General features: G+C 73.0%; 97 protein-coding genes (1 of these 97 running past the window's edge). 46 read left to right on the forward strand and 51 right to left on the reverse strand.

Annotated features, from left to right (window positions below):
* Nucleotides 1-353 carry the 5' portion of a TerC family protein gene (locus ACWD6N_RS08670; protein WP_450004646.1) on the reverse strand. 607 nt of this gene lie to the left of the window's left edge, so 353 of the gene's 960 nt are visible here — the first part of the coding sequence; its start codon is at nucleotides 351-353; its stop codon lies off the left edge, out of view.
* 120 nt (nucleotides 354-473) lie between these two features.
* The gene (locus tag ACWD6N_RS08675) at nucleotides 474-1,007 is read right to left on the reverse strand and encodes a CBS domain-containing protein (protein WP_354962226.1); all 534 of its coding nucleotides are present in this window, start codon (nucleotides 1,005-1,007) and stop codon (nucleotides 474-476) included.
* Nucleotides 1,008-1,197: 190 nt separating this feature from the next.
* Here ACWD6N_RS08675 and ACWD6N_RS08680 point away from each other — a divergent pair, with 190 nt between their 5' ends.
* Both ACWD6N_RS08680 and ACWD6N_RS08685 read left to right on the forward strand, forming a co-directional pair.
* Nucleotides 1,198-1,755: a hypothetical protein gene (locus ACWD6N_RS08680; protein WP_354962227.1), complete on the forward strand. Its 558-nt coding sequence runs from the start codon at nucleotides 1,198-1,200 to the stop codon at nucleotides 1,753-1,755.
* A gap of 198 nt (nucleotides 1,756-1,953) precedes the next feature.
* Nucleotides 1,954-2,346 (forward strand): FKBP-type peptidyl-prolyl cis-trans isomerase, encoded by a 393-nt coding sequence (locus ACWD6N_RS08685; protein WP_354962228.1) that lies wholly within the window; start codon nucleotides 1,954-1,956, stop codon nucleotides 2,344-2,346.
* Nucleotides 2,347-2,409: 63 nt separating this feature from the next.
* Here the strand turns inward: ACWD6N_RS08685 and ACWD6N_RS08690 are convergent, their stop codons facing one another.
* Complete coding sequence (locus ACWD6N_RS08690) at nucleotides 2,410-2,796, reverse strand: STAS domain-containing protein (RefSeq protein WP_354962229.1); 387 nt, start codon at nucleotides 2,794-2,796, stop codon at nucleotides 2,410-2,412.
* Nucleotides 2,797-3,070: 274 nt separating this feature from the next.
* Here ACWD6N_RS08690 and ACWD6N_RS08695 point away from each other — a divergent pair, with 274 nt between their 5' ends.
* The 3 genes from ACWD6N_RS08695 (at nucleotide 3,071) to ACWD6N_RS08705 (ending at nucleotide 6,715) form a co-directional block, all read left to right on the forward strand.
* Nucleotides 3,071-4,087, forward strand: coding sequence for an SMP-30/gluconolactonase/LRE family protein (locus ACWD6N_RS08695; protein ID WP_354962230.1), 1,017 nt, complete (start codon nucleotides 3,071-3,073; stop codon nucleotides 4,085-4,087).
* A 574-nt stretch (nucleotides 4,088-4,661) separates the two neighbouring features.
* The gene (locus ACWD6N_RS08700; protein WP_354963049.1) at nucleotides 4,662-6,227 is read left to right on the forward strand and encodes an aldehyde dehydrogenase family protein; all 1,566 of its coding nucleotides are present in this window, start codon (nucleotides 4,662-4,664) and stop codon (nucleotides 6,225-6,227) included.
* A gap of 89 nt (nucleotides 6,228-6,316) precedes the next feature.
* Complete coding sequence (locus ACWD6N_RS08705) at nucleotides 6,317-6,715, forward strand: VOC family protein (RefSeq protein ID WP_354963050.1); 399 nt, start codon at nucleotides 6,317-6,319, stop codon at nucleotides 6,713-6,715.
* Nucleotides 6,716-6,780: 65 nt separating this feature from the next.
* Here ACWD6N_RS08705 and ACWD6N_RS08710 read toward each other — a convergent pair whose 3' ends face one another.
* A complete protein-coding gene (locus ACWD6N_RS08710; protein ID WP_354963051.1) occupies nucleotides 6,781-7,842 on the reverse strand; it encodes a GNAT family N-acetyltransferase in 1,062 nt (353 codons plus the stop codon).
* Nucleotides 7,843-7,934: 92 nt separating this feature from the next.
* Nucleotides 7,935-8,639: an ACT domain-containing protein gene (locus ACWD6N_RS08715; protein WP_354963052.1), complete on the reverse strand. Its 705-nt coding sequence runs from the start codon at nucleotides 8,637-8,639 to the stop codon at nucleotides 7,935-7,937.
* Between the two features lie 141 nt (nucleotides 8,640-8,780).
* On the opposite strand from ACWD6N_RS08715, the gene ACWD6N_RS08720 reads away from it, so the two are divergent.
* The gene (locus tag ACWD6N_RS08720) at nucleotides 8,781-9,860 is read left to right on the forward strand and encodes a phosphotransferase family protein (protein WP_354963053.1); all 1,080 of its coding nucleotides are present in this window, start codon (nucleotides 8,781-8,783) and stop codon (nucleotides 9,858-9,860) included.
* Nucleotides 9,860-11,080: an acyl-CoA dehydrogenase family protein gene (locus tag ACWD6N_RS08725; protein WP_354963054.1), complete on the forward strand. Its 1,221-nt coding sequence runs from the start codon at nucleotides 9,860-9,862 to the stop codon at nucleotides 11,078-11,080. Before ACWD6N_RS08720 ends, ACWD6N_RS08725 begins: the two co-directional genes overlap by 1 nt.
* Nucleotides 11,081-11,178: 98 nt before the next feature.
* Here the strand turns inward: ACWD6N_RS08725 and ACWD6N_RS08730 are convergent, their stop codons facing one another.
* The 6 genes from ACWD6N_RS08730 to ACWD6N_RS08755 all read right to left on the reverse strand — a co-directional run bounded on the left by ACWD6N_RS08730 (nucleotide 11,179) and on the right by ACWD6N_RS08755 (nucleotide 17,819).
* Nucleotides 11,179-12,225 (reverse strand): LacI family DNA-binding transcriptional regulator, encoded by a 1,047-nt coding sequence (locus ACWD6N_RS08730; protein ID WP_354963055.1) that lies wholly within the window; start codon nucleotides 12,223-12,225, stop codon nucleotides 11,179-11,181.
* Nucleotides 12,226-12,307: 82 nt separating this feature from the next.
* Nucleotides 12,308-13,741, reverse strand: coding sequence for a GH1 family beta-glucosidase (locus ACWD6N_RS08735; protein ID WP_354963056.1), 1,434 nt, complete (start codon nucleotides 13,739-13,741; stop codon nucleotides 12,308-12,310).
* On the reverse strand, nucleotides 13,738-14,580 hold the full coding sequence (locus ACWD6N_RS08740; RefSeq protein WP_354963057.1) for a carbohydrate ABC transporter permease: 843 nt from the start codon (nucleotides 14,578-14,580) through the stop codon (nucleotides 13,738-13,740). The genes ACWD6N_RS08735 and ACWD6N_RS08740 overlap by 4 nt, the downstream gene beginning before the upstream one ends.
* 10 nt (nucleotides 14,581-14,590) lie before the next feature.
* Nucleotides 14,591-15,562, reverse strand: coding sequence for a carbohydrate ABC transporter permease (locus ACWD6N_RS08745; RefSeq protein ID WP_354963058.1), 972 nt, complete (start codon nucleotides 15,560-15,562; stop codon nucleotides 14,591-14,593).
* Between the two features lie 108 nt (nucleotides 15,563-15,670).
* A complete protein-coding gene (locus ACWD6N_RS08750) occupies nucleotides 15,671-16,957 on the reverse strand; it encodes an ABC transporter substrate-binding protein (protein ID WP_354963059.1) in 1,287 nt (428 codons plus the stop codon).
* 298 nt (nucleotides 16,958-17,255) lie between these two features.
* Nucleotides 17,256-17,819, reverse strand: coding sequence for a plasmid pRiA4b ORF-3 family protein (locus tag ACWD6N_RS08755; protein ID WP_354963060.1), 564 nt, complete (start codon nucleotides 17,817-17,819; stop codon nucleotides 17,256-17,258).
* A gap of 150 nt (nucleotides 17,820-17,969) precedes the next feature.
* On the opposite strand from ACWD6N_RS08755, the gene ACWD6N_RS08760 reads away from it, so the two are divergent.
* The 13 genes from ACWD6N_RS08760 to ACWD6N_RS08820 all read left to right on the forward strand — a co-directional run bounded on the left by ACWD6N_RS08760 (nucleotide 17,970) and on the right by ACWD6N_RS08820 (nucleotide 36,872).
* Nucleotides 17,970-18,716: a pyrimidine reductase family protein gene (locus tag ACWD6N_RS08760; RefSeq protein WP_354963061.1), complete on the forward strand. Its 747-nt coding sequence runs from the start codon at nucleotides 17,970-17,972 to the stop codon at nucleotides 18,714-18,716.
* Nucleotides 18,717-18,878: 162 nt separating this feature from the next.
* Nucleotides 18,879-20,630 (forward strand): ATP-binding protein, encoded by a 1,752-nt coding sequence (locus tag ACWD6N_RS08765; RefSeq protein WP_089017047.1) that lies wholly within the window; start codon nucleotides 18,879-18,881, stop codon nucleotides 20,628-20,630.
* 16 nt (nucleotides 20,631-20,646) lie between these two features.
* Nucleotides 20,647-21,795, forward strand: coding sequence for an exonuclease SbcCD subunit D (locus ACWD6N_RS08770; protein WP_354963062.1), 1,149 nt, complete (start codon nucleotides 20,647-20,649; stop codon nucleotides 21,793-21,795).
* Nucleotides 21,795-24,269, forward strand: coding sequence for an SMC family ATPase (locus ACWD6N_RS08775; RefSeq protein WP_354963063.1), 2,475 nt, complete (start codon nucleotides 21,795-21,797; stop codon nucleotides 24,267-24,269). Before ACWD6N_RS08770 ends, ACWD6N_RS08775 begins: the two co-directional genes overlap by 1 nt.
* Before the next feature lie 55 nt (nucleotides 24,270-24,324).
* Complete coding sequence (locus ACWD6N_RS08780) at nucleotides 24,325-25,284, forward strand: hypothetical protein (RefSeq protein ID WP_354963064.1); 960 nt, start codon at nucleotides 24,325-24,327, stop codon at nucleotides 25,282-25,284.
* Nucleotides 25,285-25,302: 18 nt separating this feature from the next.
* The gene (locus ACWD6N_RS08785) at nucleotides 25,303-26,160 is read left to right on the forward strand and encodes a spermidine synthase (RefSeq protein ID WP_354963065.1); all 858 of its coding nucleotides are present in this window, start codon (nucleotides 25,303-25,305) and stop codon (nucleotides 26,158-26,160) included.
* Nucleotides 26,161-26,286: 126 nt separating this feature from the next.
* Nucleotides 26,287-26,979 carry a sigma-70 family RNA polymerase sigma factor gene (locus ACWD6N_RS08790; protein WP_354963066.1) on the forward strand — a complete coding sequence of 231 codons (693 nt, stop codon included), beginning with the start codon at nucleotides 26,287-26,289 and terminating at the stop codon, nucleotides 26,977-26,979.
* The gene (locus ACWD6N_RS08795; protein ID WP_354963067.1) at nucleotides 26,976-27,758 is read left to right on the forward strand and encodes an anti-sigma factor family protein; all 783 of its coding nucleotides are present in this window, start codon (nucleotides 26,976-26,978) and stop codon (nucleotides 27,756-27,758) included. The genes ACWD6N_RS08790 and ACWD6N_RS08795 overlap by 4 nt, the downstream gene beginning before the upstream one ends.
* A 204-nt stretch (nucleotides 27,759-27,962) precedes the next feature.
* Nucleotides 27,963-28,610, forward strand: a complete 648-nt coding sequence (locus ACWD6N_RS08800) for a hypothetical protein (RefSeq protein WP_354963068.1) — start codon at nucleotides 27,963-27,965, stop codon at nucleotides 28,608-28,610.
* Between the two features lie 227 nt (nucleotides 28,611-28,837).
* Entirely contained in the window at nucleotides 28,838-30,901 is a 2,064-nt protein-coding gene (locus ACWD6N_RS08805; protein WP_354963069.1) for a DUF6541 family protein, read from the forward strand.
* A gap of 366 nt (nucleotides 30,902-31,267) precedes the next feature.
* A complete protein-coding gene (locus tag ACWD6N_RS08810; protein WP_450004650.1) occupies nucleotides 31,268-33,055 on the forward strand; it encodes a stealth family protein in 1,788 nt (595 codons plus the stop codon).
* On the forward strand, nucleotides 33,052-34,038 hold the full coding sequence (locus ACWD6N_RS08815) for a hypothetical protein (RefSeq protein ID WP_354963071.1): 987 nt from the start codon (nucleotides 33,052-33,054) through the stop codon (nucleotides 34,036-34,038). The genes ACWD6N_RS08810 and ACWD6N_RS08815 overlap by 4 nt, the downstream gene beginning before the upstream one ends.
* The gene (locus ACWD6N_RS08820) at nucleotides 34,035-36,872 is read left to right on the forward strand and encodes a stealth conserved region 3 domain-containing protein (RefSeq protein WP_354963072.1); all 2,838 of its coding nucleotides are present in this window, start codon (nucleotides 34,035-34,037) and stop codon (nucleotides 36,870-36,872) included. The genes ACWD6N_RS08815 and ACWD6N_RS08820 overlap by 4 nt, the downstream gene beginning before the upstream one ends.
* A gap of 21 nt (nucleotides 36,873-36,893) precedes the next feature.
* Here the strand turns inward: ACWD6N_RS08820 and ACWD6N_RS08825 are convergent, their stop codons facing one another.
* Nucleotides 36,894-38,807: a stealth family protein gene (locus ACWD6N_RS08825; RefSeq protein WP_354963073.1), complete on the reverse strand. Its 1,914-nt coding sequence runs from the start codon at nucleotides 38,805-38,807 to the stop codon at nucleotides 36,894-36,896.
* 508 nt (nucleotides 38,808-39,315) lie between these two features.
* Between ACWD6N_RS08825 and ACWD6N_RS08830 the strand changes: the two genes are divergently transcribed.
* Nucleotides 39,316-40,236 carry a DNA-3-methyladenine glycosylase family protein gene (locus tag ACWD6N_RS08830; protein WP_354963074.1) on the forward strand — a complete coding sequence of 307 codons (921 nt, stop codon included), beginning with the start codon at nucleotides 39,316-39,318 and terminating at the stop codon, nucleotides 40,234-40,236.
* A 10-nt stretch (nucleotides 40,237-40,246) separates the two neighbouring features.
* On the opposite strand, the gene ACWD6N_RS08835 is transcribed toward ACWD6N_RS08830, so the two are convergent.
* On the reverse strand, nucleotides 40,247-40,750 hold the full coding sequence (locus ACWD6N_RS08835) for a DUF1990 family protein (protein ID WP_354963075.1): 504 nt from the start codon (nucleotides 40,748-40,750) through the stop codon (nucleotides 40,247-40,249).
* 97 nt (nucleotides 40,751-40,847) lie between these two features.
* Here ACWD6N_RS08835 and ACWD6N_RS08840 point away from each other — a divergent pair, with 97 nt between their 5' ends.
* Nucleotides 40,848-41,342, forward strand: a complete 495-nt coding sequence (locus tag ACWD6N_RS08840; RefSeq protein WP_354963076.1) for a GNAT family N-acetyltransferase — start codon at nucleotides 40,848-40,850, stop codon at nucleotides 41,340-41,342.
* Here the strand turns inward: ACWD6N_RS08840 and ACWD6N_RS08845 are convergent.
* A complete protein-coding gene (locus tag ACWD6N_RS08845; protein ID WP_354963077.1) occupies nucleotides 41,317-41,739 on the reverse strand; it encodes an SRPBCC family protein in 423 nt (140 codons plus the stop codon). The genes ACWD6N_RS08840 and ACWD6N_RS08845 overlap by 26 nt on opposite strands.
* Nucleotides 41,740-41,854: 115 nt before the next feature.
* Nucleotides 41,855-42,067 carry a hypothetical protein gene (locus ACWD6N_RS08850; RefSeq protein ID WP_151490326.1) on the reverse strand — a complete coding sequence of 71 codons (213 nt, stop codon included), beginning with the start codon at nucleotides 42,065-42,067 and terminating at the stop codon, nucleotides 41,855-41,857.
* Nucleotides 42,068-42,202: 135 nt separating this feature from the next.
* On the opposite strand from ACWD6N_RS08850, the gene ACWD6N_RS08855 reads away from it, so the two are divergent.
* Together ACWD6N_RS08855 and ACWD6N_RS08860 are read left to right on the forward strand one after the other, a co-directional pair.
* Entirely contained in the window at nucleotides 42,203-43,318 is a 1,116-nt protein-coding gene (locus ACWD6N_RS08855) for an ATP-dependent DNA ligase (protein WP_387325269.1), read from the forward strand.
* Between the two features lie 58 nt (nucleotides 43,319-43,376).
* Complete coding sequence (locus tag ACWD6N_RS08860; RefSeq protein ID WP_449935287.1) at nucleotides 43,377-44,948, forward strand: alpha/beta hydrolase; 1,572 nt, start codon at nucleotides 43,377-43,379, stop codon at nucleotides 44,946-44,948.
* Here ACWD6N_RS08860 and ACWD6N_RS08865 read toward each other — a convergent pair.
* A complete protein-coding gene (locus ACWD6N_RS08865; RefSeq protein ID WP_354963079.1) occupies nucleotides 44,875-45,387 on the reverse strand; it encodes a potassium channel family protein in 513 nt (170 codons plus the stop codon). The two genes, ACWD6N_RS08860 and ACWD6N_RS08865, sit on opposite strands and share 74 nt — an antisense overlap.
* A 73-nt stretch (nucleotides 45,388-45,460) precedes the next feature.
* Here ACWD6N_RS08865 and ACWD6N_RS08870 point away from each other — a divergent pair, with 73 nt between their 5' ends.
* Nucleotides 45,461-45,913, forward strand: coding sequence for a GNAT family N-acetyltransferase (locus ACWD6N_RS08870; protein WP_354963080.1), 453 nt, complete (start codon nucleotides 45,461-45,463; stop codon nucleotides 45,911-45,913).
* Nucleotides 45,914-45,976: 63 nt separating this feature from the next.
* On the opposite strand, the gene ACWD6N_RS08875 is transcribed toward ACWD6N_RS08870, so the two are convergent.
* The 9 genes from ACWD6N_RS08875 to ACWD6N_RS08915 all read right to left on the reverse strand — a co-directional run bounded on the left by ACWD6N_RS08875 (nucleotide 45,977) and on the right by ACWD6N_RS08915 (nucleotide 56,278).
* Nucleotides 45,977-46,735 carry an ABC transporter ATP-binding protein gene (locus ACWD6N_RS08875; protein WP_354963081.1) on the reverse strand — a complete coding sequence of 253 codons (759 nt, stop codon included), beginning with the start codon at nucleotides 46,733-46,735 and terminating at the stop codon, nucleotides 45,977-45,979.
* Nucleotides 46,732-47,727, reverse strand: a complete 996-nt coding sequence (locus ACWD6N_RS08880; protein ID WP_354963082.1) for an ABC transporter ATP-binding protein — start codon at nucleotides 47,725-47,727, stop codon at nucleotides 46,732-46,734. The genes ACWD6N_RS08875 and ACWD6N_RS08880 overlap by 4 nt, the downstream gene beginning before the upstream one ends.
* Nucleotide 47,728: 1 nt before the next feature.
* Nucleotides 47,729-50,434, reverse strand: a complete 2,706-nt coding sequence (locus tag ACWD6N_RS08885) for an FtsX-like permease family protein (protein WP_354963083.1) — start codon at nucleotides 50,432-50,434, stop codon at nucleotides 47,729-47,731.
* Nucleotides 50,431-53,613, reverse strand: coding sequence for an ABC transporter permease (locus ACWD6N_RS08890; RefSeq protein ID WP_354963084.1), 3,183 nt, complete (start codon nucleotides 53,611-53,613; stop codon nucleotides 50,431-50,433). Before ACWD6N_RS08890 ends, ACWD6N_RS08885 begins: the two co-directional genes overlap by 4 nt.
* Before the next feature lie 128 nt (nucleotides 53,614-53,741).
* Complete coding sequence (locus ACWD6N_RS08895) at nucleotides 53,742-53,906, reverse strand: hypothetical protein (protein ID WP_354963085.1); 165 nt, start codon at nucleotides 53,904-53,906, stop codon at nucleotides 53,742-53,744.
* Nucleotides 53,903-54,118, reverse strand: a complete 216-nt coding sequence (locus ACWD6N_RS08900) for a helix-turn-helix domain-containing protein (RefSeq protein WP_238648963.1) — start codon at nucleotides 54,116-54,118, stop codon at nucleotides 53,903-53,905. Before ACWD6N_RS08900 ends, ACWD6N_RS08895 begins: the two co-directional genes overlap by 4 nt.
* Entirely contained in the window at nucleotides 54,118-54,597 is a 480-nt protein-coding gene (locus ACWD6N_RS08905; RefSeq protein ID WP_354963086.1) for a DUF2975 domain-containing protein, read from the reverse strand. Before ACWD6N_RS08905 ends, ACWD6N_RS08900 begins: the two co-directional genes overlap by 1 nt.
* 241 nt (nucleotides 54,598-54,838) lie before the next feature.
* Nucleotides 54,839-55,978: an HNH endonuclease signature motif containing protein gene (locus ACWD6N_RS08910; RefSeq protein ID WP_387325276.1), complete on the reverse strand. Its 1,140-nt coding sequence runs from the start codon at nucleotides 55,976-55,978 to the stop codon at nucleotides 54,839-54,841.
* Between the two features lie 54 nt (nucleotides 55,979-56,032).
* Nucleotides 56,033-56,278, reverse strand: coding sequence for a hypothetical protein (locus ACWD6N_RS08915; RefSeq protein WP_387325279.1), 246 nt, complete (start codon nucleotides 56,276-56,278; stop codon nucleotides 56,033-56,035).
* Between the two features lie 10 nt (nucleotides 56,279-56,288).
* Here ACWD6N_RS08915 and ACWD6N_RS08920 point away from each other — a divergent pair, with 10 nt between their 5' ends.
* Nucleotides 56,289-56,597 (forward strand): hypothetical protein, encoded by a 309-nt coding sequence (locus ACWD6N_RS08920; protein WP_387325282.1) that lies wholly within the window; start codon nucleotides 56,289-56,291, stop codon nucleotides 56,595-56,597.
* 12 nt (nucleotides 56,598-56,609) lie between these two features.
* Here the strand turns inward: ACWD6N_RS08920 and ligD are convergent, their stop codons facing one another.
* Nucleotides 56,610-57,647: a non-homologous end-joining DNA ligase gene (gene ligD / locus ACWD6N_RS08925; RefSeq protein WP_354963088.1), complete on the reverse strand. Its 1,038-nt coding sequence runs from the start codon at nucleotides 57,645-57,647 to the stop codon at nucleotides 56,610-56,612.
* A gap of 47 nt (nucleotides 57,648-57,694) precedes the next feature.
* Between ligD and msrB the strand changes: the two genes are divergently transcribed.
* On the forward strand, nucleotides 57,695-58,099 hold the full coding sequence (msrB, locus tag ACWD6N_RS08930) for a peptide-methionine (R)-S-oxide reductase MsrB (protein ID WP_354963089.1): 405 nt from the start codon (nucleotides 57,695-57,697) through the stop codon (nucleotides 58,097-58,099).
* A gap of 27 nt (nucleotides 58,100-58,126) precedes the next feature.
* Here the strand turns inward: msrB and ACWD6N_RS08935 are convergent, their stop codons facing one another.
* From ACWD6N_RS08935 to ACWD6N_RS08945, 3 genes are all read right to left on the reverse strand, one after another.
* Nucleotides 58,127-58,735 (reverse strand): DUF305 domain-containing protein, encoded by a 609-nt coding sequence (locus ACWD6N_RS08935; RefSeq protein ID WP_354963090.1) that lies wholly within the window; start codon nucleotides 58,733-58,735, stop codon nucleotides 58,127-58,129.
* Nucleotides 58,736-58,798: 63 nt separating this feature from the next.
* Complete coding sequence (locus ACWD6N_RS08940; RefSeq protein WP_354963091.1) at nucleotides 58,799-59,545, reverse strand: lytic polysaccharide monooxygenase; 747 nt, start codon at nucleotides 59,543-59,545, stop codon at nucleotides 58,799-58,801.
* Nucleotides 59,546-59,653: 108 nt separating this feature from the next.
* Complete coding sequence (locus ACWD6N_RS08945) at nucleotides 59,654-59,929, reverse strand: isoamylase early set domain-containing protein (RefSeq protein ID WP_354963092.1); 276 nt, start codon at nucleotides 59,927-59,929, stop codon at nucleotides 59,654-59,656.
* Nucleotides 59,930-60,084: 155 nt separating this feature from the next.
* On the opposite strand from ACWD6N_RS08945, the gene ACWD6N_RS08950 reads away from it, so the two are divergent.
* The 5 genes from ACWD6N_RS08950 (at nucleotide 60,085) to ACWD6N_RS08970 (ending at nucleotide 63,794) form a co-directional block, all read left to right on the forward strand.
* Entirely contained in the window at nucleotides 60,085-60,345 is a 261-nt protein-coding gene (locus ACWD6N_RS08950; RefSeq protein WP_089017074.1) for a Prokaryotic metallothionein, read from the forward strand.
* A gap of 178 nt (nucleotides 60,346-60,523) precedes the next feature.
* Nucleotides 60,524-61,468 carry a DMT family transporter gene (locus tag ACWD6N_RS08955; protein ID WP_354963093.1) on the forward strand — a complete coding sequence of 315 codons (945 nt, stop codon included), beginning with the start codon at nucleotides 60,524-60,526 and terminating at the stop codon, nucleotides 61,466-61,468.
* 53 nt (nucleotides 61,469-61,521) lie between these two features.
* Nucleotides 61,522-61,977 carry a GNAT family N-acetyltransferase gene (locus ACWD6N_RS08960; RefSeq protein WP_354963094.1) on the forward strand — a complete coding sequence of 152 codons (456 nt, stop codon included), beginning with the start codon at nucleotides 61,522-61,524 and terminating at the stop codon, nucleotides 61,975-61,977.
* Between the two features lie 118 nt (nucleotides 61,978-62,095).
* Nucleotides 62,096-63,211, forward strand: coding sequence for a lytic polysaccharide monooxygenase auxiliary activity family 9 protein (locus ACWD6N_RS08965; protein WP_354963095.1), 1,116 nt, complete (start codon nucleotides 62,096-62,098; stop codon nucleotides 63,209-63,211).
* A 94-nt stretch (nucleotides 63,212-63,305) separates the two neighbouring features.
* Entirely contained in the window at nucleotides 63,306-63,794 is a 489-nt protein-coding gene (locus tag ACWD6N_RS08970; protein ID WP_354963096.1) for a GNAT family N-acetyltransferase, read from the forward strand.
* A 15-nt stretch (nucleotides 63,795-63,809) separates the two neighbouring features.
* Here ACWD6N_RS08970 and hemQ read toward each other — a convergent pair whose 3' ends face one another.
* Genes hemQ through hemE form a run of 3 tightly spaced genes read right to left on the reverse strand, consistent with a single transcriptional unit; the run spans nucleotide 63,810 to nucleotide 67,021 of the window.
* Nucleotides 63,810-64,511, reverse strand: coding sequence for a hydrogen peroxide-dependent heme synthase (gene hemQ, locus ACWD6N_RS08975; RefSeq protein WP_354963097.1), 702 nt, complete (start codon nucleotides 64,509-64,511; stop codon nucleotides 63,810-63,812).
* A complete protein-coding gene (gene hemG / locus ACWD6N_RS08980; RefSeq protein WP_354963098.1) occupies nucleotides 64,508-65,917 on the reverse strand; it encodes a protoporphyrinogen oxidase in 1,410 nt (469 codons plus the stop codon). Before hemG ends, hemQ begins: the two co-directional genes overlap by 4 nt.
* 6 nt (nucleotides 65,918-65,923) lie before the next feature.
* Nucleotides 65,924-67,021: a uroporphyrinogen decarboxylase gene (hemE, locus tag ACWD6N_RS08985; RefSeq protein ID WP_354963099.1), complete on the reverse strand. Its 1,098-nt coding sequence runs from the start codon at nucleotides 67,019-67,021 to the stop codon at nucleotides 65,924-65,926.
* Between the two features lie 129 nt (nucleotides 67,022-67,150).
* Between hemE and ACWD6N_RS08990 the strand changes: the two genes are divergently transcribed.
* The 5 genes from ACWD6N_RS08990 (at nucleotide 67,151) to ACWD6N_RS09010 (ending at nucleotide 73,647) form a co-directional block, all read left to right on the forward strand.
* Nucleotides 67,151-67,723, forward strand: coding sequence for a DUF3000 domain-containing protein (locus ACWD6N_RS08990; RefSeq protein ID WP_354963100.1), 573 nt, complete (start codon nucleotides 67,151-67,153; stop codon nucleotides 67,721-67,723).
* Nucleotides 67,724-67,832: 109 nt separating this feature from the next.
* Nucleotides 67,833-69,170: a ribonuclease D gene (locus ACWD6N_RS08995; protein ID WP_354963101.1), complete on the forward strand. Its 1,338-nt coding sequence runs from the start codon at nucleotides 67,833-67,835 to the stop codon at nucleotides 69,168-69,170.
* A gap of 205 nt (nucleotides 69,171-69,375) precedes the next feature.
* On the forward strand, nucleotides 69,376-70,572 hold the full coding sequence (locus ACWD6N_RS09000; RefSeq protein WP_354963102.1) for a thiolase family protein: 1,197 nt from the start codon (nucleotides 69,376-69,378) through the stop codon (nucleotides 70,570-70,572).
* Nucleotides 70,569-72,638: a 3-hydroxyacyl-CoA dehydrogenase NAD-binding domain-containing protein gene (locus tag ACWD6N_RS09005; protein ID WP_354963103.1), complete on the forward strand. Its 2,070-nt coding sequence runs from the start codon at nucleotides 70,569-70,571 to the stop codon at nucleotides 72,636-72,638. Before ACWD6N_RS09000 ends, ACWD6N_RS09005 begins: the two co-directional genes overlap by 4 nt.
* Before the next feature lie 172 nt (nucleotides 72,639-72,810).
* Entirely contained in the window at nucleotides 72,811-73,647 is an 837-nt protein-coding gene (locus ACWD6N_RS09010; RefSeq protein ID WP_450004647.1) for a hypothetical protein, read from the forward strand.
* Between the two features lie 66 nt (nucleotides 73,648-73,713).
* On the opposite strand, the gene ACWD6N_RS09015 is transcribed toward ACWD6N_RS09010, so the two are convergent.
* From ACWD6N_RS09015 to ACWD6N_RS09030, 4 genes are all read right to left on the reverse strand, one after another.
* Complete coding sequence (locus ACWD6N_RS09015; RefSeq protein WP_354963105.1) at nucleotides 73,714-74,136, reverse strand: VOC family protein; 423 nt, start codon at nucleotides 74,134-74,136, stop codon at nucleotides 73,714-73,716.
* A complete protein-coding gene (locus ACWD6N_RS09020; RefSeq protein WP_387325297.1) occupies nucleotides 74,133-74,540 on the reverse strand; it encodes a VOC family protein in 408 nt (135 codons plus the stop codon). The genes ACWD6N_RS09015 and ACWD6N_RS09020 overlap by 4 nt, the downstream gene beginning before the upstream one ends.
* Nucleotides 74,541-74,709: 169 nt before the next feature.
* The gene (locus ACWD6N_RS09025; RefSeq protein WP_354963107.1) at nucleotides 74,710-75,885 is read right to left on the reverse strand and encodes a sensor histidine kinase; all 1,176 of its coding nucleotides are present in this window, start codon (nucleotides 75,883-75,885) and stop codon (nucleotides 74,710-74,712) included.
* Entirely contained in the window at nucleotides 75,882-76,550 is a 669-nt protein-coding gene (locus ACWD6N_RS09030) for a response regulator transcription factor (RefSeq protein ID WP_354963108.1), read from the reverse strand. Before ACWD6N_RS09030 ends, ACWD6N_RS09025 begins: the two co-directional genes overlap by 4 nt.
* 138 nt (nucleotides 76,551-76,688) lie before the next feature.
* On the opposite strand from ACWD6N_RS09030, the gene ACWD6N_RS09035 reads away from it, so the two are divergent.
* Entirely contained in the window at nucleotides 76,689-77,891 is a 1,203-nt protein-coding gene (locus tag ACWD6N_RS09035) for a peptidase C39 family protein (protein WP_354963109.1), read from the forward strand.
* Here ACWD6N_RS09035 and ACWD6N_RS09040 read toward each other — a convergent pair whose 3' ends face one another.
* Complete coding sequence (locus tag ACWD6N_RS09040; protein WP_354963110.1) at nucleotides 77,892-79,175, reverse strand: outer membrane protein assembly factor BamB family protein; 1,284 nt, start codon at nucleotides 79,173-79,175, stop codon at nucleotides 77,892-77,894. It lies immediately after the preceding gene.
* Nucleotides 79,172-79,309, reverse strand: a complete 138-nt coding sequence (locus ACWD6N_RS09045) for a hypothetical protein (protein WP_354963111.1) — start codon at nucleotides 79,307-79,309, stop codon at nucleotides 79,172-79,174. Before ACWD6N_RS09045 ends, ACWD6N_RS09040 begins: the two co-directional genes overlap by 4 nt.
* A gap of 120 nt (nucleotides 79,310-79,429) precedes the next feature.
* On the opposite strand from ACWD6N_RS09045, the gene ACWD6N_RS09050 reads away from it, so the two are divergent.
* Nucleotides 79,430-81,319 carry a hypothetical protein gene (locus ACWD6N_RS09050; protein WP_354963310.1) on the forward strand — a complete coding sequence of 630 codons (1,890 nt, stop codon included), beginning with the start codon at nucleotides 79,430-79,432 and terminating at the stop codon, nucleotides 81,317-81,319.
* Here ACWD6N_RS09050 and ACWD6N_RS09055 read toward each other — a convergent pair whose 3' ends face one another.
* The gene (locus tag ACWD6N_RS09055; protein WP_354963112.1) at nucleotides 81,320-83,119 is read right to left on the reverse strand and encodes a hypothetical protein; all 1,800 of its coding nucleotides are present in this window, start codon (nucleotides 83,117-83,119) and stop codon (nucleotides 81,320-81,322) included.
* Nucleotides 83,119-84,897: a hypothetical protein gene (locus ACWD6N_RS09060; RefSeq protein WP_387325524.1), complete on the reverse strand. Its 1,779-nt coding sequence runs from the start codon at nucleotides 84,895-84,897 to the stop codon at nucleotides 83,119-83,121. Before ACWD6N_RS09060 ends, ACWD6N_RS09055 begins: the two co-directional genes overlap by 1 nt.
* A 367-nt stretch (nucleotides 84,898-85,264) precedes the next feature.
* Here ACWD6N_RS09060 and ACWD6N_RS09065 point away from each other — a divergent pair, with 367 nt between their 5' ends.
* Complete coding sequence (locus tag ACWD6N_RS09065) at nucleotides 85,265-86,458, forward strand: hypothetical protein (protein ID WP_387325303.1); 1,194 nt, start codon at nucleotides 85,265-85,267, stop codon at nucleotides 86,456-86,458.
* 75 nt (nucleotides 86,459-86,533) lie between these two features.
* Here the strand turns inward: ACWD6N_RS09065 and dxs are convergent, their stop codons facing one another.
* The 4 genes from dxs to ACWD6N_RS09085 form a co-directional block, all read right to left on the reverse strand.
* A complete protein-coding gene (gene dxs / locus ACWD6N_RS09070; RefSeq protein WP_354963113.1) occupies nucleotides 86,534-88,480 on the reverse strand; it encodes a 1-deoxy-D-xylulose-5-phosphate synthase in 1,947 nt (648 codons plus the stop codon).
* Nucleotides 88,481-88,620: 140 nt separating this feature from the next.
* Nucleotides 88,621-89,790, reverse strand: a complete 1,170-nt coding sequence (locus tag ACWD6N_RS09075) for an anhydro-N-acetylmuramic acid kinase (RefSeq protein WP_354963114.1) — start codon at nucleotides 89,788-89,790, stop codon at nucleotides 88,621-88,623.
* 48 nt (nucleotides 89,791-89,838) lie between these two features.
* Complete coding sequence (locus ACWD6N_RS09080; protein WP_354963115.1) at nucleotides 89,839-91,113, reverse strand: class I SAM-dependent RNA methyltransferase; 1,275 nt, start codon at nucleotides 91,111-91,113, stop codon at nucleotides 89,839-89,841.
* Complete coding sequence (locus ACWD6N_RS09085; protein WP_354963116.1) at nucleotides 91,106-93,184, reverse strand: APC family permease; 2,079 nt, start codon at nucleotides 93,182-93,184, stop codon at nucleotides 91,106-91,108. Before ACWD6N_RS09085 ends, ACWD6N_RS09080 begins: the two co-directional genes overlap by 8 nt.
* 163 nt (nucleotides 93,185-93,347) lie before the next feature.
* On the opposite strand from ACWD6N_RS09085, the gene ACWD6N_RS09090 reads away from it, so the two are divergent.
* Nucleotides 93,348-94,013 carry a potassium channel family protein gene (locus ACWD6N_RS09090; RefSeq protein ID WP_354963117.1) on the forward strand — a complete coding sequence of 222 codons (666 nt, stop codon included), beginning with the start codon at nucleotides 93,348-93,350 and terminating at the stop codon, nucleotides 94,011-94,013.
* A gap of 3 nt (nucleotides 94,014-94,016) precedes the next feature.
* On the forward strand, nucleotides 94,017-94,706 hold the full coding sequence (locus ACWD6N_RS09095; RefSeq protein ID WP_354963118.1) for a potassium channel family protein: 690 nt from the start codon (nucleotides 94,017-94,019) through the stop codon (nucleotides 94,704-94,706).
* Between the two features lie 28 nt (nucleotides 94,707-94,734).
* On the opposite strand, the gene ACWD6N_RS09100 is transcribed toward ACWD6N_RS09095, so the two are convergent.
* From ACWD6N_RS09100 to dut, 4 genes are all read right to left on the reverse strand, one after another.
* A complete protein-coding gene (locus ACWD6N_RS09100) occupies nucleotides 94,735-95,418 on the reverse strand; it encodes a DUF3159 domain-containing protein (protein WP_354963119.1) in 684 nt (227 codons plus the stop codon).
* A 25-nt stretch (nucleotides 95,419-95,443) separates the two neighbouring features.
* Entirely contained in the window at nucleotides 95,444-95,824 is a 381-nt protein-coding gene (locus ACWD6N_RS09105; RefSeq protein ID WP_089017103.1) for an OB-fold nucleic acid binding domain-containing protein, read from the reverse strand.
* Between the two features lie 126 nt (nucleotides 95,825-95,950).
* A complete protein-coding gene (locus ACWD6N_RS09110; RefSeq protein WP_354963120.1) occupies nucleotides 95,951-96,628 on the reverse strand; it encodes a DUF3710 domain-containing protein in 678 nt (225 codons plus the stop codon).
* A gap of 25 nt (nucleotides 96,629-96,653) precedes the next feature.
* Nucleotides 96,654-97,196: a dUTP diphosphatase gene (dut, locus tag ACWD6N_RS09115; protein WP_354963121.1), complete on the reverse strand. Its 543-nt coding sequence runs from the start codon at nucleotides 97,194-97,196 to the stop codon at nucleotides 96,654-96,656.
* 69 nt (nucleotides 97,197-97,265) lie between these two features.
* Here dut and ACWD6N_RS09120 point away from each other — a divergent pair, with 69 nt between their 5' ends.
* A complete protein-coding gene (locus tag ACWD6N_RS09120; RefSeq protein ID WP_387325311.1) occupies nucleotides 97,266-97,799 on the forward strand; it encodes a DUF3093 domain-containing protein in 534 nt (177 codons plus the stop codon).
* Nucleotides 97,800-97,826: 27 nt separating this feature from the next.
* Here the strand turns inward: ACWD6N_RS09120 and ACWD6N_RS09125 are convergent, their stop codons facing one another.
* Nucleotides 97,827-98,624 carry a hypothetical protein gene (locus tag ACWD6N_RS09125; protein WP_354963123.1) on the reverse strand — a complete coding sequence of 266 codons (798 nt, stop codon included), beginning with the start codon at nucleotides 98,622-98,624 and terminating at the stop codon, nucleotides 97,827-97,829.
* Between the two features lie 120 nt (nucleotides 98,625-98,744).
* Complete coding sequence (locus ACWD6N_RS09130) at nucleotides 98,745-99,041, reverse strand: DUF4193 domain-containing protein (RefSeq protein ID WP_007075406.1); 297 nt, start codon at nucleotides 99,039-99,041, stop codon at nucleotides 98,745-98,747.
* Between the two features lie 433 nt (nucleotides 99,042-99,474).
* Between ACWD6N_RS09130 and ACWD6N_RS09135 the strand changes: the two genes are divergently transcribed.
* Nucleotides 99,475-99,993 carry a LytR C-terminal domain-containing protein gene (locus tag ACWD6N_RS09135; protein ID WP_354963313.1) on the forward strand — a complete coding sequence of 173 codons (519 nt, stop codon included), beginning with the start codon at nucleotides 99,475-99,477 and terminating at the stop codon, nucleotides 99,991-99,993.
* 89 nt (nucleotides 99,994-100,082) lie between these two features.
* On the opposite strand, the gene ACWD6N_RS09140 is transcribed toward ACWD6N_RS09135, so the two are convergent.
* The gene (locus ACWD6N_RS09140; protein WP_354963124.1) at nucleotides 100,083-100,904 is read right to left on the reverse strand and encodes an inositol monophosphatase family protein; all 822 of its coding nucleotides are present in this window, start codon (nucleotides 100,902-100,904) and stop codon (nucleotides 100,083-100,085) included.
* Between the two features lie 289 nt (nucleotides 100,905-101,193).
* On the opposite strand from ACWD6N_RS09140, the gene ACWD6N_RS09145 reads away from it, so the two are divergent.
* Together ACWD6N_RS09145 and ACWD6N_RS09150 are read left to right on the forward strand one after the other, a co-directional pair.
* A complete protein-coding gene (locus ACWD6N_RS09145) occupies nucleotides 101,194-102,807 on the forward strand; it encodes an RNA polymerase sigma factor (RefSeq protein ID WP_354963125.1) in 1,614 nt (537 codons plus the stop codon).
* A gap of 245 nt (nucleotides 102,808-103,052) precedes the next feature.
* Nucleotides 103,053-103,286 carry a DUF7455 domain-containing protein gene (locus tag ACWD6N_RS09150; protein WP_354963126.1) on the forward strand — a complete coding sequence of 78 codons (234 nt, stop codon included), beginning with the start codon at nucleotides 103,053-103,055 and terminating at the stop codon, nucleotides 103,284-103,286.
* Nucleotides 103,287-103,406 lie beyond the last annotated feature (120 nt).

Consider the following 103,406-nt stretch of genomic DNA (forward strand, 5'->3'; position numbering starts at 1 on the left):
ACGACGCCCCAGAACAGCACCTTGTGCTGGTAGCCCGGCGGCACCCGGAAATAGCCGAAGAGCAGGGCGAAGACGAAGACGTTGTCCACCGAGAGCGCCTTCTCCAGCAGGTAGCCGGAGTAGTACGCGACCGCCGGGTCGCCGCCGAGGCCGAACCAGACGACCAGGCCGAACAGCAGGCCCGCGGCGATCCAGACGCCGCTCCAGACCAGCGCCTCCCGCAGCTCGATGACGTGGCTGTCCCGGTGCATGAGCACGTCCACCCCGAGCATCACGGCGATCACCGCGCCGACTGCCGCCCAGGCCCACAGCGGCACCGCGACCGTCGCCTCAGCCACCGGCGCCCCCCGCATCGACCCTGCGCACCGCCCGCCCGCACCGCCGGACGGCCGCTCCCGAGCCTAGGCGAGCGGCCGATCCCCCGGCGGCGCTCCGGCGAAGTCGGCACGCGCCAGCCGGGTTGGCGACGGTGCTCAGGCGACCGGCGTCACCTGCGCCGGATCGAAGGCGGTGTCGTCCGCCTCGTAGCCGATCGTGTTGGTCACCTGAACCACGCCGCTCACCTGGGCGGCGAGCCGCCCGGCGAGGTCGACTGCGGAGCGGCGGTCCAGCCGTCCGGCCAGGGTGACCTCGCCGTGGCGGACCTCGACGGTGACCAGGCCGTCCCGCACGGCGAGCACCCGGCGGAGCACCTCCTGCACCACGTCCTCGCGGATCTCGGCGTCCGAGCGCAGATGCACCCGCAGCAGGTCGGCGCGACTGACGATCCCGTCACGTCGGCGACGGCTCTCGAAGACCCGCCGCTGCGCCGGCTCGCCAGCGCGCTCGATCCGGTGCAGCAGGTCGGCCTCGGACACCACGCCCAGCACCCGGCGGAACCCGTCGACCACCGGCACCGCGCTGACCCCGTGACGCACCAGCACGTCCACGATCTCCCGGTACGGGGTCTCGGCCACCACGGTCGCGACCTCCCGGGTCATCACGTCACCCACCTGCCAGGTCCTCATCACGGCCTCCCTCTCGTCGTCCACCTCGGACGTTACGGCCGGACACCCGCCGCGGTCAGGGCCTCCGGGCCACGCCGCAGGGGTCGAAGGTCCCGAGCGGTTGCGGGTCCGTCGGCCCTGCCGGCGACGGCACGACCGGCGTCCAATGGAGATGCCACCGGGGAAGCGCGGTGCGAAGCAGAGAAGGGACGTGGAGACCATGGCCGCGACGATCGAGCGGATCAGCGCCGAGACCACCGCTCCGACGGCGGGCACCCCCCGCGAGAGCGCCGTCCGGTACATCCTGGCCGGCATCCGGCTGGCGCTCGGCTGGATCTTCCTCTGGGCGTTCGTCGACAAGCTGTTCGGCCTCGGGTTGGCCACCGAGTCGAAGAACGCCTGGATCAACGGAGGCAGCCCGACCAAGGGTTTCCTCACCTTCGGGGTCGCCGGTCCCTTCAAGGACGTCTACGCCGGGATCGCCGGGGCCGCCTGGGCGGACTGGCTGTTCATGGCCGGCCTCGCGGGGATCGGCGTCGCCCTGCTGCTCGGCATCGGCATGCGGGTCGCCGCCGTGGCCGGCGGGCTCCTCCTGGTGCTGATGTGGACCGCCGTCCTGCCTCCGGAGAACAACCCCTTCATTGACGACCACCTGATCTACGCCGCGGTGCTGGCGGTGCTGGCGCTGGTCAACGCCGGTGACACCTGGGGCCTCGGCCGGGTCTGGGCGCGGCAGCCGATCGTCCGGCGGATGCGCTGGCTCCGCTGATCCACACCGCACCATCCCCACGGCGGGCGTCACCACCGGTGACGCCCGCCGAGTCGTGCGGTCCGCCCGGCACCCGATGGATCATGGATCCGCCGGGTGTCGCCACGCCGTTGGCGGGTCCGCCGCACATCGGTGGGGTGCGATCCGGCAGGATCGACGGTGACCGGACACATCACCCAAATGGCAGGAGTTCCACGCATGAACCAGGCAGCAGGCGCCCGATCGGGCAAGCCCGAGGTGGGTCCGATCGAGGGTGCGCCGCCGGCCGACCTCGTGATCGAGGACGTCACCGTGGGCGAGGGCCCGCAGGCCCAGCCGGGCCAGCTGGCCAGCGTGCACTACGTCGGCGTGTCGCACTCCACCGGTGGCGAGTTCGACTCGTCCTGGAACCGGGGCGAGGCGTTCGAGTTCCCGCTCGGCGGCGGCCAGGTCATCGCCGGCTGGGACCAGGGCGTTGTCGGCATGCGCGTCGGCGGCCGGCGCCGCCTCACCATCCCGCCACACCTGGGGTACGGCGACCGCGGCGCGGCCGGCGCCATCAAGCCGGGCGAGACGCTGGTCTTCGTCGTCGACCTGCTCGGCGTGCGCTGATCGGTCCTTCAGGGGGGTCGCCGGTTCGGCCGGCGGCCCCCGCCGCCGGGCGGAGGGCGATGGTCAGGCGGCCAGCACCAGGTGCGCGGCCTCGACCTCCGGGCGACGCGCGGCCTCGACCACTCGGGCCGGCTCCAGGATCGGCATCACCCGGTGCAGGGCGGTGGCGCGCAGCACCCGGGCCACCACCGGGGTCGGATCGACCAGGACCAGCTGGCCGCCACGGGCCCGGACCCGCAGATGCGCGGCGAGCAGCGCGCGCACCCCCGCGGCGGAGAGCAGTCGCAGCTCGGACAGGTCCAGCTGGAGCACCGGGCGGGCCGGTGCGGCCCACAGGGCGGAGCGGAACGCGGCCACCGTGGCGATGTCGACCTCGCCGGTCACCCGCACCAGGACCACCTGATCACCCACGCTGACCTGCACGTCGAACCGGTCGCTGCCCTCACCCATGCCCAGAAATCTAGCCCCCACCCCCGACAGTTTCGCCCCTCCACGGAGTGATTCCGGGTACGTCCAGGGTCAGACCCCGAGGCCACCCCGATCCCCCTTACGGCGGAGGCCAGGGGTCCCCCCGGCCCCGCGCCCGACACGACGGGCAACATCGGCCCCGCCGCTCGACGCACGCGCCGACCACCGGGAGCCGGACGCCGTCTGCTCGACCTCCCCCGCGCCGCGCCGCGGTGGTGAGCCGGCCCGGCCGGCATCGGCGGTGGAGAATGGACCGATGCTGATCCCCCGGCCCCGGCCACCCCGGCTCATCCGGCCCGTCCGCGAGCAGGCCACCGTCCCTCCCCCGCTCACCGGGGCCTGGGCGGCCACCGACCGCCGGCTCGACCAGGTCGACCTCCTGCCCCTGCCCGACGGTGCCGTCGGTCCGGAGGACGTGCTGGTCGACCCGACCGGCCGGGTGATCAGTGGGGACGAGGACGGCCGACTCTGGTGGTGGCCGGCCGACGCGCCGCCCGGCACCCGACCCCGCCTGCTGGCCGAGACCGGCGGCCGGCCGCTCGGCATCGAGCTGGACCGGTCCGGTGCGGCGCTGATCGTCTGCGACGCGTACCGGGGGTTGCTGCGGGTCACGCCCGACGGAGCGGTACGCGAGCTGACCGGCACCGCGCCCCCGGTGCACCTGGCCAACAACGCGACGGTGGCCCGCGACGGCACCATCTTCTTCACCGACTCCTCCGACCGGTTCCCGGTCTCACACTGGAAGCGGGACCTGCTGGAGCACCGCCCCAACGGCCGGGTGCTCGCGCACGACCCGGCCAGCGGGCGCACCGAGGTCGTGGCCGAGGGGCTGTACTTCCCCAACGGCATCGCACTGACCCCCGACGAGTCGGCGCTGATGCTGGTGGAGACCACCACCCACCGGCTGCTCCGCGTCGAGCTGGGCGGCGGGGTGCGGGTGCTCGCCGACCTGCCCGCCTATCCGGACAATCTCTCCGCGGTGGGCGACGGAACGTACTGGATCGCGCTGCCCAGCCCGCGGGTGCCGATCGCCGAGCGGCTGCTGCCGCACCCGCGACTGCGCCAGCTCGCCGCCCTGCTGCCCGATGCGATGCAGCCGCAGCCGCGCCGCTACGGGCTGGTCGCGCTGGTCGACGGCGCGGGCACGGTCCGCCGGACGCTGCACGGCCCGACCGGGCACTACTGGATGATCACCGGGGTACGCCAGCACGGCGACCAGCTCTGGCTGGGCAGCCTGATCGGGCCCGGGGTGGCACGGGTACCGCTGGCCTGAACGCCCGGGCCGGCATCGTCCCCGGTGCCGGCACCCGCCGGCGACGTGTCCCCGGGGTTCCTGCACCGGGTCCGGGGGGGGCGGCCGCCCCGGGGGGGCGGCCCCCGGGGCCGCGGGGGGGGGTGGGCGGGGCGGGGCCCGGGGGGCGGGGGGGGGGGGGGCGCCCCCCCCCTCTCGTGGGTGCCCCCCTTCCTATTCCTGCGCCCCCTCCCCCCCCTTACCACAACCCCATCCCTACCCCCCGCCCCCCCGCCCCCGCCCGCCGCCCCCGGCCCGCCCCCCGGCCGCCGTCGTCGGTGGCGGTTGATCCGTTGCGGATGCCGATCCGTACCGACGGGTAACCCGGTCGACGGCGCCTGGAGATAGCTCACATCATCGACGGCAATAAATAGCTGGCAGACTTACCCGCAGTTCAGGCCGGTCAACGCCGCGCGCAACGTCCGACGAGCGCGCCTCGGGGCATCCAGCCAGACAAACGTACTGTTGCTGACCCGCTACCCGGCGCGGGACAGTACCGATCACCAGCGGTGCCATCGACGCCGCCGCTCCCCCGGTCAACCCTGAGGAGAACGCGATGGCACTACGACTCGCCGAGGGCACCGCATGGTCCGACGTACTCGCCCGCGCGGTGGCCGCCACCCCCGAGGCGTTCGGCGCCGAGGTGGACGGTGTCACCACCCTGCACAACCTGGTCGAGGGCGAGTGGCGGGCCGTCGGCCGCCCCGCCCCGGTCCGCACCCCGGTGGACAACACCGTGGTGATCAACCTCCCCCGGCTCGACGCCGACACCGCCCGCGCCGCCGTCGCGCACGCCGCCGCCGCGCACCGGGCCTGGGCCCAGACCCCGCTCGCCGACCGCAAGGCGCGGGTCATCGACGCGCTGGACGCGCTCACCGCCCACCGCGACCTGCTCGCGCTGCTGCTGGTCTGGGAAATCGGCAAGCCGTGGCGGCTGGCCTGCGCCGATGTGGACCGGGCATTGGACGGCGTCCGCTGGTACGCGGGCGAAATCGACCGGATGCTGGCCGACGGCCGCGAGCCGCTACCCGGCCCGGTCAGCAACATCGCCTCGTGGAACTACCCGATGAGCGTCCTCGTGCACGCCGAACTGGTCCAACTACTCGCCGGCAACGCGGTCATCGCCAAGACCCCGTCCCAGGGCGGCGCGGTCTGCCTGACCGTCGCGCACGCGCTGATGCGCCGGGCCGGACTGCCCGCCACGCTGGTCTCCGGCGGCGGCGAGGAACTGTCCGAAGTGCTGGTCCGGGCACCCGAGATCGGCGCGGTGGCGTTCGTCGGCGGGCGCTCCAACGGGGGCAAGGTGGCCGCCGCGCTGCTCGACAGCGACAAACGGCACTTCATCGAGCAGGAGGGCCTGAACGCCTGGGGCATCTGGAACTTCTCCCAGTGGGACATGCTCGCCGCGCACCTCAGGAAGGGCTTCGAGTACGGCAAGCAGCGCTGCACCGCGTACCCCCGGTTCGTCGTACAGCGTGACCTGGTCGACGAGTTCCTCGACATGTACCTGCCGGTGGTCTCCTCGATCCGATTCGGGCATCCCCTCGCGGTCGAGGAGACCTGGCGGCCCGGCGACCCGCTACCCGAGCTGGACTTCGGGCCGCTGATCAGCGCCGCCAAGGCCGAGGAACTGCGCCGGAAGGTCGACGAGGCGGTCCGCGGCGGCGCGGTGCCGCTGCACCGGGGCAAGCTGACCGGCGCGCCGTTCCTGCCCGGGCAGGACACCTCGGCGTACGTGGCGCCGTCGGTGCTGCTCGCCCCGCCCGGACGGTCCCGGCTGATGCACGCCGAACCGTTCGGGCCGGTCGACACGATCGTCGTGGTGGACACCACCGACGAGTTGCTGGCCGCCATGAACGCCTCCAACGGCGCACTCGTCGCGTCGCTGGCCTGCGACGACACCGACGAGGCCGGCAAGCTCGCGGTGGACCTCCAGGCGTTCAAGGTGGGCATCAACAAGCCGCGCTCGCGGGGCGATCGCGACGAGCCGTTCGGCGGGCGGGGCGCCTCCTGGAAGGGCGCGTTCGTCGGCGGTGACCTCCTCGTGCAGGCCGTCACCGTCGGCGGCGACAGCCGGCTCTACGGCAACTTCCCCGACTACAGCAGCTACCCCACCACCTGACCGAGATGTAAGGAAGGGCCCCTTGTTAACGCCTGGTGCATAGCAAGGGGCCCCTCTTAACACCGGGCCTGGCGGCGTACCGTAAAGAGATGGCGATCATCGCGCAGCTTTCCCTGGGCGTGTCCGACGCCGACCGGGCGGGAACGTTCTGGGCCGCGGCCCTCGGCTACCGTCGTCGGGCGCCCCGATTCGAGGGCGATGACTGGATCGTGCTGGAGCCACCGCCCGGGGCGCCGGGCTTGGCCATCGCGATGGACCTCAGCGAGAGCCCGGTGCAGGAGTTCCCTCGGTTCCACATGGACCTCGACGCCGGCGAGCGCAGCCTCGACGAGGAACTCGACCGGCTGCTCGCCCTCGGCGCCCGGCGGGTGGAGTGGGGGCACTACCCCACCGACCCGCATCCGACGGAGCCGCCGTACGTGGTGCTCGCCGACCCCGAGGGCAACCGGTTCTGCGTGTGCGGCCAGCGCGAACCGCCCGCGCGTTGACACGTCCGCGCTCCGTCCCCGGGTGAACCTCCGCGAGCTGCCTCGTTGTTAACAAGGGGCCCTTCCTATGCACCAGGCGTTAAGAAGGTGCCCTTCCTTTCCGCGGTGAGCGGGACGGTGAGACTGAGCAGGGTCCCGTCACGCTCGGCCGAGCTGGGCCGGTTCAGCCGGCGCAGGGTGCGCAGCATCGGGGTGTTCTCGGCCTGTACGTGCAGCACCAGCGCCGCGTACCCGGCCCGGTCGGCGTGCCGGGCCAGCCGGCGTAGCAACACCGAGCCGAGCCCACGCCGCTGCCAGTCGTCACGCACCAGCAGCGCCACCTCGGCCTCGTCGCCCTCACCGAGCAGGTTCGCCATCGCGACCACCGACTCCACGCCGCCGTCGTCGGTGGCCGTGGCGAGCAGGGTCAGCCCTCGGCTCGGCTCCAGCAGCCTGCGCAACCGGGCCTGCTGCGGCAGCGCCGCCCCGCTCAGGTAGCGCCGTTGCCGGGTGCGTGGCGAGCACCCCTCGTGCAGCTCCAGCACGCCGGGCAGGTCGTGCGCGCAGGCCGGTCGGACGGCCAGCTCGGCGCCGTCGGGCAGCACCACGGTGACCTGTTCGGCGGCCCGGCGCGTCACGGTGGCGGCCAGCTCGACCAGGGCCTGCGCCCGGGCGTACTCCGCCGGAGTGAAGGCCGGCGCGGCCCGGCGTAGCGCGAACGAGCCGCCCGCCGGGTCCGCCAGCAGCATCCTGGTGCCGATGATCCCCCGGTCGACGCTGGTCGACGCGGGCCGCCAGCTGACCGAGTCGGCGCCGAGCAGGGTGGACAGCGCCTCGCCGGTCGCGTCCGGGTCGCGCACCAGCCGGCTGGCCAGCCCGAGCACCCGGGTGGGCTGGTCGGCCAGGCCACGCGCCTCGCTGCGCGCCACCCAGCAGTCCCGGCCCCGCCCCCGCTCGACGGCGGCGAGCAACTCGGCCTCGTCGAGCGCGTCCGGCGCGTCGACGAGGAAATCGTCCACCGCGCCGTGCTCGGTGGGCTGCACCTGCACGGTGAGGATGTTGACTCCGCGCAGCGCGAGGCTCGCCGTGAGGACCGACAGGTAACCCGGCCGGTCGTCCACGGTCGCTCGGATCCGCCACAACGTCATGGTTGGCTCCCTTCCCCGGTACGAGCCTCGTCCCGGGCTGTTGCCACCCGGTTGCTCGCCGGTGACGGCTCGGGAACTCCTCGGGCCACCGCTCAGGGGCCGGCGATCACCGGGGGCGCGCCGACCAGGTCCAGCCGGTCGCCGAGGATCACCGCGCTGGCCCGGACGAGCTGGGTGAGCCGGTCCACCTCGGTGCTGTGGAACGCGGCGGCGGAGAGGGTCCCGCTCTGCTCGCGGGCCACCACCAGGACCAGGCCGGCCCGCCCGAACGGCGCGATCGCGTGGTGGGTGCCGTCGGGGGTGGTCATCGACCGGCCGCGCAGCGGGGTCACCTCCGGAAGTCGCGGCGGTACGGGGGCCCGCCAGCTGGCGTGCCCGATGGTCGCCCCACCGGTGCCTCCGGCCCGCGAGGCCCAGTCCACCGGCACCACGGCGGCGACGGCCCAGTCGGCCGCCAGCAGCCCGGGTACCGCGTCGACCAGCGTGGCCAGCCCGTCGGCCGGGTTCGCGGCGACCTGGGCCAGCAGCTCGGCGTCCTGACCGGTGGTGGTGGGCGCGCCGATCGCCCGCCACACGCCGTCGACCCGTACGCCCGGGATCGCCGCGAGCCCGGCCAGCAGCCGCTCCACCCGGGCCGCGCCCGGCCAGACCACCGTGAAGTCGTCCACCGCGCGCCCGCCGAGCCGCTCCAGGACGACCACCTGGACGATGTCCGCACCGGACACGCCCAACGTGCGGGCGACCTGGCCGAGGGTGCCCGGACGGTCCGGCAGGGTGACCCGAACTCGCAGCAACATGTCTGTCCCTCCGCTCGGCGGGCCGGCGCCGGCCGGCTGGTCACAGCCTGGGCGTTGACCATTTCGTCCCTGTTGCAGAGGCATGTCCCTAGGGGAAAATCTGACCTTGACAACGTGAGCGGGCTGCCATCAACTAGTCGGATGACCGATCCGGCCGTCGATGCGCTCCGGCCGGGGGCCCTTCCGGCGTCCCCCGCCGGTCTGGACCTGGACCGGCTCGCCGGCTATCTGGCGGAACACCACCCCGAGCTGGCCGTCGGGCCACTGCGGGCACAGCTGATCGCGGGCGGCAAGTCCAACCTCACCTACCTGCTGAGCCTCGGCGACCGCGAGGTCGTGCTGCGCCGGCCACCGCTGGGGCACGTGCTGGCGACCGCGCACGACATGGGCCGCGAGTTCCGGGTCATCTCGGCGCTGGCGCCGACCGAGGTGCCGGTGCCGGGTGCACTGCTGCTCTGCACCGAGCCGGAGGTGATCGGCGCGCCGTTCTACCTGATGGAGCGGATGCCCGGCGAGGTGTTCCGCACCCGCCGGCAGACCGATCCGCTGGGCGACGAGCGACGCCGCGCGCTGGCCATGGCGATGATGGACACTCTCGCGGCGCTGCACACCGTCGAACCGGCGGCGGTCGGGTTGGGCGACTTCGGCCGCCCGAAGGGCTACCTGGCCCGGCAGGTCCGCCGGTGGGCCGGGCAGCTCGACCGCTCACGCAGCCGCCCGCTGCCGGGCATCGACGAGTTGCGGGACCTGCTCGCCACCACCGCGCCGGAGGGCGCGAACGCCGGCCGCATCGTGCACGGCGACTACCGCCTGGACAATCTCCTCGCCTCGGCCGACCCGGTCGCCGTGCACGCGGTGCTGGACTGGGAGATGGCCACCCTCGGTGACCCGCTGGCCGACCTGGGGCTGCTGTTGACGTACTGGGACGTGCTGGGCGACAGCGAGACGGCCGCCGGCAACCCGGTGGCCGACGGGCTCGGCCCGCGTGCCGGCTTCCCCACCGGCGCCGAGCTGATCGACCGGTACGCGGGGCGCAGCGACGTCGACGTCGGGCCGCTGCACTGGCACGTGGCGCTCGGCTGTTTCAAGCTCGCGGTCATCTGCGAGGGCATCCACTACCGCCACTCGCTCGGGCAGACGCTCGGCGAGGGCTTCGACCGGATCGGCGAGATGGTGGCACCGCTGGTCGCGCACGGGCTGACCGCCGCCAGGGAGCGGTGATGGACTTCTCGTACGACACCCGGACCGAGGAGCTGCGCGACGAGCTGACCCGGTTCCTGACCGAGCACGTCTATCCGGCCGAGGCGGTGCACGCCGAGCAAGTGGCCGCCGGCGACCCGTGGTCGCGTACCCCGGTGCTGGCCGAGCTGAAGGCGGAGGCCCGCAAGCGCGGCCTGTGGAACCTCTTCCTGCCCGACCCGCGCTACGGCGCCGGCCTGACCAATCTCCAGTACGCTCCGCTCGCCGAGCTGACCGGGCGCAGCCCACACCTGGCGCCGGAGGCGGTCAACTGCGCGGCGCCGGACACCGGCAACATGGAGCTGCTGGCCGAGTTCGGTTCGCAGGCGCAGCGGGAGCGCTGGCTGATGCCGCTGCTGGAAGGCGAGATCCGGTCCGCGTTCTGCATGACCGAGCCGGACGTCGCGTCCTCCGACGCCACCAACATCGCCACCCGGATCGTCCGCGACGGCGACGAGCACGTCATCAACGGCCGCAAGTGGTGGTCGTCCGGTGCGATGGACCCGCGCTGCGAGATCTTCATCGTGATGGGCAAGACCGACCCCGGCGCCGACCGGCACCGCCAGCAGAGCATGGTGCTGGTCCCCCGGGACACCCCGGGCGTGACGGTGCGCCGGGGCATGACCGTCTTCGGCTACACCGACGGTTCACACGGCGGGCACGCCGAGATCGACTTCACCGACGTCCGGGTGCCGGCGGAGAACCTGATCGGCGCCGAGGGCACCGGCTTCGCCATCGCCCAGGCCCGGCTGGGTCCGGGCCGGATCCACCACTGCATGCGGCTCATCGGGATGGCCGAGCGGGCGTTGGAGCTGCTCTGCCGGCGGGCGAACGAGCGCGTCGCGTTCGGCCGGCCGCTGGCCGAGCAGGGCGTCGTCCGGGAGTGGATCGCCGAGTCGCGGGTGCGCATCGAGCAGTCCCGACTGCTGGTGCTCAAGACGGCCTGGCTGATGGACACCGTCGGCAACAAGGGCGCGCACACCGAGATCCAGGCGATCAAGATCGGCACCCCGGCGATGGCGGAGTGGGTGATCGACAAGGCCATCCAGGGGTACGGCGGCGCCGGCGTCAGCCAGGACACCCCGCTGGCCGCCCTGTGGGCGCAGACCCGCACCCTGCGCCTCGCCGACGGCCCCGACGAGGTCCACCGCTCCTCCCTCGCCAAGCGCGAACTCCGCCGCTGGACCCCCACCCCCGCCTGACGGCGCACCGCGCACCGCGCACCGCGAGATCGTGGCGGTGGCCGTGGGCCGGGGCCGGGGCCGGACTGGGCTGGGGACGGCGGGGACGGGGCCCAGGGCTAGGCGGAGGTGCGGTGGATCAGTTGGGTGTCCAGGAGGATGTGGGGGGCGGGGAGGTCGTCGCCGCGGATCCGGGCGACCAGCAGCCGGGCCATCTGCCGGCCCATCTCCTCCACCGGCTGGAAGACGGTGGTCAGTGGCGGGTCCGCCTGCCGGGCGATCGGCGCGTCGTCGAACCCGACCACCGCGACGTCCTCGGGCACCCGCCGGCCGGCCTCGCGCAGCGTCCGTAGCGCGCCGAACGCCATCAGGTCGGACGCGACGAAGACCGCGTCCAGGTCCGGGCAGGCGTCCAACAGCCGGCGCATGCCGGCCGCGCCGCTGCCCTCGCTGAAGTCGCCGTACGCGATCAGGTCGGGGTTGACGCCGGTCCCGCTGGCCTTGACCGCCTCGGTGTAGCCGGCCAGCCGGGCCAGGCCGGCGCCCATGTCTTGCGGGCCGGCGATGGTGGCGATGCGTCGCCGCCCCCGGCCGGCCAGGTACTCCACCGCCTGCCGGGCGCCGCCCACGTTGTCCACGTCGACGAACCAGGCCGGCTGGGCGCCGGGTTGCAGCATCCGGGCCGGCCGACCGCCGAGCACGGCGGGCAGCCCGCGCTCCTCCAGCAGGGTCGGCAGCGGGTCGGAGTCGTGCAACGACAGCAGCAGGACGCCGTCGACGTGCTGGTTGGTCAGGTGGTGCTCGACCCGCTCCCGCTCCACCGCCGACTGGGCCATGGCCAGCCAGAGCTGCATCGGGGTCTCCAGCAGGGCGGAGCTGATCCCCCGCACGATGCCGGCGAAGAACGGCTCGGTGAAGACCCGTTCGCCGGATTCGGACACCACCAGCGCGACGGAGTCGGTCCGCTGGGTGACGAGCGCGCGGGCGGCTCGGTTCGGCACGTACCCCAGCTCGGCGATGGCCTGCTGGACCGCGGCCCGGGCCTCCGGGCTGACCTGGGGCGAGCCGTTGACCACGCGGGAGACCGTGCCCCGACCGACGCCGGCGCGCGCCGCGACCGCGTCGAGGGTCGGGCGCCCGAGCGACCGGGTGCGCTGCGTTGTCATCGTCTGCTCCTCCGACGGCGGGCGGGCCCGGTGCCACCTGTGGGACGTGGACACCGGGACCGCCCTGATGGCTGGCCCGAGCCTATTGTGCGGCCAGACCGTTGCGTCGGATCACCGAGGCGTACCACCTGGCACTGGACTTGGGGATGCGGACCTGGGTTTCGTAGTCGACGTGGATCATGCCGAACCGCTTGGTGTAACCCCAGGCCCATTCGAAATTATCCATCAGCGACCAGGCGAAGTATCCCCGCAGGGGCACCCCGGCGCTGATCGCCTCGTGCGCGGCGCGCAGGTGGGCGTCGAAGTAGGCGAGCCGGTCGACGTCGTCGACCTCCCCGTCGACCACCGTGTCGACGAACGCCGAGCCGTTCTCGGTGACGTAGAGCGGCAGGTCGGTGTACTCGTCGTGCACCCGGCGCAGCGTCTCGACCAGGCCGGGGGCGTCGATTTCCCAGTTCATGTCCGTGACCGGGACGCCTCGGGTGACGAACCGGACGTCCTCGCTGCCCGGCCAGCAGGAGGGCGCCCGCCAGTACGGCTCCGGCTCGGCCCCCTCGACCGGGGCGGCGATCACGTGCCGGCTGTAGTAGTTGATCCCGACCAGGTCCAGCGGCGTGGAGATGGTGGCAAGGTCACCATCGCGTACGTGATCGAAGTCGGTCACCGCGCTCAGGTCGGCCACCAGGTCCTCCGGGTACGACCCGCGCAGCAGCGGGTCGAGGAAGAACCGGTTGGCCAGCCCGTCGATCCGCCGGGCGGCGTCGACGTCGCCGGGCGCGTCGCTGGCCGGGTCGACGGGGTAGAGGTTGACGGTCACCCCCACCTCGGAGCCGGGCCGGGCGGCCCGCAGCGCCTGCACGGCCAGGCCGTGCCCGAGCATCAGGTGGTGCCCGGCGCGGACCGCGTCCGCTCCGTTGGACCGGCCGGGGGCGTGCACCCCGGAGCCGTAGCCGAGGAACGCCGAGCACCACGGCTCGTTCAGCGTGGTCCAGTAGCGCACCCGGTCGCCGAGCGCGTCGGCGACCAGCGTGGTGTAGTCGGCGAAGCGGGCGGCGGTGTCCCGGGCCGGCCAGCCCCCGGCGTCCTCCAGCGGCTGCGGCAGGTCCCAGTGGTAGAGGGTGAGCCACGGCTCGATCCCGTGCGCCAGCAGCTCGTCGACGAGCCGGCGGTAGAAGTCCAGGCCCTGCGGGTTGGCCGCGCCGGCGCCGCCGGGCTGCACCCGGGGCCAGGAGACCGAGAAACGGTACGACTTGAGCCCCAGCTCCGCCATCAGCGCGACGTCGCCGCCGAGCCGGTGGTAGTGGTCGCAGGCCACGTCGCCGGTGTGCCCGGCGACCACCCGGCCGTCGGTGTGGCTGAAGGTGTCCCAGATCGACGGGGTACGGCCGTCCTCGGCCGCCGCCCCCTCGATCTGGTACGCCGCGGTCGCGGCCCCCCACAGGAAGCCGGGCGGAAAGGTCAGCCCGGGGCGCTCGTCGAGGACGCCGACGGCGGGCGGGCTGGCGGGGTTGCTCACGACTTGACGGCACCTTCCATGATCCCGCCGATGATCTGGCGGCCGAACACGATGAACACGATGACCAGCGGAACGGTACCGATGGCCGTGGCGGCGAACACCTGGGAGTAGTCGGTGTAGTAGGCGTACGAGAGGAAGGAGAGCGAGACCTGCAGGGTCGGGTTCTCCGGGGTGAGGATGGCGTACGGCCAGAGGAACGAGTTCCAGGTCTCCATGAAGGTCAGCAGACCGAGGACGCCGGCGGCGGGACGCAGCGCGGGCAGCACGATGCTCCAGTAGATCCGGAACGTGCTCGCCCCGTCGACGCGACCGGCCTCGATCAGCTCGTCGGAGATCGCCTGGCTGGCGTACTGCCGCATCATGAACACGCCGAAGGCGGTGACCAGGAATGGCACGGTGACCGCGTAGAGGGTGTCGTACCACCCCAGGTCCTGCATCATGCCCCAGAGCGGGATGAGCCCCATCTGGGTCGGGATCATCATGGTGACGATGATCGCCAGCAGGAGGGCGTTGCTGCCCTTGAACCGCAGCTTGGCGAAGGCGAACCCGGCCAGCGAACCGGTGAGCACCACCGACAGGGTGACCACCGAGGAGACGATGATCGAGTTCATCATGCCGGTGAGGAAGTTGGCGGCGTCGTTGTCGAGCACCCGCCCGAAGTTGTCACCGAACGCTCCGCCGGGGGTCAGCGGCGGCGGCACGTCGTTGATGGATTCCAGGCTGCGAGTGCCGATCACCATCATGTAGTAGAACGGGTAGATCGACAGCAGCGCCGCGAGGACGAGCGCCATGTAGGTCAGCGGGCTGGTGCGCCACAGGCGCTGGGAAGCCGAGATCATCGATCTCTCCTCACTTTGCCGAGCGGCGGACGAGTAGGAAGTTGAACACCGACACCACAACGATGATCATGAAGATGGCCCAGGCGACCGCGGCTCCGTAGCCGGCGGTGTTCAGGTTCACGATGCCCATCTCGTACATGTACATGGCCAGCGTCTGGAACTCCCGCTGGTTGCCGCCGATGATGTTGCCGTTGCCGAAGAGCAGGGGCTCGGTGAAGAGCTGCATGCCGCCGATCGTGGACAGGATGACCACGAAGATGAAGGTGGGCTTGAGCATGGGCAGGGTGATCTGCCAGAACTGCCGCCACTGGCTGGCGCCGTCGATCGCCGCGGCCTCGTAGAGGTCCTTCGGGATCGCCTGCATGCCGGCGAGCAGGATCAGGGTGTTGTACCCGGTCCACCGCCAGTTGACCATGGAGGAGATGGCCATCCAGGAACTCCAGCGGTGCCCGTCCCAGTCGACCGGGTCGACACCGACGAAGCCGAGCAGCCAGTTGAACAGGCCGAACTCCCGCTGGAACAGCATCCCGAAGACGATCGCGACCGCGGCCACCGACACCACGTTCGGCATGAAGATGGCCATCCGGAAGAAGGTCTTGGCGCGCAGGAAGGTCCGGTTGAGCAGGTTCGCCAGGAAGAGGGCGAGCAACAGCTGCGGGATGGTCGACAGGGCAAAGATGCCGAACGTGTTGACCAGCGCGTTCCAGAAGTACTCGTCGGACGCTAGCCGAGTGTAGTTGTCGAAGCCGATGAACGAGCGGTCGCCGATCATGTCCCAGTCGTGCAGCGACATCCAGGCGGTACGCAACATCGGGTACAACCCGAACGCGCCGAAGATCAGGAAGAAGGGGGCGATGTAGAGGTACGGCGAGTACTTGACATCGAGGCGGTTGAGAAACCTTCCCCGGCTACGTCGGGAAGAGACGTCGGGAGAAGGCGGTGCTGCTGGCGACGGCGGTGCGGTCGTGGCCGACAGGCTCATGCGAATTTCCTTTTCCGGCGAGGCCCGGGGCCCTCGCGCAGGGAGCTACGCGGAGGGGACCGGCCGGTGGCGTCCGGGTACTCCCGAACGCCACCGGCAGGGAATCACTCAGAAGGCACCCTGAGTCTTTGCGTCCTTCGTGAACTGCTCCCAGGCCTTCGCCTTGTCGGCCTGCCCGTTCTCGAACGCCCGCAGGGCCGGCTCGAGCGCGTTCTCCTTCACCGCCTGGTGCTTCGGACCCAGGTGGATCGGCTGGATCTTGGCGACGCTCTCCCCGAAGATCTTGCCGGTCGGCGCGTTGCTGAAGTACTCGTTGGTGTAGCTGAGGAACGCGTCGTTCTTCAGCGCCTCCAGGTTGGTGGGCAGCGGGCCCTTGAGCTTGAAGGCGTCCACCTGGCTCTTCGCGTTGGTCAGGTACTCGGCGAGCTTCGCCGCCTCCTTCGGGTACTTGCTCTGCTCCGGAACCGCGAGCCACGAGCCGCCCCAGTTACCGCCGCCACCCGGCACGGCCGCGACATCCCACTTGCCCTTGTTGGCCGCACCGGAGTTGTCCGAGACGATGCCGAGCATCCAGGACGGGCAGAAGGTGGCCGCGAAGGTGCCCTGCTTGAAGCCACCCGACCACTCCGGCGACCAGGTCTGCGCCTTGGCGGAGATGTCCGCCATCGAGGTGGCGGTGTCCCAGGCGTTCTTCACCGCGGGGCTGGTGTCCGCGATGATGTTGTCGTCCTTGTCGTAGAACAGATCACCGTTGCCCTGGAAGAGCACGCCGTTGGAGACGGCGGTGATCGAGTCGATGAACGCCTTGCCGCCGCTGCCCTGCTTGTACTTCAGGCCGGCCTCGTGGAAGCCCTTCCAGTCCGTCCAGAGCGCCGACACCTGGTCGCGCTCGGTGGGCAGGCCGGCCGCCTGGAACAGGTCCTTGCGGTAGCAGACCGCGAGGCTGCCGACGTCGGTCGGCAGGCCGATCAGCCGGCCGTCCGATGCCTTGCCCAGCTCCCACTTCCAGGGCAGGTACTCCTTGGAGTGGTCGGCGACCAGCGGCGTGAGGTCGGCCCAGTTGCGCGGGTTGGGCTTGAACTCGTTGAGGATGCCCTCTTCCAGGGCGGTGACGTCCGCCGCGCCCTTGCCGGTGGCCAGGTAGCGGACCAGCTTCGGCCGGTACTCACCGAGCTGGGCGGTCTTGCGCAGCTCGACCTTGATTCCGGTGTCCTTCTCGTACTGCTTGACGATCTCGTCGTAGCCGAACTCGCCGAAGGTGTCGACGACCAGCTTGGCCGGCTTCTCGCCGGCCGCCGGCTCGTCGTCGTTGCCGCAGGCTGCGAGACCGCCGATTGCGGTGATCGCGGCCAGGGCAGCGGCCGCCAGGCGGGTACGCCGCGTGGTGACACTCATTCGCTGACCCCTCTTTCCGGTGGTGAGGCTGGGTGGTTTGTGGTGGGGGGTGCTTGCCGCGCCGGGTCGGCGCCGGCGGTGCCGGCGGCCGGATGGAGGAGCGTGGGTGACCCGCGCCACCTCCGGGAGCGCTCCCATGAGATTGCCGGCGGGTAACGGGGGTGTCAATAGGGCGATGGGAGCGTTCCCAGATCGTTACCGCCATCGACCCCGGTGGCAGGTCACCCGAAAACGCGAAAATCCCGGCACCTCGGCCGGCGACTCACCACGGTTGCCCACTGCGGCGGGCGACGCGGGGTCAGCAGAAGCGGCGCAGCAGAGTGCCGGCGCGGTCGACGTCGAAGCGGGCGGGGTCGAATGTGGAGCCCGCCCAGTCGAGCAGCAGGGCGTGCGCCGGGTCGGCGACGTCGGCCGGATCGCCCTGATCGCCCAGCGCCACCAGCAGCGCCCGGTAGCCCGACGGGCCGCCGATGCCCTCCGGCGGGCAGGCCCGCTCGCCGTCCAGGCAGACCGGGTACCGCTCCTCCGGGTCGGCGGTCAGCGCGTCCTCGACCACCAGGTCGTGCTCCCACCAGTCGCCGAAGTCGTAGGTGTAGGAGAACCGGCTGCCCTTGCCGAGCACCGCGTCGAGCCGCACGTCCAGCTCGTCGTGCAGCGCCAGCTCGCCGTCCGGGTCGGGCTCGCCGTACTGCACCGCGTCGATCTCGAACGAGTGCAGGTGGCAGTCCCGCCAACCCATCGCGTGCTGCACCACCCGGTGCAGCCGATCCAGCGTGTAGCCGGCCGGAACGAGCACCCGGCGCCAGACCGGCGGACGGACGCCGGCGAGGGACATCTTCAGCTGGAAGATCTGACGCGGCATGCTGTCCTGTCCTCCCGCGGCTTAGGCTGCCAGCATGATCTGCCGAGCGTGCCGGGCCCGGCGACACGACGACTGCCCGGGCCGGAACTGGTGCGACTGCCAGCACCGTACCGCCCGACCGACCCCTCCGGTCACCGGTCCGGCCAGCGAATGACCGTCGGAATCCCGATCCGGCGGCTCTGGCCCGAGCCGGCGGCGCAGCCGCTGGACGACGCCGCGCTCACCGCGCTCTACGGCCGCGCCGACCAGCCCCGCCTGCGAGTCAACTTCGTGGCCAGCCTGGACGGCGCGGTCACCGTGGACGGCTACTCCGCCGGGCTCTCCGGCGAGCCGGACAAGCGGGTGTTCGGCCTGCTGCGGATGCTCTGCGACGCGCTGGTGGTGGCCGCCGGCACACTGCGCCACGAGGGCTACCGGGCGGTCCGGCTCGACGAGCGCCGCCGCGCCTGGCGCCGCGAGCACGGGCTGGCCGAGTACCCGACGCTGGTCGTCGTCTCCGGTTCGCTCGACCTCGACCCGGCGCAGGCCGCGTTCGCCGACGCCCCGGTCCGCCCGGTGGTGCTCACCCACGCCGGCGCCGAACCGCAGCCCGGGCTGACCGACGTCGCCGACGTGCTGCGCTGCGGCACCGACCGGGTCGACCTGGCCGCCGGCCTCGACGAGCTGCACAAGCGTGGGCTGACCGAGCTGCTCTGTGAGGGCGGCCCGCAGCTGTTCGGCGCGCTCACCGCCGCCGACCTGGTGGACGAGCTGTGTCTCACCGTCGCGCCGTTGCTCGCCGGGCCGGGCCCGGGCCGGATCATCGCCGGCGACGCCGCGCCACCCCGGCAGCTGCCGCTGCGGCACGTGCTCGCCGCCGACGACGGCGTCCTCATGCTCCGCCACGCCCGCGAGTGAACCCCGGGTCGGCAACGGCCCGTCGCTGACCCGGCACCCAGCGTCGCGTGCCTGACTGGCGATGGTGTCGTCCGCCGCGTCGCGTGGCAACCTGTCGTACTCCTCGGGCAGGATGCACCTCATGCGCGCCGACCGTGATGCCCGACCGACCCGAGTCGCCCGATGACCGACGCCGGCCTCGACACCCCGGGCGAGCCGGTCGGCCGGGTGCTGGGCACCGCCGACGCCACCCCGTTGCAGTTCTGGACGGCCGTGGCCCCCGGCAGCTACCTCCAGCTCGACGACGTGGTGGTGACGCGGCGTGAGCTGCCCGACCGCGAGCCGGTGACGATCGCCGGGGTGGTCACCCAGGTCCGGGCCCGGCACGAGGGCGCCCAGTTCGACTCCGACGTCTTCGCCATCGCCGACGGCACGCTGCCCGCGCAGGTGCAGGAGGCGGCCGAGGTGACCACCACCCGGGTCGACCCGGAGTTCTACGTGCCGCCGACCCCGGGGGCGGTGGTGCACCGGGCCGAGGGCGACGCCCGCGCCCGGGCGCTGCACTTCGACCGGATGGAGCGGCGCATCCCGATGGGGATGGGTCGCGACGGGGTGCCGGTCTACCTCAACGCCGACTTCCTCGACGGCAGCCGGGGCGCGCACGTCTCCATCTCCGGCATCTCCGGCGTGGCCACCAAGACCAGCTTCGCCACCTTCCTGCTCTACTCGGTCTTCCGTTCCGGGGTGCTGGGCGGCGACGCGGTCAACGCCAAGGCGCTGATCTTCAACGTCAAGGGCGAGGACCTGCTCTTCCTCGACCATCCCAACACCCGGCTCGACGAGCCCACCCGCGCGGCGTACGCGAAGCTCGGGCTGACCGCCGGCGCGTTCCCCGACGTCCGGGTGTACGCCCCGCCCCGGGTCGGCGACTCGGCCGGCACTCCGGACGTGAGCAGCCGGCTCACCGGCGTCGACGCCTTCTACTGGACGCTGAGCGAGTTCTGCGCCGACCGGCTGCTGCCGTACGTCTTCGCCGACGCCGACGACGAGCGCCAGCAGTACACGATGGTGGTCCACTCGGTCACCGCGCACCTGGCCCGCTACGCCCAGCCCGCCGACGGCGGGGTGAGCATCGACGGGGTCCGGCTCGGCTCCTACGGCGACTTGGTCGACCACATCGTCGACCAGCTCAACGACGACGAGACCCGCTCCGACTGGGCTGGCAGCGCGGTCGGTCTGGGCACCGTCAACGCGTTCGCGAGGCGGTTGATCGGCAGCAAGAAGGACCTCGCCCGGCTGATCCGCGGCGACCTCGCCACCCGCCGCCCGCACTCGATCAACACGAGCGAGTCGGCGCAGGTCACCGTGGTCGACCTGCACAACCTTCCGGACCGCGCCCAGCGGTTCGTGGTCGGTGTGACGCTCAAGAGCGAGTTCGAGCGCAAGGAGAAGTCCGGAACCGCCAAGCCGCTGCTCTTCGTCGTCCTCGACGAGCTCAACAAGTACGCCCCCCGCGAGGGCTCCTCGCCGATCAAGGAGGTGCTGCTGGACATCGCCGAGCGGGGCCGCTCGCTCGGCGTGATCCTGATCGGCGCCCAGCAGACGGCGAGCGAGGTGGAGCGGCGGATCGTCACCAACTCGGCGATCCGGGTGGTCGGCCGGCTCGACCCGGCCGAGGCCTCCCGCCCGGAGTACGGTTTCCTGCCGCCGGCGCAGCGGCAACGGGCGCTGCTGGCCAAGCCGGGCACCATGTTCGTCAACCAGCCCGACATCCCCGTGCCGCTCTGTCTGGAGTTCCCGTTCCCGGCCTGGGCCACCCGGGTCTCCGAGGCGGGCCGCGCGCCATCGGAGACGCTGCGCTCGATCACCCAGTCCGCCGACCCGTTCGCCGTCGTGGGCTCCGGCGGCGGCACCGACGACGACATCCCGTTCTAGGGGGGCCAGCGCAGCCATGAAGATCCTGCACACCTCGGACTGGCACGTCGGCAAGGTGCTCAAGGGGCAGTCCCGGGCCGAGGAACACAAGGCCGTGCTGGCCGGGGTGATCGACATCGCGATAGCCGAGCAGCCGGATCTGGTCATCGTCGCCGGTGACCTCTACGACACGGCCGCGCCCACCTCCGAGGCCACCCGGCTGGTCACCCGGGCGCTGACCGCGCTGCGCCGCACCGGCGCGGACGTGGTCGCGATCGGCGGCAACCACGACAACGGCCCGGCGCTGGACGCGCTGCGGCCGTGGGCGGAGGCTGCCGGGATCACGCTGCGCGGCGGGGTACGGGAAAACCCGGACGAGCACGTGATCGACGGCACCACCGCCGGCGGCGAGCGGTGGCAGTTGGCCGCGCTGCCGTTCCTGTCCCAGCGGTACGCGGTGCGCGCGCTGGAGATGTACGAGCTGACCGCCGCCGAGGCCAACCAGACGTACGCCGACCACCTGGGACGGGTGCTGGGTCGACTCACGGAGGGCTTCACCGAGCCGGACCGGGTGCACCTGGTCACCGCGCACCTGACGGTGACCGGCGCGACCACCGGCGGCGGCGAGCGGGACGCGCACACCGTGCTCGGCTACGCCGTGCCGGCCACCGTCTTCCCGGCCACCGCGCACTACGTGGCGCTGGGCCACCTGCACCGGGCGCAGCGGGTCATCGGCCCCTGCCCGGTGCGCTACAGCGGCAGTCCGCTCGCGGTCGACTTCGGCGAGCAGGAGAACGTCCCCTCCGTGACCGTGGTCGAGGTGACGGCGAGCACCGCGGCCCGGGTCCGCGAGGTGCCGGTGACCGCGGCGAGCGCGCTGCGCACCGTGCGGGGCACCCTGGCCCAGCTCGCCGAGATCGAGGCGCCGGACGCCTGGCTACGGGTGTACGTGCGGGAGCAGCCCCGCGCCGGCCTCCGCGAAGAGGTCCAGGAGCTGCTTCCCCGTGCCCTGGAGATCCGGATCGACCCGGAGCTGCTCGCCGCGCCGGGCAGCGGCGCCCGCATCGCGCAACGCTCCGGGCGCTCGCCCCGGGAGCTGTTCGCCGACTATCTGGACAGCCGGGGGCACGCCGACGAGGGCGTCCGGGAGCTCTTCGACGAACTCTTCGAGGAGGTCGAGCACTGATGCGTCCGATGCGGCTGGACATGGCCGGTTTCACGGTCTTCCGGGACGAGACGACCGTCGACTTCACCGACGCCGACTTCTTCGCCCTGATCGGCCCGACCGGCTCGGGCAAGTCCACCGTGCTGGACGCCATCTGTTTCGCCCTCTACGGCACGGTGCCCCGCTGGGGCGGCACCCGGGGGCTGGCGAACGCGCTCGCGCCGTCGGCGACGGAGGCCCGGGTTCGGCTGGTCTTCGAGTCCGGCGGCGCCCGGTACGTGGCCACCCGGGTGGTGCGCCGGGACGGCCGGGGCAACGTCAAGACCGCGAACGCCGGGTTGCAGCTGATGCCGGCCGGCTTCGACGTGACCAAGCTGGACACCGGCCTGAGCCCGGAGGACCTCGGCGAGGTGGTGGCCGGCACCCCCGCCGAGATGGAGCAGGCGGTGCTGGAGGCGGTCGGGCTGCCGTACGAGCAGTTCACCAGCTGTGTGGTGCTGCCGCAGGGCCAGTTCGCCGACTTCCTGCACGCCAAGCCGGCGACCCGGCAGCAGATCCTGGTCAACCTGCTCGGCCTCGGCGTCTACGAGGACGTGCAGAAGCGGGCGACCGCGCGCGCGGCGCAGGCGGAGGCCCGACTGGACGCGGTCGACCAGGTGCTCGCCGGGCTCACCGGCGTGGACGACGAGGCGCTGGCCGAGGCCGACGCCCGGGTCGACCGGATGACCGAGCTGGCCGCCGCGGTGACCGCTGCTGTGCCGGAGCTGGCGGCGGCCCGGGCCGCGGCGCGCGAGGCGGCGGCGGCGCTGAGCGCCCTCGACGACGAGCTCACCGTGCTGACCGGGGTGCGCGCGCCGGGCGGCGTGGCCGAGGTGGCCCTCGCCGTGACCATGGCACGGGCCGACGCCGAGGCGGCGGCCACCGGCGTCTCGCTGGCCGAGGAGCGGGAGGAGAAGCTTCGCGGCGAGCTCGCCGGCGCCGGGGACGAAAGCGCGCTGCGGATGCTGCTGCGGGCGTACGACGACCGCGACCGGCTGACCGGCGAGGCCGAGACGGTCCGCGCGACGGTGACCGCGGCGAACGGCGAACACGCCGCGGCGGTAGCGTCGCTGGCAGCCGCCCGCGCCGACGCCGAGCGGGCCGAGGCCGAGCTGGAGGCGGCCTTCCGGGCGCACGAGGAGGCGAAGGCCACCGACCTGGCGGTCGGCCTGCGGGTGCACCTGCATCCCGGCGCCGCCTGCCCGGTCTGCGAGCAGCCGGTGGCCGAGGTGCCGGCGGTGCCGGCCGACTCGGCGGTGGCCGCCGCCACGGCGGCCGGCAAGGCGGCGCGGGCCGCAACGAAGGCCGCCCAGGCGGTCGTGCAGCAGCGGGACGCGGCGGCGCGTGACCTGGAACGGCTGCTGGTGCAGGCCCGGGCCCGGCAGGAGCAGCTGGACGCCCGGTTGGCCGAGCTGGCCGGGCAGCTCTCCGGGGCGGCCGAGCCGGCCGTGTTGCGCCGGGAGTTGGCCGAGCACGCCCGGCTGCGGCGCGCGCTGGAGGAGGCGGCGACCGCCGTTCGGGCCGGCCGGGACGCGGCCCGAACGGCCCGCGCCGGGGTGGACGCCGCCGAGGAGCGGCTGCGGGCGGCCTGGCGGGGCTTCGACACCATCCGGGACGGGCTGGCCCGGTTCGGCCCTCCCGCGACCGACCGGGACGACGTCTCCGCCGCGTGGGCGGCGCTGACCGGTTGGGCGGCCACCGAGGCGGACCGGCGCCGCGCCGACCGGGCCGGTCGGGCCGCCGTGGTCGCCGAGGCCGAGGGGGCGGCCGACGCGGTGCAGCGGAGCATCGCCGGCATCTTCGCCGCCGCGGACGTGCCGGTCGCGGACGATCCGGTGCACGCCGCGACCGTGGCGGTGGAGCGGGCCGAGGCCGACCGGCGTCGGCTTCGGGAACGCCGCGAGCAGGCCGGGACTCTGCGCGAGCAGCGCGCCGGTCACGAGCGGGAGGCTCAGGTGGCCCGCGCGCTGGCCGGGCATCTGCGGGCCAACAACTTCGAACGGTGGCTGCTGGCCGAGGCGTTGGACCTGCTGGTCGACGGTGCGTCGGGCATCCTGCGGGAGCTCTCCGGCGGGCAGTACGAGCTGGTGCACGACAAGGGTGAGTTCTTCGTGGTCGACCACCACGATGCCGGGCTGCGCCGGGGCGTGCGCACGCTCTCCGGCGGCGAGACGTTCCAGGCGTCGCTGGCGTTGGCGCTCGCGCTCTCCGAGCAGCTGGCCGGGATGTCGACCACGGCGGCGACCCTGGAGTCGATCGTCCTGGACGAGGGCTTCGGCACGCTGGACGCGGCCACCCTGGACACGGTGGCGGCCACCCTGGAAAACCTGGCCGCCCGGGGCGACCGGATGGTCGGCGTGGTCACCCACGTGCCGGCGCTGGCCGAACGGATCCCGGTCCGGTTCGAGGTGCGCAAGGATGCCCGCTCGGCGCGCGTGGAACGGACCGGCCGGTGAGCGCGAGGAGTGCAGCGCAGCGGAGCCCCGCAGTCGCGAACGAAGGCGCGACTCCGTGACCGACGCCGCGTTCTTCGTCGACTCGTGGGACCCGGCGTACGGTGCGTCGTTCGAGGCGTCCGCCGCCGGGCCGGCCACGCCGAGCAGCGCGCAGGTCGACGCGGACGTGGAGCTGCCGGCCGTGGACTGGCGGGCGATCGGGGTACGGCCGGGAGTGCGGGCGCCGGACGTGGTGCTGCTGGTTGACGGGGTACGCCGGATCGACGCGAGCATCTGGACGGCCGAGGCCGACGGGGGGTCGTTCCCCGGGTTGGCCGCCTCGTACGCGGCGGGGGTGGTCCGCTGCGACCTGGGCCGGGGTGCGGCGCAGCTGGCCGGCGCCCGGGTGGGCCGGGGCCTGTTCACCGCGAGCCCGTCGGCGCAGGACGTGGTGGCGGGGGCGATCCGCTACCCGGTGCACCGGGTGGGCGGCACCGGTGAGCTGGCCAAGTTGCCGGCTGCCGTGCAGGGCCCGCTGACCGCGCTGGAGGTGGCGGTCTCCGACGCCGCCCGGGTCGACGGCGATCTGCTGGTGGTGGACGGCCCGTTGCGCAGCCGGCGGCAGTTGCCGCGCACACTCGGTTACATCAAGACCCAGCACAGCCAGTACCTGGAAGCCCGGCTGACCGCGGTGGTGACCACCCTGGCGCCGGGTGAACGTTCGCCCGTGTTCCGGCTCGGCACGGCGTGGGGCGGCTGGTCGTGGTATCTGCGGCTGCCGGTGGCTGTCGGCGCGCCGTGGGCCGGCATCGTCCGGGTGGAGTGCTCCGCCGACCTGCCCGTCGAGGCGGCGATCGAGCTGGCCGACCTGTCGCTGGTCACCCTGCCCCGGTTCGCCTCCACCCCGTACAAGGACCCACGGGCCCCGCAGAACCTGATCCCGATCGCCGGCCTGGAGCGCCGGCTGCGGGCCCTGCTCGGCGACTCCCGGTTGTTGCACCGTGCGCTGACGGCCGCGGCCCGAGCGGGCCGCTGACCGCGGATACTGGTCGGGATGGGACGCAAGCGGGCGGGTGACCGGGTGGTCGAGCAGGTGGACACCGGGCAGGCCGAGCTGATCCCGGATCCGGACCGGCCCGGTTCGTGGACGCTGCTGCTGGACGGCGCCCCGCAGTCGCACGTCGACCTGAACGACCCCACCCACCTGGAGTTCGAGTACGTCCGGCGGCTGGCCGCGGCGATCGACCTGATCGCGCCCACCGGCGAGCCGCTGCGGGTGCTGCACCTCGGTGGTGGCGCGTTGACCCTGCCCCGGTACGTCTCCGCCACCCGGCCCGGCTCCACGCAGCGGGTGTCCGAGGTGGACGGCGCGTTGGTGGAGCTGGTCCGCCGGGCGCTGCCCTGGCCGGCCGATGCCCGGCTGCGGGTCCGGGTCGAGGACGCCCGCGCCGTGCTGGCCGCCACCCGGGACGCCAGCTACGACGTGGTGGTCGCCGACGTCTTCGCCGGCGCTCGCACCCCGGCTCACCTCACCTCGGTGGAGTACGCGGCCGAGGTGGCCCGGGTGCTCCGGCCGGCTGGCTGGTACCTGGCGAACCTCGCGGACGGCCCGCCGCTGCGGCACGCCCGCGGGCAGGTCGCCACGGTCCGCTCGGTGCTGCCCCGGGCCTGCCTGGTCGGGGACGCGGCCGTGCTGCGCGGCCGTCGGTACGGCAACCTCGTCCTGGTCGCCGGGCGGACCACGCCTCCGGTGGCCGAGCTGACGCGGCGGGCGGCCGGCGACTGGTTTCCCGGCCGGGTGGTGGCCGGCGACGAGCTGGACCGCTTCGCCGGTGGTGCTCCGGTGGTGCGGGACGCCGACGCCACCGGCTCCGACCCGCCACCGCCGGGCCTGTTCTCCGTCCGCCGCTGATCTGTCCGCCGAGCGGCAGCGCAGAACTTTTTTCGCGGTTTGTTGATCCGCTCGGGGCGGCGCTGCGTACCACCGGGCGGCCCGCCTGGTGGGCGGCGTTGGTCAACAGACACCCCGGAGGTCTGCATGCATGCGGTGGCGGCCGGTTGGCATGGCGACGCGATTCGCGTGGACTGGATGTCCGCACGTCCCTCGTCGCGGCCGACCTCGTCTGCCCGGGGGGTCGACGGACGACCGCCCGCTCGCCAGAATGGTCCGGTGACGCCGCGACCGGCGCCCGGGCGCCATCAGGCGACGTCAACCGAGGCGAGCCACTCCGACCAGTTGATCCGGCTGCTCTACGCGGAGCACGCCGGTCCGTTGCTGATGTTCGTCATGCGGCTCACCGGGGGGGACCGGCAGCGCGCGGAGGACATCGTCCAGGAGACGCTGCTGCGGGCCTGGCGCAACGCGCACCGCCTCGGCGCGCAGGGGCAGGGGTCGTTGCGGCCCTGGCTGGTCACCGTGGCCCGCCGTATCGCGATCGACGAGCATCGCAGCGAGCAGGCCCGGCCGCCGGAAACGTACGACCGGGACCTGACCGCGTTCGCCGAGGCGGACAGCACCGACCGGGTGCTGCGCACGATGACCGTGGCGGACGCCCTGCGTACGCTGAGTCAGTCGCACCGCGAGATCCTGATCTCGACGTACTTCCGGGGGCGGACGGTGCCGGAGGCCGCCGAGGAGTTGGGGCTTCCACTCGGCACCGCCAAGTCGCGGGTCTACTACGCGCTGCGCGCGCTTCGCACGGCTCTGCAGGAGCGGGGGGTGACAGAATGAGCCGGCCAGACCACATGGACGTCGCCGCGTACGCGTTGGGCGTCCTCGACGAGCAGGACACCGAGCGGTTCGAGGAGCATCTCGCCACCTGCTGGGCCTGCGCGGCCGAGCTGGAGACGATGGTGCCGGTCGTCGGGCTCCTCTCCGGCATCGACGGCGAGACGATGATGGCGCTGGAGCAGGCCGCGACCGACCCGGCGCTGCTGGACCGGACGCTGGTCGCGGTCCGCGCCGATCGACGACGCACCCGGTTCCGCCAGTTGCTCGCCACCGCCGCGGCGGTGGTGGTCTTCGGTGGCCTGACCGCGGTCGGTTTCGTGAGCGTCACCGACGACGAACCGCCGGGGGTGCTCGCCGAGCCGACGCTGAGCGCGCCGGGGAACGAGCCGCCGACGAGTGCGCCGACCGGGGCGCCTTCCGGCCCGGGGGTCGGCGGTAACGAGGAGGAGGGTGACCAGGTCGACGCCACCGACCCGACCACGGGTGTGCAGACGACGATGTTCCTGGTCACCAAGGACTACGGCACCCGGATCAACTTCAGCCTTCAGCGGTTGCCCGGCCCGCTCATCTGCCGACTGGTGGTGCAGCGGAAGAACTCGACCACGGAGGTCATCTCGACCTGGTCGGTGCCGCCTGGCGGCTACGGCACCAACACTCGCCCGCAGGGCCTCGAGTTGAGCGCTTCGACGTCGGCCCCGGTCGCCGACATCAAGCAGATCCAGGTGCAGTCGGTGAACGGTAACGGGGTGGCCAGTCCGCTGGTCACGGTGCCCATGTAGGTTCGCGTACCGCATCGGCGTCGGCCATTATGACAATGGCCGGCGCCGATGCGTCGTTGCATCGGAGCGGTCCGCGCTCGGGCACACGCACGGGCACCCGGATCGGTTCAATCAATTCACGTGAAATTGACCACTGTTACTCCTTCAACCTTGACAGCTCTCCTGCCGTACCTATGGGTGAACTGCCAAGAATGAGGAGGGCACGTGGCACAGATGAAGCGGACCGTCATCGTCGCGAGCGCGATGGTCGCACTAACGGCCTGCGCTCCTGCGGGTTACGACGGGGCGAACTCGAGCGCGGCCGAGCCGGTCGCCGTCGCCGCGGCCGAGCCCACCGCGGCGGCTGAACCCGAGGCCTCGGCGTCCGCGGAGGCTCCCGCCGACGCGCCGCCGCCCGCGGACGTCGACCTGACCGAGCAGTTGATCGGCAAGAAGGTCGCCCGGATGGGCAAGGTGGTCACCGATCAGGACGGCTGGATCCTGTACCGCTTCGACAAGGACACCGCCGACCCGCCCGCATCGAACTGCGTGGACAAGTGCGCGCAGGTGTGGCCGCCGGCGCTGACCGACGGCAACGCGCAGCTCACCGGCGTCTCCGACGACAAGGTCGGCAGCGTGACCCGGCAGGACGGCACCCGCCAGCTCACTGTCGGCGGCTGGCCGGTGTACCGCTACATCGGTGACAAGAAGCCCGGCCAGTGGAAGGGCCAGGCCGTCGGCGGCACCTGGTTCGTGGTCCAGCCGGACGGCAAGAAGAACCTCAGCTGCCTGCCCACCTCGACGCCGAAGGCGGTCGCCCCGCCAGCGGACAGCGGGTCGAACGACGCCGGCAGCTCGGGCTACTCGTACTGAGCCCGGGCGCCACGAGAGCGCGGTGGTCGGTCGCAGCCGGGGAGGGCGCGGCCGGCCACCGTCGTATCGAGGGGCTTCCGGGCTCAGCGGCATGACCCGTCCCGACGGCGGCGCCGACGCCCGGCAGGCAGGCAGGCAGGCAGGCAGTGGGTACCGCCCACCGGCCCTTGTTCCGGTAACCTTCCGGCCGCTGCCGCTCTGCGGTAACCACCGGGAGGTAAGAAATCTTGACCACACTCATCGCCCTCCTCGTGGCCGTCGTGCCTGGGGCGCTGCTCGGCTTCGCCCTTCCGCCGGGGCGCTACCGCTGGGTTGCCTGGGCGGCCGCCCCCGCCCTGACTCTGGGCCTGATCGCGCTGACGATGGCCTGGCTGCCCACGCTCGGGCTTCCCGACAGCGCCCTGGCGACGCTCGTCGTGGAGCTGCTCGTGGCCGGCGCCGCGGTCGCGCTCTCCCGGCTGCTGTGCCGGCGCACCGCCGACAACCAGCGGCCGACCGCCGAGCGCGGCGCCGAGCACACGAACGACGACCAGCGCCGCTCACTGGCGTCGCGCCTCCGGATTCGGCCCGTCCTGCCGCGTCGCGCCGACCTGATCGGGGTCGCCGTGCCGTCGGTGGTGAGCGTGGCGTACGGCTGGGCGATCGTGGGGCGACTCGTCGCCACTCCCGGCTGGGACGCGATGAACCACGGCTACATGGCGAGACGCATTCTCGACACCAACAGTGTCGACATCACCTCGGCGTGCAGTTCGGGTTCGACCGATACGGTCACCTCGTGCGAGTTCTATCCGCTGGCGGAGAACGTCGCCTGGGCGCAGGCGACCCACCTGTCCGGCGGGCTGATGAGCACGACGATGACCGCGTGGGCGATCGTCATCGGGCCGCTCGCCCTGGTCGCCGGCATCTACGCCGCCGTCCGGATCCTCCGCGGGGGACCGGTGATCGCGGCCGCCGCCGCCACCGCCCCGGTCTTCCTGGGCCCGATGTGGACCTCGCTGATCTCCGGCCGGGTCAACGAGCAGACCGCTCCCTGCCTGGCCGGTGGGGTCGCCCTGCTGCTCGCACTCGCTCTGCGCGGCCCACACCCGGTACGGCTCGGCCTGCTGGCCGGTCTCGGGGGCGCCGGCATCGTGATGACGCACTCGTACGACGTCCTCTTCGTTGGCGTTCTCGCGCTCGGTGTACTCCTGGTGGCGAGGGGGGCGCTGACCTGGCGCCGCAGCGCGGCGGGCGTCGGGGCGGCCGCCGTCGCGGGCCTCGTCTCGCTCGTGCCCCTGCTCGGCGTCATCCTGGGCGCCGGCGGTGAGCGGATCACCGAACCGCCCGACCTGCTCGGCCAGTGGGGCAAGGCGATCGAGTACTGGGTCACCGATGCGCAACGCTACGTGCTGTGGGCCTACCCGTTGCCGGACAGCTCCAAAGTCCAGATCCACGGGCTGGCCGTTCAGGTTGGCCTCTGGATCGCCATCGCCTGTCTGCTCGCGTCTCCCCTGTCGCTGGTGCTGCCGCAGGTGCGCTGGGCCCGCCCGTGGCTGCTGGCCGGCGTGCTGTTCACGCTCGTCGGGATCTGGACCGTCGCGTCGGGTTCGTCGGCCGCGCGGGCCCTGGCCAGCCTCTGGTACGGCGACAGCGAACGACCCCGTGCGATGATCTTCCCGGTCTACGGGGTGCTCACCGTGGCGGGCGCGATCGTCATCGGGTTGGGAGTCCAGTGGCTGCTCGTGCGGCTCGTCGCCCGCGCCGGGACGCTGCGCGGATCCGCCGCCCCCGCCGCCGTCGCGGCCTCGGTCGTGGTGCTGAGTTTGGCGTCGCTCGCCCTGGTGCCCGACACATGGCGTCCGCTGCGGAAGGCGATGGTGCAGCGGGCGCCGGTCGGGCAGGAGTACCCCCGGGCCTTCGAGTGGCTGGCCGAGCACACCCCGCCGGGCAAGGTGGTCGCGTACGACCGGCACCGGCAGTTCATGAGCTGGTCCTACGCCGACTACGGCACGCCCACCCTGTTCGGCATCCCGCCGCTCGAGAAGGTGGGCCGGGAGAACTACACCGACCGGTGGCGGGCCTTCAGTTGGCTGGTCAACAACAAGAAGGCGCCGAAGAACCAGGGCTGCACGGTACGCCGGTTCGCCATCGAGTACCTGGTGGTGGGCGGCCGCGACTACAAGGGTTGGCCGGCGAACTACGAGCAGGAGCGGCTCGACGACAGCGACCGGCTGACCCTGGTCCACCGGGAGGGCCACGTGCGGATCTACCAGGTCACCGAAGCTGGTCGGGCCTGCTCGTCCGGCCAGTGACGGTTCGCGACCGGCACCGACGGAACGTCATGGATCGCAAAGGCACCATTTGCCCGATGTAATCCGAACGGACAGTTACCCCGAGGTGAGGAGAGGGTGTTCGGGCGGAGATCGCACTGGTACCTTTCCGCTGCGCGACCGGCGTGGTGAGCCGGCCGCCCGTGCGGCATGCCCGCACAGGCGATGGGACGACGTCGACCGCTCACCGGTCGGCGACAGGAAACGGGGGCAAGGCGTGGGACGCAGGGTGATCGTTGCCCTTCCGTGGTCGGGACGGAGTGGCCCGGCCCGCCCGCGCCGCCGGATCGCGAATGACGCGCGTACGCGTCGGAACGGCGGTCGAGGATGATGCTGCGCCCACACCGTATGGTGCCGAAGGCGTACCGGGAGCGACTCATCCAGCTCGTGCCGCCCCAACGGCAGCTCTGGCTCGTCCGTCGGCTGACCCGGGTCACCGTCCGCCGATCCCGGACCGCGCCCGGTGAGGTGCGTCAGGTCCGGGATGTCGACGGCCTCCGGGTGGATGCTCGGGTCGTCGAGGAGGCGACGCCGCTGGCCCTCCGGCAGCGCAACCTCGACCTGGTGACCCGGGCGCTCGACGAGGCCGGGATCGACGGTTTCCACGTGCGTCACGCCGACGACCTGCGCAGCGCGATCGCCGTGTCGCGCAAACACAGGGCGACGGTGCTCAAGGTGCTCGGCCGGGCCACGTCGACCGACGGGGTCACCCTGCGCTTCATCGACGCGGGTCGCCGCGAGGTCGGCGCCAACCACCCCGATGCGATCGCACAGGTCTTCCACGCGGTCACCGACCCCTTCGGCCACACCGTTCTCGGCAGTGCCTTCGCCTGTGAGGTCGAGTTCTGGCGCACGGTGTCGCCGCAGGAGAAGCCCGAGGCGGACCTCGTCGCGCCGCGCGGCAACCAGGTCGCGGCGGCCGTGCCGGAGACGGGCGAGACGATCCGCGTCCCGGCGTCCCAGCTCAGCCGCTTCGTGCCGGCTGGCGGGCCGGCCACCTACCGCACCCGGGCCGAGTTCGCCGGCCTCGGCCACGAGCACATCACCTTCCCGATCGACGTCGTCTACACCTGGGTGGACGGTGACGACAGCGACTGGCAGGCACGGAAGAACGCGGCCCTGCGCGAGCACGGGCAGGCCGAGATCAATCTGGTCGGCGCGCACGCCTCCCGCTACGCCAGCCGCGACGAGCTGCGGTACTCGCTGCGCTCCGTGGTGTCGTTCGCGCCGTGGGTCCGGCAGATCTACCTGGTGACCGACGACCAGGTCCCGCCGTGGTTGGACGTCGAGCACCCGATGGTGCGGGTCGTGCGCCACCGCGAGATCTTCGGTGGCACCGGTCAGCTGCCGACCTTCAACTCGCACGCCATCGAGTCCCGGCTGCACCTCATCCCGGGCCTCAGCGAGCACTTCATCTACGTCAACGACGACATGTTCTTCGGGCGCCCGCTGCTCCCGACCACGTTCTTCCACGCCAACGGCATCGCGAAGTTCTTTCCGTCGCCGGCCCAGTTGGACGTCGGCCCGGCGACCGTCTACGACGCGCCGGTGACCGCAGCCGGCAAGAACAACCGCCAGCACCTCGAGGAACGGTTCGGGCGCACCATCACGCAGAAGATGCGGCACGTCCCGTACCCGCTGCGCAAGAGCGTGCTGGAGGACATCGAGCGACACCTGCCGGCCGAGGTGGTGGGCACCGCCGGGCATCAGTTCCGGCACCCGCAGGATCTCTCGATCCCGTCCTCGTTGCAGCACTACTGGTCGTTCTTCTCCGGCCAGGCGGTGCCCGGGTCGATCCGGTACACGTACGCCGACCTGGCCCACCCGTCTACCCCGGTGAAGCTGGCCAACCTGCTGGCACGGCGGCACTGCGACGTGTTCTGCCTCAACGACACCGACTCGGGCGAGGTCCTCCTCTCCGAGCAGGTCGCCATGCTGACCGACTTCCTTTCGGCGTACCTTCCGTTCCGGGCGCCGTTCGAGCTTCCGCCCGAGGTCGAGGCGGAGCGGGCGAGGATGACGGCGACGGCCCGGGCGGCGACGTACCTTCCGGAGGCCGCCGCGATTCCCAGCTGGCAGGCCCCCACGCCCGGCGGTGTCGACCCGGCGAGCGACGAACCCGGGTGGGTCCGATGAATCCGCCCAACCGGTTGGCACAGCCCCGACTGCTGCAGGCGGTACACGGTGCCCGTCGCCGCGCCGGTCTGGTCACCGACCGGCTCGTCGAGCGGGTCACCCGCCTGCGGCACGACCCGGTCGCCGGGCTGCCACCGGCCGACTGCGACTTCTTCGCCGTGCTCGACGGGCGCACGCTGCACGTGCACGCGGTGCTGCCGGCCGACACCGACCCGGCCGACCGGGCCGAGATCTTCTTCGTTCGCGAGGGCGACACGCTCCGCTGCCCGGCGACGGTCCGGCGGGAGGACGGTCGGCTCGCCGTGGAGGTGGTGGCCCGTCTCGGTGACTCCGCCGACGAGATCGCGCTGGGCAAGGGCACCTGGTCGGTGGGGCTCGCGGTGGACGCCGGCGCGGCAGGTGAGCGTCGCTTCTCCCTGACGGTCGACGAGACCCCGGAGCGGGACGGACCGACCGTGGGCAACCCGCCGCACCCGGTGTCCGGGTGGCTGTACCGGCCGGGGCGCAGCGGCGACGGGCTCGCCCAGCTCACGGTCACCGGCGCGCGCGCCCGGGCCGAGGTGGTCCAGCTCGCGACCGGCCACGCCGAGGCCCGGATCCGGGCCCGGTTCGTCGGCGTACGGCCGCAGGACGCTCCGGCGGTGGTCTTCACGCCGCGGGGCGGTGGCGCCGACGTGGTCGTGCCCATCGCACCGGTCGACGACGGCTTCGAGTTCGTCGTACCCCTCGCCGACCTGGCGCCGGACCGGCCGGGCGAGGAGGTCATCTGGGAGGCGTGGGTGCGCACCTCCGCGACCCGGGTGGTCCGGCTCGGCCGGTTCCTGCACGACCTCACCGACCCACGTACGGTCCTCCGCGTCAGCCGGGCCGTCCTGCCGCTGGACGGCGACCAGTTCGTTGGTTACCGCCCGTACTACACCGCAGCCGGCAATCTGGCGGTGGCCTGCCTCCGCTTCACACGTTTCACGGGGACACCGAGTTGAAGATCACCTTCCTCCTGCTGACCGCCGATGCCATGGGCGGCACGGAACGCGCCATCCTCACCCAGGCCGATCACCTCTCGCGGCGGCACACGGTCGAGGTGATCAGCGTCTACCGCACCAGCGACGAGGGCTTCTTCCAGGCCGACGAGCGGGTGCGGATGCGCTACCTCGTCGACCTGACCGGCCCGACGCCGCGACCGACCCGACCGTCGAGCGTCGACGACGAGACGTACGAGGCGCTGTACCGCAGCCGGAGCCGGTTGATGCCGGCTCGTTGGGAGAAGCAGGGCAGCCGCCTCGCCGACCTGGAGATCGACCGTGCGCTGCGGTCGCTCGACACCGACGTACTCGTCTCCTCCTCGCCGGCGCTGATGGCCATGGCCGTCACGCTCGCGCCGCCCTCCGTGGTCACGGTGCACCAGGAGCACCGGCCGTCGCAGTTGCGGGGCGGGACCGGCGAGCCGCTGTTCCAGTTCGCGCCGCGACTGGACGCGCTGGTGGTGCTGACCGATCGCACCCGGGACTGGTTCGTCGACACCTTCGCGACGTCCTGCCCGCGGATCGAGGTCATCCCGAACAGCATTCCCGACGGGTTCCGGCCCCGGTCCAGCCTCCGCAACCCGGTGGTGAGCGTGGCGGGTCGGATGGTGTCGGAGAAGCGCATCGACCACGCCATCCGCGCCTTCCGCACGGTCGCCGACAGGTATCCGGACTGGACGCTACGGGTCTTCGGCGGCGGTCCACTGCTCGCGGAGATGCGCAGCCTGGCCGCCGACCTCGGTCTGAGTGACAAAGTGCAGGTGCTCGGGCCGACCGGCCGGATGGTCGAGGAGTGGTCGAAGACCAGCATCGCGCTGCTGTCCTCGCGCGACGGTGAGGCGCTCCCGCTGGTGCTGCTGGAGGCGTTCGCGGCCGGCGTCCCCGCGGTGGCGTACGACATCGTGACCGGACCAGCGGAGATCATCACCCACGGCGAGAACGGCTTCCTGGTCAGCTCCGGCGACATCGACGGTCTGGCCGACGCGATGATGAGACTCATCGCGGACGAGCGGCTGCGGCAGGACTTCGGGGCCGGCGCGCTGCGCGCCGCCGAGGACTACCGCATCGAGCCGATCATGCGGCGCTGGGAGGAGCTCTTCGCGGAGCTGATCGCGGCGCGCGCTGACAACGAATCGGCCGGCGCCGACCGGCTCGCCGCGTGGGTCGGACGCACCGGCGGATCCGGCTTCGCTCCCGCAGCCTCCCTCCCCGGCCAGATCACCAGCGGGCCCGACGTGGCGACCATCGAGGGGCGTATCCAGGAGACGGTCGCGGGATTGGTCCGCTCCGGCGGCCGCCTCAGCGTCGTCCGGGACGACCTGACGCCCGCTGACGCCGCCCACGCCAACTTCACCGCGGTGACCGATCTCCTCTGGAGACAGGCCATTCCCTACTGGGTGCCGCGCGACCACGGCATCCGACACCGGGTGGTGGTCGCCCTGGAGCATCGCGACGCGGTGCTCGCCGCCCTCGCGGAGGAGTTCTCCGCCGCGCCCTTCTACGCCGAGACCCTCACCACCGACGCCAAGGTCACGGCCGTGACCCTCGCCGCGTGCCTGACCGCCGAGAGCCGGGCCGCCGAGGCCGTCGGCCTGCGGCTGTTCCGGCCGGTGGTGTCGTCGTCGCGGACCCTCCGGTACGGGCCCGCGCTCGGCTGTGACCTCGAGTTCTGGACCCCGTCGCAGGACGGCTCGGCGCTGGTCGCCACCCGCACCACACTGCTCGGCCCGAGCGTCCCGGTGGCGGCCATGACACCGGCCACCCTGACGGTGCGGGGGCGGCAGCATCCCACCATCGAGCCTTTCAACCACCGGCTGATCTCCGACCTGGACTTCCCGGTCGATGTCGTCTACACCTGGGTGGACGGGGACGACCCGCAGTGGCGCGCGGCCAAGGACCGCGTCCTCGCGGAGCTGGGGCGCGACCCGCTCGCGGCGGCGGACGGGTCGGCCCGTTTCCGGGATCGGGATGAGCTGCGATACTCGTTGCGCTCCATCGACATGTACGCCCCGTGGGTGCGCAACATCTACGTGGTGACGGCGGGGCAGACCCCGACCTGGCTCGACACCGACCACCCCCGGGTCAGCGTCGTGGATCACCGCGAGCTGTTCGGTGGACGCGGCATCCTGCCGACGTTCAACTCACACGCCATCGAGTCGCAACTGCACCACATCGACGGCCTCGCCGAGCACTTCATCTACTTCAACGACGACTTCTTCCTGGGCCGCCCGATCCGGCCGACGGTGTTCTTCGATCCGACCGGCCGGGCGAGGTTCTTCCTCTCGCCGACGCCGATTCCGATGCTCGACGTCGACGCGGAGGACGACTTCAACTTCAGCGCGGCCAAGAACAACCGCCAGCTGATCCGGAACGCGTTCGGTCGTACGCTGACCCATGGCCTGCTGCACGCGCCGTACGCGATGACCCGCAGCGTCGGCAACGAGCTGGATCGGCAGTTCGCCGACGAGGTGAAGCTCACCGCCGCGTCCCAGCTGCGGTCCCACTCCGACGTCTCGGTCGCGTCCTCGCTGCATCACTACGTCGGCTACCTGACCGGGCGGTCCGTGCCGGGCAGCATCCGGATGAGCTACGTCAACACCGGCGAGCCGTTGGAGCACCCGCAGCTGACCCAGATCATGACGACCCGGGGCTACGACTCGTTCTGCCTCAACGACACCCACCACGGTCAGCTCGACGCCGAGGAGCAGGGCCGGATCGTCATGACCTTCCTCGAGAGCTACTTCCCCGTGCCCAGTCAGTTCGAGCGGGGCAGCATCCGCAACCGGGCCCGCTGAGCGGGGACCGCGACACCGCCCCTAACGCGGCGGAAGGTCCGGTCCCCGACGGCGCTCCTCCGCCTGGTGGTCGGCAGGTCGGCCGGCAGCGATGCGGCCGGAGGGCAGGGTGGGCGCGTCCAGCCGGGGACCGACCCGGGGTTTGTGCACCACGGCCGCGTCCGCATGCCTGCCGACCCGGAGTGCGGGTGTCGTCGGCGCGTCCAGCTGCCTGCCGCGCCGGTCGGCACCGCGAGCCTGTCGCCACAGGTCGGTGGCCCCGATCTTCCGGCGTTCGGCGATCACGTCGTCGGGCAGCTCGAACGGGGCCGGGAAGGGCAGGTAGCGCGGCAGGAAATCGGCCAGCATGCTCTCCTGCTCCTGGAACGCGTTCGGGTCCGAGTCGGTGTCGTTGAGGCAGAAGACGTCGCGGTGCCGACGAGCGAGCAACTCGGTGAGGCGGGCGGGCGTCGAGGGGTGACCGAGGTCGGCGTACTCGTACTCGATGTCGCCGGGGACCGCCTGCGCGGTGAGGTACGCCCAGTACTGGTGCAACGACGACGGGATCGAGAGGTCGCCGTGGTGGCGGAAGCGGTGCTGCGCGGTGGCCGTCACGTCCGCCTGCAGGGTGACCTCGATCTGCCGCATGATGCTGCGCCGGAGCACGAATGGCGTGTGCTTCATCTTCTGCGTGATCGTGACGCCGAACTGCCGCTGGATGTGTCGGCGGTTGTTCTTGCCGGCAGCCTTCACCGGCGGGTCGCTCGGCTTCGCCTCGCCCAGCCCGAACTGCGCCGGTGACAGGAAGAACTTCGCGATCCCGTTGGCGTGGACGAAGTGCGTCGGCGGCAGCGGCCGACCGAGGAAGACGTCGTCGTTGAGGTAGAGGAAATGTTCGGCCAGACCGTCGATGCGGTGCAGCCGGGACTCGATGGCGTGCGAGTTGAACGACGACCGACCGCCGAGGTCGGCGAAGAGGTCGGTGTGCGACACGACGGTGACCATCGGGTGGCTCGGGTCGAGCCAGCTGGGCAACTGACTGTCGGTGATCAGGAAAATCCGGCGTAGCCACGGTGCGAAGCTGTGCAGCGAGCGCATCGAGTACCGCAGCTCGTCCCGGTTGTGGTAGCGCGACGTGTTTGCCGCGATCGCGTGCAGCGGGCCATCGGGGGTGCCGAGTGCGGCCATCTTCCGCTGCAACCACTCCGGGTCGGACCCGTCCACCCACGTGTAGACGGCGTCGATCGGGAAGCCCACCCGGTCCGGCGCCCGGACAGCCAGGTCGCGGCGGGTGCCGTAGCTGTGGTCGTCGGCCTCGGGGACGAAATGGCTCAGCAGTGCCGCGGCGACCCGGACCCGTTGCGCCTCGGCGGGCGCCTCGTCGACCACGCCGTTGCGCCGGGGCGCGCGGACCACGTCCCCGTGCCGGCTCCAAAACTCGATCTCGCACGCGAACTGGACGCCGAGGACCACGCCGGCGCGGAAGTCGGTCACCGGGAACCAGACCTGGAACACCTCGGTCGGCACGGCGTCCGGCTGGTCCCGGCCGGGCTTGACCTGCACCACCCGCACCTGGGCGCCCGACAGCGCCGGCGCGGAGCGGATCAGGCGTCGCACCGCCCCCCGCTGGTCGTCGAGGACGGCGACCGTGCTGCGCAGGTGGTCGTCGTTGCGGATGCAGTGGTATTCGATGCCAGCCGACTCCAGGGCGGTGGTGACGGCGGTGAGGTTGCGGTGCCACTGCCGCAAGGGGGTGGCCTTCGCGACCACCTCGGCGCGGGTACGGATGCCGCCGTCGGAGACCCGCACGTGGGCGCCCAGCGGATGCACGGTGTCGGCACCGCGCCGACGGGAGAACGTGCGCACGAGGCCCATCCGCCGGTGCGCGGGCAGCATGCCTAGCAGGGCGCGGCGTACGGGCTGGGGCATCAGGCGGTAGATGCGCAGGGCGATCATGCTTCGGGCCGTCCCGCCGGGGTGGCCACGTCGTTCGCGGCCACCGTCAGCGCTGCTGCGGGACCGTGGCGTCGACCGCCACCCATTCGGACCGGACCAGTACGTACGCAGCCATCACCGCATGCCTTTCCACAGCTCCCCCGTTACGCCGCGCGACGAGTCGACGCGGTAAGGGGACGCTGTGATCAGCAGCGTACGACCCGCAACCGCACCCGCCTCGCTGGCCAGCCAACCCCGCTCCGGTATCGGGACGGAGGGGCCGCGCAGGTGGCCCCGAGCAGCATATTCACCTGCGTGCCATCAAAGAAGCACAGGACGGATACATGGCATACAAGCGATAGTCGCATAAGAATGATTTGCGCCGATCCGCCCGACTAATCCTGGCCGTTCAGCGGGTACGCCGACACCGGGACGGCCGACTGAACGTGCCGTCATGCTTCTCCCCGCGCGGACACGTAGCCGGTATGGCGGTCCGCGGCGGCGATCCGTCACCTGGCAGAGTGGCGGAGTGACCGAGACCGAGCCCGCCGCGACCCGGGTGCTGCACCCGCCGGCCGGCTACCGGCTCGCCGCGTCGGTCCGGTCGCTCACCTTCAGCCCGTACGACCCGTGCGCGCGCATCGCCGCCGGCACCTTCTGGTGGGCAACCCGCACTCCGGACGGGCCGGCAACGCTGGCCCTGCGGCCGGCCGGCGGCGAACTGGTCGCCGAGGGCTACGGGCCGGGCACCGGGCACGTGCTGGCCCGGGCCGACTCGATCGCCGGGCTCCGCGACAACCTCACCGGCTTCGCCGAGCTGGCCGCGGCGCACCCGCTGGTCGCCCGGTTGGCCCGGGAGCACCGCGGCCTGCGGATGCCGGCCACCGGGCAGCTCTTTCCCCGCCTGCTGCGCGCGGTCTTCGAGCAGAAGGTCACCGGCAAGGAGGCGTACCGGGCGTACGCGGCGACCGTGCGGCACTTCCGCGAGCCGGCGCCCGGTCCACTGCAACCGCTGCTGCTGCCACCCGAGGCCGCCGCGGTGGCCGCCACCCCGTACTGGGTGTTCCACCCGTTCGGGGTGGAGCAGCGCCGGGCCGACACGCTGCGCCGGGTCGCCGCGGTCGCCGACCGGTTGGAGCGCTGCGCCGACGCGACCGAGGCCACCCGCCGGCTGACCGCCGTCGCGGGTATCGGCCCGTGGACCGCCGCCGAGGTGATCCGCACCGCCTACGGCGACCCGGACGCGGTCAGCGTCGGCGACTACCACATACCGAACACGGTGGCCTGGGCGCTCGCCGGCGAGGCACGGGGCGACGACGCCCGGATGCTGGCGCTGCTGGAGCCTTTCCGGGGCCACCGGGGCCGGGTCTGTCTGCTGCTGGAGGCCGCCGGCATCCGGGCACCGAAGTACGGCCCCCGCGCGCCGATCCGCTCGTTCGCCCGGTTCTGACCGGCGGCGCTCAGCGGCCGGCGCAGAGCCGGCGCAGGGTGCGGCCGAGCCACCAGGCGTACCCGTGCTGCACCGCCCGGACGGCTGGGCCGGCGGCGAGCGTGAACCAGCGGTCCGGGCGGCTGAACGCGCGTACCTCGAACCAGACCGCGCCGGTGTCGTCGCGGCCGACCACGAACGCCTCCTCACCGCGCTCCGGGTGCCCCGCCAGGGTGCCGTAGCCGAAGCCGGCGAGCCGGGGCGAGTCCTCGCTCCAGATCACCCGGCAGGGTCCCCAGATGCGGGCCGGACCGATGCCCAGACCGGCGCTCACCACGACTCCCTCGGTGGCCCGCGGGGCGTCGGTGCGCATCCGCACCCCGGCTTCGCGGTGCAGCCGCCAGCTCAGCACGGCCTCGGCCGCCGCCTCGAAACAGCCGGCCGGTAGCGCGAACCGGTGGCGCAGGTGGTGGTATCCGCCGGGCAGCGGCCCGTGCCGCGTGCGTCCCACCTCCGGGTACGTCAGCTCGGCCACCACTCCCCCTCGTCCTCGTCTCGGACAGGGGCCAGGGTACGGCCGGCGCGGGCGGGCCGCCGGTCGAGGACGGCGGCGGCTGTGGTGTGCTGCCCGGATGAGCGTCGAGGCGAGCATCGTCCCGGCCGGTGTCGCGGACGCCGGCGAGATCCTCACCGTGCAGCGCGCCGCGTACCTGACCGAGGCGCAGCACTACACCGACCCGTTCCTGCCGCCGTTGACCGAGACACTGGACGAGATCGCCGCGGTGCTGGCCGGTCCCATCACCGTCCTCGCCGCCCGGGTGGGGCAGCGGCTGGTCGGCTCGGTGCGGGCCCACCTGGACGGCGACACCGCGCACGTCGGGCGGCTCTCGGTCGCCCCGGACCAGCAGGGCCAGGGTGTCGGCGGACGGCTGCTCACCGCGATCGAGGCGGCCTGCGCCGGCCGGGTGGCCCGGCTCACCCTGTTCACCGGCGCGGACAGCGCCCGCAACCTGCGGCTGTACCAGCGGCACGGCTATCGGATCGTGGCGCACCGGCCGGACCCGAACGGCATCCGGCTGGCGGTGCTGGAGAAGCCGGCGGTCAGCCCTGTTCGCACCGACGCCTGAGCCCGTCGGCCTCCAGCCGCAGATAGCGGCGCAGCAGACCGCCGTAGAGCCAGCCGACCGGCATGGCGAGCGGCCCGGACTGGGTGATGGCCAGCTCGACCCGGGTGGGCCTGCCGGGCAGCGGCAGCAGTCGGTGCTCCGCGCGGGTGCGCACCCCGGGCGTGTCGGAGATCCAGGTGAAGGCATGGTCCTCGGTCAGCTCGGTTACCCGCCAGACCGCCGGCCGCAGCTTCGGCTGGTCCAACCGGACGGTCGCGCCGACGGTGAGCGGCCCCGGCTCCCCCCGCTGGGCCTGGCGTACCGAAGCCGTCCACTCGGGCCACCGCTGCACGTCGACCAGGACCGCCCAGACCCGCTGGGGGTCGGCGGCGATCTCCGTGCCGGCTTCAAACCGCATCGCGTCTCCTCCCCGGCGACGCCGCCCGGCGCCGCCGCGCTATGGAGACGAGGCTGCCCGTGGATCGTGACGGTGGCAACCGCCGGCCGGCCCGTGGGGGCGGCGCCGCCGGGAGTCAGGCGGCTTCGTGCAGGTCGGCCAGGCTCAGCGGGGTACGCCGGCGCAACAGTTCCTCCAGCTCGGGCACCGAGCCGACCTCGCCGAGCACGTTCCGGCCGCCGCCGAACCGCTCGGGGTAGCGCCGGGTCAGCCGGTACCGGTAGCGGCCCCGGATCAGCTCCACGCTCACCCGCCACCGCCCGCAGCAGTCACAGACCCACTCGGACATCCCGTGAAACTAGCTCTGACCTGCGGTTATCTGATTCGCCCGGACAGGACGAGCGGCGCGGGGGCGGACACGCCACCCCGCCGCCCACGGTGATCTGCCTCACGACTGTCGGCACCGTCTGATTGACTGGTCGCCGTGGACCTGCCGATCAACCCCCCGGTCGAGCCGATGCTGGCCAAGAGCGTCCCCAAGCTGCCCACCGCGCCCGGGGTGACGTACGAGCCCAAGTGGGACGGGTTCCGGTGCATCGTGTTCCGTGACGGCGACGAGGTGGAGCTGTCCAGCCGGGGCGGCAAGTCGATGACCCGCTACTTCCCGGAGGTGGTCGAGCAGGCCCTCCGGCAGTTGCCCGAGCGGTGCGCGGTCGACGGGGAGCTGATCGTGATCCGGCGGGACGGCCCGGACGGCCAGCCCCGGCTGGATTTCGAGCTGCTGGCCCAGCGCATCCACCCGGCCGCGTCCCGGGTGAAGCTGCTGGCCGAGACCACCCCGGCCGACTTCGTCGCGTTCGACCTGCTGGCCATCGGCGACGAGGCGCTGCTCGACCAGCCCTATCCGCGCCGCCGGGAGCGGCTGGTCGATGCGCTGGCCGGGGTCCGTCCGCCGGTGCACGTCACCCAGGTCACCACCGATCCGGAGACCGCGCGCCGCTGGTTCGACGTCTTCGAGGGCGCCGGGCTGGACGGGTTGATCGTCAAGCCGGCCGACCTTCCGTACGAGCCGGGCAAGCGGCTGATGGCCAAGGTCAAGCACGCCCGCACCGCGGACGCGGTGGTGGCCGGCTTCCGCTGGCACAAGTCCGGTCCGGTGGTCGGCTCGCTGCTGCTCGGCCTCTATGACGACGCGGGGGTGCTGCACCACGTGGGGGTGAGCGCGTCGTTCAGCATGGCTCGGCGGGCCGAGCTTCTCGACGAGCTGGCGCCCTACCGGGACATTGGCGGCGAGCACCCGTGGGTGCACGGCGACCACGAGCGCGGCCAGCGCATCCCGGGCGGGGTGAGCCGGTGGACCGGCACGAAGAACCTGGAGTGGGAGCCGCTGCGCCCGGAGCTGGTGGTCGAGGTGGGCTACGACGCGATGGAGGGCGACCGGTTCCGGCACACCGCACAGTTCGTCCGGTGGCGACCGGACCGCGACCCCCGCTCCTGCCGCTACGACCAGCTCGACCGCCCGATCCGCTTCGACGTGGACCAGGTGCTGCGCGGCGATCCGGCGGCCACCGTGGACCGGGCCGCCACCGGCCCGGCGTAGCCTGGCCGTCGACCCGATCCCGGAGGACCACGTGATCCGCACCGCCGACCAGCCTCGGATGGCGACCAGTCGCCGGGTCCGTCGTCGTCTCGCCGCCTTCGCCGTGGCCGCGCTGCTCACCGCCGGCTGCACCCTGCCGGCCTTCGCGCCGCGTACCGAAGTGGAGGGCGAGGCGGCGCCGGCCGGCGGGACGCCGACCTGGCGGGCCTGCCCGGAGGTCGCCGACGAGTTGGTCGGGCGGGGCGCCCCGAACATGCGCTACGAGTGCGCCCGGATTGCGGTGCCGCGCGACTGGGGCACCGGCGGCGGGGCGACCGCCGGGCCGGGCGCGGGGCAGACCTTCGAGATAGCTCTGCTGCGGGCCCGGTCCACGAAGCAGCGGGCCCGGGTCGGCTCGCTGGTAATCAACCCGGGCGGCCCCGGTGGCTCCGGCGTCGACACCGCCGTCTACCTCTCCTTCGGCACCCAGTTCGGCGGGTTGCCCACCACGATCACCGAGCGCTTCGACATCGTCGGCTTCGACCCGCGCGGGGTGAGCCGGTCCAGCCCGGTCAAGTGCATCTCCGACGCCAACCTGGACGCCAGCTTCGGCTACGACCCCGATCCGACCAGCCAGTCCGCGTTCGACGGCTTCGTGGGGCTCAGCCAGCGGATCGGGCGCGGCTGCGGCGACCGGTACGGCGACCAGTTGCCGCTCTACGGCAGCGAGCAGGCCGCCCGGGACATGGACGCGGTCCGCGCCGCCGTGGGCGACGAGAAGCTCACCTACCTGGGCTACTCCTACGGCACGCTGCTCGGCGCCATCTACGCCCAGCTCTACCCGCAGCGGGTGCGGGCGCTGGTCCTGGACGGCGCGGTCGACCCGCGGCAGCGGCTGGTGGCCGGGTCGGAGAGCCAGGCCCGCGGCTTCGAGCGGGCCTTCGGCAACTTCGCCCGCTGGTGCTCCGCCAACGCCGCCCGCTGCCCGATCGCCCCGGACGCGCGCGCCGCCGTCACCACGGCGATCGACAAGGCCCGCGTCTCGCCGGTGCGCGGCGACGACGGGCGGGAGGCCACCGCCGGCTGGGTCTTCTACGCGGTCATCTCCTCGCTCTACACCGAGTCCGGCTGGCAGGAGCTGGCCCGGGCGATCGACCGGCTGGCCGAGGGCGACCCGAAGGACGTGTTCCGGCTCGCCGACGCGTACGCCGGCCGGGGCGACGACGGGCACTACTCGAACCTGTTCGACGCCAACCTCGCCATCAACTGCGCGGACGAGACGGAAAAGCCGAGCCGGGAGCAGATCCGCCAGTTGCAGTCGCAGTGGCGCACGAAGTATCCGCTATTCGGGCCGGCGCTCGCGGTCGGCATGCTGAGCTGCGTCGAGTGGCCGGGCGGGAGGGACGCGTACCCGACCGGCCAGGCGGCCGGCGCGCCGCCGATCGTGGTGGTCGGCACCACCGGCGACCCGGCGACGCCCTATGAGCAGACCGGTCGGCTCGCCTCGATGCTCGGCGTCGGCCGGGTGCTCACCTGGGAGGGTGAGGGGCACACCGCCTACCCGCAGACCTCCTGCATCACCGCCGCGGTCGACGCCTACCTGATCGACCTGACCGTTCCCAGGGAGGGGCTGCGCTGCCCGGCCCGGTGACCGTCCCGGTCCGCGGCAGCGGCGGCAGCTCGATGCCCTGCCGGGCGGCCAACTCCTCCAGCAGCGCCCGCATCCGGCGTACGTCGGCCTTGAGCTGCTCCTGCTCCTCGTGCTCGAAGGCGTCGTCGTCGACGATGAGCCGGCTGGCGAAGTGCGCGGTGATCAGCGGGATGACCAGCAGGACCATGGTCGAGATGAGCAGCGCGGCGAGCGTGCGGCCCGCCCAACTGGTCGGCGAGATGTCGCCGTACCCGACGGTGGACGCGGTCACCACCGCCCACCAGACGGCGTCGGCGGGGCTGCGCTGCTCGACCTCGCCATAGATCACCCCGGCCACCACGATCATCAGCAGGTACGACGTGATCAGGGTGCGCGGCGAGTTCGCGAACCACACCAACGCCCGGTAGATCCAGCGGAACGGCAGCAGCAGGGCTTCCATGCCGCCCATGCTGCCCCGCACCGGCAAGCGGCACCGACCCATCCGCCGATGTCGTTGTGCCAGGCTCACCGGCATGACCGATGTGATCTACCGCGAGGCCATCCGGGCCGACCTGCCCGCCGTCATCACCCTGCTCGCCGACGACGTCCTGGGCAAGGCCCGCGACTTCACCGAGGTCGACGAGGCGTACGAGCGGGCGTTCGCGGACATCAGCGCCGACCCCCGTAACCAGCTGATCGTCGCCGAGCAGGGCGGCGAGCTGGTCGGGTGCCTTCAGATCACCTACATCCCGGGGCTCGGCCGGCACGGAGCCGAGCGCTCCCTGATCGAGTCGGTCCGGGTCCGCTCCGACCGACGCGGCCAGGGCCTGGGCCGCGATCTGATGACCTGGGCCGTCGACCAGGCCCGGCAGCGCGGCTGTGCCCTGGTGCAGCTCACCACAGACAAGAGCCGCCAGGACGCGCACCGCTTCTACCTGGGCCTTGGCTTCGTGTCCAGCCACGAGGGCATGAAGCTCGCGCTCTGAGGTCCCGACGGTGGTGTCCCGCGCGACGTCAGCCCTCACCCCACGAGGCCACCACCGCCCGGATCACGCCTGGACCAGCTGACCGTCGCGCAGGTTGAGCACCCGGTCGGCGAGGTCGATCAGGGCCGGGTCGTGCGTGGCCACCAGGGCCGTCATGCCACGGGCGTGCACCACCGCGCGAAGCAGGTCCATGATCGACCGACCGGTCTCCGAGTCGAGCTGACCGGTCGGCTCGTCGGCGATCAGCAGGTCCGGCTCGTTGGCCAGCGCGCGGGCCACCGCCACCCGCTGCTGCTGCCCGCCGGAGAGTTCGTACGGTCGCTGCGCCGCATGCCCGCCCAGGCCCACCAGCTCCAGCAGCACCGCGACCCGCTGCTCCCGCTCGGCCGCCGGCACCTGGGCCAGCCGCAGCGGCACGCCCACGTTCTCGGCGGCGGAGAGGATCGGCACCAGCCCGAAGGTCTGGAACACAAAACCGACGGTGCCCCGGCGCAGCTGCAACAGCTCCGCCTCACCCGCCGCGGTCACCTCGTGCCCGGCCACCACCACCTGACCGCTGTCGGGCCGGTCCAGCCCGCCGATGAGGTTCAGCAGCGTGGTCTTGCCGGCGCCGGAGCGGCCCCGGATGGCGACCAGCTCGCCACGGTGGGCGCTGAACGAGACGTCCCGCACCGCGTGCACGGCGTGCTCGCCCCGGCCGAAGGTCCGGCTCACGCCGCTGACCCGGACCACCTCGCCGGGCGCGGACCCGGTCCGCCCGTCGGCCCCGGCCGCACCACCGGGCCAGGCCGCTCCCGCCACCACCATGTTCCGACGGCTCACGCCCGTGCCTCCTGCCCACCCGTGGCCCGGTCACCGGGCCGTACCTGCACATGGTCCGGCTCCAGGTCGAGCCGAACCCGCTCCCGCAGCGCCAACGCGTCGACGAAGGCGGCCGGCAGCTGCATCCGGCCGTTCCGGTCCAGCACCGCGTACTCCTCGCTGACCAGCTCGGTGCTGCCGTCCGCGCCGACGCGCGCGGTCCGGCGTACCTCTGAGGCGGTCCGGCCGTCGCGGATCGCGACGGTCCGGCGGACCTGCGTGGCCACGGCGTGGTCGTGGGTGACCACCACGATGGTCACGCCCAGCTCGGCGTTGATGGTGCGCAGCGCCCCGAAGACCTCGGCGCCGGTCGCCTCGTCCAGCTCTCCGGTCGGCTCGTCGGCGAAGAGCACCTCCGGGTCGTTGGCCACCGCCACCGCCACCGCGCACCGTTGCTGCTCGCCGCCGCTGAGCTGCCCCGGTCGCCGGTCCGCGCAGTACCCCACCCCGACCATGTCGAGAAGCTCCCGGGCTCGTTGCCGCCGGGCCCGCCCGGAGCGCTTGCCCGCGAGCTGCATCGGCAGCTCGACATTCTCCAGCGCGGTCAGGTACGGCAGCAGGTTGCGGCCGGTCTGCTGCCAGACGAACCCGACCAGCTCCCGCCGGTAGCTGAGCCGCCGCTTGGCCGACAGCGCGAGCAGGTCGTAGTCGGCCACCCGGGCGATACCGGCGGTCGGGGTGTCCAGGCCGGACAGGATGTTGAGCAGCGTCGACTTGCCCGAGCCGGAGGCACCGACGATCGCCACCAGCTCACCCCGGTCGATGACCAGGTCGAGCCCCTGCAGGGCGACCACCTCCACCCCCTCGGTCTTGAAGATGCGCACCAGGCCGTCGCAGACGATGTGCCCACGGAGCCGGTCCTGGCCGCCGGCCCGCTCAGCGGCGCGTTGCGCGGCCCGCTGTTGCAGGGCGGCCAGGTCGGGCACCAGTGGAGTCTGGGCGGTAGCGGTCATCTCAGCTCTCCTCTCCGAGCCGAAGCACCTCACCGAGGCGCAACCGGCGGTTGTTCAGGGCTTCGACGGCGACCGCGAAGCCGAGGGCGACCGCCCCGAGCACGAGCACCGCGGCGACCAGGCTGGGTTCGAAGGCCACCCGGACCGGCATACCACTGGTGAACGCGGACAGGCCGAGCACCGGGTTGAGCAGCAGGGGCAGCACCGCGCCGACCAGCGCGCCGGTCAGCACCGACACCGCGACCAGCGGGGTCAATTCGACCAGCAGCAGCCCCCGCCACTGCCGGCGGGACAGGCCGAGGGTACGCAGCCGGGACAGCACCTGGCCCCGGGCTCGCGCACCGGCCAGCACGGTGAACGCGATGGCCAGCAACCCGAGGACGGTGCCGCCGACGGCGCCGGCCACGAACCCGAAGGCCAGTACGCCGTTCGCGCCACCGTTACCGAGATCCCGCCGGACGCCCGCCCGGGTGTCGACGGTGACCCCGATCGGCCGGTCCTTGCCGGTCACCGCCCCGGTGCGCTGGTACCGCTCCTGTCCCTGGTCACCGGCCTGGCGCAGCGCCTCCGGGTCCAACCGGTCGCCGGCGACCAGCAGGCTGGTCGGGACGGGCGTGGTGTTCCGCGCCGGCAGCGCCTGCCAGGGCAGGATGACGAACCGGCCGCTGTTCGACGACAGCAGCGGGAAACTCTCCTCGGTGCCGGCCACCCGGAACTCGTACCGCTCGCCCTGCACCAGGATGAACGCGGAGTGGTCCAGCTTGGCCTTGGCCAGGTCGGCCGCGACCGCCGGGGAGACGATCGCCGGCAGCGGCCCCGGTCCGGGCCGAGCGGTGCGCAGCGCGGCCGGGACCGACAGGTCCACATCGGATTCTCGGGCCACCGTGTCCAGTCCCAAGCCGTCGACCAGCAGCACGGTCGTCTGCGCGACCCGCGCGTCGGTGCCGAGTTCGTCCACCGCAAGTCGCTCATCGGACTCGAACAGCACCCGCGTGACGGCTCGCACCCCCGGCAGACGGCCCAGCTCGTCGACGGTGTCGGGTGCGAAGCGCTCCCCGCGGATCACCGCGTCGGCGGGCACCACCTGCTCGGCGGCCCGTTCCCGGCTCGCGCCGACGCCGGCGGCGACCACCGCGCAGAACGCCGCGGTGCCGATCGCCAGCACCACGACGACCAGCGGGGCGGCGACGGCCGACCGGCCGGCCCGCGCCGTGCCGAGGAAGGCCACGCTGCCCCGGGTCCGCGCGGCCAGCCGGCTGACCAGCAGCAACGGCCAGGGGTACGCCCGCAGCGCGAGCACCGCCGCCGCGACCGCGAGCAGCACCGGCACCGACACCAGCAGCGGGTCCACCTCGCCGAGGGTGAGGCCGCGCCGGCGCAGCAGCACCGCGGCGAGCCCGGCGAGCAGCAGCAGGGAGACCTCGACGGTGAGCCGGCGGGCCGACGGGCGTACCCGGATCAGGTCACGACGGGCCGCCCCACCGGCCGGTACCGCCAGTGTCGCCAGCGGCAGCGCCAGGGTGACCAGGACGGTCGCCGCGGCGGCGTACGGCGCGGTCGGGTCCGGAACGCCGGGGAACAGGGTGCCCAGCCACCAGCCCACCGCGGCGGCTATCGGCACCACCAGCAGTGACTCGGCCAGGCTGCGGCGGGCACCGGCGGTGGCGGCGCCACCGCGGGCCCGCAGCAGAACGAACTCCGAGCGACGCCGCCGGGTGGCGAGGGTGGCCGCGAGCACGATCAGCCCGGCCAGGGTGGCCAGCACGCCGGCCGCGATCACCGCGAGCAGGGTACGGGCGGCGTTGACCTGGGCGGCGAACGCGCGCAGCGGAACATCGACACCCTGGGTCAACGTGAGGCTCGACGGTTTGCTGCGCTGCGTCTCCTGCAGGCCGTCGATCAGCTCATCCACGTGGCGCGCGTCGATCCGGTCGACGCCCAGCCGGTACCGCCAGTCGGACCGCACCGACCAACCGGCCGCAGCCCGCTTGTTGAGGGCCGACTCGGCGATCACACCCACGACGATCAACGGCTGGCCGTCCCCGATCGGTTCGATGATCCGCTGTAGCGGTGGCAGCCCGTCCCAGATGCCGTTCGCAGGGTCGACGGGACGGAACAGCCCGACCACCACCACCGGGGCCGCGTCGGTGAGACCGGTTTGGGTGGCGTTACCGATGCGCAGTTGGCTGCCGGTCCGCAGGTTGAGCTTGCGGGCCACGTCGACGTGGAGCGCCACCTCGATCGGCCGACCGGGGACGTACGTCTCGTTCGGCCACGCCCCCTCGACGAGGGTGCCGGCCTGCTGGATGCCGGGGACGGAACGCAGACTCAGGTCGACCAGCAGTTTGCGGGCTGCCAGGTCGGGGCCGACCAGTCGGGCCGGCGCGACGTCCACGCTGAACCACTGCTCCTCCACCGCCGAGCGCACCGGCGGCGGCATCTGCTCGGCCAAGGCCTCGGACCGTCCACGGGCGTCGGCCATGACCGAATCCACCGGAGAGGCGGTCAGGAACTCGGAGGTGTACGAGAGGTCCCGGCGGGCGGCCGGCTCGCTGTTCAGCTGGGCGCGCAGCCCCTGTTCGGCGAGCCGGTTGACCAGCCGGGGCACCCCGCTGATGAGCAGCGTGACCACCAGGGTCAGCACCGCCAGGAGCAGGAACTGCCCACCGTACGCCCGGACCCGCCGGACGGCCGCGCCGACGCTCATCGTTCTCCCCCGATTCGCAGCTGCACCGCCGCCACCCGCTGTCGGATGCCGGTGGCTATGAACGCGCTGAAGGCGAGCGCCGCCAGCAGCAGACCGACCGCGGTCACGCCGATCGGCACCCAGGGCAGCGCGAACGTCGCCGGGGGAACCGGCCGGCCGGCGGCCGGGGTGAGGATGACCAGCGGGGCCATGGTGGCCCCGACCGCGGCGCCGAGCAGCAGCCCGACCCCCACGCCGATGCCGGCGAGGAAGGTCTGTTCGGCCAGCAGCGCCCGGGCCAGCAGCCGAGGCGTGGCGCCGAGGGTGTGCAGCACCGCGAACTCGCTCAGCCGGCGCCGCGCGGTGGCCCACACGTCCACCATGAGGCCGACCAGGGCGAGGAGCACCGCGCCGAGCGCCGCGGCGAGCATCCCGGTCCGGGACCCGCGCCAGTACGGGTCGTCGGCGGCCGACTCGATGACCGCCTCCCGGTTGAGCACGGTGACGCCCGGCAGCTCGCTGGCCGCTCGGTCGGCGGCCGTCGGGTCGTCGGCGCCGACCCACCACTCCGGTACGGGTCGCACCGCGCCGCCCCGAATCAGCGTGTCGACCGCCGCGGGCAGGTCGAGCAGCACCCCCTCCCCGGTGGTGGCCGGCACGGCGGTCAGCTCACCGACCAGGCGGACCCGGAGCGTCGCCCCGGAGAGCGTCAGGTCGACGGTGTCGCCGACGCTCAGGCTCAGTGCGTCGCGTACCCCGGGGGTCATCAGCACCGGCACGGGCGTGCTGTCGTCGGCCGGCACGACGGCGAACCGGGTGGGCGGCTGGTACGCGAACTCCCCGCCCGGAATCACTTCCACCGCGTTGACCGCGGCGAACCCGGTGGCGGTGGTCACCACCGGCGAGGACTTCTTGCCGGGGACCGTCATCACCCAGTCACCCGTCAGCCCGGCGGGCCGGGTCGTGCCGTCAGTGACGACCACCGTCAACCCGTCCACCTGGAGCCCGTAGGAGTTGCCGGCCGCCCGCCCGCCGTCGGCTTCGAACCCGGCCAGCCGCAGCCGCGCCCCGCCCACGTCGGGCAGTCGCACGGTGAACCGGGTGGCCGCGCCAGCACTGTCGGAGTCGGCTACCGGCAGCCGCAGGGCGAGCCCGTTGGAGCTGGTGACCAGCAGCGACACCGCGACCCGGAGCGGCTGTTCGGCCCTGCTCACCGGGGTGCGGACCGTGCCGGTGATCGCGCGGGCGTCGGCGGGCAACTCGATGCCCGCGGGCTCCCCCCGCGCCCCGACCATCCGCTTGTACTGGTCCGACACCGGTTCGTCGCTCAGCCGGTCGGCGAGTCGGACGACGCCGGGGGCGCTGGCGGGGTCAACGCCGATCACGGTGACCGGCAGGTCCTCCCGGCCGACCCGCGTCTCGTCCCGCCACGCCGGCAACACCCGGTCCACGCCCGGCAGCGCGGAGAGTTGACCGGCGCGGCTCGGCGGGGCTGACCCGGTCCGTTCGGTCACCCGCAGGTCGGCGCCGACCGTGTGACTGGCCTGCTCAACCTGGGACCGTTCCCCCGTGCTGATCAGGGACCAGGCCAAAGTGCTGCCGCCGACGGCGAGGGCGAGGAGCAGCACCGGGCCGGCGTGTGGACGCCGACCGGCCTGCCACATGCCGAACATGGTGGCCGTCCAGGGCCGTCGGTCGACGAACCGCTCGGCGAACCGCGTGAGCGGCGGGAGCACCCGCAACGCCAGCACGGCGCCGGCCAGCACGCCGAGCGTGGGGGCGGCGATCAACAGCGGGTCGAGCCCGAGCCGGCCACCCGAGCCGGCCAGCGGGGAGGCGTACCGGCGCAGCTGCACCCAGGCGAGCACGGCGAGCGCAACCAGCACCAGGTCGACGCTGGCCCGCTGGACGCTCGCGGCCCGGTTCGGCCGCGACCGGGCGGCCATGTCCGCCACGTACGTGCCGGCGCTGCGCAGCGCCGGAAGAACCATGGCGACCAGGCAGCCGGCCGCGGCGGCCGCGGCGGCCGCCCAGACCAGGGTGGTGTTACCGCCGGCGGTGGAGAGTTCCGCCGACCCGCCGGGCCGGATGTACCGCAGCGCCTCACCGGCGATCAGCGGGCCGAGCACGGCGGCCGGGGCGACCACCAGGGTCGCCTCGCGGGCGGCCAGGCCGGCCAACTGCCGGCGAGCGGCGCCACGGGCGCGCAGCAGCGCGGTCTGCGAGCGGCGATCCTCGTGCAGCAGGGCCGCGACCAGCACCAGCGCGTACCCGCCGAGCACCAGGATGAGCAGCAGCGGGGTGGCGAGCGATGAGCGGCCCACCAGGTCGGCGCGGGCGATCCGGTCCAGCAGCAGTTCCATCTTGGTCACCGCCTGCCCGGAGCTGCCCAGTTGAGCGGCCTCGGGCACCGCCGTGGTGGCCTCGGTGAGGGCTTTCCGCATGGCCGGCAGGTCGGCGGCGTCGACGCCGCCGAGGTCCGGTTCGGCCAGCCAGGACGCCGACACCGAGCCCGGGAAGGTGGCCGCGAAGTCAGCCGGGTCGAGCGCGAACGGCCCGTACGAGGTGGTGGATCCGACGCCGCCCTCCCCCACTCCGGGGGCCAGGAGCCAGTACGCGTCTGTCGGGTCGCGGGGCCGCCAGGTGCCGGCGACCACGAGTTCGCCGCGCTGTTCGGTCGACCGGTCGCGCACCGGGACGCGTTCGCCGACACTCAGGCCCAGCTGGCCGGCGACCCGCTCGGGGAGGCTCACCTGGATCGGGTTCGCCCCGGGCCGGGGCCACGCCCCGCTGGTCAGCTCCGCGTGCCCGGCCAGGTCGTCGAACGTGGCCACATTCGCGAAGATGGGCTCGTCGTCGGTGCGGGGCACGGGTCCGAGGTCGCCGGTCAACTCCCGGCCGGTGCCGTACCGGGCCGCGGCGACGGTGACCGGGACGCCGGCGAACCCGCCGTCGAATCCGGCCCGCACGGCCTCGTCCCGGGCGGCGAACTCGGCGGCGTCGCGCCCACCGGAGCCGCTGACCAGCAGGCCGCGCTCCTCGGCCGGCGAGGCTGCCACCAGCGCCCGCTGCCCGGCGTCCACCGCGCGGCGGTTGTAGTCGGAAAGGCCGGTGACCAACACGACGGCGACCAGGGCGGCGATCACCGCGGCAACCAGCAGACCGCGCGCCTCGCGGGCCCGCCTCCACACCAACTTCATCCGACGCCTCCCCTGGCCCTGGCGGGCCGACGACCATCAAGACAGGTCATCTACCGGGAAAGGTTCGCGCCCGTTACTTGATCGTTACTCGGGAGCGTCAGGTGAGCTCGGCCCGCACGCCAGGACGGCTAGCTGCCGCCCCGAACGTTCCGTATTCCGAACGCAACCGCGCCGATCACCAGCACGACGCCCAGGAACTGGAGGCCCGGCGAGTCGTCGGCCTCGCCGTGCACGATGGCGGCGACGCCGAGCGCGGTCGCGAGAATGGCCGCGACGGTCAGGACGTACCTCATGAGGTCTCCTCTTCAACCCACTCGAGCAGGTCGCCGGGCTGGCATTCGAGCACCCGACACATCGCTTCCAGCGTGCTGAAGCGGACGGCCTTGGCACGGCCGTTCTTCAGCACCGCCACGTTGGCTGGCGTGAGCCCGACACGTTCGGCGAACTCACCGACGCTCATCTTGCGCTTGGCCAACTCGACGTCGATGCGGACGACGATGGGCATCAGATCACCGCTTCCATGTCGGTCCGCAGCGTGGTTGCCTGCCGCAGCAGCGCACGCATCACCACCATCAGGAGCCCCAGCACGGTGACGCCCACCGTCAGGAGGAACAGCAGGAGTGGCACTCCCGGGTCATCCGCGTTGAACCCGACGTAGAGAAAGACACCCACGAGCACCACCCACGCGGCGGCGATGGCCCACACGATCGCGTCCACCCACTTCAGGGACGCCTCGGTGAAGATGCGGTCGTCCTTGACCAGGCTGAGCAACTTCCACGTCGAGACGATGACCACCTGGACGCACAGCACCCAGAACACCGCCACGGCAGTCGCCGGCCACCGAAGGTAGGCGTCGTCCGGCGACTCCTGGGCCATGTGCGCGAACTGCCCCGGCAGCGAGAAGGTCTGGAACAGGACCAGGACCCCGAACAGCACCACGAGAAAGACCCGGAGAGCGGCAACCGCTCGATGTTCTGTCACCATGCATCGAGCTTCGCTCGCTATCTATCGAAAGTCAATCGGTATGTTGTTTCCTGTACTGAGTGAGCCGGCAGGTCTGCCGCGAGCAACGCCTGATATTGACCCTGGCGGTATCGGCTCCTCACGTGCGCCGGTGGTATTGGTTGCGACGCGGAAGCTGCTCGGGATCCAGCCAGGCCGGCGGCACGAACTCCGGGTGGCCGTCGCCAGCGAGTTGGACCGCCCAGTCGGTCTGGTGGACGTGTCAGTGGTGGTGGCCGCAGAGCAGCACCGCATTGTCGAGGCTGGTCGGACCGCCGTCGGCCCAGTGGTCGATGTGATGGGCGGCGCACCAGCGGGGTGGTCGGTCGCAGCCCGGGAAGGCACAGCCGCCGTCCCGCAGCACCAGTGCCCGCCGCAGCGGGCCGGTGACAAGGCGACGTTGTCGGCCCACGTCGAGAACCTGGCCGGCACCGCCGAGCACCGCGGGCAGGATGGCGGCATCGCAGGCGAGCCGGCGCACCGTGTCGGGGGTGAGCTGCAGGCCGATGTCGAGGGCGCCGGCGTGCAACTGCCGCGTCAGTCCGTCGTAGCTGGTGGTGACGACAACCTGGGCGCTCTCGCCGCCGTGCTCCGGCAGCCCACCGGTGCGCAGCGCGAGCCGACACACGTCGGCGAGAGCGTCATGGCGGCGCTGCCCGGCGGAGCGGGTGTCGTCGGGCCCGGAGGGTGCGCTGAGCGGGTCGATGACGGCGCGCAGCAGCGCGGCGCCCTCCGCGTCGAGGGTGCCGGTGAGCCGTAGCCGCTCGCCGGCCTGCTCGGAGATGGTGACGTGCCGGTCGCGCGCAGCCCGGGCGGCCTCGGCGGCGAGGGCCGCCGCGGCGCCGTCGTCGGCGAGGTCGTCGGCGAGGTCGGGAGCGACATGGTCGAGAATCCGGGCACCCATCCGGCGCAGCAGCGACGGGTCGAACTGCTCGGCCCACTCGACCAGCAGGCCAACGGCCTTGTCGGCCACCTCGGCGCCCGCCGAGGCCGACACCACGGCGGCCGTGCCGGCGATGACCCGGGCCTGCTCCACAGTGACCGCCCCGCTCGCCAGAGCGTCGCGCACGCCGGACGGAGCCGCCTCGACTGAGGCGGCGAGGCCGACCAGCCGACGGGCGGCGGAGACGTCGAGTCGCAGGCGGTGGCGCAGCCACACCGCCGACGAGGACGCGCCCTGCGCGACCAAGGTGCCCCGACCGTGCAACTGCCGAACAACCGCCAACTGCGCTGCCGCCAGCCGCTGCTGAAGCCGGTGCGTGGCATCGAGCGCCGCGATCAGATCGTGCTCGGAGAGCGCCCAGACGGCGGCGTCGACGCAGGCCGCCACCGCAATCTCCGCCCGCGCCAACTCATCGATCACACCCAAATTTTAGAACAGGTGTACGACAGTTCCCGGCCGCGCCGAGGGCCCTTCTCAGCCTTCGGCCAACTCCGGCCGATGCTCCCTGATCCAGGCCATCACATCCGACTTCCGCCAGACCTTTCCCTGCACCAGGTCCGCCACCGGATCCGGGAAGTTCCGGTGACTGGTGATCACGTACACCCGCTGCTTGCTGATACCGCCGAGCATCACGCGAATCTCCGCAGCGCCCACCAGCTCCATACGGCGGACCGTAAACAGTTGACCAGACTCCTTGACCCGAGGCAACGCCTCGGTCACCGTAAAGGGTATGCCCGCGCCGAACACCTCACCCGCCGATTACCGCGGTCCACTGAGAAACCTTCATCCCGTGCACCAGCACCTGCCGCGCCGACCCCTGTGGCTCTGCCGGGTGTGCGCTGCCCCCTGGCCGTGCGCCTCCGCCCGGATGCTGATGCGGGTGGAGTACCGGGCAGACCGGGTGGCATTGTCGATCTACATGGCCGGTCAGCTGTTCGACGCCACGGCCGACCTGTACAGGCTCAACCCCAACCCCGCACCCGACCCGCAGGAGTTGTTCAACCGGTTTCTGGCATGGACGGCCCAGCCGCCGCCATGAGGCAGGGGTCGGTCAGGCGCTGTCGTCGCCAGGGGTGCGCTTGGCGCGGCTGGGCTGGACCCGCTTGGGCTCGCCGGGCATCTTCGGGTGGTCCGGCGGGTACGGCAGGTCGCCCTGGCCGGCGGCGGCGTCCCGCTCGGCCCACTCCAGCAGCGGGGTGATGTCCCACGGGGTGTCGTCGATGCCGGCGTGCGGGTCGGCCCGCTCCTTGAGCCGGGCCGGGACGGTGCGCAGGTCGAAGTCGTCGGGGTCGACGTCGGGCAGCTCGTCCCAGGTGACCGGGGTGGAAACGGTGGCACGCGCGTTGGCCCGCAGCGAGTACGCGCAGGCGATCGTCCGGTCCCGGGCCATCTGGTTGAAGTCGACGAAGACCCGGCTGCCCCGCTCCTCCTTCCACCAGGCGGTGGTGACCAGCTCGGGGCAGCGGCGCTCCACCTCCCGGGCGAGCGCGATGGTCGCCCGGCGCACCTCGGTGAACGTCCAACGTGGGGCGATGCGCAGGTAGACGTGCACGCCCCGACCGCCGGAGGTCTTCGGCCAGCCGGTGGCGCCCAGCTCGTCGAGCACCGCGCGGACCTCCCCGGCGGCCCGCGCCGCGTCGGCGAAGTCGGTGCCGGGCTGCGGGTCCAGGTCGATGCGCAGCTCGTCGGGGCGGTCCACGTCGGCGGCGCGCACCGGCCACGGGTGGAACACGATCGTGCCCATCTGTGCCGCCCAGGCCACGTGGGCCAGATCGGCCGGGCAGAGCTCAGCCGCGCTCCGGCCGCTCGGGAAGGTGATCTCCGCGGTCGTCACCCAGGGCGGGACACCCCGGGTCGGCACCCGCTTCTGGAAGAACATCTCGCCCTCGACGCCCTCGGGGAAGCGTTGCAGCGTGGTGGGCCGGTCCCGCAGGGCGCGCATGATCCCGTCGCCGACCGCGAGGTAGTAGTGGAAGACGTCCGCCTTGGTGAAGCCCCGCTGCGGGAAGATCACCCGGTCGGGACTGCTCAGTCGGACGGTGTGCCCGGCCACCTCGACCTCGGCGACCGCTGCCTTGGTGCCACCCATCCCGCGACCTTATGCCACGCCCCCGACGTTCGACGTACGGTTGGGGCGTGAGTCTTGACGACAACGAACTGCCCCAGACCGATGACGAGTGGCGGGTCCGGCTGACCCCCGAGGAGTTCCACGTGCTCCGGGAGGCCGGCACCGAACGCCCGTGGACCGGTGAGTACGTGGACACCAAGACCGCTGGCGTCTACAACTGCCGCGCCTGCGGGCTGGAACTCTTCTCCAGCGACACGAAGTTCGACTCGCACTGCGGGTGGCCGAGCTTCGACGACGCCATCCCGGGTCGGGTCAAGGAGATCGAGGACCGCAGCCTCGGCGCGGTCCGTACGGAGATCCGTTGCGCCCGCTGCAACAGCCACCTCGGGCACGTCTTCCACGGCGAGGGCTTCACGCCGAAGGACACCCGGCACTGCGTCAACTCGGTCTCCATCCGGCTGGAATCGCGCTGAGCTGAGCAGCCACCGCGCGGCGGGGCGTCAGCGGCGTACCCCGGTCACCGCCGCGCGGCCGGCGGCCCCGGTCAGCAGCTCGACCTCGGCGGTGCGGGACTGCTCGATCCGCCGGGCCAGGTCGCGAACCTGCTCGCTGCGGCCCACGTCGACCTGGGCCCGGGCCAGGTCGGCCGCCGCCCGCTGGTGGTCGGCGAGCACCTCGCGCAGCACCCGGTCGACGTCGGCGTCCGATGCGGCCCGTAGCCGGTCGAGCGCGGCGTCGTCGCCGTGTCCGGCGTGGTGGTGCGCGCCCGCGCTGGCACTCGGGCCCGCCGTGAGCAACCAGCCGCGCATGGCGGCCAGCTCATCCGCCTCGGTCGCGTCGATGGCGGCGGCCAGGGTGCGCAGCGAGCCGTCCCGCACCCGGTCCCGAGCCAGCCGGACGATCTCCAGGGTGCGTTCGCTGTGCCCGACCATCGTGGTCAGGAAGACCACGTCGATGCCGCTCAGCGCGTCCCCGGCCGCTGCCGACCCGGCCGGGGACGTGGGCGCCGGTTGAGGCACGGCCGACGGGGTCGACGCGGGCGGTCCGGCGCAGGCGGCGGTGAGCAGCAGCACGGCGAGCAGGGGCGCCAGCGGGGTTCGGCGGGTCATGCCGGGTTGCTCCGATCACGCGAGGACGGCGACACGGGTGCGACCGGGGCCGCACCCGTGCGGTCAGACCTGACTCCAGAGCGCCGGCACGTTCGGCGGCTCCCACCCGGCGATGGCGGTGTGCGCCTGCCGGCAGCGGTACGTCGACCCGCCGTAGGTGGCCTGGTCACCGACCTGATACGCCCGACCGGCCGCCCAGGTGCCGCCCGCAGGCGGGTTGGTCGGCGTCGGGGTGGGGGTCGGCCGCGGGGTCGGAGTCGGGGTGGGGGTCGGTGTGGGGCTGGGCCCCGGGCCGCCACCGCCGCCGATCTGCACGTCGATGCAGGAGTAGAAGGCGTTCGCGGTGTCGGCGATGTTCCACACCGCGAGGATCTTCTGCCGGCCGGAGAAGCCACCGAGGTTGACATTGTGCGAGACGGTGGCGCCCGGCTGTTGGCCGTTGCCGTTGACCGAGGCGACCCGGGTGTTGCCGATCCAGTACTCCCAGTTGCTGGTCGCGTGCCGGGCGGTGTTCACCCACGTGAAGGTCAGCGAGCTGCCGACCGACGTCGCCGGCCAGCCCCGGCTGTCGTCGTTGAGGACGGCGAAGTGGGCGATGCCGGCGTGGCAGCTGCGGAGGCCCTTGGGCCCCTCGACGCTCTGCGGCTCGTACTTGATCTGCCCACAGTCGGGCACCCGGCCCTGGGCGCAGAGCGCCTGCCGGCTCGGTGGGGCGGACACGTAGCCGTGCGCCTGGGCGGGCGCGGCGACGGTGAGGGTGGCGGCGACGGCGCCCGCCGCCACCAGCGGGACGGTGATTCTTCGACGCATCGGGGCAGCTCCTTCTCCAGGTCCGGTGAGTGCCCCTCAACGTAATTTAAACTTTGTTAACAGTAAAGACCCCCATCGATAAATACATCGATGGTGACGAGTTTTCTGTCAGAGCCGGAGCAGGCCACCCCGCTCGTCGACCTGGTCGGCCGACTCGTCGTCCAACCAGACCCCACCGCTGGCGAGGTAGCGGAACCGGTACTCGCCCGGCCCGAGCCGCACGGTCACCGTCCGGGTGCCGTCGCGGCGGCTCACCAGCTCGTGCCGACCGGGCTCCCAACCGTTGAAGCAGCCCACCACGCTCACCGGGCCGGACGGGATGTCCCGGGGCAGGCAGAAGGTGACCCGGGTCTGGTTGCCGAAGAGTTTGTTGCGCTTGATCATTGCGATCCCTCCCGGTGCTGCGGCGGTTCACTCGGCCTAACGGACGACACGCCGGAGCCGACACGCCGCTGAGGTCGTCCGGGTAGCGGCATTCCGCCCGGTACCGCCACACGGCGAGGCATTCTGAAGACACATGTCCTGATACGGGGGTTTCTATGGCTACGTGCGAGGTCTGCGGCAACGACTACTGGATGGCGTTCGAGGTGCGCACGGTCAGCGGCGACGTGCACACCTTCGACTCGTTCGAGTGCGCGATCCACCGACTGGCACCGATCTGTGAGCACTGCGAAATCAAGATCGTCGGGCACGGCGTGGAGGTCAACGGCCGGTTCTTCTGCTGCGGGCACTGCGCCCGCGCGGTCGAGGGCGCCGAGGGCGCCGAGATCCGCGACGCCGTCGGGGCACGCCCCGCCTGATCCCGCCCCTGCGGTACGGTCGTGGAATGCGGCCGTTCCTGGGCGTCCTGCCCCCGCCGCGCTCCTGACCGGAGCGCCACGCCTCTCGCCGAGCGGTCACTGACCCGACTCGGCCACCTCGCCGTACGCGCTCCGTCGACGTCGTCCCGTCAACGGCTCACCCTTTCGGAGCGCACCCGTGTCCACCTCCCGTACCGCGCCGCCGGCCGCCCCGGCCCCGGCCGTCACCCAGGCCCGCACCGGCCTGATCCAGATCACCGTCACCGGAGTGCTGTGGGGCACCACCGGCGTAGCGGTGCAACTGTTGCGCGAGAGCACCGGGCTCAGCCCGGTGAGCATCGGTTTCCACCGCCTGGCCATCGCCGCGCTCGTCCTGCTGGCGTGCACCGCCGGTCGGCTCGGCGCGATCCTGGCCGCCCTGCGCGCGGCGCCGGTGCCGCTGCTGCTCACCGGCGTGGGCCTCGGCCTCTACCAGGCGCTCTACTTCGCCGCCGTGGCCCTGGCCGGAGTCGGCGTGGCCACCGTGGTCAGCCTCGGCCTCGCCCCGGTGCTCGCCGCGGCGTGGGAATCGGTGCGGGCCCGCCGGATGCCCGGCCCGCTGCGGCTCGGGACGCTGGGTGCCGCCGTGGCCGGCCTCGCCCTGATCACCGGTGCCACCGCGGAGCCCACCACGGCGGCGCCCGCCCCGCTGCTCGGCCTGCTCGCGGCGGCCGGATCCGGCCTCGGCTACGCCGTGACCACCCTGATCACCCGGCAGGTGTCGCAGCGCACCGCGCCGATGACGCTGACCACCATCTCCACCGTGATCGGTGCGCTGACCCTGGCCCCGCTGGCGCTGGTCGCCGGGGTCGGCGTACCGGTACGCGTCGACACCGTGGCGCTGCTGCTGCACCTGGGCGTGATCACCACCGCGGTGGCGTACGCGCTGTTCTACGCCGGGCTGCGCACCACCGCGGGCAGCGTCGCCGCTGTACTGACCCTGCTCGAACCACTCACCGCGGCGGCGCTGGCCGTGGCGTTGCTGCACGAGCCGCTCCCGCTGCCGGTGATCGTCGGCGGCGCGCTGCTGCTCACCGCCGTGGCCGCCACCTACCTCGCCCCCACCCGGGCGGACGTACCGTGACCATCGGCAGGACGCCTCGGGCCCCGCCCGACCGGACGGCCTACCATCGGTGGGTGCCCCAGCAGACCATCGAGGTCCGGACGGCGTCCTTCGCCGACCTGAACGCCCACACCTTCCACGACCTGCTCAAGCTGCGCATCGACGTGTTCGTGGTCGAGCAGCACTGCCCGTACCCGGAGCTCGACGGACGGGACGTGGAACCCGGCACCCGGCACCTCTGGCTGACCGACGGCGGCGCGCCGCTGGCGTACCTGCGGATCCTGGCCGACCCGGACGGCGTCGCCCGGATCGGCCGGGTGGTGGTGGCCCCCGCCGCGCGCGGCGGCGGGCACGCCGGCCGGCTGATGACCGCGGCGCTGGAGGTGGTGGGCAACCGGCCCTGCGTGCTGGACGCCCAGTCGCACCTGGTCGCCTTCTACACCCGGCACGGCTTCACGGTCAGCGGCCCCGAGTACGTCGAGGACGGCATCCCGCACACCCCGATGCGTCGCGACGGCATTGACGGCTGACGATCTGCCTGGCATCGTGCCGGGTAGAGCCATCGCGGGAGCCTGCGAGTAGGCACGGGAGCGGGCATCTCCCGGCGGTCCGGGTGTCGTCGTCCGACCTCATCCCCCCGGGGGCTCCATGTCCACTCTCGTCCGATCACCACGCGTGCTCTGGCTGCTCGCCAGCGCGGCGGCCGCCACGCTCCTGCTCACCACCGCGCTGACCACCGCACTGGTCCGGCCCGCCTCGGCGCACGGCTCGGTCGTTGACCCGGCCTCGCGCAACTACAGCTGCTGGCAACGCTGGGGCAGCGACTTCCAGAACCCTCGGATGGCCACCGAGGACCCGATGTGCTGGCAGGCCTGGCAGGCCGACCCGAACGCCATGTGGAACTGGAACGGCCTGTTCCGCGAGGGCGTGGCCGGCAACCACCAGGGCGCCATTCCCAACGGTCAACTGTGCAGCGGCGGGCGCACCCAGAGCGGTCGGTACAACGCCCTGGACACCGTCGGCGCCTGGAAGGCCACCCCGGTGTCGAGCAACTTCCGGGTCCGCTTCTTCGACCAGGCCAGCCACGGCGCCGACTACATCCGGGTGTACGTGACCCGACAGGGCTTCAACCCGCTGACCGAAACGCTCGGCTGGGACGACCTGGTGCTGTCCGGCCAGATCGGCAACACCCCGGCCTCGCAGTGGAAGCAGGAGACCGGCGGCGTCTCCATCGAGATCCCGGTGAACGCGTCGGGCCGCACCGGCCGGCACATCGTCTACACCATCTGGCAGGCCAGCCACCTGGACCAGTCGTACTACCTGTGCAGTGACGTGGACTTCTCCGGCGGACCGGGCACCCCGCCGCCCACCACGCCTCCGCCGACCACTCCCCCGCCCACCACGCCGCCACCGACCACGCCGCCACCCACCACTCCCCCGCCGACCACGCCGCCGCCGGCCGGCGCCTGCACGGCGACGTACGCGGTCACCGGCCAGTGGCCCGGCGGCTTCCAGGCCGAGGTGCGGGTGACCGCCGGCGGCTCACCCACCAGGGGCTGGTCGGTGAGCTGGAACTACGCCAACGGCCAGCAGGTCACCTCGGCGTGGAACGCCGCCGTCGCCAGCAACGGCACGCTGGTCACCGCGCGCAACGTCAGCCACAACGGCAGCCTCGCCGCCGGAGCGAGCACCACGTTCGGTTTCCTCGGCTCGTGGAACGGCAGCAACCAGGTTCCGCTGGTCTCCTGCACGACGACCAGTTGATCCCCGGTCGGCGCCGCACCCGGGCGGGGGTGCGGCGCCGGCCGGCGGGGAAATCCGGTGGTGCGCCCCCGCCGGTCACCGGCATCATCCCGACATGATCGAGATGACCGTGCTCACCCCCGACGACTGGCCCACCTGGCGCGAGCTGCGGCTCGCCGCCCTCACCGAGGCACCGGAGGCGTTCGGCTCCCGGCTGGCCGACTGGCAGGGCGACGGCGACCGCGAGCAGCGCTGGCGCGACCGGCTGAGCATCCCCGGCTCGCACAACCTGCTGGCCAGCCTGAACGGGCGGCCGGTCGGGATGGCCAGCGGCGTACCCACGCCGGACCCGCTCGTCGCGGAGCTGATCTCGATGTGGGTGCACCCCGAGGGGCGCGGCCGCAAGGTCGGCCACCAACTGATCGACGCGGTGGCGAACTGGGCCCGCGAGAGCGGCGCCGACCGGCTGCGCCTCAGTGTGATGCCGGACAACGCGGCGGCGAAGGCCCTCTACCAGCGCGCCGGCTTCAGCCGCACCGACGAGCTCGGCGACCTCCTGCCCGACGGCGTACGCCGCGAACAGGTCATGCTCCGCCCGCTCTGAGCCGCGCCCCCGGGCTCAGACCAGGCAGTTGACGATCTCGGCGACCGAGCGGCGGCGACCGGTGTAGAAGGGAACCTCTTCCCGGACGTGCCGGCGGGCGCCGGAGGCACGCAGGTCACGCATCAGGTCGACGATGCGGTGCAGCTCGTCGGCCTCGAACGCGAGCATCCACTCGTAGTCGCCCAGCGCGAACGAGGCCACGGTGTTGGCCCGCACGTCCGGGTAGCCACGGGCCTGCCGGCCGTGCTCGGCCAGCATCTCGCGCCGCTCGGCGTCGGGCAGCAGGTACCACTCGTACGAGCGGACGAACGGGTAGACGCAGAGGTACGGGCGGGCCTCCTCCCCGGCCAGGAACGCCGGGATGTGGCTCTTGTTGAACTCCGCCGGCCGGTGCAGCGCCATCTGCGACCAGACCGGGGTCATCGCCCGCCCCAGCGTGGTGCGGCGGAACCGCAGGTACGCGTCCTGGAGCGCGTCACTGGAGGCGGAGTGCCACCAGATCAACATGTCCGCGTCGGCGCGCAGCCCGGATACGTCGTACACGCCGCGGATCACGACGTCCTTGCCGGCCAGCTCCTCGAAGAGGGACTCGACCTCACCGGTGACGTTGTCCCGCAGCGACGGCAGCGGGGCGCTGGCCCGGAACACCGACCACATGGTGTAGCGGATGCTGTCGTTCAGCTCCCGCATTCGGGCCGCGTTGGTCTGCTCGGTCATCTCGCCGATCCTCCCAGTGCTGTGATGATCTCGTCGGCCGCCGTCTCGCCGGAGCGGACGCAGACCGGAATGCCGACGCCGTCGTAGCCGGCGCCGGCAAGGACCAGGGTGGGGTGCGCGGCCCGCAACGCCGTCCGCGCGGCGGCGACCCGGTCGGCGTGCCCGGGGGTGTACTGGGGCAGAGCCCCTCCCCATCGCTGCACGTGCCCGTCGACCGGGGCGGGCAGCGGCGCGCCGAGTACCGCCGACAACTCCCGGTGCACGGTGGCCGCCAGATCCGCGTCCGGGCGCTGGAGCTGCGCTTCCTCGCCGTACCGACCCACCGAGGCGCGGACCAGCGCCAGCCCGTCGGGCCGGCGCAGGTGCCCCCACTTGGTGGTGAAGAAGGTGGACGCCTTGATCAGCAGCCCCTCGGTGCTCGGCACCAGGAAGCCGGACAGCTCGGGCAGCTCCGGCTGCGGCAGCGCCAGGGTGACCAGCGCGACGCTGGCGTAGTCCAGCGCACCGACGCCCGCGGCGGCCGCCGGGGCCGGGCCGGCGAGCAGCCGGGCCGCCGGGCGGGCCGGCACGGCCAGCACCACGGCGTCCACCTCGACCAGCTCAGGGTCCCGGGTCGGGCCGACCGTGAGCCGCCAACCCGTGTCGGTCGGGGTCAGTTCCCGGACCGCGGCGTCGCGCCGCACCGTCGCGCCGCTGGCCGTCACCGCCGCCTCGACCAGCGTGCTCAGCCCGCCGGCCAGGGTGCCGAAGACCGGAGTGCCGGGAGCGCGCGGCGCGGCGGCCTGCGCCGCCCGGACCGCGCCGGTCAGGGTGTGCTCCACCCGGGCCGCCCGGGCCAGCGCCGGCATGGTGGTGACCAGGGAGAGATCGTCGGCGCGGCCCGCGTACACGCCGCCCAGCATCGGGTCGACCAACCGGTCGACCACCTCGTCACCGAAGCGGGACCGGACCAGCGCGCCCACCGAGACGTCCGCGTCGGGCCCGACCAGCGGCCGGCCACCGTCGGTGTCGGCGTCCGCGACCGGGCGGGCGACCGTTCGCACCCGATCCAGATCCCCGGGTACGCCCACCAGGGTGCCGCCCGGGATGGGGCGCAGCCCCCCGTCGACCACCAGGGCGGCCTGCCCGACGGTGGGGTGCACGATCTCGTCGGCCAGCCCGAGCCGGCGGGCCAGCGCCACCGCGGCGGACTCGGCGCCCGTCGGGTCGCGCATCAGGAACGACTCGGCGCCGAACTCCACCGGCTGCCCGGCCAGCTCCCCGGTGCGCAGCTTGCCGCCCAGCGCGCCGGACTGCTCGTACACCGTGATCTCGGTGCCCGCCGGTGTGCGGTCGCGCAACCGGACCGCGGCCGCCAGCCCGGCGATCCCGCCGCCGACCACCGCCACCCGCCAGGGCTGCCGCATCGCGTGTCAGCCCTGGTCGGCCCGGCGGCTGGAAAGCTCGTGCACCAGCGCGACCACCCGGGTCAGCACGTCCGGGTCGGTCTCCGGCAGCACCCCGTGGCCGAGGTTGAACACGTGCCCGTGTGTGGCCCTGCCCTGGTCCAGGATCCGGCGCACCTCGGCCTCCACCACCGGCCAGGGCGCGAGCAGCACGCACGGGTCCAGGTTGCCCTGCACCGCCTTGTCCGGGCCGATCCGGCCGGTGGCGACGTCCAGCGGGGTCCGCCAGTCGACGCCGACCACGTCCGCGCCGGCCTCGCCCATCGCGCCGAGCAGCTCGGCGGTGCCCACCCCGAAGTGGATCCGCGGGATCCCGGCGTCGACCAGCCCGCTCAGCACGGCGGTCGAGTGCGGCAACACGTAGCGGCGGTAGTCGGCCTCGGAGAGCGCGCCGGCCCACGAGTCGAACAGCTGCACGGCGGATACCCCGGCCTCGACCTGCACCCGGAGGAAGGCGAGCGTCACCTCGGCCAGCCGGCCGCAGAGCGCGTGCCACAGCTCCGGATCGCCGTACATCAGGGCCTTGGTCTTCGCGTGGGTCCGCGACGGGCCCCCCTCGACCAGGTAGCTGGCCAGGGTGAACGGCGCGCCGGCGAACCCGATCAGCGGGGTGTCGCCCAGCTCGACCACCAGCTGCCGGACCGCCTCGTCCACGTACCAGACGTCGTCGCGGTTGATCGGGCGGATCCGCTCCACGTCGGCGGCGGTGCGGATCGGCTCGGCGACCACCGGGCCGGTGCCCGGCACGATGTCCAGGTCGACCCCGGCCGCGGCGACCGGCACCACGATGTCGCTGAACAGGATCGCCGCGTCCACTCCGTGCCGGCGCACCGGCTGGAGCGTGATCTCGGTGACCAGCTCCGGGCGACGGCAGGACTCCAGCATCGGCACGCTCGCCCGGATCTCCCGGTACTCCGGCAGTGAGCGGCCAGCCTGCCGCATGAACCAGACCGGGGTGTGCGGGCCTGGCCGGCGCCGGCATGCCCGGATGAAGGGCGAGTCGGCCGGCCCTCCGGGGCGCTGTTCTCCGTCTCGGGCGGCAGTGCCCGTGGTCTCCGTGCTCATCGCCGCAATCGTGCCACGGCACCCACCCCCTCCCCGCCCGGGGTGAAAGGAAGAACACCTTCCCGCCGCCGAACGGGGCGTCGGCGCGCCGTCGAAGCCGGGGGACCGACGGCGGCATAGGCTGCCTGCATGGCCCCCCCGATCGCGCTCCCGGAGACCTTCGCCCGCGCGGTCACCGGGCTGCGGTCGGCGGCGCCCCGGCCGGAGATCACGCTGGAGGAGGTCGGTGCCCCCCAGCGGCTGGCCCCGTACGCGTTCGCGCTCTCCGCGACGGTGCTGCGCGACGGCGACGAGGTGACCACCGGCCGGCTGATCCTGCTGCACGACCCGGTCGGGCACGAGGCATGGCAGGGCACCCTGCGGCTGGTCACCTACGTGACCGCCGAGCTGGAGGTCGACCTGGCCGCCGACCCGCTGCTGCCCGGGGTCGGCTGGACCTGGCTGACCGACGCGCTGGACGCCCACGACGCCGGTCACCGCGCCATCGGGGGGACGGTCACCCAGACCATGTCCACCCGGTTCGGCGACCTGGCCGGCCCACCCACCGCCGGTGACATCGAGATCCGCGCCTCGTGGACCCCGGTCGACGACGACCTGACCCCGCACCTGCTCGGCTGGTGCGCGCTGCTCTCCTCCACGGCGGGCCTGCCTCCACCCGGGGTGACCGCCCTGTCCGACCGCCGCCCCGCCGGCGCCACCTGACCCGTCGACCACCCTCGACCGGCATCCAAAGGCCACCTTGCGGACACCCGACCGACACACGCCGGACCGGCTGCACCCGCCGGATCACCGCGCGCACTAGGGTTGGCAGGTGACCGACGAACCACCCCTGCGCCGTCGGCCCGCCGAAGAGCTCCAGGGCACCGCACCCCAGCACCCGCCGTCGGCCCAGCCGCAGCCGGCGGGCGACGGGGTCGACCCGACCGACGGTGGGCCCGTTCCGCTGACCGCCCCGCGTGACGGCACCCCCGATCCGGTGGCCACTCCGACCGAGCTGGCCGAGGTCGTGGCGCGTTTCGCCGCGGGCACCGGCCCGGTCGCCCTGGACGCCGAGCGGGCCTCCGGCTACCGCTACAGCCAGCGCGCCTACCTGGTGCAGCTGCGCCGGGCCGGTGCCGGCACAGTGCTGATCGACCCGCTGCCGCTGCCCGACCTCAGCGCGCTGGACGCCGTGATCGGTGAGGCCGAGTGGGTGCTCCACGCGGCGAGCCAGGATCTGCCCTGCCTGGCCGAGGTGGGGCTGCGCCCGCGCCGGCTGTTCGACACCGAACTGGCCGCCCGGCTGGCCGGGTTCGAGCGGGTCGGCCTGGCCGCGCTGACCGAGCAGTTGCTCGGGTTCACCCTGGAAAAGCACCACTCGGCGGCCGACTGGTCGAGCCGACCACTGCCCGAGTCGTGGCTCACCTACGCCGCCCTGGACGTGGAGATGCTCACCGACCTGCGTGACGCGCTGGACGCCGAGCTGGCCCGGCAGGGCAAGTCGGCCTGGGCCGCGGAGGAGTTCGCCGCCCTGGTCCGGACCGGGGCCCGCCCACCCCGGGTCCGCGCGGAGCCCTGGCGGCGTACCTCCGGCATCCACCGGGTGCGCGGGGCGCGGGCCCAGGCCCGGGTCCGCTCGATGTGGTACGCGCGGGACCAGATCGCGGCCCGGCGGGACGCCGCGCCCGGCCGGGTGCTGCCCGACTCGGCGATCATCGCCGCTGCCGAGTTGGACCCGAAGGACGAGAAGACCCTGCTGACGCTGCCCGGCTTCGGCGGTCGGTCGGTGCGCCGGCTGGCCCGCACCTGGCTGGCCGCGCTCGACGACGCCCGGCAACTGCCGGATGACGCACTGCCGGTCACGCCCGCGGTGGAGGGCCCGCCTCCGCCACACCGGTGGGCCGAGCGGGACCCGGTGGCGGCCGGTCGGCTGGCCCGCTCCCGGGAGGTGGTGGTCCGCATCGCCAGCAAGCACAACCTGCCCCCGGAGAATCTGATCACCCCGGACTCGGTGCGCCGGTTGGCCTGGACCCCACCGGAGGAGCTCACCGAGGACACCGTGGCGGAGACCCTGCGGGGCTTCAACGCCCGCGAGTGGCAGATCGCCCTCCTCACCCCCCACCTCACGCCCGCCCTCAACCCGGACCCTCCCACCCCCGAACTCCCCTGACCCACCCCCACCCCGACCGCGGTTGGTGATGAAGTAATTGCCGTCCGGCCCGACGGGTGTGGGGTGGGCCACAGTGGGGGGTGGGGACGAGTTTGGTTACTGGCGAGTAGCATCCGGGGGACCTGCCCGTGTCGGCGACCCTCGTTCAGTCCGGAGTGCCGTCTGTCGGCGCGAAGGCCGGATCATGGTCGAAAAGGAGGCTCAAGTGCCCCGTGAAGTTCGGGATGTCGTCTTCGTCGACGGCGTCCGTACCCCGTTCGGCAAGGCGGGCGGCATGTACGCCAACACCCGCGCCGACGACCTGGTGATCCGCTGCATCCGTGAACTGCTGCGCCGCAACCCGCAGCTGCCGCCGGAGCGGGTCGAGGAGGTCGCCATCGCGGCCACCACCCAGATCGGCGACCAGGGCCTCACCATCGGGCGGACCGCCGCCCTGCTGGCCGGTCTGCCCAAGACCGTTCCCGGCTTCGCCATCGACCGGATGTGCGCCGGCGCGATGACCGCGGTGACCACCGTCGCCGGTGGCATCGCCATGGGCGCGTACGACATCGCCATCGCCGGCGGCGTCGAGCACATGGGCCGCCACCCGATGGGTGAGGGCGTCGACCCCAACCCGCGCATCATCGCGGAGAAGCTGGTCGACCCGTCCGCGCTGGTCATGGGCGCCACCGCGGAGAACCTGCACGACCTGGTCCCGCACATCACCAAGGCGCGCACCGACGCGTTCGCGCTCGCCTCGCAGCAGAAGACCGCGAAGGCGTACGCGAACGGCAAGCTCCAGGACGACCTGGTGTCGATGTCCATCCGTGACGCGGAGGGCGGCTGGGGTCTGGCCACCGTCGACGAGGCTCCCCGGGACACCTCGCTGGAGAAGCTCGGCACCCTGAAGACCCCGTTCCGCCCACACGGCAAGGTCACCGCGGGCAACGCGGCCGGCCTGAACGACGGCGCCACCGCGAGCCTGCTCGCCGACGAGGCCACCGCCCGCGAGCTGGGCCTGCCGGTCGCCATGCGCCTGGTGTCGTTCGGTTTCGTCGGCGTCGAGCCGGAGGTGATGGGCGTCGGCCCGATCCCGTCGACGGAGAAGGCGCTGCGCATCGCCGGGCTCAGCATCGACGACATCGGCCTGTTCGAGCTGAACGAGGCCTTCGCCGTCCAGGTGCTCGCCTTCCTCGACCACTTCGGCATCACCGACGACGACCCGCGGGTCAACCCGTGGGGCGGCGCGATCGCGATCGGTCACCCGCTGGCCTCCTCGGGCGTGCGGCTGATGACCCAGCTGGCCCGCCAGTTCGCCGAGCACCCCGAGGTCCGCTACGGCGTGACCGCCATGTGCATCGGCATCGGCATGGGCGGCACCGTGATCTGGGAGAACCCGCACTGGACGGAGGGCAACAAGTGAGCGCGCTCGCCGCACCGAACGAGGTCGTCACCAGGGCGCTGCTGCGTCAGGTGAACGTACCGGGGCTGGACCGACCCGCCGCCCTGATCACGCTGGACAACGGCTTCGACCACACCAAGCCGAACACCTTCGGCCCGGGTGGGCTGGCCAGCCTGGACGAGGCGATCACCGCCGCGCTCGCCGCCGACCCGGCATTCATCGCGGTCACCGGCAAGCCGTACATCTTCTGCGTGGGCGCGGACATCGTCGGCCTGCCGCAGCTCGCCGACCGCGCGCAGGCGCTGGAGATCGGCCGGCTCGGCCACCGGGTCTTCGCCCGGCTGAAGGACAGCACCGTGCCCACGTTCGCGTTCGTCAACGGCGCGGCGATGGGTGGCGGCCTGGAGCTGGCACTGCACTGCCACTACCGGACGCTCTCCGGCGGCGCCGCGGCCCTCGCGCTGCCCGAGGTCTCCCTCGGTCTGGTGCCCGGGTGGGGCGGCACCCAGCTGCTGCCGAACCTGATCGGCATCCCCGCCGCCACCCAGGTGATCATCCAGAACCCGCTCATGCAGAACAAGATGCTCAAGCCGAAGCAGGCCGCCGAGCTGGGCATCGCTGATGTGCTGCTGGAGCCGGCCGACTTCCTGGAGCGGTCTCTGGAGTGGGCGGCCGGCGTGGTGCGTGGCCAGGTAACCGTGACCCGGCCCGAGGTCGACAAGGACATGTGGGCGGGCGTGCTCTACTTCGCCCGGCAGACCCTCGACCAGCGACTGCACGGCGCGGTTCCGGCCGCGTACAAGGCGCTCGACCTGCTGGAGACGGCGAAGGACGGCGACTTCGCCGCCGGTACCGCCGCCGAGGACGAGGCCCTCGCGGACCTGGTCTTCTCCGAGGAACTGCGCAGCGGCCTGTACGCGTTCGACCTGGTGCAGCGGCGGGCCAAGCGGCCAGCCGGCGCGCCGGACAAGGGCCTCGCCCGGCCGGTCACCAAGGTCGGCATCGTCGGCGCCGGCCTGATGGCCAGCCAGCTGGCGTTGCTGTTCGCCCGCCGCCTCCAGGTGCCGGTCGTGATGACCGACCTGGACCAGTCCCGGGTGGACAAGGGCGTCGGCTACGTGCACACCCAGATCGAGAAGGCCGTCACCAAGGGCCGGATGGACAAGGGCACCGCCGCCAAGCTGTACGGCCTGGTCAGCGGCACGGTCGACAAGAGCGCCTTCGCCGACGCCGACTTCGTCATCGAGGCGGTCTTCGAGGACCTGGGCGTCAAGAAGCAGGTCTGGGCCGAGCTGGAGAAGATCGTCTCGCCGGAGGCGGTGCTGGCCACCAACACCAGCTCGCTCTCCATCACCGAGATGGCCGCGGAGCTGGAGCACCCCGAGCGGGTGGTCGGCTTCCACTTCTTCAACCCGGTGGCGGTGCTGCCGCTGCTGGAGATCGTCCGGGGTGAGCGGACCGACGACGCCACCCTCGCGACCGCGTTCGCGGTGAGCAAGCAGCTCAAGAAGTCCTCGGTGCTGGTCAAGGACGCCCCGGCGTTCGTGGTGAACCGGCTGCTCACCCGCTTCCTGGGCACCGTCTTCGCCGCCGTCGACGCCGGCACCCCGCTGGACGTGGCGAACAGCGCACTGGACCCGCTGGGCCTGCCGATGCGCCCGCTCGCCCTGCTCCAGCTGGTCGGGCCGGCCGTCGCGCACCACGTGGGCGGCACCCTGCACGCGGCGTACCCGGACAGGTTCGGCGTCAGCGAGAACCTCAAGCGGATCGCCGACTCGGGCCAGCCCATCGTGGTCGACGACAAGGTCAACGAGGAGGTCGCCAAGCTGCTCGTCGTGGGTGACCAGCCGCTGACCGCCGAGCAGGTACAGCAGAACGCGCTCGACGCGCTGGCCCAGGAGACCCGGCTGATGCTGGACGAGGGCGTGGTCGCCGAGGCGCAGGACATCGACCTGTGCATGATCCTCGGCGCCGGCTGGCCGTTCCACCTGGGCGGCGTCACGCCGTACCTGGACCGGACCGGCACCAGCGAGCGCGTCACCGGCCAGCGGTTCCTGCCGCGCGGGGCCGCGAGCCTGCCCGCCTGACCGTTCGCGGCACCACCATCGCGGTGGTCGGGCCGTCCCTCGTGGACGGGCCGGCCACCGCGATCGCGTCTGCCCCGGCGTACCGAGGACGGGAGCACCGGCCGCGGGCAGCGCGCGGACTCGTCACCGGGTTAAAATCACCCGCTTTGCTATCCGATCTTGGAGCTGACTGATGTCCCAGCCGCCGGCCGACCCCTACGGACCGCCCCACGGTTCCTATCCCCCGCCGCAGCAGCCCGGCCAGCCGGTGCCGCCGCAGCCCGGCGGCCAGCCCGGCTTCCCGCCCGCACCGCAGGGCTTCCCGCCCGCACCGCAGGGCTTCCCACCCGCGCAGCAGGGCTTCCCGCCGCCGCCGCAGGGCTTCCCGCCCGCTCAGCAGGGTCAGCCGTGGGGCGACCCGAGCATGGTTGGCGGCCCGCCACCCGCGAAGAAGTCGAAGGTCGGCCGCATCGTGCTGATCGTGCTGGCCGTGGTGCTGGTGCTCTGCCTCGGCGGCGCGGCGATCACCTGGTTCGCGGTCAAGGACGAGGTGGGCGAGGTCGTCGACGCCACCAACACGCGGGTGGTCGCGCCGACCACCCTCGCCGGCCGGCCGAAGATCGACGACCCGGAGCTGCAGAGGCTCTCCGACGATCTGGTCGCCGAGATGAAGTCGACGGTGCAGAACGAGACCAGCGCCGTCGGCGCCTTCTACGGCAACCCCGCCGAGGAGGACCTCGTCATGATCGCCGGCACGTCCGGCCTGATGTCGGACCCGAAGAAGGAGTTGGACACCGCGGTGACCGGGCTCTCCACCGAGCTCGGGGTGGCCACGATGGCGGCCGTCGAGCCCGGTCCGCTCGGTGGCGAGGCGCGCTGCGGCGACGGCACGACCGACGGTGTGCCGCTGGGCGTCTGCGTCTGGGCCGACAAGGGCAGCGTGGGTCTGGTGGTGATGTTCTTCAAGTCCGGCGCGGAGGCGAAGGCCGAGTTCGTCACCATCCGGGGTCAGGTCGAGCAGCGCTCCTGAGCCGTACGGACCGAACGGGCCCCGGCCACCCTCGGGTGGCCGGGGCCCGACGCCGTACGCCGGCGGTCAGGCCTGTTCGCCGTCTTCCGCGGCGGCCCGCGCCGCCGCCGCTGACGCCTCCCGTTCGGGCGCGCTGCGCAGCACGCAGAACTCGTTGCCCTCCGGGTCGGCGAGCACAACCCAGCCGGAACCGTCCGGCTTGATCTGGTCGTCGACGCGCGTCGCGCCGATGGCGAGCAGTCGCTCGACCTCCTCGTCCCGGGTTCGGTCGGCGGGCTGCAGGTCCAGGTGCAGCCGGTTCTTCACCGCCTTGCCCTCCGGCACGGCGATGAACAGCACCTCCGGTCCACCCGGAGGCAGGAGCATCGCCTCCGGGTCACCGGGAAAGTCGTCCGGCTGCCGGGGGCAGTCGAAGACCTGCGACCAAAAGCCGGCCAGCGCGTACGTGTCGTGGCAGTCGATGCTGATGTTGTGAATCGTCGAACTCACGCTTGGTCCTTCACAGTGGTGGTGGGGACACGCTCCCCGGCGCTGCGTACCACGCAGAACTCGTTGCCCTCCGGGTCGGCGAGCACCGCCCAGCCCGTACCGTCGGCGTTCCGTCGGTCGGCGACCATGGTGGCTCCGAGGCCGAGCACCCGCTCGATCTCCTCGTCCCTGGTCCGTTCGACGGGTTCCAGGCAGATGTGCAGCCGATTCTTGGTCACCTTGTCCTCCGGCACCGCCTGGAAGAACAGGTCCGGGGTCGCCTCGTCCGGTGGCAGCAGCGCCGCCTCCGGATCACCCGGGACGTCCTCGGGATGCCGGGCGTACCCGAGCACCGCCGACCAGAAGCCGGCCAGGGCGTACGTGTCGTGACAGTCGAAACTGATGTTGCGGATCCGTGGATACACGGGTGTTCCCTCCGTACTGGATGGGGACGCTCCGCCTCCGGGGGTCAGCCGACGCAGACCCGGGGCGCGGAGCCTGACATGGTGGACATCGACGCACCCCCTCTCGATCTCGAGCTGACACGTGATCGTGCCATCGGATCCGCGCCGCCCGCAACCCCGCCGAGCCGGGTCAGCCGGCGGTGGGCACCGGGCCGGTCACCGCCGGGGCGTCCGCCGACGGCAGGGTGACCGTCACCTCCAGGCCCCCACCGGGCTGCGCGATCACCCGCACCGTGCCGCCGTGCGCGTCGCAGACCGCCCGGACGATGGACAGCCCCAGGCCGGAACCACGGGCCCCGGTGCGTTCCCGGCCACCGCGCCGGAACGGCTCGAACAGGCCCGGCACGTCGGCCTGGTCCACCTCGAAACCGGTGTTGCCCACCACCAGCCAGGAGCGCTCGCGGTCGGTGCCGGTGCGCACCCAGAGCCGGCCGTGCAGGTGGTTGTAGCGAACGGCGTTCTCGATCAGATTGCCGGCCAGCCGGTCCAGCAGCCCCGGGTCGCCGACCACCGGCGCGGACTCCAGCGACGTCTGCACCCGCAGGCCGATCCGCTCCACCTCCCGGCGCATCGCCGACAGCGCGTTGGCCGTGCCGGCGGCGAGGTCACACTCGGTGCGGCGGCCCAGCCGCCGCCCGGCCTGCGCCTCGCTGCGCGCCAGCACCAGCAGCGCGTCGACCAGGCCGTTGGCCCGCTCCGAGGCGTCCCGGACCACCGTCGCCATCCGGCGGTACTCGGCGGCGTCCGCATCGTCGTCGCTGAGCGTCACGTCGATCTCGGTCCGCATCACGGCGAGCGGGGTACGCAGCTCGTGCGAGGCGTTGGCCACGAAACGTTTCTGCGCCTCGAACGCGGACGCGATCCGGTCCAGCATGGCGTCGAAGGTCTTGGCCAGCTCGGCCACCTCGTCGTCGGCGCCCGAGTAGCCGATCCGCTGGTCCAGGGTCGCCTCACCGAGCCGCTGCGCGGTCGCGGTGACCTGGTGCAGTGGCCGCAGAGCCCGGCCGGCCACCGCGTACGCGCCGGCCACCCCGACCACGCTGATCGCCAGCAACGCGACCAGTCCCTTGGCCAGCAACTCCCCGGAGGCGGCGTCGACCAACTGGCGCTGCCACTGGGCGGCCTCGAGCACCCGGCCGTCGGACAGCACCACGGTCGTGCCCGGCAGCAGCTCGTCGGTCGGTCGCAACGCGTCACGAACGAGCAGCCAGGCCAGCAGCACCAGGATCGCTCCCGCGCCGATCAGCAGCACGCCGTTGAGCAGGGTCAGCCGCAACCGCAGGGTGGGCCGCAGACGGCGGCTCATGCGCCCACCCCGGCGGTGCGGTAACCCGCGCCGACCACCGTCTCGATCAGCGGTGGGTCGCCGAGCTTCTTACGCAGGGTCATCACGGTGACCCGGACGATCGTGGTGAACGGGTCCGTGTTGGCGTCCCAGACCCGTTCCAGCAGCTCCTCGCTGGACACCACGGCGCCGCGCGCCTTGAGCAGCTCGCTGAGCACCCCGAACTCCTTGTTGGTCAGGTCGACCGGCACGCCCGCCCGGGTGGCGACCCGGCGGGCCGGGTCGAGCACCAGATCGGCCAGTTCGAGCACCGGCGGCGCGGCCGGGGTGGCCCGCCGGCCCAGCGCCTGCACCCGGGCGACCAGCTCGTCGAAGGCGAACGGCTTGGGCAGGTAGTCGTCGGCGCCGAGCTGCAACCCCTCCACCCGGTCGGCCACCGTGCCACTCGCGGTCAGCATCAGCACCCGGGTCAGCGCGCCGGAGGCGGCCAGGTCGGCGCAGATCTGGTCGCCGTGCACGCCGGGCAGGTCGCGGTCCAGCACGACGACGTCGTACCGGGTGACGAACGCCGCCTCGTGCCCGGCGTCACCGTCGTAGGCCACGTCGACCGCCATGCCCCGCTTGCGCAACCCGCGCGCGATCGCGTCGGCGAGGTTGCGCTCGTCCTCCACCACCAGTACCCGCATCCCGGCCTCCTCGCTGCTGACCACCGACAACCTAGTGCCGGCCGGCAACCATCGTCCCTCGCCGCCCGCGCGGGCCGGCGTTGCGGACCATCGCGGCGTACGCGATGCTTCCGGCACCGAGCGACGGACGGACCTGTCATGACCATCGCGGCACCACCCGCCCTGCGGGACATCGCCTACCGGGGCTTCCGCCTGCCAACGGACCGGACGGCCGGCACCGGTGACGGCCCGCGCGCCGACGACCGGGGGCTGACCCCGGTCGACGCGGACCCGTCGGTGGCCCGGGGCAGCTGGACGTCGCCGCCGGTCCGGGTTGGTTTCCCGGTCGCCGAGGTGGTGCCGTCCTGGACCGCCGACACCCCCGACGGCTGCTGGATCGAGGTCGAGCTGCGCGGCTGGCACGGGGACGGGCCCAGCACCGGTTGGTACCTGCTGGCCCGCTGGGCGGCCGACGACCACGCGGTGCGGCGCACCTCGGTGCCCGGGCAGCGCGACGCCGACGCCCGGGTGGACACCGACACGCTGATCGTGACCGGGGCGGTGGTCACCGGCTGGCAGGCCCGGGTGACCCTGTGCCGGCCGGCGGGCAGCCCGGCCGGCCCGGTGCTGCGCAGCATCGGCGCGGTCGCCACCGGCCACCCACCGACCGACCCGGCCGGCGAGCCGGGGGGCGCGGTCGACCGGGCACCCGCCGCCGGTCCGGTCCCCGAGCTGCCGGCCGGCGCCGGCCGCGGGAGGGTGCTGGACGTTCCGCGCTACTCGCAGCGGCTGCACACCGGCCAGCACCCGCAGTGGGGTGGCGGCGGCGACTCCTGGTGCAGCCCCACCTGCACCTCGATGGTGCTCGCCTACTGGGGCGCCGAGCCGGCGCCGGAGCGCTACGCCTGGGTGGAGCCGCCCGGCCCGCGCCCGATGGTGGTGCACGCCGCCCGGCACTGCTACGACCACGGGTACGCCGGGGCCGGCAACTGGCCGTTCAACACCGCGTACGCCGGGCTGCACGGGGTGGACGCGTTCGTCACCCGGCTGCGGTCGCTGGCCGAGGCGGAGGAGTTCATCGCCGTCGGCATCCCGTTGATCGTCTCCGCCGCCTTCCGGGCCAGCGAGGTGCCGGGGCTGGCGTACGACACCAGGGGGCACCTGATGGTGCTGGTCGGCTTCACCGCCGACGGTGACCCCGTGCTCAACGACCCGTACGCACCGGACGACGACGCGGTACGCCGTACCGTGCCCCGGCAGCGGTTCGAGGTGGCCTGGCAACGGGGCAGCGGCGGTGTGGCATACGTGCTGCGACCGGCGTCGGTGCCGCTGCCCCCGCCGCCCGCCCAGGCCAACTGGTGATCAGTCGGGTAACCGCCACAGCCCGAACGAGCCGTCGACCCGCCGGCACAGCAGCCGACCCGGGCTCGCCTGGCACTCCCCGGTCGCGTCCGGCAGCACGTCCAGCATCCGCACCGCGCCCACACGGACGTCCAGCTCGGCGACGAGCAGCCCGCCGCCGGGATGCCGGCGTAGCCCGATCATCGGACCCCCGAGATCGGACCCGGCCAGCTCCCAACGGCCCAGCTCGGCCAGCACCCGGCCGGTCGCCGGATCGAGCACGACCAGTTCCTCCGCTCCGGGACCGGCGCTGCTCAACGTGGTGGCCACCAGCCGGCCGGCGACCGGCCAGACCCACCCCCAGCGATCGCTGCTCCAGAACTCCCGGCCGGTCGCGGGATCGACCGCCCGCAGCCGACCGGCCCGGGTCAGCAGGCAGACGACGGGGCCGCATTCCGTCGCGTACAGCGAGCCGTCGGCGGTGGTGCTCCAGCGCTGGTCCAGCCGGTCCAGCTCGTAGGCGGTGACCGTGGCCCGAGCCCCGCCGACGGTGAGCAGGAGGCCGTCCACCACCTGCATGGTCTCGTACGCCCCGCCGCGCGCCCGCAGGTCGCGCCGGGCCAGCATTCTGCCGGTGGCCGCGTCGCGCACCTCGACCGACCCGTCCGCGTTGCTGAGCAGCACCCGGTCCACCGCGTACCCGACCGTCCGGTAGTTGATCTCACCCGGGGCGGTGGTCTGCTGCCAGCGCACGGTGCCGCAGCACGGGTCGACCGCGCGCAGGCTGCCCGGCTCGTCACCGCCGCCGGACTGCAGCAGCAGGTTGCCGTCGGTCAGCGGAATGGCGTTGCCCGGCTGCTGCCACCGATACGCCCCGGTCGCCCGGTCCAGCACCACGGTCAGCGTGCCCCGGCCGTCCGAGCCGATCTCGTGCCCGGTGACCAGCAGCATCCCGGCCAGCGGCATGACTCCCCAGTACCGGCCCTCCGCGGGCAACGGCGCCTGCCAGACCGGCTCGCCGCCGGGCAGCCGGAAGGCGGCCAGCCGCCGCTGCGGCGTCTCGGGGGTGATCGGGTCGATGACCAGGAACAGGTCACCCGTGACCACCACATTGGCCCCGAGCCGGGCCGGCAGCGGCACCACGGCCCGCCCGGACACCGGCCCGGCGGCGACGAGGGTGGCCAGCACGAAGAGCAGGACCAGCGCGCAGCGCAGCGGCCGATTGTTGGCGCGGGGCGGGCGGGGCAGCGTGTCGGGCTCCGGCTCGTGCCGCAGCTCACCGAGCTCGATCACGGGGCCGGTCACCGCGGGAACCGCCACAGCGCGGTCGACCCGTCGAGGCGACGGCAGAGCAGGACCGGTGGGGCCGGTGTCGCGGCGGTCAGGACGGCCGGCACCGGCAGCGGCACCGCCGCGCCCAGCTCGATGATCGACGACACCGACCGTCCTTCCATCCCCGACTCCGGCTGGCCGGCGCACGGGCCCCGCAAACCTGCCGTTGGGCGTACCGGCCTGGCAAAAGCGACGCATCCTCGCCTGTACGATGGCGCGTCGTGGCCGTGCCGGTGGTAGACCCTTCGCTGAATTTCAGGACCGACGCCGACCCGGCCGAGGTCGAGCCGACACGACGGCCTCGACGCCGCCCGGCCCGTGCCGACCTGTTGGCCCTCGGAGCCTATGTGCTGCTGGGCATCTTCGTCTGCCTCAATTACTGGGGGGACGTGCAGGCTCGGGTGTCCTCGCACCTGCCCACCGACCACAGCTGGTTCGAGTGGCTGTTCGCGCATGGCGCGTACTCGCTGCGGCACCTGGAGAACCCGCTGTTCACGGCGCGGCAGAACGCCCCGGACGGGGTGAACATGATGGCCAACACCTCGCTGCTCGGGGTGACCCTGCCGCTGGCCCCGCTGACCATGCTGCTCGGCCCGCAGGTGATGTACGCGCTCTACCTCGGCGGAGCGTTGGCGGCCACCGCCGGCACCGGGTACTGGGTGCTGTCCCGACACCTGGTGCGCTCCCGGGCGGCGGCCTTCGTCGGTGGCGCCTTCCTCGGCTTCGCGCCGGGGATCATCCACCACGCCAACGGCCAACCCAACTTCGTGTCCAACTTCCTGCTGCCGCTGATCGTGCTGCGGGTGCTGCGGCTGGGCGAGCCGGGCCGGTGGCGGCACAACGGGCTGGTGCTCGGGGTGCTGGTGGCGTACCAGATCTTCATCAACGAGGAGATGCTGCTGCTCACCGCGCTGGCCTGCCTGGTCGTCGTGCTGGCGTACACCGTGCAGCGGCCGTCCGCGGCGCGCGCCGCGGCGGGCCCGTTCCTGGCCGGACTGGGCGTCGCCGGCGGGCTGGCGCTGGTGCTCGCCGCGTACCCGATCTGGTTCCAGTTCAGCGGCCCGCAGTCCTACCGCGGCCTGCAGGGCGGCGTCTTCCACAACTGGGGCGAGGACCTGGTCGCCTTCGTCACCTTCGCCCGGGACACCTGGGCCGGTGACCCGGCGGTGGAGCAGACGATCGGGCTGACCGAGCAGAACACCTGGTTCGGCTGGCCGCTGGTGCTGCTCTCGGTGGTGGCCCTGGTGCTGCTCGTGCGCCGGTCGTTGGCCGCCCGGATCGTCGCGGTGCTCATCGTGGCCTTCACCGTGGCCTCGATCGGGCCGCGGGTGCGCTTCAACGGCGTGGAGACCGGGATTCGCGGACCGTGGTCGTACGTGTCGGACGACCTGCCGCTGGTCGAGATGATGATGCCGACCCGGCTGAGCCTGGTGGTCACCGCCGCCGTGGGCGTGCTGCTCGCACTGACCTGGGACGCGGCGTCCCGCCAGGGCCGCTCGGCGGCCGACCGAGCCCGGGTGCCGGCCCCGCGTGCCGGCGAGCCGGACCCGGCGACGCCCGGCGACGCAGCGGCACCGGCCGCGTCGCGCCGGCGGTGGTTGCGTCCGGTGGGGTACGCGGCGGTCGCCCTCGCCGTGCTGCCGCTCCTCCCCCGCCCGCTGCCGGCCCAGCCGATGGACCCGCCGCCACACTTCATCACCGCGGGCGGCTGGCGGCCGTACGTGCCGGTGGGCCGCACGTTGGTGCCGGTGCCGATCCCGAGCAACGTGCACGGTCTGCCGACGCTGCGCTGGAGTGCGCTGACCAGGCAGGAGTTCCCCATCCCGGGCGGCTACTTCATTGGCCCGAACGAGGTGGGCGAGGGAGTCTTCGGCGCACCGAACCGGCCAACCAGCAGCCTCATCTACTCCACCATGGACGCTGGCGCGGTCCCCGCGCTCACCGACGAGAATCGCCGCCAGGCGGTCGAGGATCTGCGGTTCTGGCGGGCGTCGGTGGTGGTGCTCGGAGCGCATCCGCGCGAGGCGGTGCTGCGCGAGCTGGTCACCGCCCTGATCGGGCCGCCGCAGCGGGTCGACGACGTCTGGGTCTGGGACGTCCGCGCGCTGGTGGGCTAGTCAGCCGACGAGGCCTCGGACGTCCCACACCCACCCGCCGTCGACGGGCTGGCCCGGCCCGAGCAGCTCCTCGACGGTCCGGCGGACCGGTTCGCCGTGCGCCAGTCGGCCGAGCACCACCAGCGCGGCCCGCCAGTGCCGCAGATCCTCGACCGCCTGACGGCGGTCGGCGTCGGTGAGCACCGGCACCGCGCCGGTCTCGGCCACCCGGCGCAGCAGCACGGCGGTGGGCCGGTCCGGCGCACCCCAGCGCGCCGCCGGGTCGTCGGGACCGGTCGGGCCGATGAAGTACCCGCCGGGCGCGCGGAAGGCCAACCCGGTGCGGGCGGACCAGAGCATCACCGGGCTCAGCGCGGCACCGGTGACCGGGGGCACCGCGACCACGGTCCGGCCGGGCGGCACCAGCGGGCGCCACCCGCCGCCAGCGACGAACTCCGGCACGGGCGCGACCGGTACGGCCCGGATCGGCGTCGGGACCAGGGGCAGCAGCGCGGCGGCCACCGCACCGGTCCACAGCAGCCGCACCGGTAGGCCCGGCGCGGTCCTCGGCCGACATGCCGCCCGGACCCGGTCCAGGGAGAGCGCCATCAGCACGCCCAGCACCGGCACGCAGACCAGCGCGAACCGCGCCGGGACCGCGAGGTCGAGCAACGGCAGCTCGGCGACCAGCCGGTACGGCCCGGGAATGCCGGTGGCCGTGCCGTCCACCCGCAGCTCGGTGCCGAGCGAGAGCAGAGCGAAGACCAGCCCGCAGCCGGCCAGCGCGCGGACCAGCGGCCGTCGCCACAGCCAGATCACGACCACCACGGCGAGCACCAGCAGCCCGGGACCGAAGAACGAGTTCTCCTCGGTGGGATTCGGCGAGAGTAGCCCCGGCAGCCAGTCGTCACCGAGCACGGTCTGCCGGGCCGACGCGGTGAACGACGCCGCGTCCAGTTGGAAGCCATGCGTGGCGAAGGCCATCCCGGAGTAGTGCTGCGGGCCGTGGAACTGGAACCAGATCGGGTACGCCAGCAGCACCGCCGCCACGACGGCGGCCACCCCGAGCCGGCCGAGCAGGGCCGGCGCGAGCCGCCGGGCCGACACCCGGTCGGTGAGCGCGTAGCCCAGCGCGAACACCCCGGCGGCGAGCGCCAGGAAGACCAGCACCTCCTCGCCGATGAAGACCTGCCAGACGAGCAGCAGCCCGAGGCCCACACCGGGCCGCCACACCCCGCCCGGTCCGGGCCGGAACACCAGGGCGAGGATCGCGGGCACCAGGAACTGGGCGGCCATGTGCAGGTGCGCGCCCGCCTGAGCGATCATGCCGGGGGCGAAGCCGCAGATCAGCCCGCCGACCGCCGCCGCGGACCGGGCGGTGACCATCCGGCGGCGCAGCAGCGCGTACCAGGCCGTGGCGGTGCCGGCGAGGCAGCAGACGACCGCCACGCAGAACGCCGCCTGCGAGCCGAAGAGCAGGGTGACCGGGGTCAGCGGGACACCCAGGCCGAGCACCGAGGTGTTCGCCATCAGGTTGACGCCGTCCGGCGCGTTCAACGCGGTGCTGTAGAGCGGGTTCTCCCCCTCCACCACGGCACGGGCCGCGTGGGCCAGCATCCACTCGAACAGGACCTGGTCGCCCGCCTGGTGGAAGAGCCGCCCGGGGTGGCGCCACTGCCCGCTGGTCAGCAGCACGGCCAACCCCAGGTAGCCGACCACCACCAGGGCGTCCGGGAGCCAGGCGGGCCGGGACCGGCGTGCCGGCGCCGAAACCGCCGGCGCCGGGTCCGCGGTCGCCGTGGACGCCGTCCCGGCGGTCATCAGACTGAGCGGTCGGTCAGCGTCCGGACGTCCCACACCCAGACGTCCAGCTCCTGACGGCCGGGACCGACCAACTCCTCGACGGTACGCCGCAGCGGTTCGACGTTCTGCTGCCGGACCGGCAGCACCAGGATCGCCGCCCGCCAGTGCCGCAGCTCGTCCGTGAAGCGGCGGCGCTGCCGGTCGTCCAGCTTCGGTGTCCGGCCGGTGGTCGCCACCTCCTCCAGCAGCTGACCCACTCCGCTCGGTCGACCACCGAACCGGCCCGGGTCACCCGTGTTGCCGTTGCGGGGCGCGAGGAAGTAGCCGCCGGGAATCTTGAAGTCGAGGTTGGTGGCCGCCGCCCAGCGCATGCCGTGCGTGTTGCCCATGCTGGGCACCGGGACCGGCACCAGCGTCTCGTCCGGGCCGACGTACGCCCGCCAGCGGTCGGCGGTGATGAACTCCGGCACCGGCGGCCGGGACACCATCCGCAGCGGCATCGGGGCGACCGGCAGCAGCGCGAACGCCAGGCCTGCGACGACGAGCTTCCGCACGGTGCGCCGGTCGGCCGGACGCAGCGCCCAGGCCCGTTCGACCGCGAGCGCGATCAGCAGACCGACCACCACGCTGGTGATCAGACCGAACCGGGTCGGCACCACCGCGTCCAGCAGCGGCAGGTGGACGAGCCACTGCCAGGGCCCGGTGACCAGCTCCCGGTCCCACCAGGAGATCCGTTCGCCGAGGGAGAGCACGGCGAAGAACCCGCCGGTCACCGCGAGCGCCCGCACGATCAGGTCCCGCCGCAGCCACACCACGACACCGACGGCGAGCAACGACAGGCTCCAGCCGAAGAAGGCGTTCTCCTCCGAGTAGTTCGGCGCCAGGTTGATGTTGGCCCGCTGGTTGCCGCCGAGGGTGGGCGAGCCGGGGGCGAAGAAGGCGGCGACATCGTTGCCGTAGTCCTGCACCGCGTCGCTCAGCCCGTGGTACGCCATCGGCCCGGCGAACTGCACGTACAGCGGGTACGCCAGCAGCGCCCCGGCCAGCAGCGCGCAGGCGGCCAAACCGGCGCCCAGCGGTCGCCACACCGCCGACCAGCGGGCCGGCTCCTGGGCGAGCACCGCCAGCAGGAAGACCCCGCAGGCCATCGCGGTGAAGAGCAGGATCTCCTCGTTGATGAACGCCTGCGCGGTGACCAACAACGCCAGCAGCACCCCGTCGCGCACCGGCCGGTGGGACCGGGTGAGCACGAGGAGCCGCCAGACGATGAACGGCAGCAGGAACTGGCTGATGATGTTCGGATGCCAGCTGGCGTGCGAGAGCATCGCCGGGGAGAACCCGCAGAACCAGCCGCCGACGGCCGCGGCGAGCGGCGTGCGCACCAGGTGCCGGGAGAGCACCGTGTACCAGGCCATGGCGGTGCCGGCGAGGCCGAGCGTCACCAGCACCACGAAGGACACCGCCGGTCCGAAGAGCAGGGTCACCGGCACCATCGGGATGCCCAGCGCCAGCACCGCCGTGTTGGCCATCAGGTTGACGCCATCGGGGTAGTTGAACTGCTCGGTGTAGAACGGGAACTCGCCGTGCAGCACCACACGTACCGAGTGGGCGAGGAAGAACTGCACCTGGGCCGGGTCGCCGGTGTAGAGCGAGGCCACCCGGCCGGAGGGGTCCAGCCAGAGCCGACTGGTCACCCAGAGCGCAGCGAGCAGGAACAGCGCACCCACGGCCAGGTCCTGCCGCCGCCGGGTCCAGCCGATCCACCAAGGTCGCCGTGTCCGGCCCGGGGCCTCCACTGCGGATTCCGCTTCCTCGTCCGCCCCGGCCGCGGCGGGCGCGGACGTCGGCGCCGCGGGCGGCCCCGCGAGCACGGATTCGGCGACGCGGGGAACCCTGGCGGGCGCGACGGGAGCGGCGGCCGAAGTGTGGTGGCTCACTGTCTCGTCGGAGCGGGCCTCCGCCTCCCGGTGCGGCGCGGACAGGGCGCGGGACTCGGCAGGCGTCACAGTCGGCGGAGTCTACCCGAGCGACGAAAGGGTACTTAAACCCCGGTGTCGTCCAATGTGGTGGATGGACCGACCGCCACCGGAGGCGTCGCGTCGGACATCTCGTACTATGGCGCTTTCCCACAGCGACGACGAGGCGATCGGGAGGGCGGATCAGGTGACTCCAGACCGCCGGCACGGCAGGGCGCTCACCGTCCTGCTGGCCGCCCTGCTGGCCGCCACGGCATGCGGCCCGGTCGCCGACCGCAAGCCGAAGGATCTGCGGGTCGGGTACGACAGCCTGGACGGCACGCTGACGGTGTGGCCGCCCCGGGGCGACCTGTCCGGCGACGCCACCACGACGGCGGCGGTCACCGACGCGGTACGCGCCTGGCGGTCACCCGCCGACGATCGGGCGCACCTGCCCTCGTCCGGCATCCTCTTCTCCGGACGCGTCGAGGGCGCCCCGGTGGCGCTGGTCGCCACGGACGTGCCCGGCGAGAGCGCCTCCTGGCTGCTGCAACTCACCCGCGACGGCGACCGGTACGCGGTCACCCGCGCCACCGAGTACACCGACCCCGGCTACCTGGTCTACTCCGACGTGCTGCCGGTGCAGGCCCCCGGCGGCCGGCGCTACCTGGTCTCCGCCCGGGTGCAGCGGCTGCTCGGGCCGCAGGGCCGGGCGCTGACCGTCGCCGACGGCCTCAGCGCGCCGGTCGACGTGCCGGCCTGCGCGGCGGTCCCGGTGACCGCGACCCTGCGGGCCACCGAGTCGCTGCCCCGGGGGCGGGCCGCCGACCGGCTCCTCGACCTGGGCACCGGCACCGCCGATCCGCGTTATCCGCTGGTACGCGACGAGTCCGGCACGGGCCGGCGGGCGCTCACCGGCCTGGACACCTGCGTGCTGGCCGACGACCGGGGCCCCTTCGGCAGCATCCCCCGCCGGATCGGCGACCGCGACGCGCCGCGGTCGGTGCCGACGTCCTGGCCGATGGCGAAGCTCACGATCCGCTCGCTCGGCGAGGTCGCTCTCGGCGGCGGCGAGCCGGCCGAGTTGCAGCAGCTCAGCTGGGCCACCGACGCCGGCACGATGACCGCGGTGGTCTACCGACCGGCGGACGGGAGCGCGCCGGTGGTCTCACCGGCCGACCGGGCCACACCGTTGCAGACGTACCAACTGCCGGTGCCCGGCCAGCCGCTGGTGGTGCTCAGCTGGCGGGCCACCCGGGACAACTCGCTCTCCGTCCCGCCGGGCACCCCGCTGCTGGTCGAACGCCCCGGCCTGGTGGTCATCCCCGAACCGTCACGCCCCCAGACCTTCAGCCTCGCCGGCACCGACAAGACCCACTACCGCTCGGTCAGCCCCCGCTGACCCACCCCGTCGTCCCGGGGCGCACGGAAACGACGGGCGGGCCCGGAGGGGCCGCCCGCCGTCGTGTGCCGTGGGTCAGTTCTGGGCGGTGGCGTCGGTGGGGGTGAGGCGGTCCGGGGTGGCGTCCAGACCGGAAATCCAACCGGTGACGTTCCGGGCCACGTCCTGCGCGGTCAGGCCCAGGTCGGCGAGGATCTGGGCGCGGGTGCCGTGCGGGTGCCAGTCGGCCGGTACGCCCAGGTCCTTCAGCGGCACCCGGACGTCGGCGTCACGCATCGCCTGACCGAGCGCGTCGCCCACGCCGCCGACCCGCACGCCGTCCTCGACGCTGACCACGAGTCGGTGGCCGGCGGCCAGCTCGACCAGCTCGGCCGGGACCGGGCGGACCCATCGGGGGTCGACCACGGTGACGCCGTAGCCCTGCTCGGCGACCCGGGCGGCCACCTCCATGCCCAGCTGCCCGAAGGAGCCGACGGCGACCAGCAGCACGTCGGTGCGGGCCGACTCGGCCAGCACGTCGACCGGGCCGACCCGGCGCAGCGCCGGCAGGTCCGCGGCGACCGCACCGGTCGGGAAGCGCACGACTGTCGGGCCGTCGTTGACGGCCAGCGCCTCGCGCAACTCCTCGCGCAGGGTGGCGGCGTCCCGGGGGGCGGCGATCCGCAGCCCGGGCACCACCCCGAAGACCGACATGTCCCAGATGCCGTAGTGGCTGGGGCCGTCCGGGCCGGTGATGCCGGCGCGGTCCAGCACGAAGGTCACCGGCAGCTTGTGCATCGCCACGTCGAGCAGGACCTGGTCGAAGGCACGGTTGAGGAAGGTGGCGTAGACCGCGACCACCGGGTGCAGGCCGCCCAGCGCCAGCCCGGCCGCCGAGGTGGCCGCGTGCTGCTCGGCGATGCCCACGTCGTACACCCGCTCGGGGTACTTGCGGGCCAGCTTGGCGATGCCGGTCGGCTCCGCCATCGCGGCGGTGATGCCCACCACGTCCGGCCGCTCGTCCGCGACGGCCAGCAGCTCGTCGGCGAAGACGTGGGTCCACTTCACCGAGGGGGCGGCCAGCAGGGCGCCGGTCTCCACGTCGAAGGCGCTGCCGGGGCCGTGCAGGCAGTCCGCCTCGTCCTCCTCGGCCGGGCGGTAGCCGTAGCCCTTGCGGGTGACCGCGTGCACGATCACCGGGCCGCCGAAGTTCTTCGCCGCGCGCAGCGCCGACTCGACCGCCGCCACGTCGTGCCCGTCCACCGGGCCGACGTACTTGATGCCGAGGTCCTCGAACATGGCCTGCGGGGCGACGGCGTCCTTGATGCCCTTCTTGACCGCGTGCAGCACCTCGTACATCGGCCGGCCGACGAGCGGCGTGGAGCCGAGGGCGTCCTTGACCGTGTCGAGGACCTTCTCGTAGCCGGGGTTGAGCCGCAGCGAGGAGAGGTGGTCGGCCAGCCCGCCGATGGTGGGCGAGTAGGACCGACCGTTGTCGTTGACCACGATGACCAGGGAGTTGCCGGCGGTGGCGATGTTGTTCAGCGCCTCCCAGCACATGCCGCCGGTGAGCGCGCCGTCGCCGACCACGGCCACGACGCTGCGCGCCTCGCCCCGCAGGGCGTACGCCTTGGCCAGGCCGTCGGCGTAGGAGAGCGCGGTGGAGGCGTGCGAGTTCTCGATCAGGTCGTGCTCGCTCTCGGCCTGGCTGGGGTAGCCGGAGAGGCCACCGCGCTGGCGGAGCTTGTCGAAGCCGGCCTGGCGCCCGGTGAGGATCTTGTGCACGTACGACTGGTGACCGGTGTCGAACAGGAGCCGGTCGCGGGGGGAGTCGAAGACGCGGTGCATGGCCAGCGTCAGCTCGACCACACCGAGGTTGGGCCCGACGTGCCCGCCGGTGCGGGAGACCTTGGCGATCAGGAAGTCCCGGATTTCGGCGGCGAGGACGTCCAGCTCCTCGCCGGACATCCGCTTGACGTCCTGCGGACCGCGCACCGTCCCCAGCAGCCGACCGTGGTTGGCCCTGTCCTCTTCAACGCTCATGACCGCAGAGTCTATCGGCCCTCCGGTACTCCGCAGCCCGGCCCGAGCACCGCACGCTCGGACCCGGTCCGCACCCGCCGGCTGAGCGTTCGGTCAGACACGGTTCGGCCGGGTCACCCGGCGGGTGGGCGCGTGCCTGGTCAGGACCGGATCCGCAGCCGGCGCGGCGGGTCGGCCGGCGTTCCGGGGTACGCCGGCCCGGCCGGGGTCCAGGAGCCGAGCACCGCGCCCCGGGTGGCGCCGGTCACCGACGGGAGCGACCCGGGCAGGCCGTGCCAGGACAGCCACCCGAGCAGCGCGAAGGCGTACGCCTCCTTGGCCTGCGCGGGCACGCCCAGCTCGTCGGTGCCGCGCAACCGCCACCGGCCGGCGCCCAGCGCGGCGAGCCGGCCCAGCAGGGTGGGATTGCGCACACCGCCGCCCGCGGCGACCACCTCGACCACGTCGTGCCGGTCGCACTCGGCGGCCACCACCCGGGCGGTCAGCTCGGTCAGCGTCGCCAGCAGGTCGTCCACCGGCACCGGCGCGCCGAGCGCGGCCAGGTGGCGGTCCAGGTAGCCGGCGTGGAACAGCTCCTTGCCGGTGGACTTCGGCGGCGGCGCCGCGTAGTACGGCTCGGCCAGCAGCTCGGCGAGCAGCCCCGGGTGCACCCGGCCGGCTGCCGCCCGGGCGCCGTCGAGGTCGCACGGCCGATCCAGGAAGCGCCGGGCCGCCGCGTCCAGCAGGGCGTTGGCCGGGCCCACGTCGTACCCGAGCACCGGTGCCCCCGGCGCGACCACGGTGAGGTTGGCGATGCCGCCGAGGTTCAGCGCCGCGCGCGGCGCCGCGGCGCCGTCTGCCGGGTCCAGCAGCAGCGCGTCGAAGGCCGGCACCAGCGGCGCGCCCTGCCCGCCGAGGGCGATGTCCGCCGAGCGGAGGTCGCTGAGCACAGGTACGCCGACCCGGGCGGCCACCCGGGCCACCGCGCCCAGTTGCAGGGTGCCGAGGGCCACCCCGTCGGCGACCCAGTGGAAGACCGTCTGCCCGGGCGAGACCACCGCGTCGGCCCGCCCGCCGGCCAGCTCCACGCCGACCGCCGCCGCCTCGGCGAAGACCTCTCCGAGGCGGTTGTCGAGCCGGCAGACCGCCTCGATGGTGGTGGCCGCCGGTGGCAGCAGCGCGGCGATCTCGGCGCGCAGCCGCTCGTCGTAGTCGAGGCCGCGGTGCCCCAGCGGGCGCAGCCACAGGGTGTCCCCCTCGGCGGTGAACTCCGCCGCCACGACGTCCACCCCGTCGTACGACGTCCCCGACATCAACCCGACGATCCGCATGAAGGAAGGGCCCCCTGTTAACGCCTCGTGTATAGGAAGGGTCCCCTGCTAACGCGCAGCGGGCGGGAGCAGCAGCCCGACCAGCTCGACGTGCTGGGTCATCGGGAACAGGTCGAAACCGCGCACTGCCTCCAGCCGCCAGCCCAGCTCGGCGAAGGTGCGCACGTCCCGGGCGAAGGCGGCCGGGTCGCAGGCCACGTACGCCACCGCGCGCGGACCGGCGGCGGCCAGCGCGCGCACCACCGGGGCGCCCGCCCCGGAGCGCGGCGGATCGAGGACCACCACGTCGACCGGGCCGGTGATCCGTCGGCGGGCCAGCGCCGTCTCGACCCGGGCCGACACCACCTCGACCCGGGGCAGGTCGGCCAGGTTCTCCCGGGCGGCGGCGACGCCCTGGGCGGATGCCTCCACCAGGGTCACCCGGCCGGTCGCACCGACCCGGGCGGCCAGCCCGGCGGCGAACAGTCCAGCACCGCCGTAGAGGTCCCAGGCCACCTCGCCCGGTCGCGGGTCGAGCAGTTCCAGCACAGCCGTGGACAACGTGTCCGCAGCCGCCGGATGCACCTGCCAGAAGGCGGACGCGGGCAGCTCCCAGTCCCGCCCGGCGGCCACCTCGCGGACCGTCGTCGGCCCGCTCACCGGGGTTGCCGCACCGTCGCGGACCTCCGCGACGGTCACGTCCCCGCCGGTGCTGGCGACGGTCTCCACCGCCTCGGCGGCCGGCCAGCGCGCGCCGGTCGGGGTGAGTACCGGCAGCTGCTGGATGGCCGGGTGGGCGATCCGGCAGCGGTCGATCGGCACCACCTCGTGCGAGCGGTGCTTGAGCAGGCCGGCCCGGTCGGCGGCGTCCACCGCGTAGCGGACCCGGGAGCGCCAGCCCAGCAGCCCGCCGGGCAGCGCCTCGACCCGGACTCCGAGCCGGTCCAGCTCGGCGTCGGTCAGCCCACCGAGGCGGACCAACTGCTCACGCACCACGGCGGCCTTCCAGGCCAGCTGCGCGTCGGGTGCGACGTGTTGCAGGTCGCAGCCACCACAGGCGCCCGGCTTCGCGTACGGGCAGGGCGGCTCGACCCGGTCCGGCGAGGGTTCCAGCACGGTCACCGCGTCGGCGCGGACGAACCCCCGGTGCACCTCGGTGACCTCGGCGATCACCCGCTCGCCGGGCAGCGCGTGCCGGACGAAGACCACCTGGCCGTCCACCCGGGCCACGCAGTGCCCGCCGGGGGCGACCGCGTCGACGGTCAGCTCGACCAGCTCCGCCTCGGCCAGCCCGCGCTCCGGCGGCGGTGGTGTCTCGGCCCGCCGTACTCCCGGCTCAGTCACGGCCGGTCCCGACCGGGCCGCCGTCGACCGGGCCGCTCTCGCCGGACGGCGCGCTGACGACCGGCGGCGGGGTGCCGGGCGGGGCCACCCGCGGGCCGCGCGCCGGGGTCCGGGACAGCGTGGCGTCCAGCCGGTCCAGGTTCTTGCTCGCGGTCGAGGCGAGCTGCCACGGAACGCTGACCACCATCACCCCAGGTTCGAAGAGCAGCCGCCCCTTGAGGCGCAGCGCACTCTGGTTGTGCAGCAGGTTCTCCCACCAGCGCCCGACCACGTACTCCGGGATGAAGACGGTGACCACGTCCCGGGGCGACTTACGGCGGGTGGAGGCGACGAAGTCCAGGATCGGCCGGGTGATCTCCCGGTACGGCGAGTCGATCACGGTGAGCGGGATGGCCATCTCCCGCCGTTCCCACTCGACCTGCAGGTCCCGGGTGTCCTTGTCGTCCACGTTGACCGTCACCGCCGTCAGCGTGTCCGGCCGGGTGGCCCGGGCGTACGCGATGGCCCGCAGGGTCGGCTGGTGCAGCTTGCTGACCAGCACGATCGCGTGGTTGCGGGCGGGTAGCACGGCGCGGCCCTCGTCCGGCGGGGTCAACTCCCGGGCGACCCGGTCGTAGTGCCCACGGATGGCCAGCATCAACAGGTAGATCACCGCCATCGCCGCGATCGCGATCCAGGCGCCGAGCAGGAACTTGGTGATCAGCACGATCACCAGCACCGTACCGGTCAGGCCCGCGCCGAACGTGTTGATGGCCCGGGACCGTTGCATCCGGCGACGCGCCTCCGGATCCCGCTCGGTGCGCAGGCGCCGGTTCCAGTGCCGGATCATGCCGACCTGGGAGACGGTGAACGAGACGAAGACCCCGACGATGTAGAGCTGGATGAGCCGGGTCACCTCCGCCTGGAAGCCGACGATCAGCACGATCGCGAAGAGGGCGAGGAAGACGATGCCGTTGGAGAAGGCCAGCCGATCGCCCCGGGTGTGAAACTGCCGGGGCAGGTAACGGTCCTGCGCGAGGATCGAGCCGAGCACCGGAAAGCCGTTGAACGCGGTGTTCGCGGCCAGGAACAGGATCAGGGCGGTCACGCCGGCCACCACGTAGAGCAGGATCGACCCGGACCCGAAGACCGTCTCGCCGAGCTGGGTGGTGACGGTCTTCTGCACGTACCCCTCGGGACCGGAGACGATCTGCAGGGCCGGGTCCTCGACGAACTGCAGGTGGGTCAACCGGGCCAGCCAGATGATCCCGACCAGCATGCTCACCGAGATGGTGCCGAGCAGCAGCAGCGTGGTGGCGGCGTTGCGGCTCTTCGGCGCCTTGAACGCCGGCACCCCGTTGGAGATCGCCTCGACTCCGGTGAGCGCGGCGGCGCCCGAGCTGAACGTCCGCAGCAGCAGGAAGATCAGTGCGAAACCGGTCACGCTGTGCTCGGCCTGGATCACCAGATCGGCGCTCGGCGCGCGGAGTTCGTCGCCCAGCACGAAGACCCGGACCAGCCCGGTGAGCAGCATCCCGCCCATCACGATCACGAAGCCGTAGGTGGGGATGGCGAACGCGGTGCCCGACTCACGCAGGCCGCGCAGGTTCACCGCGCTCAGCAGCACCACCGCCGCCACCGCGATCATGACCTTGTGGGTGGCCACGAAGGGCAGCACCGAACCGAGGTTCGCCACCCCGGAGGAGACTGACACCGCCACCGTGAGCACGTAGTCGACCAGCAGGGCGCTGGCCACGCCGACGCCGAACTTCGGGCCCAGGTTGACCGTGGCCACCTCGTAGTCGCCGCCCCCGGAGGGGTAGGCGTGCACGTTCTGCCGGTAGCTGGCCACCACCGTCAGCATCACCACGACCACCGCCAGCGCGATCCACGGCGAGAAGACGTACGCCGACGCGCCGGCGATGGAGAGGGTTAGCAGGATCTCGTCAGGCGCGTACGCGACGCTGGACAGCGCGTCGGAAGCGAACACGGGCAGCGCGATGCGCTTCGGCAGGAGGGTGTGCTGCAGCCGGTCGGACCGGAACGGTCGACCGAGGAGCAGCCGCTTCAGCAGCGAGGTGGGACTGGCCACGAACGCCAAGAGTACGACCACCACGGCGGGGGCGCGGGGGTGGGCGATCACGGCTGGCTGGAGCGGCGGGGTACGGTCGGTCCCCGCTTCCGACCGGGACGTGGCAGGCTCGCACTCGGAGGCCACCGGCAGCGGGAGCGGTACGCACCTTGGGAGGGACAGCGTGCACGTCGTGATCATGGGTTGTGGCCGGGTCGGGTCGACCCTCGCGCACAGCCTGGAGTCCCGGGGGCACTCGGTGGCGGTGATCGATCAGGACGCCGACGCCTTCCGCCGGCTCGGCCCCGACTTCGCCGGGATAACGGTGACCGGGGCGGGCTTCGACGGCGAGGTGCTGCGGCAGGCCGGCATCGAGCGGGCGGACGCCTTCGCCGCCGTCTCCAGCGGCGACAACTCCAACATCATCTCCGCCCGGCTGGCCCGGGAGACGTTCGGCGTGTCCCGGGTCGCGGCCCGGATCTACGACCAGCGCCGGGCGCAGGTCTACGAGCGGCTGGGCATCCCCACCGTGGCGACCGTGCGCTGGACGGCGGACCGGATGCTGCGGCACCTGGTGCCGGAGGGCAACGTGGAGATCTTCCGCGACCCGACGAGCACCGTGTCGATCGTCGAGGTCCCGGTGCACAAGGACTGGATCGGCCGGTCGGTGCGCGCGCTGGAGGAGGCGACCGGGGCACGGGTGGCCTATCTGATCCGCTTCGGCATCGGCACGCTGCCCACCGCCTCGACCGTCGTACAGGAGGGTGACCAGGTCTTCATGCTGGTCAGTGACGACATCGTGGCGACGGTCACGTCGGTGGCGGCGACGCCGCCGGAAGGGGGACAGTGAGCCATGCGGATCGCCATCGCGGGCGCCGGCAACGTGGGCCGCTCGATCGCCCAGGAGCTGATCGACAACGGTCACCAGGTGATGTTGATCGAGCGCCAACCGAAGATGCTGCGCCCGGACCGGGTGCCGGCCGCCGAGTGGGTGCTGGCCGACGCCTGTGAGCTGGCCAGCCTGGAGGAGGCCAACGTCGCCGGCTGCGACGTGGTGGTCGCGGCGACCGGCGACGACAAGGTCAACCTGGTGGTGTCGCTGCTGGCCAAGACCGAGTTCGCGGTGTCCCGCGTGGTCGCCCGGGTCAACCGGGCCGAAAACGAGTGGCTGTTCACCGAGCAGTGGGGCGTGGACGTCGCGGTGAGCAAGCCGCGGGTGATGGCGGCGCTGGTCGAGGAGGCGGTGACCGTCGGCGACCTGGTCCGGCTGATGACCTTCCGGCAGGGCGAGGCGAACCTGGTCGAGATCACGCTGCCGCCGACCGCGCCGTACGTCGGTCAGCCGATCCACGCCGTGCCGCTGCCCCGCGACTCCGCTCTGGTGGCGATCCTGCGCGGCAAGCGGGTCCTGGTGCCCAGCCCGGACGACCCGATCGAGGCCGGCGACGAGTTGGTCTTCGTCTGCACCGCCGAGGTGGAGGACCAGGTCCGGGCGGTGATCCTCGGCCCGGACAGCGTCGAGCGGACCCGCAGCTCCCGCTGAGCCGTCGCCCGGCGGCCCGGCGCTGCGCTCAGGCGCCGGGCAGCGGGGTCGGTTGCGACTCCCGAGTGACCCGGCGCACCGTCCAGACCGTGATCAGCAGCAGCAGCGCGTACGGCGGGTAGCCCAGCGCCAGCCGGGCCACGCCCAGCGCGGTGTCCTGGTGCGCCAGGTAGAGCCCCGCCTGCACGCCCACCTTGGCCAGCCAGACCACGCCCCAGAGCACGGTCAGCTGGGTGAAGGTGCGCACCAGCTTCGGGTCGTCCCGCCACTCCGCACGACCCTTGGCCACCAGCACCGACCAGATCCAGCCCACCAGCGGCTGCCGGATGGCCGCCGAGACCAGCAGGGCGATGCCGTAGCCGATGCCGTAGAGGATGCCGGGGAGGTAGAAGTCGCGCTCGTCGCCGGTACGCCAGGCGATGGCCGCACCGATGCCGACGCCGAACAGCCCGTTGACCGCGTGCCGGATCGGCCGGCGTTGGACCAGCCGCAGCCCGGCGATCAGCAGCGCGACAGCCACCGAGGCGATCACCGCGGGCCGCAGCTCGCCGATGATGTTGGCGATGACGAAGACCACCACCGGGATGCTGGACTCGACCAGCCCCCGCCAGCCGCCGAGCTGGTCGGCCATCTGCTCGGCGATCGTCGGCAGCCGCTCGTCGTCCTGAGGACCGGTCTCCGGCTGCGCCGCCCGGTGCTGTCCCGTCGTCATCGCCGGCCTTCCGTCCGCAACGCCGTCACTTCGGCGAGTCCAGCTCGTAGTAGGGGTTGTAGATGACCTTGCGGTCGTCCCGCACCGCGACCCGGCCGCGCGCGGTCAGGTGCCGCCCCGGCTCGATCCCGGCGATGTGCCGCCGACCCAGCCAGACCAGGGTGACCACGTCGCTGCCGTCGTACAGGTCGGCCTCGAGGGTGGGCAGGTTGGTCCGCGGCGTGTAGACCACCGTGCGCAGTCGACCGGCGACCGAGACCACCTGGCCCCGGGAACACTGCTGGGCCGGGACACCGCCGCACTCGGCGCTCTCCCGACGCAGCTCCTGCGCGTCGATCTCGGCCTCGCTGGCGGTGAGCCGTTGCAGGATGCGCCGCAGCGACACCCGGCTCTCGTCGGTCGTCATGACCTCCGCGTCACCCTCTCCACGATCACCGGCCCCGGCCGGCACTGGCCCGGCCGCCGGCGACGCCGGAACCGTGCCGCCAGCGTACGCCGACGGGGGCGGTTCCGGCGGGCCGGTGCGCGTGGGTCAGACCTGGCGCGGTTCAGCGGCGGACGCGTCCCCGGCCTCGGCGTCGGCGTCGGCCTGGTCGGCGACCTCCTTGGGCAGCCGCAGCGGCAGCGGCTCGCGGACCGGCTTCGCCTCCTGCCCCCGGTCGACCACCAGGCCGTCCAGGCACTCGGCGAGCGGCCCGGCGGTGGCCGGGTCGAGGGCCACCGGGCCCTGGAACACGCCGCGGACCATCCAGCGCGGCCCGTCGACGCCGACGAACCGCAGATTGGTCGGGCCGTCCGGGGTGTTCACCTGGGCGTGCAGCTCAGGGCCGTACTCGCCGTCGACCTCCTGGGCGGTGGCGCCGTCGCGGAGCAGCGACTGGCGGATCTCCTCGCGCACCTCGTCCCAGATCCCCTCGGACCGGGGGGCGGCGAAGACACCGAGCTGCAGCGCGTTCTCCCCGTGCACCAGCACCACCTGCTGGATCACGCCCTGCGGGTCGGCCTGCACCCGCACCTCCACCTCGGCGACCGCCGGGATGTGCAGGCTGCCGAGGTCGAGCCGCTGCACGTCGTCGTTGACCTCGGAGATGTCGTACGGGCCGCGCTCCAACGTCGGCGTCGACTCCTCGGTGCTCTGGCCGCCGACCTCGGTGGTCCGCTCGTCACGGGTGTGCCGCCCGGCATCGGCCCGCTTTCGGGAGAAGATCACTGCGCCCACCCTCCGCTGTTCACACTCACCCTGCCACCTCTTCCGTCTGCCCGCGGCTCGGCTCGTCCCGCTGCTCGACCAGGCCCGCCGGCGACGGCACCAGCCCGGCGTGCCCGCCGGTGGAGCCGTGCCCACCGGTCCCGCGCTGGGACCCGGGCAGCTCGGCCACCGGCTCGAACCGCGCCCGCGCGACCCGCTGGACCACGAGCTGCGCGATCCGGTCGCCGCGGGAGATCTTCGCCGGCGTTTCCCGATCATGGTTGATCAGGTTGACCAGGATCTCACCCCGGTAGCCGGCGTCGACCGTACCGGGCGCGTTGAGCACCGTCACGCCGAGCCTGGCCGCCAGGCCGGAGCGGGGATGGACCAGGCCCACGTACCCCTGGGGCAGCGCGATGGCAACGCCGGTGGGCACCAGGGCCCGGCCGCCGGGCGGCAACTCCACGTCCGCGGCCGCCACCAGGTCGGCCCCGGCGTCGCCGGGATGGGCGTACGCGGGCAGCGGCAGCTCGGCATCGAGCAGCCGTACGGGCACGGGTACGACGTCGGTCACGGGTCTCTCTTCCATCCGGTGGATCGGGGTGACCCTGCCATCCTGCCGGTTACCCGGGCCGTCGTGCGCCGTACCCTCGCAGGAGTGAGCATGTCGCCCTCTCCGTCCGCCGGTCAGCCACCGGTCGTGGCCCGCACGGCGTACGCCGAACGGCTGGATCTGCCCTGGTGGTTGTGGCTGGCCGGGCTGGCAAGCGCCGCGCTGCTGGCCGTCGAGATCTGGATGGGCGCCGACGGCGTCCGCACCTGGCTGCCGTTCGCGGTGCTGCTGCCGGCCACCGCGGCCGGGCTGTGGTGGCTGGGCCGGATCCGGGTCGCGGTCGCCGACGGTGAGCTGCGGGTGGACGACGCCCGGCTGCCGGTGCGCTTCGTGGCGGACGTGGTGCCGCTGGACGCGGCCGGCCGCCGTGAGGTGCTCGGGGTAGGCGCGGACCCGCTCGCCTTCGTCGTCCAGCGGCCGTGGATCGGCGGGGCCGTGCAGGTGGTGCTCGACGACCCGGCCGACCCGACCCCGTTCTGGGTGGTGAGCACCCGGCATCCGGTCGAGCTGGCCGAGGCGCTGCTGACCGCCCGGGACGCCCGCGCCCGCGTCGACCGCACGGCAGGCGAGCCGGGCTGACCGCGGCGGCGCCGCGTGTCGGCCCGCTCAGGTGCCGGTCGGCGGGCCGGGCAGGGCTGGCGGCGGGGCCGGCCGGGCGATGCCGCGCCGACGCAGGTCGACCTGGAGCTGGTCGGCCATCGACCGGGTCGCCCGGCGGTTGAGGAAGCTGGCCACCGCCGCGCCGGTGAGGAACGGCCCGAGCGTGGTGAGGTTGCGTCCGAAGCGCCGGAGCAGGGTGTCCCGCAGTTCCTTGCGCGCGGCGGTGCCGAGCACCGCGCCCACCCCCACGCCGGGCAGCATCGGGTTGACCCCGCGCTGGGTGGCCCAGGAGTGCACCAGGGCGACCGACCGTTGGCTGCCGGCGGCCGGCAGCGCCACGCCGTGCACCTCGTGCAACTCGCCGACCAGCTTCAGCTCGACCGCCACCACGGCGACCGTCTCGGCGGCCAGCAGCACCGGCGCAGACAGGAGGGTCGGGGCGACCGTCCACTCGACGGCGGCGACTCCCCCGCCGGCGGCGCCGATCCCGGCGGTGGTCCGGGCCGCGTTGCGGATCAACCGCTCGGCCAGGGCGTTGTCGTCCAGCCCCGGGAAGTGCCGGCGCAGGGTGGCCAGGTCCCGCACCGGTACGTGCGGGGCGATCTCGGCGACGGTGTCGACCATCCAGCGCACGGCGGAGCGGGGCTTGAACAGGTCGCCGATGCCCCGGGCGCGGGCCTGCCCGACCATCCGGGTGAGCAGTTGGCGGCGCTTCGCGGGCTCGATGTCGTCCGCGGTCAACGCCGCGACGGTGGCGCCGAGGTCGTCCGCGCCGGCGCCGGTGGTGTCGCCTCGATCGCTCATGGGGTCGGACCTCCCGGTGCTGTGGCTACCCCTACGAGTCAAGCAGGTACCCAGCGGTGGCGCATCGCTACACCGGCAGCGGCGGCCCCGATCAGGAGGCCGCCGCTGGTGTCGTGAGTGTCAGACGCACTCGCGGCAGATCAGTTCGCCGTTACGCTCGACCGCCAGCTGGCTGCGGTGGTGCACAAGGAAGCAGCGGGCGCACCGGAACTCGTCCTGCTGCATCGGTAGCACCTTGACCGTGAGCTCCTCGTCGGCCAGATCGGCGCCGGGCAGCTCAAAGCTCTCGGCCACCTCGGCCTCGTCGACGTCCACCGCGCCCGACTGTGAGTCGACGCGCCGGGCCTTGAGCTCTTCCAGGCTGTCCTCGCCGAGGTCGACCTCATCGCGACGCGGGGCGTCGTAGTCGGTGGCCATCGGTTTCACTCTCCCATATCGATGTTGTCGCTTCCGGTTGTAACGCCGGACGACGCTGTTTCGGTTCCGCTGGCCGGCCACCAGTTGTGTCGGGCACCCGACCCGGGGACCGAACGGGTTGAGCCCGCTGGGGCGACTCCCCTGCGAGCGCGGAACCTTACCCCCCCTTTGGGCGAGGCATGTATACCGCCCTTGCGGCTGAGATGTACGCCCCAGCCCCCCAAGTTGTTCCCAATGTGACTCAGGCGACACGAAGATAGGGGTAGTAGTACCCGGTTCGCGGTCGGCGCGCCGGCATGTCGGACTGTTTCCACGCGACGGCCGGACAACCGTTAACCTCAGCGGCGTATTCGACGGCCGCCGGTCAGTGCGATCGTTGGCGGCCGCCGCCACCCACCTGACGTCCGGGAGCGCCCAGATGAGTTTTGCGCGAGTGCGAGCACTCGTCGTCGTCGGCATGCTCGGGGTGCTGGCCCTGGCCTTCGTGATCACCGCGCTGGTCCGCGACACCCAGGGCAATGCGGGCACGGCCGAGGGTTGCCCCGATGGCTGGCCGCTGGCCGACGTGACTCTGCACGAGCCCAAGGACGTCAAGATCAACGTCTTGAACGCGACCGACGAGCCGGGCCGGGCCGGCAGCGTCGCGGACGACTTCCGCAACCGCAAGTTCCAGGTCAAGAAGGTCGGCAACGCGCCCAAGGGGATCGACGAGGTGGCCGTGCTGCGGTACGGCCCCAAGGGCGTCGGTTCGGCGCACCTGCTGCAGGCGTACTTCCTCAACAACGCCGAGCCGGGCTACGACCCGAAGCGCACCGACGACACGGTGGACGTGGTGCTGGGCAGCCGCTTCCAGCAGCTCGCCACGACGACCGAGGTGAACCAGTCCCTCGGTGACCTGGGCGCCCCGGCGGCGCCCCCGGAGTCGTGCCCGTCCCCGGTCGCCAAGAACTGACCGGGCAGGTCGGCGGGCGCTGACCCCTTCCGTCACCGCCCGCCGGCTCGGTGTCGCCGACGGACCCTCGGACGCACCGGCCACGCCGGTCAGGGGCCGCCGGCGGCATCCAGGGCGGCCAGGCGGTCGTGCAGCGGCGCGAAGAGCGCCGGCGGGGCCGCGAGCACCAGGTCCGGGCCGGCCGGACGCCCCTCCAGGCCGGTGACCCGCACACCCGCCTCGGCGGCCACCAGCCCACCGGCAGCGAGGTCCCAGGCGGCCAGACCCTTCTCGAAGTACGCGTCCAGGCGTCCCTCGGCGACCAGGCAGAGGTCCAGCGCGGCCGCGCCGAGCCGGCGGATGTCCCGCACGTGCGCGATCAGCCCGGCCACCACCCGGGCCTGGTGCGCCCGGCGACCGGCGTCGTAGCCGAAGCCGGTGGCGACCAGCGCCTGCCCCAGGTCGGTCTCGCCGGAACAGCGCAACCGGACGCCGTCACGCCACGCGCCACCGCCGGCCGTGGCGGTCCACTCCTCGCCGGTGCTGACGTTGCGCACCACGCCGGCGACCACCACGCCGTCCACCTCGGCGGCGAGCGACACCGCGCTGTACGGCAGCCCGTAGAGGTAGTTGACGGTGCCGTCGATCGGGTCGACGATCCAGCGCACGCCGCCCGGCCCGACCGGCCCGGTGTCCCCCGTGCCGTACTCCTCGCCGAGCACCGCGTCGCCCGGCCGCAGCCGGTGCAGCGCGTCGAGCACCTGCCGCTCGACCGCCCGGTCGGCCGCGGTGACCACGTCGGTGACCGTACTCTTGGTGGCGGCCACGGTGACGCCCTCGGCCCGCATCCGGTACGCGGTGGCCGCGGCGCCCCGCGTAACGTCGAGCGCGACAGCCAACAAATCCTCGGTCGCCGGCACCGAACGGTCCATCCCACGTCCCCTTCCCGCACGAGCGGGCCGTTCCGGGCCGCGCGTGAGTATCATCCTTACAAAGTCCACATCTGCGCCGAATCGGCGGTCCCCGCCGCCGTTACGCCGTGCGGCGCAGGATGATCGCCGCAGACGGCGTTACAATTCACCCCTGCGCCCACGCGCCACGGACCGCCGACCACCGGCCGGTCCGGGACACGGGGGTCCCTCACCACAACGCCCGGCCTGTCGCCCCACGCTGTGCCGGACGACCCGGCCGTACCCGCTCTTCGCCTCCGGAAGGTCATTCGTGACAGAACCCCGCCAGCCCGGCGCCGACGTTCGCTCGCTCACCGACACTCTGATCGCCCACGCGCAGAGCGCCGGCGGTCAGCTCACGTCGGCTCAGCTCGCGCGCACCGTCGAGTCCGCCGAGGTGACTCCGGCCCAGGCCAAGAAGATCCTGCGGGCGCTCTCCGAGGCGGGAGTGACCGTGGTGGTGGACGGCTCGGCCAGCACCCGTCGCCGGGTCGCGGCGGCCCGCTCGACCACGCCGGCGTCCCGGGCCACCACCGCCAAGACCACCAAAAAGGCCGCCGCACCGGCGCCCAAGCAGGCACCCGCCTCCGACGACGGCCCGTCCACGCCGGGCCCGCGGAAGGTGGCCCCGCGCAAGGCGGCCGGCACCACCGCCGAGGTCGCCACCGCCGCCGCGCCGGCGAAGGCCGCGACCAAGTCGACCCGGGCCACCAAGGCGACGGTCGCCGCGGCCGCCGGCGCCAAGCCGGCGAAGGCCGGCGGCAAGAAGGGCGAGGGCGCCGACGGCGAGATCGACCCGGAGGAGCTCGCCGCCACGATCGAGGACGTGGTGGTCGAGGAGCCGGCCGCGCTGACCCAGGCCGCCGAGACCGACGCCGCCGCCTCGGCCACCGACAACGACTTCGAGTGGGACGACGAGGAGTCCGAGGCGCTCAAGCAGGCCCGGCGGGACGCCGAGCTGACCGCCTCCGCCGACTCGGTGCGCGCATACCTGAAGCAGATCGGCAAGGTCCCGCTGCTCAACGCCGAGCAGGAGGTGGAGCTGGCCAAGCGGATCGAGGCCGGGCTCTACGCCGCGGAGCGGCTGCGGGCGGCCGACGAGGGCGAGGAGAAGCTCACCCGGGAGATGGTCCGCGACCTGGGCTGGATCTCCCGCGACGGCGAGCGGGCCAAGAACCACCTGCTGGAGGCGAACCTCCGCCTGGTCGTATCGCTGGCCAAGCGGTACACGGGGCGTGGCATGGCCTTCCTCGACCTGATCCAAGAGGGCAACCTCGGCCTGATCCGCGCGGTCGAGAAGTTCGACTACACCAAGGGCTACAAGTTCTCCACGTACGCCACCTGGTGGATCCGGCAGGCGATCACCCGCGCGATGGCCGACCAGGCCCGCACCATCCGCATCCCGGTGCACATGGTGGAGGTCATCAACAAGCTCGGCCGCATACAGCGCGAGCTGCTCCAGGACCTGGGCCGCGAGCCCACGCCGGAGGAGCTGGCCAAGGAGATGGACATCACACCGGAGAAGGTACTGGAGATCCAGCAGTACGCCCGGGAGCCCATCTCGCTGGACCAGACCATCGGCGACGAGGGCGACAGCCAGCTCGGCGACTTCATCGAGGATTCCGAGGCCGTGGTCGCGGTCGACGCGGTCTCGTTCACGCTCCTGCAGGACCAGCTCCAGCAGGTGCTGCAGACGCTCTCCGAGCGTGAGGCGGGTGTGGTACGCCTGCGCTTCGGCCTGACCGACGGCCAGCCGCGGACGCTGGACGAGATCGGCCAGGTCTACGGGGTGACCCGGGAGCGGATCCGGCAGATCGAGTCCAAGACGATGTCCAAGCTGCGTCACCCGTCCCGGTCGCAGGTCCTCCGGGATTACCTGGACTGAGCGGGTTTCGTCAACCGAACGTGTCGTTTTGACCACCTGGTGTGCAACACCAGATGGTGATCGTCCGGATGCACGAATGTGATCGTTGACGTGGCACCCTGGGTGCACGGCACACTGTCCCAGCCATGTGTGACCTCGGTCCCCCGCGGGCACACAGGGAAGGCAAGGCCCGGCAAGGGTGTTGCACGATAGGTGAGCAACGACCGAAGAGATTGTTCATCGGTGACGACCAGAGGAGGAAGGCGATGAACTCGACCCTCACGCCGCCGCCCGAGACGGTGGCGCCCCCAGCCGCCGATGAACGGTGCGACCGCTGCAATGCTGCCGGCAAGCTCCGGATCACTCTGGCGGGTGGGAGCGAGTTGGTTTTCTGTGGGCACCACGCGAACAAGTACGCGGAGGATCTCGCGAAGATCACCGTCCGGTTCGCAACGGAGCCCGATTTCAGTTGGCGTGGCGCCGATCTGATGGCGAACTGAATCCGCAACCCGACATAGCCGACCGGAGACACCCCGAGGGTGTCTCCGGTCGGCTTTTCTCTGCGCGCGCCCCGCGCCCCGCGCCCCGCGCCCCGCGCCCCGCGCCCCGCGCCCCGCGCC

The organism is Micromonospora sp. NPDC005163 (genome assembly GCF_053599835.1).

Excerpts from the sequence above, each read along its gene's own strand:
- ACWD6N_RS08725 (WP_354963054.1), top strand. The coding sequence starts at position 9,860 with ATGGACTTCTCGTACGACACCCGGACCGAGGAGCTGCGCGACGAGCTG.
- ACWD6N_RS08945 (WP_354963092.1), bottom strand. The coding sequence starts at position 59,929 with ATGATCAAGCGCAACAAACTCTTCGGCAACCAGACCCGGGTCACCTTC.
- ACWD6N_RS08750 (WP_354963059.1), bottom strand. The coding sequence starts at position 16,957 with ATGAGTGTCACCACGCGGCGTACCCGCCTGGCGGCCGCTGCCCTGGCC.
- ACWD6N_RS08885 (WP_354963083.1), bottom strand. The coding sequence starts at position 50,434 with ATGAGCGTCGGCGCGGCCGTCCGGCGGGTCCGGGCGTACGGTGGGCAG.
- ligD (WP_354963088.1), bottom strand. The coding sequence starts at position 57,647 with ATGGGTGGCACCAAGGCAGCGGTCGCCGAGGTCGAGGTGGCCGGGCAC.
- hemQ (WP_354963097.1), bottom strand. The coding sequence starts at position 64,511 with ATGACCGAGCAGACCAACGCGGCCCGAATGCGGGAGCTGAACGACAGC.
- ACWD6N_RS08715 (WP_354963052.1), bottom strand. The coding sequence starts at position 8,639 with ATGTTGCTGCGAGTTCGGGTCACCCTGCCGGACCGTCCGGGCACCCTC.
- ACWD6N_RS09025 (WP_354963107.1), bottom strand. The coding sequence starts at position 75,885 with ATGAGCCGCCGTCTGCGGCCCACCCTGCGGTTGCGGCTGACCCTGCTC.
- ACWD6N_RS08790 (WP_354963066.1), top strand. The coding sequence starts at position 26,287 with ATGCATGCGGTGGCGGCCGGTTGGCATGGCGACGCGATTCGCGTGGAC.
- ACWD6N_RS08860 (WP_449935287.1), top strand. The coding sequence starts at position 43,377 with ATGGCGACCAGTCGCCGGGTCCGTCGTCGTCTCGCCGCCTTCGCCGTG.
- ACWD6N_RS09055 (WP_354963112.1), bottom strand. The coding sequence starts at position 83,119 with ATGACCGCCGGGACGGCGTCCACGGCGACCGCGGACCCGGCGCCGGCG.
- ACWD6N_RS08720 (WP_354963053.1), top strand. The coding sequence starts at position 8,781 with ATGACCGATCCGGCCGTCGATGCGCTCCGGCCGGGGGCCCTTCCGGCG.
- ACWD6N_RS09125 (WP_354963123.1), bottom strand. The coding sequence starts at position 98,624 with ATGAGCGATCGAGGCGACACCACCGGCGCCGGCGCGGACGACCTCGGC.
- ACWD6N_RS08690 (WP_354962229.1), bottom strand. The coding sequence starts at position 2,796 with ATGGGTGAGGGCAGCGACCGGTTCGACGTGCAGGTCAGCGTGGGTGAT.
- ACWD6N_RS08905 (WP_354963086.1), bottom strand. The coding sequence starts at position 54,597 with ATGGTGACAGAACATCGAGCGGTTGCCGCTCTCCGGGTCTTTCTCGTG.
- ACWD6N_RS09095 (WP_354963118.1), top strand. The coding sequence starts at position 94,017 with ATGCGGATCGCCATCGCGGGCGCCGGCAACGTGGGCCGCTCGATCGCC.
- ACWD6N_RS08865 (WP_354963079.1), bottom strand. The coding sequence starts at position 45,387 with ATGGAAGCCCTGCTGCTGCCGTTCCGCTGGATCTACCGGGCGTTGGTG.
- ACWD6N_RS08970 (WP_354963096.1), top strand. The coding sequence starts at position 63,306 with ATGATCGAGATGACCGTGCTCACCCCCGACGACTGGCCCACCTGGCGC.
- ACWD6N_RS08685 (WP_354962228.1), top strand. The coding sequence starts at position 1,954 with ATGAACCAGGCAGCAGGCGCCCGATCGGGCAAGCCCGAGGTGGGTCCG.
- ACWD6N_RS08700 (WP_354963049.1), top strand. The coding sequence starts at position 4,662 with ATGGCACTACGACTCGCCGAGGGCACCGCATGGTCCGACGTACTCGCC.
- ACWD6N_RS08765 (WP_089017047.1), top strand. The coding sequence starts at position 18,879 with ATGACCGACGCCGGCCTCGACACCCCGGGCGAGCCGGTCGGCCGGGTG.
- ACWD6N_RS08850 (WP_151490326.1), bottom strand. The coding sequence starts at position 42,067 with ATGTCCGAGTGGGTCTGTGACTGCTGCGGGCGGTGGCGGGTGAGCGTG.
- hemE (WP_354963099.1), bottom strand. The coding sequence starts at position 67,021 with ATGAGCACGGAGACCACGGGCACTGCCGCCCGAGACGGAGAACAGCGC.
- ACWD6N_RS08760 (WP_354963061.1), top strand. The coding sequence starts at position 17,970 with ATGACCGTCGGAATCCCGATCCGGCGGCTCTGGCCCGAGCCGGCGGCG.
- ACWD6N_RS08705 (WP_354963050.1), top strand. The coding sequence starts at position 6,317 with ATGGCGATCATCGCGCAGCTTTCCCTGGGCGTGTCCGACGCCGACCGG.
- ACWD6N_RS08825 (WP_354963073.1), bottom strand. The coding sequence starts at position 38,807 with ATGATCGCCCTGCGCATCTACCGCCTGATGCCCCAGCCCGTACGCCGC.
- ACWD6N_RS08755 (WP_354963060.1), bottom strand. The coding sequence starts at position 17,819 with ATGCCGCGTCAGATCTTCCAGCTGAAGATGTCCCTCGCCGGCGTCCGT.
- ACWD6N_RS08950 (WP_089017074.1), top strand. The coding sequence starts at position 60,085 with ATGGCTACGTGCGAGGTCTGCGGCAACGACTACTGGATGGCGTTCGAG.
- ACWD6N_RS08710 (WP_354963051.1), bottom strand. The coding sequence starts at position 7,842 with ATGACGTTGTGGCGGATCCGAGCGACCGTGGACGACCGGCCGGGTTAC.
- ACWD6N_RS08935 (WP_354963090.1), bottom strand. The coding sequence starts at position 58,735 with ATGACCCGCCGAACCCCGCTGGCGCCCCTGCTCGCCGTGCTGCTGCTC.
- dut (WP_354963121.1), bottom strand. The coding sequence starts at position 97,196 with ATGGAAGAGAGACCCGTGACCGACGTCGTACCCGTGCCCGTACGGCTG.
- ACWD6N_RS08880 (WP_354963082.1), bottom strand. The coding sequence starts at position 47,727 with ATGACCGCTACCGCCCAGACTCCACTGGTGCCCGACCTGGCCGCCCTG.
- ACWD6N_RS09035 (WP_354963109.1), top strand. The coding sequence starts at position 76,689 with ATGACCATCGCGGCACCACCCGCCCTGCGGGACATCGCCTACCGGGGC.
- ACWD6N_RS09030 (WP_354963108.1), bottom strand. The coding sequence starts at position 76,550 with ATGCGGGTACTGGTGGTGGAGGACGAGCGCAACCTCGCCGACGCGATC.
- ACWD6N_RS08815 (WP_354963071.1), top strand. The coding sequence starts at position 33,052 with ATGAATCCGCCCAACCGGTTGGCACAGCCCCGACTGCTGCAGGCGGTA.
- ACWD6N_RS08870 (WP_354963080.1), top strand. The coding sequence starts at position 45,461 with ATGACCGATGTGATCTACCGCGAGGCCATCCGGGCCGACCTGCCCGCC.
- ACWD6N_RS09105 (WP_089017103.1), bottom strand. The coding sequence starts at position 95,824 with ATGACGACCGACGAGAGCCGGGTGTCGCTGCGGCGCATCCTGCAACGG.
- ACWD6N_RS09130 (WP_007075406.1), bottom strand. The coding sequence starts at position 99,041 with ATGGCCACCGACTACGACGCCCCGCGTCGCGATGAGGTCGACCTCGGC.
- ACWD6N_RS08730 (WP_354963055.1), bottom strand. The coding sequence starts at position 12,225 with ATGACAACGCAGCGCACCCGGTCGCTCGGGCGCCCGACCCTCGACGCG.
- ACWD6N_RS08990 (WP_354963100.1), top strand. The coding sequence starts at position 67,151 with ATGGCCCCCCCGATCGCGCTCCCGGAGACCTTCGCCCGCGCGGTCACC.
- hemG (WP_354963098.1), bottom strand. The coding sequence starts at position 65,917 with ATGCGGCAGCCCTGGCGGGTGGCGGTGGTCGGCGGCGGGATCGCCGGG.
- ACWD6N_RS08810 (WP_450004650.1), top strand. The coding sequence starts at position 31,268 with ATGGTGCCGAAGGCGTACCGGGAGCGACTCATCCAGCTCGTGCCGCCC.
- ACWD6N_RS08895 (WP_354963085.1), bottom strand. The coding sequence starts at position 53,906 with ATGAGGTACGTCCTGACCGTCGCGGCCATTCTCGCGACCGCGCTCGGC.
- ACWD6N_RS09075 (WP_354963114.1), bottom strand. The coding sequence starts at position 89,790 with ATGCGGATCGTCGGGTTGATGTCGGGGACGTCGTACGACGGGGTGGAC.
- ACWD6N_RS09010 (WP_450004647.1), top strand. The coding sequence starts at position 72,811 with ATGTCCCAGCCGCCGGCCGACCCCTACGGACCGCCCCACGGTTCCTAT.
- ACWD6N_RS08890 (WP_354963084.1), bottom strand. The coding sequence starts at position 53,613 with ATGAAGTTGGTGTGGAGGCGGGCCCGCGAGGCGCGCGGTCTGCTGGTT.
- ACWD6N_RS08675 (WP_354962226.1), bottom strand. The coding sequence starts at position 1,007 with ATGAGGACCTGGCAGGTGGGTGACGTGATGACCCGGGAGGTCGCGACC.
- ACWD6N_RS08740 (WP_354963057.1), bottom strand. The coding sequence starts at position 14,580 with ATGATCTCGGCTTCCCAGCGCCTGTGGCGCACCAGCCCGCTGACCTAC.
- ACWD6N_RS08775 (WP_354963063.1), top strand. The coding sequence starts at position 21,795 with ATGCGTCCGATGCGGCTGGACATGGCCGGTTTCACGGTCTTCCGGGAC.
- ACWD6N_RS08845 (WP_354963077.1), bottom strand. The coding sequence starts at position 41,739 with ATGCGGTTTGAAGCCGGCACGGAGATCGCCGCCGACCCCCAGCGGGTC.
- ACWD6N_RS08900 (WP_238648963.1), bottom strand. The coding sequence starts at position 54,118 with ATGCCCATCGTCGTCCGCATCGACGTCGAGTTGGCCAAGCGCAAGATG.
- ACWD6N_RS08695 (WP_354962230.1), top strand. The coding sequence starts at position 3,071 with ATGCTGATCCCCCGGCCCCGGCCACCCCGGCTCATCCGGCCCGTCCGC.
- ACWD6N_RS08795 (WP_354963067.1), top strand. The coding sequence starts at position 26,976 with ATGAGCCGGCCAGACCACATGGACGTCGCCGCGTACGCGTTGGGCGTC.
- ACWD6N_RS08920 (WP_387325282.1), top strand. The coding sequence starts at position 56,289 with ATGCCCGCGCCGAACACCTCACCCGCCGATTACCGCGGTCCACTGAGA.
- ACWD6N_RS08940 (WP_354963091.1), bottom strand. The coding sequence starts at position 59,545 with ATGCGTCGAAGAATCACCGTCCCGCTGGTGGCGGCGGGCGCCGTCGCC.
- ACWD6N_RS08745 (WP_354963058.1), bottom strand. The coding sequence starts at position 15,562 with ATGAGCCTGTCGGCCACGACCGCACCGCCGTCGCCAGCAGCACCGCCT.
- ACWD6N_RS08840 (WP_354963076.1), top strand. The coding sequence starts at position 40,848 with ATGAGCGTCGAGGCGAGCATCGTCCCGGCCGGTGTCGCGGACGCCGGC.
- ACWD6N_RS09140 (WP_354963124.1), bottom strand. The coding sequence starts at position 100,904 with ATGGACCGTTCGGTGCCGGCGACCGAGGATTTGTTGGCTGTCGCGCTC.
- ACWD6N_RS08965 (WP_354963095.1), top strand. The coding sequence starts at position 62,096 with ATGTCCACTCTCGTCCGATCACCACGCGTGCTCTGGCTGCTCGCCAGC.
- ACWD6N_RS09150 (WP_354963126.1), top strand. The coding sequence starts at position 103,053 with ATGAACTCGACCCTCACGCCGCCGCCCGAGACGGTGGCGCCCCCAGCC.
- dxs (WP_354963113.1), bottom strand. The coding sequence starts at position 88,480 with ATGAGCGTTGAAGAGGACAGGGCCAACCACGGTCGGCTGCTGGGGACG.
- ACWD6N_RS08770 (WP_354963062.1), top strand. The coding sequence starts at position 20,647 with ATGAAGATCCTGCACACCTCGGACTGGCACGTCGGCAAGGTGCTCAAG.
- ACWD6N_RS09100 (WP_354963119.1), bottom strand. The coding sequence starts at position 95,418 with ATGACGACGGGACAGCACCGGGCGGCGCAGCCGGAGACCGGTCCTCAG.
- ACWD6N_RS08785 (WP_354963065.1), top strand. The coding sequence starts at position 25,303 with ATGGGACGCAAGCGGGCGGGTGACCGGGTGGTCGAGCAGGTGGACACC.